We start from the raw sequence: 110542 nt of genomic DNA on the forward strand, positions 1-110542 counted from the left end.
AGGCTCTCCATCGCGAACACAGCGAGATGGAACACCCCGGCGAGGACGACGAAGATCTGCGCGATCACGTTCATGCGCGCACGGTACCGTCAGCCTCGCCAGTCGGCCGCGAAGGCGCGCGCAGGGTTCGACCTGAACAGCGCTTCCGCCACGTCGGCCCCCAGGTGCCGTTCGATCCGCGGTTTCAGGTGCGTGAGCAGATACGGCATACCCGGCCCTTCACCTGTCGCGCCGCGAGCCCGGGCGGTCGTGGTGTCGCCGCCGAGCAGCAGCCGGTCGGCGTACCCGGCGTCGACCAGAGCGGCCAGGCAGTCCAGCAACCGAGGATCGGTCGCATGATTCGCCCGCGACGGCCCGTCGAACGCGAGCCACGCACCCCGCTCGGCCAGTTCGACATGACCACGATGATCCGGGAACCGATTCAGATGCCCGAGAATCACCGCCGACGGAGGTACGTCGAGCTTGTCGACCAGGAGATCCAGTACGGCGTCCGCCGCGGACCCGAGTTCGTGATGGATCGCGATCGGCGCGCCGGTCGCGTGATGCGCCTCGGCCGCTGACCGCATCACCAGCTCGGCATGCGCGTCCAGGACGTGGAATCCGCCGGCCACCTTGATCAGTCCCGCCCGGACCGAACTGTCGCCGATGCCAACGGTCAGCTCGCGGACGAAGATCTCGGCCAGCCGATCCCGCACACCGTCGACGAATCCCTCCGGGTAGTGCTCTCGCCGATGCAGTCCGGTCGCCGCAATCAGCGAAACCCCTGTGTTGCTTGAGATCCCGGGCAACAGCTCGGCCCGGCGGCCCAGTCCGTGCGGCGTCCACTGCACGACCGCCTGCCCACCGGCTGCCGCGAAGGCACCCACCTCCGCCACGGCCGCGTCTTCGTCATCCAGCTCCTGCCCGGGCAGAACTGCCGAACGGAAGAACAGATGATCATGCGAGTCGGTCACCCCGAGCGCCTCCGGCTGCAGATCCCCCAGAACCGTCCGAATCACGATGCCTCCTCTGTAACGGTCGAACCGTTACCAACGTAACGGCTGAGGCGTTACGATGTCCAGATGGGCGATCGGATGGCGTTTCGGTTCGACTCTGGCGCGACCTGGCTGAATCTGCTGGCCACCCGGGGGACGCACTTCGGGGAGCACCCGGTGGAGCGGATGCCGACGGTCGGGCGACTCGTGGAGTGGCTCGACGCGGTCGAACTGCGGCCGGTCCGGAAGGTGTCCGCGGCGGATCTCGAGCTGGCCTGGGAGTTGCGGGAGGCACTGCGACCGGTCGCGCTGGCGACGGTTGACGGCGTACCGCCGGACAGCGCGCAGGTGAAGGCGCTCGGGCGGTTCCTCGACGGCGAGTCGGTGAGCCTGAAGGTCACCGACCGGTTGGTGCGCACCCCACCGGCGACCGCGACCGACGCGCTGGGCCGGATCGCGCGACAGGCTGTGGATCACCTGACCGGGCCGGAGCGGGAGTTCCTGTCAGTCTGCCCCGAGCACGACTGCCGGGGTGTCTTCAGCGACCCCTCGGGCCGCCGCCGCTGGTGCCCCAATCCCGCTTGCGCCACCCGCGGCCGCGTCCGGGCCCACCGCGCGCGAAAGGCCCAGTCGGAGTGACTGGGCCCTTCAACACCTGCAATGGGTCAGCTCAACGCAGTGAGTCAGCGACCGCGGCGGGAGCTGCCGGCCCGCGAGCCGGCGGAGAACGCTGCGGCGCCGGCCGGACGAGCGGCCGATCCCGGAGTGCTCGTGGTGTAGGTCTTCGAACCGCCCGAGCCTGCGCGGGACTTGGCGCGGCCAGAGCCTCGCGAGCCGCCTGCCGCGCGTGACGCCTGACCGGAACGGCCTCGGTTCGGCCGCTGCTCGGTCGCCGGCTGAGCGGAGCCCGAGGCGCGCCGGCGACGGCCGCCTCGGCCCGATCCGCGACCGGCCGAGCTCGCGAGGCGCTCCGGCTGGACAACCTTGACCGCCGGCTCGACGAAGGTCCGCTCGCCGGGCGCCAGCTCGGTCAGCAGAGGGTCGCCGGTGCTGAGCTTGGTGACCTTCGGGGCGATGCCGGCCTTGCGGGTGAGGTCGCGGACGTCGCGGACCTGGTCGTCGGTCATCAAGGTGACGACCGTGCCCTCGGCACCCGCGCGGGCGGTCCGTCCGGAGCGGTGCAGGTACGCCTTGTGCTCGATCGGCGGATCGGCGTGGATGACCAGCGCGATGTCGTCGACGTGGATCCCGCGGGCCGCGATGTCGGTGGCGACGAGGGTCTTCGCCGTACCGTCGGAGAAGGCCTCCAGGTTCCGCGTGCGGGCGCCCTGGGAGAGGTTGCCGTGCAGCTCGACGGCCGGCACGCCCTGGGCGATCAGCTTCTTGGTCAGTGCCTTGGCGCCGTACTTCGTCCTGGTGAAGACCAGCGAACGCCCGGGCGCGGCGGTCAGGTCGACGAGCACCGGGAGCCGGGTGTCGGGCTGGACGTGCAGCACGTGATGGGTCATGAGCGAGACCGGCGACTGCGCCGAGTCGACACTGTGCGTGACCGGCGTGGTCATGAATCGCTGGACGAGGACGTTGACGCCGGCGTCCAGCGTGGCCGAGAACAGCAGCCGCTGGGCGCTGGACGGGGTCGCCTCGAGGATCCGGCGGACGGCGGGCAGGAAGCCGAGATCGGCCATGTGGTCGGCCTCGTCGAGCACGGTGATCTCGACCGCGTCGAGCTTCGCGTGCCCGGCCTGGACATGGTCCTCGAGCCGGCCCGGGCAGGCGACGACGATGTCGGCGCCCTTGCGCAGGCCGGTGATCTGCGGGCCGTGGCCGACGCCGCCGAAGACCGTCATCGAGCGCAGGCCGAGCGCGTCGGCGAGCGGCGTGATCGACGCCTGGATCTGGGTCGCGAGCTCGCGGGTCGGCGCGAGGATCAGCGCGCGGGGATGGTTCGCCCGGCGCTTCCCGCGGCCGGCGGCAAGCCTTGCCAGCACCGGCAGGACGAACGCGTAGGTCTTCCCCGATCCGGTCCGGCCGCGGCCGAGAACGTCCTTGCCGGCCAGGGAATCCGGCAGCGTGGCCGCCTGGATCGGGAACGGCTTGGTCACCCCGGTCGCCGACAGCGCGGTGACCAGCGTCCCGGGGACGCCGAGGTCGGCGAACGTAAGGTTGTCGGGGACAACCATCTTGTCAACCTCGTCGTACGACGTGTTGTTGCTGACCGCAACCTTCGACGGCCGGCCGGTCTCAGCGGGTGGGCCGAAGAGCGCCGCGGCGGAGGATCCGTTGCGACGGTCACCGGAACGGCGCCGGCGGCGTGGACGCGACGCGGACGGAGATGCGGAGGTGGATTGCGGTTGGGCGGATTGCGTGGATGTGGACGTGGGGCGGCGGACCGCCATCTGGTACTCCAAAAGTTCGGGGGTCGTCCTGCCCGGCGCGGCCGTTGACGGCCGCGGCGCGTGGTGGTCGACTGCTGGCGCAAGGTGTTTGCGCTCACCGGCCCGAGGCAGAACTGGGCGGGCCGTCACAGACAGTCTACGGCACCGGGGGCCAAGACCCCGATGGATATTCACAGGACGCTCGTCACACCGCTAGATTCTGCTCGTGACGACACAGTTCCGGGTGGATCCGCCCACCGCCGCGGGTGAACGCGAACTTCTCCAGGGCTTCCTCGACTTCCAGCGCGGCACCTTGCTGTGGAAAGTCTCCGGGCTGACCGGTGAACAACTGGTGGAGCGCGGTGTGGAACCGTCCAGCCTGTCGCTGATCGGACTGGTCCGGCACCTGTCCGAGGTCGAGAAGTACTGGTTCCACCGCGCGCTGGCCCAACTCCCCGCCGAGCCGAAGTTCTGGACCGCCGAGCATCCCGACGGTGACTTCGACCTCGCCGACCCGGCACAGGCCGAGCAGGACCTCGAGGACTTCCGGCAGATCGTCGAGACCTCGGACGAGATCGCCGCCCGCTACAGCCTCGACGACACCTTCCTCCGCCCCAACCACGAGGGCGACTACTCGGTGCGCTACCTCTACATCCACATGATCGAGGAATACGCCCGCCACAACGGCCACGCCGACCTCCTCCGCGAACGCCTCGACGGCCTCATCGGCGAGTAGCTCTCACGGGCGGATTGCGCGGATCAGGCCGACGACGTCGTTCACGACTCCGCGGACGCCCGGGATGCGGGTCAGGCGGAGCAGGCGGTCGACCAGGGGGACTGAGCGGTCGATCAGGGCTTTGGTGCGGCGGAGGTCGTCGCTGTCGTCGTGGACCCAGAAGAGCACGATGCCCATCTCCAGGAGCCACAGGAGTTCGGGTAGCTCGGCCTTGAGGTCGGCCGGCAGCGTCAGGTCCGAGCCTTCGACGACCCGGCGGAAGACGTCGACGCTCGCCTCCCGCGCCGGCCGGGACTCCGCACTGAACGGCGACAGCGGACTCTTCGGATCGGCCGCCGTCTTGAAGAACGTGCCGGCGAACTCGTGGTACGGCGCGGCCACGTCGAGCCAGGTCCGCAGTACGCCGGTCATCCGCGGCACGAACGCCTTCTCCGACGCCAGGATCGACTCGACGGCCTCGCGGTGCTGCTCCTGCAGGTGGTCGTAGTACGCCTGCATCAGATGCTCTTTGGAGCCGTAGTAGTAGTACGCGTTGCCGACCGAGACGCCCGCCTCGGTGGCGATCGCCCGCATCGTCGTCTTCCCGTACCCCTGCTCGCGGAACAGCCGCAGCGCCGTGGACAGGATCAGCTCCCGAGTCTGCTCACCCTTGGCGGTCGCACTGTCCGTCACATCGGTCAGCGTAGTCACCTCCACTCGAGCGCCGCAGTCCCGTAGCCGCCTGGACGATCGCCCGCGCCACCGGCCGCAGCACCGGACTCGCCAGCCGTACGGCGGTGTGCCTGTGCTCCCCCGTGGCCCACAGGCACACGATCCACGCCCGGTCGCCGACGTACACGGACCCGTCGTCGGCGACCACCGTCACCTCGCGCAGCGTCGCCTCGTGGTCCAGCTCGGGGTAGAGCGCCCGCGCGTACGTCGACCCCGCCGCGACGAACCGCAGACGCACCACCCCTCCCTGCCCGTTCGGCGCCGGCCGCTGCACCGCCAGCCAGTCCTTGAACCGGCGGCACAGCGAGCACTGCGCGTCGTACAGAACGGTCAGCTCGCGCATGGCTCAGTAGCCGTACGGCATCGGCTGCTCGGCGCCGACCGGGACGACGTCGTTCGGCGGGACCGGCGGAGTGGTCATGGCCTGGAGCTGGCTGCGGTTGCGGATCTTGTTGAAGATCCAGACGTTCGTCAGGTGCAGCCCGCCGAGCACCAGCATCACGAACCCGAGCTTCACGCTCAGCTGCTCGAAGACTCCGCGGGCGTCGACGACGACCTTGTCGGCGCGCAGGAACAGCGTCACGAATCCCAGGTTGACCAGGTAGAAGCCGACCACGAGCAGCCGGTTCACCGCGTCGGCGAAGTCCTCGTTGCCGTGGAACACGTCGACCAGGAAGATCCGTCCGTTCCGGCTCAGCGTCCGGGCCACCCAGATCGTCAGCGGCACCGCGATCAGCAGGTAGATCAGGTACGTCGTCACGGTCATCGTCATCTCGTCCCCACTTCTTGAACACGTTCAACTCTGTCTCGCGGCGAGCGTACGCCGATCTTTTGAACATGTTCAAGTAGCCGCCGACGTGACCTGGATCTCCGGTGCGGCAGGATGACCACCATGACGACCTGGCTGTTCGAAGGGACCGTCCTCCCGGCCGGCGACACCGCCCGGCTCGAGTTCGGCCGGTCCGGCGCCGCGGACGTGCTGCCCGGGCGGTTCGGCGTACCGGGGCTGGTGGACTCGCACTGCCACCTGACCGTCGGGACGGACGACCTCGGGCCGCGGTTGTTCGGGTCCGACTTCGCATCCGAGCGGCTCGAGGAACTCGCCGCCGCCGGAGTGAGCGCAGTGCGTGATGTCGGCGGCGACCGGACGGTCACTCTGAAGCTGGCAGCCATCCAGGACGACAGCCGGCCGGTTGTCCTGGCGGCCGGGCGGTTCCTGGCGCCCCGCGGGCGGTACTTTCCGCGCATGCACGAGCCGGTGCAGCCGGAGGACCTGCTGGCCGCGGTCGGCGCCGAGCTGGACGACGGTGCGACCTGGCTGAAGCTCATCGGCGACTTCCCGGCCGTCGGCCCGGACGGCCCGATCCGGGACAGCCCGATGGAGCAGACCTACGAGACCGCACTGGTCGAGGCCGTGGTCGAACTCGCCCACTCCCGCGGCGCACGGGTCGCGGCGCACACCAACACCGAGTTCGTCAGCGACCTGGTCCGCGTCGGGGTCGATTCGATCGAGCACGGTACGTCGATCACCGAACGGGACCTGGAGACACTCGGCGCCCGAGCTGGTGCGTGGACGCCGACATTGTGCGCATCCGTCGGGCCAAGGCCGGACGCCACGCCGGAGCAGGACAAGCGGCGCCAGGCCAGGTCGGAGTACCTCACGTCGATGCTCCAGCTCGCCGATCGGTACGGCGTCCGTGTGCTGACCGGATCGGACGTGGTCGGGACCGTGGCCGGCGAGATCGACTTGCTGGTGAAGCACGGCCTGACGGTCGATCAGGCCCTGGTGGCCGCATCCACCGGAGCGCAGGACTTCCTCGGTCTCTCCGGCGACGGCAACCTCGTGACGTACGACGCGGATCCGCGCGAACACCCCGAGGTCCTCGCCACACCGGCCGCCGTCATCCTCCAGCACCGACGGATCCGATGACCTATGCGGGAGAAGAGCCTCGACAAGTGGGTCGCGAAGTACCGGAAGGCCTGGGAGAGCAACGACCCGGCTGACATCGCCGCGCTGTGGACCGAGGACGCTGCGTGGTACCGGCGACCCGACGAAGAGCCGGTGCTGGGCCGGGACGCGATCGTGCAGGCGTGGCTCGAGGTCGCGGACGCTCCGGGCGAGACGACGTTCGAGTACGAGGTGCTCGGCTTCGGCGACGGAGTCGGGTTCGTGCGCGGCTGGACGACGTACCTGACCGATCCGCCGGGTGAGTTCAGCAACCTCTGGGTGATCCGGCTGGACCACGATCGGGCCCATGAGTTCGTCGAGTGGTGGATGGAAAAGCCTTAGTCGGTTAGGCTTCCGGGTAGGCACGCAGGGTGCCACCGGTCCGCGGGAAGGGCTCAGCCCACCTGTTCACGAAGCTGTGTGAGCTGTGTTCACCTCCTTTCTCGCCTGACGACGCGGACAGCAGGCTCGTAGAGAGGAGGTCGCGATGCCGACCCGGAATCTTCCGAACGACCCGCACCTGGACCACCTGCGCAAGCAGGCGAAGACGCTGCTCAAGCAGGTCCGCGATGGCGATCGGGACGCCGTGGCGCTGGCCACCGAGTTCCATCCCGTGCAGACTCTGGCCGACGCTCAACTGGTGATCGCCCGCAGTTACGGCTTCCCCAGCTGGCCCCGGATCGTCCGCCATCTGGAGCTGGTCGACCAGTACAGCCGCTCCCCCCACCGCCAGGAGATCGGCGGACCGCTCGACACCCCGGACCAACGCGCCGACGAGTTCCTGCGACTCTCGACATTGCATTACGGCGAGGACGACCCGGCCCGGCAGCGGTCCGCGGAGCAGTTGCTGGAGCAGTTCCCGGAGGTTGCCCGGAGCAACATCTACACGATGGCGGTGGCCGGCGAGTTGGACGCTGTCCGCGAGGCGCTCGTCGCGGATCCCTGGCAGGCAAGGGAAGAAGGTGGCCCCTACCGCTGGCAGCCGTTGCTCTACATCACGTACGGGCGGCTCGATGTGCCGCATCAAGTGGACATCGCGAGGCTGTTCCTCGAGCATGGTGCCGACCCGAACGCTGGCTATCTGTGGCAGGGACTGCCGTCACCGTTCACCGCGCTGACCGGAGCCTTCGGCCGCGGCGAAGGTGATCAGCCGCCGCATCGCGACCGGGTCGAGCTCGCCCGGCTCCTGCTCGACGCCGGCGCCGATCCGAACGACAGCCAGACCATGTACAACTGCGGCCCCGGGTGTCCCCCGCCGTACGACGATGTGCACCTGGAGCTCCTGCTCGAATACGGGCTCGGACGGGGCGACGGTGGTCCGTGGCACGAGCGGATGACGACCGCCCACCCGACGCCACGGGAGCTGCTGGAGGACGAGCTGGTGTTCGCGTCATCCGCGGGCCTGCTGCATCGGGTCGAGCTGGTCCTTGCCCAAGGCACCGATCCGGACGGGCGTGGCACCAGGCATCCGGGTTTCCACGGTCATCGCGCGTACGAGTTCGCCACTGTCCTGGGATACACCGAGATCGCCGACCTGCTCCGGGCGCGTGGTGCGGCACCGGTGGACGAGGTCCATGAACTCTTCGCCGCGATCATGTGCGGCGAGACGCCGGCGGCCGGCCCCGAGCTGGTCGCGCGGGCGATCCGGCGCAACCCGTACCTCCCGATCCGCGCCGCCGAGATCGGCCGATCAGAGGCGCTGGAACCACTCCAGCGTCTCGGCTTCGACCTGAATGTCGTCGCGCTGTCCGCACCGATCCACCAAGCCGCGATCCATGGCCACCTGGACACGGTGAAGAAGCTGATCGAGCTCGGGGCCGATCCCGAGCTGCGGGATCCGTCGTACGGCGGGAACGCGCTGGGCTGGGCCGAACACGGCCAGCAGCAGGCGGTTGCCGACTATCTCAGGGGCTTATCGCGAGGAAGATGAACGCGCTGAACACCATCAGGTGGACGGCACCCTGAAGGAGCGTGGCCCGGCCGGTGGCAAGGGTGAGGATGCTGGTCACGACCGTGAGTGCGAACAGCACCATCTCCGTGCCACCGAGACCCAGCACGAGCGGTCCGCTCAGCCAGATGGACGCGACCGCGATCGCCGGGATGGTCAGGCCGATGCTCGCGAGGGCTGATCCGAGGGCGAGGTTGAAGCTGTTCTGGAGGCGGTTGCGCAGTGCGGCGCGGACCGCGGCAGCCGTCTCCGGCAGCAGGACCAGCAACGCGATCGCGACACCGACGACAGCCACCGGCGCGCCGGCCGATTCCACCGCCGACTCCAGGCTGGGCGACACCGTCTTGGCCAGACCGACCACCGAGATGAGGCAGACGAACAGCAGCCCGAGGCTGAGCAGCGCGACCTGTCCACTCGGCGCCGTCGCGTGCGTACCTTCGTCATCCTCCTCGACCACGTCCGACGACGGGACCGGGAGAAAATAGTCCCGATGCCGAACGGTCTGCACGAAGACGAACACGCCGTACATCACCAACGACGTCACCCCGGCGAACGCCAGCTGGGCCGGACTGAACTGCGGACCGGGCGCGCTCGTGGTGAACGTCGGCAGCACCAGGCTCAGTGTGACCAGGGCGGTCATCACCGCGAGCGCACTGCTGGACGCACGGACGCGGAACTCCTGCGTGCCGTGCCGCAGCGAGCCGACAACGAGAGACAGACCGAGAATGCCGTTGCAGGTGATCATCACCGCGGCGAACACGGTGTCCCGCGCGAGGGTCGCGGCCTTCACGCCACCGGGCACCATCAGGGTGACGATCAGTGCGACCTCGATCACCGTCACGGCGAGCGCGAGGATCAGCGTGCCGAACGGTTCGCCGACCCGATGGGCGACAACTTCGGCGTGATGGACGGCGGCGATCACCGCCGCGCCGAGACCGGCGCAGACCAGGATCAGCAGCACAACGCCCAGGTCACGATGCCAGGTCACGAGCAGGACGACGAAAGCGAGCGGGGGCACGGCCAGACTCCAGCGCGGCAGCCCTTGGATCACGGTGTTTGTCATCCTCAGGCAGTCTATCGGGAATGCGCTTGGCAACCGGAGATCCACGGGTGATGCTTCTCGCATCATGTCTGTGCAGATCAGAGTCGCGACCGCCGACGACTGGGCGGCCATCTGGCCCTTCTTCCACGAGATCGTCGCCGCGCGGGAGACGTACACCTACGACCCGGAGCTGACCGAGGAGCAGGCGCGAGCGCTCTGGATGTCACCGTCGAGTGCGGCGCTGAGCCGGACCACGGTCGCGGTCGATGCCGACGGCACCGTTCTCGGCAGCGCCAACATGTACCCGAACCGCCCAGGCCCGGGCGCGCACGTCGCGAGCGCGAGCTTCATGGTCGACGGCGCGGCCCGTGGCAAAGGAGTCGGGCGGCTGCTGTGCGAGGACATGATCGCGTGGGCCGAGCGCTCGGGCTTTCGGTCGATCCAGTTCAACGCGGTGGTGGAGACCAACGAGTCGGCCGTGCACCTCTGGCAGTCACTCGGCTTCCGCATCGCCGGCACGGTCCCCGAGGCGTTCGACCACCCCAAACTCGGGTACGTCGGCCTCCACGTCATGTACCGCCCTTTGCCATGACGGACAGCCGGGCTCGGCGGATGTGGAAGGCGCTCGAGCCGTATCACGCGATCACGTACTTCTCACCCGACACCAAGCAGGCGACCGACGCGCTCGGCCTGAAGGGTGGCTGGATGAGCTACTTCGGCTGCCGGGCAGCACCGCTCGGCCCGGTCGGCCCCGACCTCGTCGCCGCCCTGTTCTACAGCTTCCATCCGGCGATGGTGGCGCGCGCTCTGTCGGACGCGTGGGATCACGCGACACCCGCACAGTTGCTCGACGCACGGTTGCAGGCAGTGGACAACGCCGTACGACGCCTCTTTCCAGGGACGTCGTTCGACCGCGCGGCCGATGTTGCTCGGCAGGCGGCCGAACTGGCGCCCGTCAGCGGGCGACCGATGGCAGCGGCCAACGCCGCGCTGGAGTGGCCGGACGAACCGCATCTGGTGCTGTGGCAGGCAACCACGATCCTGCGGGAGTCTCGCGGCGACGGTCATGTCGCGGCGCTCGTCGCGGCGGGCTTGAGCCCATGCCAGGCATGCCTGACGATCTCAGCCGCCGGCGGACCGTCGAAGGAAGTCTTCCAGGTCAACCGCCGGTGGAGCGACGAGGACTGGGCCGCCGCCGAGGACGACCTGCGTGGTCGCGGCCTCCTCGACTCCACGGGCGCGCTCACCGACGCCGGACGAGCCTTGCGGCGCGAGATCGAAGCCACCACAGATCGGCTGGCCGACCAGGGTTGGCGAACCCTGGGCGACGACCTGACCGCCGAGCTGCACGACTTGGTGCACCCCCTCAGCGCGCAGCTGATGTCCGCGGGCTTCATCCCGCAGGACAACCCAATGGCAATGCGCTGGGACTAGCTGTTATGACCCGCGAGGTTGTTGACGCGGGTTGAGCCGGGTGATGGGTGGTTTGCCTGCGAGGGCGGAGTGGCCGCGTCGATTGTTGTAGTGGTCGAGGAAGTTGTCGAGGGCTTGGTTGCGGTCGGTGTTGCTGGTCCAGGGTTGGGCGTAGGCCCATTCGGTGAGCAGGGTGCGGTTGAAGCGTTCTGCTTTGCCGTTGGTCCAGGGGCAGCGGGGTCGGGTGTAGCGGCGTTTGAGGTGCCAGGTGGTGCAGGTGGCGGCCCAGCCGTGGCCGCGTCGGTAGACCATGGCGTTGTCGGTGAGAACGCGTTCGACGGTGATGCCGTGGGTGGTGAACCAGGTCAGGGCGCGGTGCAGGAACACGGCGCAGGTTGGGTCGCGTTCGTCGGGCAGTACTTCGGAGTAGGCCAGGCGGGTGTGGTCGTCGATGGCGGTGTGGACGTAGTCGTAGCCGATCAGGGTCTTCTTGTGCTTGTGGGCGACGGTGGCCTCGGCGCCGCGCAGGCGCCAGCCCCCTCCGGCCGGGACCCGGGCGAGTTTCTTCACGTCGACGTGGATCATCGCGCCGGGGCGGTCGTATTCGTAGCGGATCTGGGAGTGGCGTGGTGAACGGACTGGCTGGCCGGTGATCGGGTCGAGTGTGGCCAGGTGCGGAACCTGGTGGCGGGACAGGACCCGGCCCACGGTGGATGGGTTCAGGCCAAGCTCGGCGGCCAGCACGACCGCGCCGCGGCGGCGGTGCCGGCGCGCGGCCAGTACCGACTGCTCGGTCCGGGCCGGCAGCCGGTTCGGTGAGCGTCGCGGCCGCGACGACCGGTCGACCAGGCCCGCGTCTCCGGCCTGTCGGTAGCGGCGCAGCCACTTGTGCACCGTGGCCCGCGAAATGCCCAGCTGCTCGGCCACCTGCGCCGGCGGCCACCCGGCCGCGACCCGCTCAACGATCAGCCTGCGACCAAACAAGTTTGTCCGGGCATTAGCGTGGGCCATGAGGACCTCCGTGGTCGAAGTCGATGCGTCAGACACATCCACTCCGCCCGGAGGTCCTCCCACGATCAAGCCACCACGCCGTCAACAACCTGCTGGGTCACAACAACTAGCCCTTGAGCGGGTCCGCTGAAGGTGGTAACGCTCAGGACGTACGAAGACCAGCCGCAGCGGCTCGTAGTACCGCCGCCGTGAGGGCGTCGAGGATGGCGGACTCCAGCTTCCAGTGCTGCCAGTACAGCGGCACGTCGATATACTTGCCGGGGGCAACATCTACCAGGCGTCCGGCGGCCAGCTCGGGTTCGGCGACCTCGTCCTCGATCATGCCCCAGCCGAGACCGATCCGGACCGCCTGGTGGAACGCGCCGGGCGCCGGGACCGCGTGCGTCGGCGGGTCGAGCTTCCGCCGGGTGACCTTGCGGATCAGGCGGTGCTGGAGCACGTCCTTGGCGTTGAAGACCATCATCGGCGCCTCGGCCAGCGCGTCCGGAAGTGGCTTGCCGGTCAGCCAGCGTTCGGCGTACTCCGGGGTGGCGACCGGTAGATACCGCATCTTGCCGAGCGGTACGACGCGGCAGCCCCGGACGGGCCGCGGATCGGCCGTGACCGCGGCCAGGACCGTGCCGTTGCGGAGGAACTCGGCGGAGTGTTCCTCGTCCTCCTGGTGGACCAGGAACCTGGCGTCGTGGTTCTGGGACAGGTCGAGCATCGCCGGCAGGAACCAGTTGTTGAGCGAGTCCGCGTTCACCGCGATCGGGAGCCGGAGCGCGTCGACGGTGCCACGGACGGCCGCGATCGCCTCCAGTTCGAGCAACGAGACCTGACGGGCGAGCCGGAGCAGCGCCTCGCCGGCCTCGGTCGGTTTCGCGGGCTTGCCGCGCATCACCGCGACCTGGCCGAGGCGGCTCTCCAGCGCCTTGATCCGCTGGCTGACCGCGGACGGCGTGAGCCGCAGGCGCTTGGCGGCCGCGTCGAAACTGCCTTCGTCGACGACAGCCGCGAACGTCTCGAGCTGCGCGGAGTCGAACTGCATGATGAAGCAATCCTAATGGTGCTTCAGAATCTTTAGCTGGTTTGACCGGCCGTCCGCTGCCTACCGTCGAGGCATGCCCCTCCTGGCCGGCTTTGCCACGTCCTTGACCCTGATCGTCGCGATCGGCGCCCAGAACGCCTTCGTGCTCCGTCAGGGCCTCCGCCGTGAACACGTCCTGCCGGTGGTCCTCACCTGCGCACTGTCCGACACGCTCCTCATCTCCAGCGGCATCGCCGGCCTCGGCGCGCTGCTCACCCGCAGCCAGTTGGCCCTCGACCTCGCGAAGTACGCCGGCGCCGCCTTCCTCTACACGTACGCCGTCTTCGCTGCTCGGCGAGCACTCAACCCGGGATCCATCAGCCCCGCCGACCACGCCCCCGCCGCACTGCGCAGCGTCGTACTGACCTGCCTCGGCTTCACCTACCTCAACCCACACGTCTACCTCGACACCGTGGTCCTCCTCGGCTCCCTCGCGAACCAACGCGGCACCGACGGCCGCTGGCTCTACGGCCTCGGCGCCGTCACCGCCAGCTTCACCTGGTTCTTCTCCCTGGGCTTCTTCTCCCGCAACCTCTCCCCGATCTTCGCCCGCCCCCGAGCCTGGCAACTCCTCGACTCCGCCATAGCCCTCCTCATGACCGCCCTAGCAACCTGGATGCTGTTGCCCTGATATCCACAGGCACGAATACGCGTTGGTCGCTACCCGCACAACCCGATAGACTGTGAGTAGCAAGACCAGCCCCTCTGCCCGCTCGGGCACGGGCTGGTCGTCTTTCCGGGGGATTCGCGTGCCTGCCTATGCCAAGCCACATCTGTCCTTCGATGCCCAAGTCCAATTGCTGAAGAGCAGAGGAATGGTCATCGACGATCCTGTTGCCGCAGCTAACCTCTTGGGCGTGGTCGGGTACTACCGCCTGAGCGGCTACTGGTATCCGTACCGTCGTCAGCTCGGTCCGACACGGCGGGACGACCAATTCATCGAAGGCACGACCTTCGCCACGGTCGTCCGGCTGTATGACACCGATCGGCGGCTCAAGCTTCACGTCCTCGACGCGATCGAGCGCGTCGAGATCGCCCTGCGCGTCATGATGGGTTTCACGCTCGGCCAGCGCGGCGCCTACGCGCACCTGAACCGCGCGAACCTCGACGGACAATTCACCCGCTCCAACGGCGCGCGTCCGAGCAAGTACGACGAATGGCTAAGCAAGCTGCTCAGTGCGCAGGCTCGCTCGTCGGAGGAGTTCATCGTGCATTTCCAGCGGAAGTACGACGGGCGCCTGCCAGTTTGGGTCGTCACCGAGATCATGGACTTCGGCTCCGCGGCACATCTCTACCGAGGCCTCAAAGCCGCAGATCGCAACGCCATCGCTCGAGACCTGGACGTCGTCGATCACGCCGGTCTCGGAAACGGACATACCTTGGGCAACTGGTTGCGGGTGCTCAACTACGTCCGCAACACCTGCGCACATCATTCGCGTCTCTGGAACCGGCATATGGTCAACAAGATCGCGGCGCGGCAACTCGCGACCATCCCCGAACTCCAGCACCTGAGCCATTCGGACGTGTCGCACAACCGCGTCTATTCGACGTTGTGTGTTCTGGCGTTCCTGCTGGAGCGGGTTGGGCAGGGTGATTGGGTGACACCGCTGAGGGAGTTGCTGGCTGTTGAGGTGCCGGCCTGTGGACGGAGCCTTGCCGAGTTGGGGTTTCCTGAGGGGTGGGCTGGGCAATGGCCGTGGGTGAGGTGAGGAGCTGCGGGTGGATGTGACGGTGTTGTGTGATGCGGTGGGGGTGTTTCCGGAGGGGGTTTCGGAGGCGTTGCCGGGGTGGGGTGATGAGCAGGCGGAGTGGACTGCATCAGTCATGCCGGGGAACGTGGGTGGGGGTGGGTGGTGGCTGCATTTTCATAGTTATCTGGTGACTGGGGGCTCTGGGGTCGTGCTGGTGGATGCCGGTATCGGGCCGGCGGGTGGGGAGGCGGCTGAGTGGTTGGGGGTGGTGGGGCGGTTGCCTGGGTTGTTGGAAGTGGCTGGGGTGCGGGCTGATGAGGTTGACGCGGTGGTGTTGACGCATGTGCATCTGGATCATGTGGGGTGGAGTGCGGATGGGTCGGTGCCGCGGTTTCGGAACGCGGAGTATGTGGTGCAGCGGGACGAGGTCGAGCACGTGCGGGGTGGGACGACGTACGAGCGGATGATTCGGCCGATCGTGGACGCGGGGCAGTTGCGGGTGGTGGATGGGGAGACAACGCTTCACGGGATGCGGTTGATGCCGACGCCGGGGCATACGCCTGGGCATCAGTCGGTGGTGACCTCGCGGGCGGTGCTTGGTGGCGATGTGCTGGTGCATCCGGCGCAGGCTCGGTGGCCTGAGCTCACCTATGTGTACGAGCGGGATCCGGCAGTGGCCGTGACGTCGCGACGGGACGTGCTCGCGATGGCGGCCGCTCTCGGGATCCCTGTCGCGGCATCGCATCCGCACGCGGCGCTGTCGGGTGATGCTCGGCCGGTCGCCTCGGCGGGCGCCGGCGATGTGGTGTGCCCGCCGTACAAGCTATAGGCGTTAGCGGTAGCCGGTGGTGTCGGCGGGCTTGCCGGGGTCCTGGATATCCACGATGTAGCGCCACGCGTCGGGGCGACTGCCGTCGAGATCGGTGAAGCCGTAGAGCTGGGCGAGTTCACCGCTGGACGTGGACTTGCCGTTCCACCGGCGTACGTCGGGATCCGCAGCGAGGGCCGCCACCGCGCGACCGACGTACGACGGGCTCTCGGAGATCGCGAAGTGCGGCATCCGCTCGGTCGCGTCCCGCCAGTTCGCCTCGGTCACGCCGAACCCGTCGAGCATCGCCTCAGACCGCAGCCAGCCGGGCGTGAGCAGTAGGGCGGTCGCGTCGTACTGGTCGAGTTCGTGGGCGAGCGCGAACGCCATCCGGCCGACGGCACCCTTCGCGACGTCGTAGAAGAACGACACCCGGTAGTGGTCGGCGTTGTAGTCGTTCGTCCCGTCGGTCATCTCGATGACGAGCCCACCGGGTGACTTGATCAGCAGCGGCAGCGCGTAGTGACTCGTGATCGCGTGCGTATGAATGCCCAACTGCAGCAACCGCAGACCGCCCTCGAGGTCGCTCTCCCACACGGTCTTGTCCCACTCGGGCTCACCGTGCTGACCCCAGATGTCGTTCACCAGGATGTGTAGCGCGCCCTGCTCACGGTCGATCCGGTCGATCAGATCGCGGACCTGCTGCGGGTCCAGATGATCCACCGGTACGGCGATGCCGCGGCCGCCGGCGTCGTCGACGAGCTCCGCGGTGTCCTCGATCGTCTCCGGCCGGTCCATCTCGGACCGCGCGGCCCGGGTGCTGCGGCCGGTCACGTACACGGTCGCACCGGCGGCGCCGAGCTCGACCGCGATCCCCCGCCCGGCCGCCCGGGTCGCCCCGGTCACCAGCGCCACCTTCCCCGCCAACGGCTTCATGCCCACACTCCTTTTCCATACGCTGTATGGTTATGTACCATACGACGTATGGTTAAGGCTGGCAACCGCTCCGGGCGGCCCCGGGCCGGGGAGGAGCGGTTGAGCCGGGAGGCGATCCTGACCGCAGCACTGCGGATCGTCGACGACGAAGGCATCGACGCGCTGACCATGCGCCGCCTCGCCGCGACCCTCGAGGTCAACCCGATGTCGCTCTACCACCACCTGCCGAACAAGGCCGCCGTTCTGGCCGGCCTGGCCGAGCTCGTGTTCGCCGGGCTCGAGTACCCCGACCCGGGCGACGCCGTGCCGTGGGACGAGCAGTTGAAGGACGCGGCGCGGGCCTATCGCAACGCGCTCCGGGCGCACCCGAACCTCGCACTGCAGGTGCTGTCGGACACCTCGGCGGTATCGGACGTCGTGGTAGTCACGATGGAGCCGTTCTACCGCGCGCTCGACCGGGCGGCCCTGTCATCGCGACAAATCTTCGAGTCGGCGAACACGCTCATCGACTTCATCCACGGATTCAGCCTGGGCGAGGCGTCTGTCCGCGCCGACACCTTCGAGTTGGCTCCCGATCTGCTCACCCGCGTCGAGGGGCTGCCCGCGGGCAAGGCGCCGATCCTCACCCGCATCGTCCAGGAGCTCGGCCCCGAAGGCCTCGCCTACGACTTCGACAGCGGCTTCGAATCCGGACTGTCCACCGTGACCGCAGGCATCGGGGCCACGGTCCGCCGCCGGTAGCGCGAGATCGCGACGCCGATCAGGCAGAGCAGCCCACCGAGGTAGGCCAGCGGCACCGGACTCTCGTCGAGCAGGAGCCAACCGAGGAAGATCGTCAACGGCGGCACCAGGTACGTCGTCGCGCCCATCCGACCGGCCGTCGTCCGCGCCAACGCGTAGGCCCACGTGGTGAACGCGATCGCGGTGGGGAACGCACCGAGGAAGACCACCCACCAGATGGTCGACGGCCGCGCGTCGGCGGTCTCCCGGACCAGCGTCGGCGCGAACGGCAAGCACGCGATCGCGCCGATCAGGCATGACAGCCAGGTCACCTTGAGCGCAGGCAGCCGAGCAAGCAGCGGCTTCTGCGACACAACCCCGATGGCGTAGGCAGCCGCGGCCACCAGGCAGAGCAAGACACCCCAGGTCTCAGCGCTCCCCGAGGACGACGACAGTCCGATCAGGACCACACCACCGAACGCGGCGACACTGCCGATCACCAACTGGCGCGGGAAGCCCTCGTGAAGCCGTACGCCGGCCAGCAATGCGATCAGCAGCGGGCCGATGTTCACGAGCATCGCCGTCGTCCCGGCGTCGAGCCGGTGCTCAGCCTCGTTCAGCGCGAGGTTGTAGACACCGAACCAGAGCAGGCCGCAGATCAGCAGGAACTTCCAGTCCGCCTTCGCCGGCCAGCGCCGCGGCCGGCTGAACACGAAGATCCCGAGCAGCACACTCCCGACCAGCAGCCTGCCCAGGGACAGGGCGCCGGCCGAGAACTCCTGACCGACATGGCGGATCGCGACGAACGCCGATGCCCACAACACCACCGTCACCGCAGCCGCGCCGGCGGCCAGCACCCCTTGTTTCCTCATGCTGGTGACACTAGATCTCCTTCACTTCGGTGGACACCGAATTGTCAGGCCCCGCGCCGCCTGGCGGCGGGAGCGCGAACGGTACGACGAGCGCCGTCAGCACGACCGGGATCGTCAGCGCAGCGACCAGGATCGACATCGGGAACCAGATCGAACCCACTGCGAACCCCGCGTACACCACGACCGCGAAGACCTCGGCGAACAAGCCCGAGACCGAGGTCACGGTCGCACGGGCCGGACCGGTGATCGCATCCTGCAGCCGGGACTCCGAGACCACGATCACCAGCTGCATAAGGCCGTAGCCGACCGCGATCGGCAGGAACCCCCAGACCGACCGGCTCAGCGATCCGGCCGCGATCAGCACCGCCGTCGCCGCCAACCCCACCGCGAAGGTTGCCGCTGGCAACTTGTACGCCGGTCCCGCGAGCGCACCCCCGATCGCCTGTGCTGCCACGGTTCCGGCGATCAGCAGCGGGACCGCGCTGGTCGTGGCACCGGCCTCCCGGGCGAGCAACGGGAAGTACTCGTCGAACGCCAGGAAGCCCCCGAGCAACGCAACCAAGGCAACAGCTCGTCTGACCAGACGGCTGGTCAGCACCTCCGTCACGCCGGAGTCCAGCATCTGGAGGTAGTTGGTGAACGCCGCCCTCGACCCCGGCTCATCCGACTCCTTGGCGGTCTCGACCGGCTGGGCTTCGGGAAGCGACAACGCCACCGCCGCCTGCACCAGGCAGCTGAGCACGCTGACGATGCCGGCGAGCGTGTAGCCGCCGAGGTTGAACAGTGGGGTGGCCAAGGCAGTGGCCGCGAGGTTCATCACGAACGACGCTGACCTGGCCCGGCCGAGGAGGCTCGCGTAGCGGTCGGTGCGGTCGCGCGCCGCGAGTTCGTTGTACACGAAGGCTTCGAAGGTGCCGGAGATCAGCGCCGACGACGTACCCCAGAGGACGAAGCCGAGCGCGAAGCCGGTGAACGACGGCAGCGTGATCCACGCGGCATACCCAAGCCCGCTGAGCAGTGCACCGAGGACCAGCAGCTTGCGCCGGGAGTACGTGTCCGCCCAGGCACCCGACGGCACCTCGAGGACGAACGCGGTCGTCGACCAGATGACGAACAGCGTCGAGATCTGGGCCGCCGACAATCCGTGATCGGCGAACAACAACTGGTACAGCGGATACAGCGGGATGAAGTCGTGCAGCGCCTCATAGGCGACGATGCGCGTGGACAGACCGCGCGGCAGGCGGTCGGGGCGGTCAGGGCGTCAAAGGTGCGGGCTCGGGTATCTCATGTCCAAGAAGATACGGCGATTTCAGCGCCCCAGCAGTTCCTTTGTGCCGGGTGTGGATAAGTGCAGCACCTGATACCGCGTCCCCGGCACCGCGCCCGGCTCGGGACTGCTCCACAGGGTGAAGTGGACGAGCTCCCAGCGAGCCGTGTCCACGGCCAGCGCCGCGGTGTGGACCCCGTCCAGCGCGGCGGTCCGCTGCAGCGTCTCCACCGCGACCGCGATCGGCTCGGCCGGGTCCACGTCGGGCTCCAGCAGCTGCGTGTGCTTGGTCGCGCTCAGCGCCGGCTGATCCAGATCCGGACCCGCGAGCACGTCCACCCCGACCCAGTGGCGCACCGGAGGCCGCCCGAAGGACGTGCAGATCCCGGTGAAGAACCCGCCGCCCCACAGGAACTTGGCCATCCCGGCCTGGTCGTTCCACAGGTAGAAGGGCGCGTACTGGTTGACCATCGCGCCGTTCGCCCGGTCCTGGATCAGATACGCCTTGAGTCCCATGCCCTCGAAGTCGTCCAGCCTGGGCGCGTTCGTCTCCACCCGGCGCCGGATGATCCCCATGTCGTAGTCGGTCGGCAAGGTGATCTCGTACTGCATCGCGTCCACGGCACACCCTCTCGGTCGAGTCCCGAACATACTAGTAGGTACAGGCGTAATTGACGAGCGCCGACAGTCGGGAGTCCGTCACAGTAGGGCGATGAGCGATGTCATCGAACGGTTCTGGGCGAAGCTGCCGGCAGGCAGCCGGGACGCCCTCGTCAACGGCTTGAGCGCTTCCGAACTGCAGTCGGTGCTGCTGGACGTGAGTCGCGAGCGCGCCGCCAAGGTGACGCCGGCCAGGTTGCTGCAGCGGTGGCAGCAGGACCGTTTCGTGCGACCGTCGCCCGCCGACCCGCGGCAGCTGGCGAAGACGCGGCAGCGCTTGTGGGAGGCCTTGCCGCCGAAGTTCGCGGGCGTCGAGCTGTCTCCGGTGACACCGCTGGGCACGTGTTCCGCGGTCGCGACGATCAACCAGCACCAAGTGGTCAGTACGATCCGCGGCACCGAGGTCGCCAGTGACCCGACCAACGAGCTCGCGATCGAAGCCGCCGTACGGCGTCGTGCCGGGCTGGATCGGGTCGACCTGGCCGCGTGCCAGCGGGTGGTTCGCGCGCAGGCCGTCGAGGGGCCGGGGATGTTCGCGCACTTCGAGCTGTTCGCGCTGGTGTCGAGCGCGCGGGACACCGGTTCGGGGCGGACCGAGGCCGAGCTGCTGATCGATCACCTGAACTTCTGGCACGACGTACTGGGTGACTCGGCCGAGCTCGCCTTCACGATCTTCACGCCGTCGGCTGTGCGGGAGCGGATCGAGGATACGGTCCGCCCGGCGCTGAAGGTCGACTTCACCGAGGACACCGGGCGGACCAAGAGCGAGAACTACTACTCGGGTACGGCGATCCGCATCGCGGCCGACGGGGCCGACCTGGGCGACGGTGGATTCACCCGGTGGACCGCTGACCTGCTGGGCGACCAGAAGGAACGCTGCCTGACCTCCTGCGTCTCGACCGAGCGCCTGACAGCTATCGGAGTTTGAGCAGCCCGGCATCCGTGGGACGGAAGCCGCACGCGTCCACGTAGAACGCGGTCAGGTGCGGCTCGTAGTCGACGTGCAGCCACTCACATCCGGCCGCCTTCGCCTCCTCCGCCGCGGTCAGGACGAGCTGCTTGCCGATGCCCTGCCGGCCGTAGTCAGGATGAACGGCGGTGTCCAGCACGAACGCGTGGGCACCGCCGTCCCAGCACACCTGCACGAACCCGACCAGCTGATCGTTGCTGAAGGCCCCTACCCACGTCAGCGCCCACCGCTCCAACCGCTCCACCCACTGCTGCACCTCGAGAGCACCCTCGAACGCCAGCGCGTGCAGTGCGGACAGCTCACGGTCGTCGACAGGAAACCGCACCTCGTAGCGCACAGTCACAGGCGCCCTGCCGGCTCGCGGCGTCTCAGATAGTTCAGCATCTCGTCAGGCTAGGCGCGATCGCTCTGCGGGCGGACCTGATTTATGGGAGCGCTGCTTCCGTGCTGATCAGGATGATTGTGCTGCCGGGATTCAGGTCCAGGCGGTCACGGGCGGCTCGGAGTCCGGCCAGGGTGGCGGCTCCGCTCGGGCCTGAGGAGATTCCGGCGGCTCCGAGGTCGGCGGTGGCTTGAAGCGCCGCCTCGTCTTCGACTGTGACCGAGTAGTCGAGTCCTGAGCGCAGTACGGGCCAGGCGAGGGTGGATGGCGTACCGCAGTTCAGGCCGGCCATGGCGGTCTTGCCGGTCGGCACTGTGACCAGCTCACCGGCCAGGAGGCTGGTTGTGACGCAGGAGGCGCTGGCGGGCTCCACACCGAGGAGCGCTGGGGTGATCGACCCGCTGCGGTAGTGCGTGACGGCCGCCTGCGCTATCGACCCCACACCCATCGGTACGACGACCAGATCAGGCTGTACGTCGATCTCGCGGAACAGAGTCGAGTAGCCGTCGACAATGTGCTGCGGCACCACCTCATACCCAGGCCAGGCCGAGTCCTGGATCAGCAGGCGAGTATCTGTCGCGTACGACGCTGCCTCGGCGACCGCGGCGTCGTACGAGTCGGGTACGACGGTCACCGTGGCACCCTCGGCCCGGATGGCGTCGATCGCTGTGTCACTCACCACGTCCGGGACGAACACGTGCGACGACAGACCGAGCATGGTGGCTCGGCGCGCGACGGCACGGCCATGGTTGCCGTCGGTCGCGGTGACGAGCTCCACCGGCCCGGAGTGGTCCTGGAGCGTGCGGTGGATCGCCCACCACGCGCCGAGCGCCTTGAACGCGGGCAGGCCGAGCCGCTGCGACTCGTCCTTCACCAGAACCTCGCCGACACCGAACTCGGCCGCCAGCGACGGGACACGGGTCAGCGGGGTCGGGCGGTAGCCGGTGAGGCTCTGGTGGAACGCCAGTACCTCGGCCGGTGCGGGCGTCGTATGCCAGGACCTCGCGGACGGGTTGCTGTACCAGCGCGCCAACTAAGCGACCAGGGCGAACGCCTGGGCGGTGCCGGAGTACGCGTGCGGGGACGATGTGATCCGCTGGGGCGCCTGCTGGACCCGGATAGCCGCCGTCTGGAGGTGGACCGGCAGCGTGGAGCGGACCGCGGTGGCGAGGTCGAACTGCACCTCCGCCAGCAGGTCGGTCAGCTCGAGCTCCAGGGCGCGGCAGATCGCGGCGAGGATCTCCGAGGACGGCTCCTTGCGGCCGCGCTCGATCTCGGACAAGTAGGGAACCGATACCTGCGCCAGCTCGGCGAGCTCGCGCAGGGTGATCCCCCGCTCGCGCCGCAACCGGCGGAAGACGTTCCCGATCACCTGGCGTAGCAACACGTCTGGCCCTCCTCGCCTCCTGGTGTCCTGTAACGAGTGTGCCATCCCGGCCGGGTCTGCGGCGGGCAGATCTGCCACGGGCAGATTCCTGACCGTTTCCGGACGCTCCCCCACAGGCTGGAAACCATGAGCGAGCTACCGAACAACCTGGACCGTCACATCTACGAGCGCCTGCTCTGGCAGCGCATCCTCGTCCTCGGCGACGAGATCAAGGACGAGAACGCCAACGCGCTGTGCGCGCAGCTGATCCTGCTGAACGCCGAGGACCCGAAGGCGGACATCTCGCTCTACATCAACTCCCCCGGCGGCTCGGTGTCGGCCGGACTGGCGATCTACGACACGATGAGCTTCATCAGCAACGACGTGGCGACGTACGCGATGGGGATGGTCGCGTCGATGGGGCAGGTGCTGCTGACCTGCGGTACGCCGGGGAAGCGGTACGCACTGCCGCACGCGCGGATCATGATGCACCAGCCGACGGGCGGGATGGGCGGTACGGCGAGCGACATCAAGGTGCAGGCCGAACAGGCGATCAAGGCGCGTGAGGACCTCGCCCAACTGATCGCCGACCGCACCGGCCAGCCCCTCGACACCATCACCACCGACTTCGACCGGGACCGCTGGTTCACCCCGGCCGCAGCCCGCGACTACGGCATCATCGACCGAGTCCTCACCCGCCCGACCCCTGTCCCGGCCTGAGGGCTTGGGAGAGGTCGGCGGTTAGGTCGGAGGGGTCTTCCAGGCCGAGGCTGAGGCGGAGGAGGGCGGCGTCGGGTTTGGCCTTGGGGGTGACGAGGCGGTGGGTCAGGGCGGCGGGGTGCTGGATGAGGGTGTCTACTCCGCCTAGTGAGACTGCGTGGGTGATGAGGCGCAGGCGGGCCGCGACCTGGGCGGCCGCGTCGTACCCGCCGGCGAGGCGGAAGGCGACGACTGCGCCCGGGCCTGCCTGTTGACGTCCGATGAGCGCCAGCGGGTCGCACTCGGTCAGCCCCGGGTAGTAGACCTGCTCGATGGCGGGCTGGGCGGAGAGCCAGTCGGCGACCTTGCCGGCGGTCGCCTGCTGCGCCCGTACTCGCACTGGCAGCGTCTGCAGTCCCCTGTGCAGTTCGTACGCCGCCAACGGGTGCAGCAGGCCACCAGTCACTGCGCGGATCTGCCGGAGCCGGCCGACCCACTCCACGCCGGCCGCGACCACGCCGCCCATGACGTCGCCGTGCCCGCCGAGGTATTTGGTTGCCGAGTGCAACACGAGGCTCGCCCCGTGCCGAGCCGGCTGCTGCAGGACCGGGGTCGCGAAGGTGTTGTCCACCAGCACCGGTACGTCGCCCGCCGCCGCGACCACGGCCGCGATGTCCACCAGCTCCAGCGTCGGGTTGGCCGGCGTCTCCACGATCACGAGCCCGGTGTCCGCCCGAACGGCTGAGGCGACCTCGGTGACTTCAGCCCAGGTGACGGTTGTCCCCAGCAGGCCTGTGGATAACAGGTGGTCGGTCCCGCCGTACAGCGGCCGAACGGCGACCACGTGCGGGCGGCCCGCGGCGACAGCGGCGAGCAGGCAGGCGGTGAGCGCGGCCATGCCGGAGCCGAACGCGACGGCGCCGTCGGTGTGCTCGAGCTCCGCAAGCGCGTCCTCGAAGCGGGCGACGGTCGGGTTCCACAAGCGTTGGTAGACGAGGCTGCCGCCGTCCGGGCCGTTGCCTTGCGTGAGTTCGTCGTACGACGTCCCGCCGGTGCCGACGTCGGGGAGCGGGTAGGTCGTGGACAGGTCGATCGGCGGGACGTGGACGCCGAGCGCGGTCAGGTCGTCGCGGCCGGCGTGCACGGACCGGGTGTCGAGCTGAGTCATCGGGGCCTCCTCCACAACTGGCAGTCGAGGCTGAGGATGGAATCTTCTGCGGAGAGAGTGCAAGAGTTCCGAAGAAAGTTCATCCACAGGCTCATCCACACGCTGTGGATTCTGTGGACGCGCTCTACAGTGGTGCCATGCCGAAGGATCGTCGGACGCCGGGACCGGCCCCGCGGCCAGCTCCGGGTGCAGAGTCGGGCGGGCTCGACGAGGTGGACCGGGAACTGGTCCGGCTGCTCACCGCCGACGGCCGGATGCCGAACAACGCCCTCGCCGAGGCGACCGGCATCGCGCCGTCCACCTGCCTGACCCGGGTGCGTTCCCTGCGCGAGCGCGGGGTGATTCGCGGCTTCCACGCCGACGTGGACCTGGCCGCGCTGGGCCAGCCGCTTCAGGCCCTGATCGCGATCCGCATCGGGGCTCACTCCCGCGACGAGATCAACCGCTTCCGCGGCAAGGTCCCCGGCCTACCCGGGGTGTTGTCCCTCTTCCACGTCAGCGGCGCCAACGACTACCTGCTGCACGTGTCAGCCGCCTCGCCGGACGCGCTGCGTGAATTCGTCCTGGACCACCTGACCGCCGACCCGGCTGTCGTGCACGCCGAGACGAGCCTGATCTTCGAGCACGTCCGGGGTGCCGGGGGCTGAGGTCAGCGGGGCTTCAGGCCCCACTCCCGAGCCAGCAGGTCGAACGAGTGGCGGCGTTCGGCGGGGTCGTGGATGTTGGTGGTGATGATCAGCTCGTCGGCGCCGGCGGATGCGGCTCGGCGAGCGAGGTCGCCGGCTACCTGTTCTGGGGTGCCTACCGAGACCAGGCCGGACCATTCTTCGACGGCGGCCAGTTCGCCTTCGGACCAGGGGTAGGACTCGGCTTCCTCGGGGGACGGGAGGGGGCCCGGGCGGCCGGAGCGGAGGCGAAGCATGGAGAGGGCGTTGGCGCGAGCCAGTTGCTGGGCGCGCTCCTCGGTGTCGGACACGATCGCGGCCAGGGCGAGGATCGCGTGCGGCGACGTCTGGTGATCCGAGGGCTGGAAGTTCTCGCGGTACGACGCGATGACACCGGCCGGGTCCAGGGTCCCGAAGTGACCGGCGTACGCGAACCCGGTCCCGAGGGCGGCTGCCGCCTGGCCGCCGTACGTGCTGGAGCCGAGGATCCACACCGGCGGCAGCGGGACGTCGTCCGGTTGGGCGGAGATCGGGGCGAACGGGTGACCGGTCGGGAAGCCCTCGGCGTACGCGCGGAGTTCGGCATACTGCTCGGGGAAGTCGTCGGCGCCGAGCGTCTCCCGGCTGCGGCGCAGGGCGAGCGCGGTGCGCTGATCGGTGCCAGGCGCGCGGCCGATGCCGAGGTCGATGCGGTCGGGGTACAGGCCGGCCAGGACGCGGAACGTCTCGGCGACCTTGAGCGGTGAGTGGTTCGGCAGCATGATGCCGCCGGAGCCGACCCGGATGCTCGAGGTGGCCGCGGCGACGGCCGCGATCATCACCTCGGGGCTCGTGCTCACCACGCTGGGGATGTTGTGGTGCTCCGCCAGCCAGTAGCGGTCGTATCCGGCGGCCTCGGCGGTGCGGGCCAGCTCGAGTGTCTCGTGCAGCGCCTGCGACGGCCGCGATCCCGTCGGCACCGGCGAGAGGTCGAGCACGGACAGGGGCATCGGTTCGGCTGTCACGTTGAATCAGCAACCGCACCCGGCCCCGGCCTATTCCGGGGCGACCGCAACTCAGCCCGGGTACGGCGTCTGGGCGCGAGCGTCCCGCAGTGGGCGGGCCCACCAGGCGAGCTGGTGGAGCAGTGCGGCGGCCGCGCCCGGTGTCGTCGGATCGATCGGCTCGCCGGCCGGCGTGAAGTCGTCCTCGTGGAAGCCGAGGGTGTCGCGGATGGTGATCGCATGAAGTTCGGCGAAAACCAGCCGGAGCTGTTCGGCCGCACGCAGTCCGCCGGACCGGCCGCCGTACACGACGAACGCGATCGGCTTGCCGTACCAGGGCCGGCGGACGGCGTCGATCGCGGTCTTCAGGTCGCCCGGATACGCGTGGTTGTACTCGGCTGTGACGATCACCACCGCGTCCGCGTCCTCGATCCGCGCCGCCAATCCCGCCAGTGGGACCGCGCTGAGGTCGATCAGGTCGAGCTTGAACTCATCACTCCACTCGCACTCGCGGGCGAACCACCGCGTCACCAGCGTGCCGAACCGCCCGGCGTCCACGTTGCGCGTCAGCAGCGCGAGCCGCAGCGGATGAACAGTCACGCGATGGACGCTAGTACCTCAACAAGACTTGAGGTCAAACGCTGTCTCATCACCCGCGGGAACCGCCGTCCTCGGAAGGGGGTGGCAGCGAGGGTGGGGTGCTGGGCTGCAGTTCGGTCTGCGCCGCGGTCATGAGATCGGGCTGGCCGGTCGCATCAGGCTGGCCGGTGGCGTCGGGCTGGCCGGTGGCATCGGGCTGGCCGGTGGTGGGTTGGTCGGTGGGGAGGACGCCGACGGTTTGCCAGGCGTGGGTGACGGCGGCCAGTTGGGTCGAGTCCTCGCCGTACAGGTCCCGCGCGCTCGCCTGTGTCGCTTCGGCGAACTCGGCGAAGGTGGCGGTCTCGGAGAGCGTGCCGGAGGTCAGCGTGGTGTACCAGATCTTGCCGGCGTCGTCGTACGCGTTGCCGCCGATCTCGGCCGCGGTGAGGTAGAAGGCGCGGTTCGGGATGCCGGAGTTGAGGTGGACGCCGCCGTTGTCGTCCTCGGTCTCGATGTAGCCCGACATGTGGTCCGGCTGCGGGTCCTTGCCGAGCCGTGGGTCGTCGTACGCCGTGCCCGGTGCCTTCATCGACCGCAGTGCGTCGCCCCGGACGCCGGGCATGAACAGGCCGGCCCCGATCAGCCAGTCGGCCTCTTCGGTGCTCTGGCCGAGCGCGTGCTGCTTGGCGAGTGAGCCGAAGACGTCGGAGATGCTCTCGTTCAGCGCGCCGGATTGGCCTTCGTAGGAGAGGTTCGCGGTGTACTGCGTCACGCCGTGGGTGAGCTCGTGGCCGGTGACGTCGATCGACCCGGTGAAGTTGCCGAAGATCTCCCCGTCCCCGTCACCGAAGACCATCTGGGCACCGTCCCAGAAGGCGTTCGCGTACCCGCGGTCGTAGTGCACTGTCGACGTCAGGACGAGACCTTCGCCGTCGATCGAGTCGCGGCCGAAGGACTCTTTGAACATCGTCCAGGTCGCGCCGGTCCCGTCGTACGCCTGGTTCACGGCCAGGTCCTCGACGGGATCCTCACCTTCGGCGCGGACCGGAGTGCCGGGCAGGTTCGTCTCGTGCTCGGCGTCGTACACCTCGCGGCGCAGACCGCCTTCCGCGGTCGCCCGGCCGAGGCCGGCCGCGGGCCGCGCTCGCAGTACGGCGTCGTGCTGCAGCGACTGGCGATACCTGGCGCGAAGGTTGGGGTCGTCCACGGTGCGCTCGAGCTGCTCGAGCAGGTACGGCGGGACGATGTAGTGGGACACCATGCTCAGATCGTGCCCCACCGGGTGGATCCGGGGACAGACCGCAGTACAGAAATCCTCTGACAGCGGATAAACTCAAGGATTTGTGGCTGCGACCAGAAATGCAGAAAACCATTCTGGGAGCCAAGGCGATGAATTTTACCACGAGGGGTTGGAATTGCCGAATCCGGTCCACGCCGAACAGGCGCACCTGACCACGTTCTACGCCGCGCTGGACGCCGAGCGCGAGCGCACGGAGGAGCGCTCCCGGGACGAGCAACTGGTCCAGACCCGCAACGCCCAGGCCCTGCACCAGCGCGACGGCAGGATCCGTGACCTCAAGCTCCGCCAGGCCCGGCTGAACGCCGCCGAGGAGGGCCTGTACTTCGGCCGTCTCGACGCCGCCGACGGCGAGATCCTGCACATCGGCCGGATCGGCCTGCACGACGCGGACTACGAACCCCTCCTGGTCGACTGGCGTGCGCCCGCCGCACGGCCGTTCTACATCGCGACCGCGGTGGCGAACCACGGTGTCGTCCGGCGCCGGCACATCCAGACCCGGCTGCGGAACGTGGTCGACGTCCAGGACGAGCAACTCGACCTGGAGCGGGATGCGGCGGACGCGTCCAAGCTCGGAACGGGCGTGATCGGCGAGGCCGTTCTGCTGAAGGCACTCGAGGCCCGGCGGACCGGCCAGATGGAGTCGATCGTGCAGACGATCCAGGCCGATCAGGACCGGATCATCCGCTCCGAGCTGCCCGGAATCCTGGTCGTCCAGGGCGGTCCCGGTACTGGCAAGACCGCGATCGCGTTGCACCGGGCGGCATTTCTGCTTTACACGCATCGTGAACAACTGGAAAAGCGCGGAATTCTGGTGGTCGGGCCGAATGCGGCGTTCCTGCGGTTCATCGGCCAGGTGCTCCCGTCGCTCGGTGAGGACGGCGTCCGGCTCGTGACCGTCGCCGAGCTGTACCCGGGCCTGACCGCGACCCGCCCGGAGACCGCTGAGAGCGCCGAGGTGAAGGGCCGCGTGGTGATGGCCGAGGTGATCGCCAAGGCGGTCGCCGACCGGCAATGGATCCCGGACCGCCCGGTCAGCCTCACCGTCGACCGGACCGACCTCGAACTCGACCCGAAGGTCTGCCTCGCGGCCCGCGAGCGCGCCCGGGGCCGGAACCTCACCCACAACCAGGCCCGTCCCTACTTCCTGACCGAGATCGTCGACCACCTGACGAACCAGTACGCCGACCTGATCGGCACCGATCCACTCGACGGCGAGAACCTGCTCGACGACTACGAGCTCTCGGAGCTGCGCAGGGAAGTCCTCGCCGAGCCCGCGGTCCAGGCGCTGCTCGACCAGCTCTGGCCACTACTCAGTCCGCAGAAACTCCTCGAGGATCTGTACGGCGACGAGGACCGGCTGGCGTTGGCCGCACCGCAGCTGACCGCACTCGACCGCGAGCACCTCCTGCGGTACGGCGATGACTGGAGTCCGTCCGACGTACCCCTGCTCGACGAAGCCGCGGAGCTGCTCGGCGACGACGGCACGGAAGCCGCGAAGGAGCGGGCGGCCCGGGCCCGGGCGGTCGCCTACGCGCAGGGTGCGCTGGACCTGCTGTCCGGTTCCGGCTCGACCGACTTCGACGATGACGACGAATCAGAGGTGCTGACCGCGAAGGACATCCTCGACGCCGAGATGCTCGCCGAGCGGTTCGAGGCGGACGACGACCGCACGCTCGCGGACCGCGCCGCGGCCGACCGGCGGTGGACGTACGGGCACGTGATCGTGGACGAGGCGCAGGAGCTGACCCCGATGGCGTGGCGGGCGATCGCGCGCCGCTGCCCGCTGCGCTCGATGACCGTGGTCGGCGACGTCGCGCAGACCGGCGCGATCGGTGGCGGGACGAGTTGGTCGGCCGCGCTCGGCGAGACCTTCGGCGATCGCTGGCGACTGGCCGAGCTCACGCTGAACTACCGCACCCCGGCCGAGGTGATGGATCTCGCTCAGGACGTACTGCGCGAGGTCGACCCTGCCGCGCGAGCACCACGCTCGGTCCGGTCCACCGGCGTGAAGCCGTGGCACGCGGATGTGGCCGCCGCCGAGCAGGCTCTGCACGTCTACAAGATCGCCGCCGAGGAGACACAGCACGGCCAGGTCGGCGTCATCACGTCCCGCAGCCGGCTCGAACTCGTCCAGGAGGCGGTCGCCGACCTCACCGGCGTCACGGTCCTGAGCGCACGCGAGGCGAAGGGCCTCGAGTTCGACTCCGTCCTGGTCGTCGACCCCGATGGCATCGTGATCGAGTCCCCGCGCGGTCTGCGGGATCTGTACGTCGCTCTCACACGCTGCACCCAGCGACTCGGGGTCGTCGGCACGCTTCCCGACGTACTGCGGGATTCAGCTGCCTGGGGCTGAGTCGTCGTGCCGGCGTCGGCCGAAGAGGCGGGCGAAGTTGATGGAGAAGCCCCAGCCGAGGACCTTCGGGGTGAACAGCCGCGGGTCGTCGGGGTTCCACCAGCGGGATTTCGTCCGGTCCACGGTCGGTCGTCGCCAGTCGTACGGGAGCCCGAGGAACTTTCCGGTCTTACTGCCCATACACCGACAGTAGCTCGGAAGCGTCAGCAGCAGTTCTGCCGATGAACCGTGGACACCAACGACCCCCGGAGCTTCCTCGTCCTGCTAGCGTGGCTGCTGGTGCTGATGACCAAGGATGATCCGTCGAAGCAGGCAGCCAGCACGCCGGCGTCCGCGCCGGCGGCGCCCGTCTCTGTGACGACACGGACCGTCGCACCGCCCGCCGAAGGCACCACGTCGACCGCACCCGCAGCACCGAAGGTTGCCGGCGACGTACGATCGTTGCCCGCGGGACTGTTCTGCCGGGACCTGAAGGCCAAGGGGTACAGCTACGTGGCGGCGATCGACTACTGGCGGCTGCACGGCCAGCCGGACCAGATGGATGCCGACCGCAACGGAATCCCGTGCGAGACCGTCTATTCGCGCAGCGACGTCGCCGCGTACTGGAACGGGCGTGAGGTGACCGGGGTCGTGCCGTGGACGGTTGGGTTGTTCTGCCGGGATCTCGCCGCCCGGGGAGCGACGTACGCGCAGGCCGTCGCCTACTGGTGGTACTACGACATGCCACAGCGGATGGACGCGGACAAGAACGGGATTCCCTGCGAGACGGTGTATTCGGCGGCGGCGGTCAACGCCTTCTGGTTCCCGTGACGGCGCGGATCTGGGCGGTCTTTCTGACGTGTGCGGTGGTTGTCGTGGCCGCCGGGATCTTCGGGCTGTCCTCGGCCGGGGTGTTCGAGCGTGGGCAGCCGAGTAGCCAGAGCGGGCCGGTCGCGTCACCGACGCGGGTGGTAACGACGCCGAAGCCGACACCGACGCCCACCCCCTCGCCGACGCGGCGTACAGCCGCGACGGTTCACGCACCCCCGCGGTACGTGTTTCCGATCGCCGGGTGTCTCGCGGATGCTTCGCAGAGTCATCATGACTATCCGGCGTCGGATGTGTTCGCGAAGGTGGGATGCCGGTTCGTGTCGCCGGTTGATGGGCGGGTGGACGAGGTGACACGGGTGGACGCGTGGGATCCGAAGACCAACGTGGGGGCGGATCGGGGCGGACTGTCGGTCTCGGTCGTGGGCGTTGACGGGGTGCGGTACTACGGCTCGCATCTGTCGGCGATCGAGGCTGGGATTCGTCCGGGGGTGTCGGTGCGGGCCGGGCAGGTGCTCGCGCGGACCGGCAAGACCGGAAGTGCTCGCTTCACACCCCCGCACCTGCACTTTGCGATCAGCTGGCCGACGGCCCCGGGTGTGTGGTGGATCCGGCGTGGGGCCGTGCCACCGCAGGCGTTCCTCAACAGCTGGCACGACGGTGGCCAGCTCTCACCTGTCTCACTGGTTGCCAGGACCAGACGCTCGTACGGCGTCGACCGTGGTTGCCGGACGTACTGCTGACACGAAGGCCAGGCCGAGCAGCGCACCACCGAGTGGCATCAGGTCGAGGTTGGCACTGATCAGCACGAATCCGAGGATGAGCAGCAGTGGCGCCCAGGCCGTGAGCCGGCGTTCGAGCGTCAGGAGTACGGCGAGGGTGAGCAGGCCGGCCAGGAACAGGATCGGCCCGAGGACTTGCAGCGCCGGGTAGATGCCGAGGTCACCGGGCCAGCGGTCGTAGTTGTCGCGGACCACGGACATGGCCGCGTGGTCAGCGGCGCGGAAGCCGACGATCATGTCGATCAGGATGACCCGGACGAAGGCTGCCACCCCGACGAGACCCACGACCGCGGCGACGGTCGCCAGGGTACGGCGCCTCGCGACCGTGGCTCGGGCCAGGAGCAGGACGACGCCGAACAGCAGCATGCCGACCAGGAACAGGAGATGGCCGCTGGTCCAGGCGAGCCCTGGGCCACGATCGCCGTTGGCTCCGTCGATCAACCGGATGATGCCGTAGGCAACGAATAGCGCACCGGCGGTGATACCGATTCTCTTCATACCTACAGCGTTACGAACATCTCGGCGGGAGGCATCGCCGACGAGAGGGAGGTTGCGGCGGCTACTGGTTCGCAGGAGTGATGAGGCCGGTCTCGTACGCCGCGATGACTGCCTGGACCCGATCACGGAGGTTGAGTTTGGTCAGCGTGTTGCTGACGTGGGTCTTGACCGTGTGTTCGCTGACCGACAGCGCGGTGGCGATCTCGGCGTTCGACAGGCCGCGTCCGAGCAGGACGAGGGTCTCGCGCTCGCGGGCGGTGAGGACATCCAACGCGGCGGCGGGGGCGGTGCGCGGCCGGTTCCGCGTGAGGTCGGCGATCAGGCGACGCGTCACGCTCGGCGCGAGCAGCGACTCACCAGCCACCACGACGCGGACCGCGTGCACCAGGTCGTCCCGCCGTACGTCCTTCAGCAGGAACCCGCTCGCCCCGGCGTAGAGCGCGTCGTACACGTAGTCGTCGGAGTCGAACGTCGTGAGCATGACCACCTTCGTCGTGGTGGTCGCGCAGATCGTTCGGGCCGCGGCCAGGCCGTCGACGCGGGGCATCCGAACGTCGAGGAGGGCGACGTCCGGGGCCAACGAGCGGACGAGCGAGACCGCCTCGGCGCCGTCGGCCGCCTCGCCGACGACCTCGATGCCGGGCTGCGCGTCGAGGATCATCGCGAACCCGCTCCGTACCAGTTCCTGGTCGTCGGCCAGCACCACCCGGATCATGAAACCCCTTCCAGACCAGGCAATCTGGCCCGCACCTCGAATCCGCCGCCGACCAGCGGCCCGGCCTCCGCCGTACCTCCGCAAGCCGCGGCGCGCTCCCGGATCCCGACCAGCCCATGCCCACCCGACGACGACACATCTCCCCCGACGCCATCGTCGGTGATCGACAGCTCCAGACAGGTTGGTGTCCAGCGAAGCCGTACGGCGACCTGTGTGGCCCGCGCGTGTTTCACGGTGTTCGTCAACGCCTCCTGGACGATCCGATAGACGGCGACCTCGGTGTCCGGCGGCACAGGACGCCGTACGCCGGTCTCCTCGAAAGTCGCGTCTCGCAGCAACTCGGGCAGCGAGGCCAGCGTGGGTTGGGGCGAGCGATCCTCGCCGGCTTTGAGGACGCCGAGGAGCCGCCGGAGTTGCACCATCGCGTCCCGGCCCGCGTCGGCGATCGCGTCGAAGGCGCGCTCGGCCCGGTCCGGGTCCGTGCGGACCACCACCGGTCCGGCCTCGGCCTGGACGACCATCAGACTGACCGCGTGCGCGAGGATGTCGTGCATGTCGCGGGCGACCCGAGCGCGTTCCTCGGCCGCGGCGCGGGCGGCCTCCGCGGCGCGTTCGCGTTCGAGCTGGTCCGCACGCTCGCGCAGCGCCGCGGCGTGCTCGCGATGGCTGCGTTCGAGCGAGCCGGCCAGGAACGCGGCGACCGGGAGCAGGAACGTGAACATGAACTCGGCCGCATCGTTGTGCTTCAGCAGCAGCGACGCCGGCGGGAACGTGACAAGGATGAGCACGAGCAGCCCGATCCGCTGCCACCGCTTCCGGCCCAGGCTCGCCAGCGAGTAGATCGCGACCAGACCGCCGTACTGGAGGTACTGCCCCGGCCGGTGGTAGAGCGAGACGAGCGTCGCGGCCGTGCCGACGACCACCATCACGCCGAACGGCCAGCGGCGCCGCCACAGCAGCGGGATCACAGTGCCGAGATTGAGTACGACGCCGAGCGGGGTGACGGCACCGGGACCGGTGTCGACGAACGGGACGGACGACGCGATCGCAACCGCGATCACGACGGCGACGTCGATCACCCGGTCCACGGTCCGTGGGCCCGGGATGCCGAGCCGCTCGAGTCCACCCACTGCCTCAGTCTGACTCACCGCGCGGCCACGGGCCTCGCTCCCGCGACGGACATCAGCTCTCCGCACTCCGTCGTACGAGCGAGAGCCGTTGCTGGATCTCACTCGTCACGGTCACGAAGCCCAGCGACTCGTACAGCCGCGAGGCTCCCGTTGGATTGTCCGCGTCCACGCCGAGCGCGGACCGCTCGAACCCAGCCGTCTGACCGGCCCGCAGTACGGCGCTGATCGCCGCCCGGGCCAGCCCACGGCCTCGGTACTCCTCGAGCGCACCGACCTGCCCGATCCACAACTCGCGTACGCCGGTCTGCTCGGTGTCGACCGTGAATTCGTAGCCCAGCGCGAACGCCGCGATCCGATCGCCGTCGACCACGATCCTCGACAGCTCCGGCCGGAAGGCGTGGTGACTGGTGAACCATTTCGTCCAGTGCTCCGCGTTCTTGGGGAGGAATCCCCACTGGCCGGTGAAGATCTCGTTGTAGGTGAGCCGCAGCAGTTCGTCGTACCGACGGTCGAATCCGGTCATCGCGAACCCGTCGGGCAGCGACGGCATCCGCACCGGCTGATCGTCGTACCAGCGGCGCATCACGCGGTAGTAGCGGATCGGCCGGAAACCCCGGCTCGTGACCAGAGCGAGGCCACCGGCGTTGACCGGCTGGATCGTGACGTCGACGACCTCACCCTGCTCCGCCGCGCGCTGCAGTTGCCAGTCGAGGAGTGGCCCACCGAGACCGCGTCGCCGGAAGGCAGGGTCGATGCCGCCCTTGAGCGTGACGATCGGCTGCCCGTCGACCACATCCGGCGGCGGGACGAGGCCGTACCCCGCGAGCCGGCCGTCGAGCCATACGCCGAGGGAGTCCGCACCGTCGAGCTCGTCGGCGAAGTCGTCGAGGGTGACGTACCTGCCGCTGTCGTCGGCGGTGGCGATCGCGTTCGCGACCTCGATCGCCGCCGGCGAGTGCTCAGGCCCGAGCGGTCCCGTCGTCACTCCGGCGGGCCAGCCCATCAGGACTCCGACCCGACCACTTGGCGGATCTCCGACTCACCCTCCCAGCCCGGCCAGGTACGACGGTGGAGGTCCATGAAGCGCTTGGTCCAGTCGATGACCTCGTCGCGAGTGGCCACCTCGTACACGGCGTACGCCCCGAGCGGGGTGGGATCTCCGGACGGGCCGTCGGTGACGGTGAGCTCACCACCGGAGACCCCGACCCGGGTGGCCGTTGCGAGAGGCAACAACCCGGCCGTGTCGATCAGCACCCCGCGGCGAGCCGCCTCCGCTCCCAGCGCGGCGATTCCTTCGGCCAGCTCCGGCGGCGGGAACCCGTGCGCTTCGGCAGTCCGCAACACGGCGATGAAGCGCATCAGCGCGCCCTGCCTTCGCGCAGCATCCCGATCGACTTCTCGATCCGCCGGTCTCGGGTCTCCTCGGTCTTCGCCCCCGTCACCTGTAGCACGTGCCACTGCTGCTTGCTGTAGCTCAACGTCTCCCAGAACTCCTTGGCCTTCGCATCCGCCGCGAGCGCCGCGGCCAGTTGCCCGGGTACGTCGAGCTCGCGCGGAGCCGTGTCGAGTTCCACCTCGACGTCGAGCACCTCGCCAGGCGTGACTGCGGCCTCGGTACGGCGTTCGGCGCTGAAACCGAGCAGATAGCGGCCACCCATCCGGGCGATCGAGGTGCGGAACGTGTAGCCCTTGACGGTGACACGGACCTTCGGATGCGCGCCGCCGGCGAGAGACTCGACGACGTTGTCCGGGACGACGAAGCCGGCCGTGTTCTTGCCGGTGGACAGGAGCTCGGCGGTGAACTTCATCGGATCTCCTCCGTGCGAGTGCGGACCATCAACAGAGTCAACCAGGCCCAGCCCACGATCACCGCGACCGTGAAGCCCAGGTTGACGACCGCGGTGCCGCTGCCGGTGGCCAGACCGATCAGGCCGAGGATGTAAACGATGCCGGTGATCAGCGAGAAGCGCGACCAGCCGCGCTCGTTGTCGCGGCCGAAGCGGCGGGCGACGACGAAGCAGGCGACGATCAGGCCGATGAATCCGATGAACCCGGCGATGATGTGACCGAAGCTGTGCCATGAGACGGTCTCCGGCAGCCCGGGCGGCGTACCGATCGGGAAACCGTCGGCCGGGTCGGCGCGCATCAGGCCCGCGGCGGCGACACCGGCGCCGTACGCGAGGATGCCGCCCCAGGCCCAGCGCGACCGGAGTCCGGCCCGGCGGAGGGCGAGTGCGCCGACGACGGTGAGCAGGCCGGTGACGACCATCATCGTGGAGTGGATCCAGCCGCCGGTGCCGTTCGCCAGCAGGCTCAGCGAGTGGCGACGGATGTCGTAGCCGTCGCGGACGATCGCCTCGATGGTGCCGATGCCGACGTACAGCGGGCCGGCGAGCGCGCCCGCCAGGAGAAGAGATGCTGTGGATTGCTTCGTTGTGGTTGTCATGCCCGCAAGCCTGCGAGCGGCCGCTTCAGAAACTCTTTGGACTCAGAAGTCGATACGCATGACGGCGCGGCGCGTGCCCGGCCGGTTCACCTCGGCGTACCCGGCATCGGCGAACATGGCGAGAGTGCCGACGGACCCGCCGTCCACGAGGTCCGGGTAGCCCTCCACAGCGCGGGCACCGCGTTCACGGGCGAACCCGGCGGCTGCGCTGGCGAGCACGCGGCCGACTCCTCGGCGCCGGTAGCCGACACGGGTGACGAAGCAGGTCACGGCCCAGACGGTGGTGTCTGCCTTGTCCTCGGTCCGGCCCAGCCACGGGACGCGGAAGTCGCGGAGCAGCCTCGCATGGTCCGCCCGCGGCGCGACGGCACACCAGCCAACGGGCTCGCCGTCGAGATACGCGACCAGGCCGCTCGTCGCCCGTGCCTTTCGGTTTCCGCAGGCGGTCTGGTCGCGGAGCCGGGCGGCGAGCTCTTCGGGACCTTCGGACGCCCAGGACTCCTTGGGCAGCATCCGGAACCGCTGGCACCAGCACCGTCCGGTGTCGCCGGTCGTTCCGAAGACCGCCTGCAAGTCCTCCCAAGCCGCCTCGTTGGCCGGAACGATCGTGAGCTGCTCGGCGGTGACCGGCTCGCGCGAGCCCTTCGGGCGAGGAACGGGCACCCGCTTGGCCGGCGGCCGCTTCTGCCTCCGCGGCTGCGCGTCGAACGTGAGCCGAATGTCCACCGCGTCGCCTGCGTCCAGTCCTTCGGGCTTGCGCACGGCGTCCTTCAGCGGGAGCAGGTAGCCACCGTCCTTCTGCCACAGCGACGTCTTCCACTCGGTGCTGCCGATCCGAACGCGGATCGGGAGCGTCCCCCAGCCGTACCCGGCGGCCGAGGCTGCGCCCCGCAGGGCGACACTCTCCTGCTCCGGCACGGGGACGAAGTAGTACGGCGACGGCCCGCGCCACTCGATCACCTCGCCGACGAACTCTTGATCCATGCCCAAAGGCTAGGCCCCATTCCGGACACATCGCTTCCGGATTCGCCGACGGCGCTCCGGCCTTAGGCTGACCGGCATGCGCTTCGGGGTGCTTGGGCCGGTCACCGCGTGGACCGACGACGGCCAGGCGGTGCGGATCCCGGATCGGAAGGTTCGGGCGCTGCTGGCCGATCTCTTGCTGCACGCCGGCCGCCCAGTCGCCGCGACCACGCTGATCGACGACCTGTGGGGCGACGAGCTCCCGGTCAATCCGACGGCGACTTTGCAGACTCGCGTGTCCCAGCTGCGCCGCGCGCTCGACGAGGCCGAGCCAGGCGCGCGAGAGCTCGTCCGGACCGGCCCGGCCGGCTATCTGATGTCGGTGGCGCCCGAGGAGCTCGACTCGGGTCGCTTCCGCGCGCTTGCCACCCGAGCCCGGCAGACCGGGAGCGCTCAGATGCGCGCCGCGACCCTTGCCGACGCGCTCACGGTGTGGCGAGGTCCGGCGTACGCCGATGTCGCGGCGGACGCATTCGCCCGGGCGGCGATCGACCGGCTCGACGAGGAACGGCTCGCCGTGCAGGAGGCGTACGCCGAAGCGCGGTTCGTCCTCGGTGAGCACGAGGAACTGGTCGCCGAGCTGGCCGAACTCGTCGCCCGCAATCCGTTGCGTCAGCGGCTGCGCGCCGTACAGCTGAAGGCCTTGCATCAGGCCGGGCAGCAGGCGGAGGCGTTGGCGAGCTACGCCGACCTGCGGGATCGGCTGCGTGAGGATCTCGGGCTGGATCCGAATGCCGAGCTGGTCGGTCTGCAGCAGACGATCCTCACGTCGGAACCGTCGGCATCGGCGCAGCGCAAGACCAACCTGCCGGCCGCGGTGACGGCGCTGATCGGCCGCGATGCCGCGGTCGACGAGGTGGTGGCGCAGCTCCAGACGGCGCGGCTGGTGACGCTGACCGGTCCGGGCGGCGTGGGCAAGACGAGCCTCGCCCTCGCGGCGGCTCGCCACATGACTCCTCCCGACGGCGTCTGGATGGTCGACCTGGCCACGCTTGAACCGGGGGCCGATGCCCGTGAGGTGGCGGAGTTGGTCGAAGCCACAGTTGAGCCTGGCTCCGACGTACTGGTCGTCCTCGACAACTGTGAGCATGTGATCGAGGCCGCCGCGGAGGTGGTGACGGGGCTCCTGCGTGAGCGACCCGGTCTGCGGATCCTCGCCACGAGCCGGGAACCGCTCGCGGTTGCGGCCGAACAACGCCATCCGGTGCCGGCGCTGGATCTTCCGGTCGCCGGGAGCGACGCGGCTGACAGCGCGGCGGTGCAACTCTTCGTCATCCGCGCGGAGGCCGCCGATCCCCGCTTCAGGCTGACTCGCGACAACACCGACGCGGTTGCGGCCTTGTGCCGGCGGCTGGACGGCCTGCCGCTCGCGCTGGAGCTGGCGGCGAGCCGGGTGGGCGCGATGGACGTTCGCGACCTGGTCGACCGCTTCGACGATCGCTACCGGCAGCGTGGACTGCCGGATCGCCAGCAGACGTTGTCGGCGATGGTGGAGTGGAGCTGGGATCTTCTAGGCGATCGCGAGCGGGCGGTGCTGCGTCGACTCGCTCCGCATCCCGGCGGTTGCACGCTGGCCGCGGCCGAGGCCGTGTGCTCGGGTGACGACGTACCGGTGGCCGAGGTCGCGGAAGTCCTGAGCAGGCTGGTAGACCGGTCTCTCGTCGTCCGCGTCGATGGGACGTCGGGGTCGCGGTATCGGCTCCTGGAGACCGTACGCGCGTTCTGCCTGCGGCAGCTGGAGGAGGCGGGCGAGGTCGAGGCGGTGCGGCGACGGTACGAGCGCTACTTCGAAGGTCTGGCCCAGCACACCGAGCCGCGGCTCTACGGACACAGCGAGCTGTTCGCCTACCTTGGCGGCCTGTATGGCGAGGCCGCGCCGCTCCGGAGATCGTTGCCTACGGCAAGGCGCCCGCGGATCGAGACCGTGCGGTCGGCCGACGGTACGCCGATCGTCGCCGAGGTGTACGGCGACAGCGGCCCGGCGATCGTGCTCGTCGGTGGAGCGCTGAACGACCGGCGTACGTTCATCCCGCTGGCGAAGTGGCTGGCCGATGGGTTCACGGTCGCGACGTACGACCGGCGGGGGCGCGGTGACAGCGGCGAGGTACTGCCGTGGGCGGTCGACCGTGAGCTGGAGGACCTGGCCGCGATCGTCGAGCTCGTGGGTGGATCGGCGTACGCGCTCGGTGTCTCGACGGGGGCCGTGTTCGCGGCGGAGGCGGCAGCGCGCGGCGTGCCGATCAGCGGGCTGGTGCTGATCGAGCCGCCGTTCATCATCGACGACACGCGATCCGTGCCGCTCGATCTCGCCGGCCGGTTGCAGGAACTGATCGCACAGGACCGGTACGGCGACGCGACCGAACTGTTCCTGATCACGGCGGTGGAAATGCCGGCCGAGGTGGTCGCCCCGCTGCGGAACGCTCCACTCTGGAAGGATCTTGAGGCGCTGGCGCCGACCCTGGCGTACGACACCCTGATGATGGGCGACTTCACGATCCCGGACCACTGGGCGGCCGCGATCACCGTGCCGGCGCTGGTGATCGACGGCGGTGAGAGCCGGGACTGGCGACGCAACACCGCGCAGGTCGTCGCCGAGCTGCTGCCGGGCGGGCGCCGGCTGACGATGGCCGGTCAACCACACGACGTCGAACCCGAGGTGCTCGGACCGATCGTGACGGAGTTCATCACCCGGCCCTGATGTCGAGACGGCCGGCGCGGCTCCGACGTACCGGATGTGTGAGCTGATCGGCAGCTCGACGGACAGAGGAGGCACCGTGGCACGGCCCGTTCTGAACAGCATGTTGCTCGGCAGTACCGACCCGGACCGGTTGAAGGCGTGGTACCGCGACGGCTTCCACGCCGAGGTCGACGGGTACGGAAACCTGAACCTCGGCGGCTTCGGCCTGGTCATCGAGCACCGCGACGACGTCACCACCAAGACCGTCGAGCCCGGCCGGTGCATCGTGAACTTCGCCGTCGAGGACATCGAGGCGGCGGCCGCCCACCTGCGCACGCTCGAGGTCGAGTGGCTGGTGCACCCGGAGGATCGCGGCGTCGGCTGGTTCGCCACGCTGATCGACCCGGATGGCAACTACGTCCAGCTCATCCAGATGAAGCCGGAGTACTACGCCGGGCTCTGACGACCAACGTCCGCACCGGACTTGGGGTTCCGGTGCGGACGCGGTCGTGCAGTTGTCAGGCGCATGTGCAGGGGAGAGATGGCGGCAAGCGAGGGGCAGAACGCCAACACTCGCTCGCCGCCGAACCGATGCCTTTGTGATCGAGGTGAGGTGCTCGACCTGCCGTGTTCCGGGTGGGTTGTCTGGTGAGAAACGGAACGCGAAAAGGTACCGGGGTCTTCTCAGCGGGGGGCTACGTCCCACATGCGCTCGCCGGGCAGGGGGTCGGGGAGCCGGTCGACGGCGGGCATCGGGTCGTTGGTGACCCGAAGACCGGCGAAGCGACGGCTCATGGCGTGTGCGTACCGCTCGGCCAACGCCGGCTCGGCGTTGTAGTCGGCGATCACGTGCTCACCGAACCAGACTCGGACGCGTCGGCGCTCAGACGTCTGGGTGGCGGTGGCGGTTGTCACTGGTCCTCCTGGCAATTCTTCGAGGGGTGGTCGGCCTGGGAGCGCGGAGCGAGCGCGGTGCCGGTGCGCCGTGTGTTCACCGTCACGTCAGATCCAACGGAGGACCGAGACGCTAAGTCACGCCCCGATCGCGATTTGTCCGCCGGCGGGCAAACTTTTTCGAGACGAGCCAGAACCGCATTCTTCGAGCAGGTCTTCGACTGTCGTGATTCTCAGTCGAACGGGCCGCGGACGGAGACGCCGCCGTCTAGGACGACCTGCTGCCCGGTCATGTACGAGGACGCGTCCGACGCAAGGTAGACGACCGCGGCGGCGACCTCCTCGGAGCGGCCGAAGCGGCCGGCCGGGATCTCGTCGACCACCTCGGCGTCGACGTTCGCGTTGGCCACCGCGGTCGCGATCGCGCCGGCCGCCGCGACGTTCATCCGGATGCCGTCGCGGGCGTACTCGGCGGCCACGGTCCGGGCCAGGCTGAGCAGTCCCGCCTTCATCACGCCGTACGCCGCCTGCTGCGGAGCGGCCATGAATCCGGTCACCGAGCCGACGCTGACGATGGTGCCGCCACCACCTTGCTCGAGGAAGACGCGCAACGCCGTGCGAACCGCCCGCGCCACGTAGCGGAGGTTGACCTCGTAGATGGTGTCCCAGTCTTCGTCGGCCATCTCGTGCAGCTTGACCGCGGGCACGAACGCGACCTGCCCGCCGACGACCGTGACCAGCACGTCGAGTCCACCCAGCTTCTCGACCGCGCCGGCGACTATCGCCTCGATGTCGGCCAGCGAGCGGACATCACCCGACACCGGGTACGCCGTACCGCCTCGCTGCCGCACAGCCTCAGCCGCCTCCTCGGCGCGACGCGGATCGAGGTCCGCGACCACGACCGCAGCCCCTTCGTTGCCGAAGGCCTCGGTCACCGCCCGGCCGATCCCGCCGCCACCGCCACCGATCACCAGCGCTCGTTTCCCGCTCAGCTGCATGGTCGCGAGGGTAGATGATCAATGCCTTCAGATTCACAGGGTTTCTTCAGGAACGACACGCCGAGCTGTCAGAACCACTCCGTACGCTGGAGGCGTGACCATCGAAGACGCTGGAACGAAGGCTCTTGCGGTCCCTGAGCGGGCAGCCAACGGAGTCGCCCCATCGGCTCCGCCCGGCCTCGCGGCCGTGCAGACCGAGCAACTGATCGGCGACGTCGGCGACGCACTCCGGTTACTGGACGCGGTGGAACGCGTCCGCGGCCACGCCCACCCACTGATCCTCGGTCTGCAGGACGCGGTCGGGATCAAGATGCCGGCCGCGCTCGTGCTGAACGCGATCGGGAACGGCCGGGCCACCCCGGACGAGGTCGCCGACCAGGTCGGCATCACCCCGGCCGAGGCCGAGCTGGCGATCGCGGACCTGGCAGCGCTCGGCATGGTCCGGACCACGCCGCTGACCGTCACCTCGCTGGGCCAGGCGCGGCTGTCCCAGCTCGACGGGCTGACCGTCCGGGTCCTCGACGTCGTCACCGGCATCCTCGGCCCGACCGACGCCGCACACCTGGTCCGCCTGCTGCACACCGTCGCGGACGGACTCGAGTCCGCCACGGTCACCGCCGCCGTCACCCGGGCCATTCCGCAGGTCGCCCTCCATAACTAGTGTCGAAATGGCGCCGACGGCGTCGACGTACCTGATGTCAGGCAAGCGAGGAGGACATCAGATGTTCAAGGACACGAAGGCGTTCAGTGGGTTCTCGGTGAACGACCTGGAGGCGGCGAAGGCGTTCTACGGCGGGACGCTCGGACTGGATGTCGGGGAGGCGAACGGCATGCTCCAGCTGAAGGTTGCCGGCGGCAACCCGATCCTGGTCTACCCGAAGTCGGACCACGTACCGGCCGAATACACGATGCTCAACTTCCCGGTCGCGGACATCGAAGGGACCGTCCGGGAGCTGACCGGCCGCGGCGTCAGCTTCGAGCGCTACAACGACGATCAGGACGACTCCGGCATCTACCGCGGGATCGGCCCCCTGATCGCCTGGTTCAAGGACCCGGCCGGCAATGTCATAGCGATCATTCAGGAGTGAGGCACGTGGTCGTCGTACTGACCTAGGCGGCCGGTGTAGCGGGCGCCGTCGAGATACGGCCACGCGTACGGCGCGCAGCCGTGCAGACCGAGCGTCTGTTGCTGCATGACCGGCGCGGGCTGACCGGGCCCCGGGCACAGCTCGTGCCCGCGGCCGAGCCGGTGCCCGGTCTCGTGGTTGATCATGTACTGCCGGTACGCCGTCAGCGATGCGCCGTAGTTCGGTACGCCGTGCACCCAGCGCGCGACATTGAGGACAACGCGATCGCCGATCCGGCAACTGGTGTAGCGATCCGGCGCCGCCCCACAGATCATGTCGCGTGTCTGCGGCGTGACCAGCATCAACGTGAAGTCGGGGTCCTGCCCCGACCCGACCTGCCGGAACCGCCACAGCCCGTGTGACGCCCACCCCTGCGGCGCGCCGTATGTCGTCCGCACGAACTGCGCGAACGCGACCCGGTCGATCCCGGTGATCCCACCCTCGATCGCGATCTGGAACGTCATCGACCGCCCGGACCGCCCGATCACGGTTGCGTTGCCGGGCAGAACGTCGTACGAGCGGGACCCTGCCATCGGATAGGTGATCACCGGCTGCGGCTTCACCGCCGGTGCTGAGGACGACGGGTCGACCGGGCCGCCGGGTGTCTGTCGCGAAGCAACTGACGGCGACGCGACGCCGGCCGAGCCGGTCTCCGCGGCGCGGCGATCCGGGTAGCCGTGCCGGGAGAACGGGCTGGCCGGCAACTGGTACAGCGCCGTGATCAAGGCCACGACCACGATCGCCGACCCGATCGTCCTGACAACAGTCCAGCGGCGCATCCGGTGAGCTCCTCACACCGCGCCCCGGGCGGGCGCTTCCTCACTGACTACTTGCCCCTGTGCCCACAAACCCTTCTCGCCCACGGATGCAGGCGGTTTCCAGCGTGGTGGGTCAGCTCCGGCGGAAGCGCAGTGTCGGATAGCGCGACTCGGTGAAGCCGAGCTCCCGGTAGAGCTCGATGCCGTAGTCGGTCGCGTGCAGTTCGACCTGGCCGACGGCGGTCTCGTCGCGGAACCAGTCCATCAGCGCGACCAAGCAGGCACGGGCCAGGCCGCGGCGGCGGAAGTCGGGCTCGGTGCTGACGTTGTACAGGTGCCCCCGAAGCGTGGTCAGGTCGTTCGGGCCTGGCGGGTGGACGTAGACGTTGCCCGCGGCGCACGCGACCAATCCGGCCGCCGGATCGTCGACGACGTACGCCGCGAACGTCTCCGGTGACGCGAGCTGCTCGACGAACCACTGCCGCGCGGCCTCCCGCCACGGCGCGTCCGGTCCACCGAGATCGTTGCCCATCGCGGCGAGCATCAGTCCACGCAGCCGGACCAGGGCTTCCGCGTCGTCCGGCTTGGCCCGCCGTACCTGAATTTCGGTCACGGGGAAGATCATGCCAACTTTTTGCCGCGTCAGGGAATCGTAGGTAGTGGACGCGCACCGGGGACGCGTCCGCTGTCTTGTCGTCGACCGTCGAGGGAGACCATGTCGCCGAGTAGCAGAGCCCGCCGCGCCGCACCCGGACGCGCCCGGAGGGCGAGGCCTCGGCAACGGTCCGCCCTCGCCGCGCTGACGGTCGCCGTCCTCGGTGCGCTCCTGCCCGGTACGGCGTACCTGGTCGCCCGCCGGATCCGGCTCGGCACCCTGCTGACGACACTCAGCATCGCGCTGTACGGCGGAGCGGCGTACGTCGGGCTGCGACGACGGGACGACGTGATCACATGGGCTCTGGATCCCGGGCTGCTGCTGTGGATGGTCGCGGGACTGGGCGCGCTCGCCCTCGTGTGGATCGTCGTACTCGTCACGTCATACAAGATGTTGCGTCCACTGACCGTCGGACCGGGGTCACGGGTGCTCGGCTCGCTGGTGATCGGGCTGGTGTGCTTCGGGATGGTCGCGAGTACGGCGATGGGCGCGGACACGCTGATGGCGCAGCGCAGCCTGGTCCAGAAGGTGTTCTCCGGCAAGGGGTCGAAGAGTCAGACCCGGCCGACGATCACCCCTCGCGACGACGTCTGGCAGCAACTGCCGCGGGTGAACGTGCTCCTGCTCGGCGCGGACGACGGCGAGGACCGGCAGGGAACGCGCACCGACACGGTGATGGTCGCGAGCATCGACACGAAGACCGGGAACACCGCGCTGATCTCGCTGACCCGGAACTGGATGCGGATGCCGTTCCCGGCCGACTCGCCGCTGCACAAGGTCTACCCGACCGGGTTCTGGGATCCGGCCAAGGGTGACAAGGATCAGCCGGACTATTACCTCGACGCGATGTACCGGATGATCCCGGCCAAGCATCACGGCATCATCGGGCCGTCGGACAACGAGGGCGCCGACATCCTGAAGCTCTCGATCGGCGAAGCGCTCGGGCTGAAACTGCACTACTACGTGCAGATCAACCTGGCCGGGTTCGCGCAGTTGGTGGAGGCGCTCGGCGGGATCACGGTGAACATCAACTATCCGGTCCCGGTCGGCGGCAACGACGACAAGAAGATCCCCGCGAGCCGGTACCTGCAGCCGGGCCCGAACCGGACGCTGAACGGGACCGACGCGCTGTGGTTCGCCCGCGGCCGCTACAACGTGCCGACCGGGGACCTCGCCCGGCAGGCCCGGCAGCGCTGCACGGTCAAGGCGATCGTCGAACGCGCCACCCCGCAGAACGTCCTCTCCAACTACGAGGCCATCGCCAAGGCCGGCGAGCAACTGATCCGCACCGACATCCCGCAGAACCTGCTCGCCGCCTTCGTCACCCTCGGCCAACGGGTCAAGACCGCCAAGATCACCAACATCGACCTCGACAAGAAGAAGAACTACCCCAACGGCCGCAACCCCAACTACGCCGGCATGCGCACCATCATCCAGCAAGCCCTCAACCCGTCCACCAAGCCCAAGAGCACTCCCACCACACCCCGGCACACCACCACCACGAAGCCGACCACCAAGCCCACCACCAACGCAGCCGACCTAACCTCAGCCTGCGCCTACAACCCAGGTCCACCCGGCTGATCGCTCAGGCGTAGCGGATGCCTAGGCCACCGTCTACGGACCAGTTGGCGCCGGTGACGAAGGCGGCGGCTTCGGAGGCGAGGAAGCAGACGACCTCGGCCACGTTCTCCGGGGTGCCGATCCGGCCGAGCGGGTGGACGCCGAGCGCCTTCTCGCGTTCGCCGGGGATGGTGTCGAAGAACTCGTCCAGCAGGTCGGTGCCGATGTAGCCGGGGCTGACCGCGTTGACGCGAACGTTGTGCGGGGCAACATCCAGGGCCAGCGACCGGGTCATCCCGACCAGGCCGGACTTGGCCGCGGCGTACGGGAACATCCCGGCAGTGGTCAGGCTGGAGTGGATCGACGCGATGTTGACGATCGAGCCGTGCCGGCCCTCGATCATCGGCGGCAGCACCTGGCGCGCCATCAGCCAGGCGCCCTTCAGGTCGACGTCGAACACGCTGTCCCACTCGGCCACGGACATCTTGGTCGCGTCGGCGTACGCGTTCTTGCCGGCGTTGTTGACCAGCACGGTGACCGGCTTCCCGAGGTCGTCCGTCAACTTGCCCACCGCCTGGCGGACCGACACCTCATCGGTGATGTCACCGACCGCCGCCGCCACCCTTGCACCGGTCTCGGCAAGCTCCGCGGTGGTCGCGGTCAGCTGATCGGCCAGTATGTCGACCAACGCCACCGCGGCGCCTTCCTCCGCGGCCTTGACCGCCACCGCCCGACCGATCCCCCGCGCGGCCCCCGTCACCAGCACAATTTCGTTCGCCAACCGTCCAGTCAAAACAGGCTCCTCAACCTAGGCGTGCCTGGAGCCTAGTCCGGACATACCGACCGCGGCGGCGGCTCTCGCGTAGTGGTCGGCGGTTGCTCGGGGCATGGGTTGACGAAGGAGGACCAGCTGGTGGTAGATGGGGCCGGTTGCGGTCATCAGGAGTTGATGGGCGTTGGTCGTGGAGGGCAGTTCGCCGCGGGCGATCGCTCGGCGTACGACGGCTTCGCTGCGGCTGTAGCGGTCGGACCAGAACGCGGTCAGAGCCTCGGCGGCTTCCGGGGTGCGGAAGGAGGCCGCGATGACGGCCTGGGTGACGGACGGGCGGGCGGCGAGCGCGGCGTACACCTCGCGGTTGAGGCTGATCAGGTCGCCCTCGAGCGAGCCGGTATCGGCGGGCTCCCAGCTGTCGTCGAGTCCGGCCCGGAGTAGGTCGACGAGGAGGCCGGCGACAGTCTTCCAACGGCGGTACACGGTGGTCCGGTGGACGCCGGAACGGGCCGCGATCGCGTCGATCGTGAGACCGTCGTACCCCTGTTCGGCCAGCTCGGCCTCGACCGCGGCGAGCACGTCGGCGCGCACCCGCGCGGTGCGTCCACCCGGCCTGCTTGCGCGTTCGGCATCCGTCATGGCATGATCTTAACGCAACAATCGTCGCATTAATGGAGCCAGCACGTGATCTTCTGACCCGCCGTTCGCAGCAACCCGAACCCGCGAGAGTCAGGAGGATCCCCATGTCTACCCAGCTGTCCCTGCACGACGTCGCCAAGTCGTATGACCACCGTCTGGTGCTCGACCAGGTCACCTGCGCGTTCCCACCGGGACAGGTCAGCGGGCTGATCGGCGAGAACGGTTCCGGCAAGTCGACCGTGCTGCGGCTCCTGGCCGGCCTCGAGCCGCCCACCGACGGCGCCGTGACGGCCGCCGGCAGCATCGGCTTCCTTGCCCAGGACAACCCACTGCCCCTCGACCTCGACGTGAACGCGCTGGCCGACCACGCGCTGGCCGACCTGCGCCGGATCGAGTCCCGCCTGCGGGAACTCGAGCATCTCCTCGCCGAGGGCCGCGACGACATCCTGGACGAGTACGGCGAACTCCAGACGGTCTTCGAGATCCGCGAGGGGTACGACGCGGACGCGCGGTTCGCCCGGGCGACGTACGGCCTCGGGTTGAGCACGCTCCCAGGCGACCGCCGGTTGTCCGAGCTGTCCGGCGGCGAACTCGCCCGCCTGCACCTGGCCGCCGTACTCGCGTCATCGCCGGAGATCCTGCTGCTCGACGAGCCGACCAACCACCTCGACGTCTCGGCCGCCACGTGGCTGGAGGATCACCTGCGAGCGAGGCGCGGTACGACGGTTGTCGTGTCGCACGATCGCGCGTTCCTGGAGCGGGTGGCGTCGACGCTGTTCGAGGTGGACGGCGACACGCATCGGGTGACTCGCTACGGCAACGGCTACAAGGGCTATCTCGGTGAGAAGGCGGCCGAGCGGGCGCGCCTCGAACAAGCTCGTCAGCAGTGGGAGGACGAGGTCGCTGGTTTGCGCGTGACCGCGCGGACCACGGCCGACCGGGTTACGCATCGCGGCGCGATGAAGGACAACAACAAGGTCGCGTACGACCGCGCGGGTGGTCGCGTCAACGAGGCCGAGCGGAGCCAGATCCGCAACGCCAAGGAACGCCTGCGCCGGCTGGAGGACGATCCGCCGCCGGTGCCGGCCCGGCCTCTGCGGTTCACCGCGTCGCTGCGTACGACGGGTTCGCCGGCCGGACTGGACGCGGTCGGTGTCTCCGTCGCGGACCGGCTACGGCCGCTCTCGGTCGACGTTCCCGCGGGTGGACGCCTGCTGATCACCGGCCCGAACGGCGTCGGCAAGTCGACTCTCCTGGACGTACTCGCGGGCGAACTCCAGCCGGACTCCGGGTACGTCGACCGCCACGGCCGAATCGGGTACCTCCGCCAAGAGATCACCGAGCCGGGCCCGCACGACACCCTCCGGTCGGCGCTGGCCCGCCACCCGGGTGCGGCGAGCCTGGGCCTGTTCCGCCAGGACCAGCTCCGGACCCGGATCGGCGCCCTGTCGACCGGTCAACGTCGACGGTTGGCGCTAGCGCGACTACTGACCACGCCGTACGACGTATTACTGCTCGACGAACCGACAAACCACCTATCCCTGGCGCTGGTAGAAGAACTGGAAGCGGCCCTGGATCAGTACGCCGGCGCGCTCGTCGTGGTCACGCACGACCGCCGCTTCATCTCCCGCTGGCACGGAACCACCCTCGCCCTGAAGGAGACCTCCCTTGCCAATCACTGAACACACCATCGCCGATCCGTCCGGCGGCCCGTACGCGGTCACCGTTACCGCCGGCGCCATCTGGACGACCCTCGTCGACACCGGCCAAATCGCGAAGCTCGAGCGCGGCGGCGACCCGGCCACGACGGAGGCGGCTTGCGGGGAGCGGTTCGAGCTTGGTGCGCCTGGGTCTCGGCCGAGTGTGATCGTGCCGGGGCCCGACGACGCTGTCTGGTTCACGCGTAATGGTGATGATCACCTCGGGCGGATCGGGTTCGACGGCGCCGTGTCCGCGGTCGCTCTCGCGGGAGCGCCGTACGGGCTTTGCGTGGGACCGGACGGGGCACTGTGGTGCACGCTGATGAACGTCGACCAGCTCGGGCGCGTGACAGTCGACGGCGAGGTGTCGACGTACGCGATCGGGACCTCAGGCGCGTTCCCGGCGATGATCACCGCGACCGATGACGAACTGTGGTTCACGCTCAACCAGGGCAACGCGATCGGCCGGATGAGTACGACTGGCGATGTCACCACTTACCCGCTGCGAACCGGCGGCGCCGGCCCGGTCGGCATCAGCTCCGGACCGCAGGGCGTGTGGTTCGTGGAGATCCTCGCGGATCAGGCCGGCCGGATCACACCGGACGGGAAGATCGAGGAGTTCGCGCTGCCGGCGGGCTCCATGCCCCACGCGGTGGTCGCGACGGACGACGGCGGCTGCTGGATGACCTTGTGGGCCGCAGCCGCACTCGCCCGATTGGATGCCAACGGCAACATCATCGCCCAGTTCAACCTGGGCGAAGGCTCCGAACCCCACGGACTGGCCGTCGATACAGACGGCTCAGTCTGGGTAGCCCTGGAGAAGGGTTCCCTCGCGCATGTGACCACCTGACACGACAGGCGCGTGGGGTTGACCACACTCAGTCGGGAGAGTGAGGGGGTTCACTCGGTGGGTGGAGGACGTGGCGCCGTGGCGGGAGGAGAGTGGGGTTGTGACCACGGTAGTGGGGGTTCGACGGGCGGGGCCGCGGGTTCGGGATGTGGTGGCGGTCGGGCGGCCGGCGTTCTGGGTTGTTTCGATCGTGCCTTATTACGTGGGGATTCTGCTGGCGACGCATCGGCTGGTGCCGCCGCTCGACGAGTGGCCGCGGTTGATTGTCGGCGCCGTCGTGATGGGACCGCTGGTCTGGCTGGCGGTGCTCGCGGTCAATGACGCGTACGACCTGCCGAGCGACCGGCTCAACCCCCGCAAGGCGAAGTCACCACTCCTCGACGGCCGCATCACGTTGCGCGCGGCGAAGCGCCTCGCCTTCGCCGCCGCGGTCGCGGCCGTCGGACTGAGTCTGCACGTCGGGATCGTGTTCGCACTCGGTGTGTTCCTCGCTGTCCTGCTCGGGTACGCGTACAGCGTCCCGCCGGTTCGCCTGAAGACCCGCGCCGGCTTCGACGTCGCCGTCAACGCGCTCGCCCTCGGCGCCTTCGGACCGCTGGCCGGCTGGGCCGCGATCAACCCGGACCTGAGCGCCTTCCCCTGGCTGATGGGGTTGCAGGGCACCCTCGCCGCGGTAGGCCTCTACCTCCCGACAACCCTCGCCGACCTCGAGGCGGATCGCGCCGCCGGCTACCACACGATCGCGGTCCGCTTCGGCGCACGAACGACGTACCTGATCGGGTACGGCGCCTGGATCGCGGCGGCCGCACTGTCGGTCGTCCTGGCCGCGACCGGCACGATCATCCCGCGCAGCATGCTGGCCCTGGAGGTCGTGATGGTTCCGGTCCTGATCGCGGCGTACGGCAAACTGATCGGCCCGCGCCAGTCCTTCCGGGGGATCATCGTGCTCGCGGCGCTCTTCCTCTTCCCCTGTGGCACCTTCGCGTTGACCTACACCGGCATCATCTCAATCTGACAGTGCTGTTACATTTAATCTAACAGCACTGTTAGATCCGAGGAGCGTCCGCATGTATCCGGAGACCGAGCCGTACGACCACGGCCTGCTCGACGTCGGCGACGGGCATCGCGTCTACTGGGAGGTCTGCGGCAATCCGGACGGCAAGCCCGCGGTGGTGATCCACGGCGGCCCGGGCTCCGGCGCCGGCGCGTGGTGGCGCCGGTACTTCGATCCCGCCAAGTACAGGGTCGTCATGATGGACCAGCGCAACTGCGGCCGCAGTACGCCGGACGCCGCCGAGCCGGACGTGGATCTCAGCACCAATACCACCGCCCACCTGATCGCGGACCTCGAGCAACTCCGGCGACACCTCGAGATCGAGAAGTGGCTGCTGCTCGGCGCTTCCTGGGGTGCGACGCTCGGACTCGCGTACGCCGAACAACACCCGGACTCGGTGTCGGAGATCGTGCTGTTCAGCGTCACCAACACGACCAGGCGCGAGGTCGACTGGATCACTCGGGAGATGGGCCGGATCTTTCCCGAGGAGTGGGCCCGCTTCCGCGACGGCGTACCGGAAGACCAACGGGACGGGAACCTCGCGCTGGCCTACAGCCGGCTGCTGCACGACCCGGATCCCGCGATCCGGGACAAGGCCGCGCGCGACTGGTGCGACTGGGAGGACACCCACATCCGCACGCATCCGGGCTGGCGGCCGGACTCCCGGTACGACGATCCCGTCTTCCGGCTGCGGATGGCCCGGCTCGTCACTCACTACTGGGGTCACGCCGCCTGGCTGGAGGAGGACGTGCTGGTGCGCGAGGCCGGCAAGCTGGCAGGCATTCCAGGTGTGCTGATCCACGGCCGACTCGACATCAGCAGCCCGGCGGACATCGCCTGGCGGATGGCCCAGGCGTGGCCGGATGCCGAACTGCACCTGGTCGAGCAGGAGGGTCACGGCGCGGGCGGACTCGGCACGCGAGACCTGATCCTCGCGGCACTGGACCAGTTCGCCGGCCGCACTTAATCAGTTCACTGAATCGAGCAAAGATTTGATCACTGATCTTTACATCGATAAAGCGCACCGGAACGCTTAGGTCCCATGACTCTGACCCGCCCAGAGCTCGAGACCGACTACACCCTCAGCCGGTCCGACATCGCCCACTTCGCCGAGCACGGATTCGTCAAGCTGAAGAGCGTGCTCAGCCCGGACACGATCGCGGCGTACGAGCCGGAGATCACCGGCAAGGTGATCGAGCTGAACACCCAGGACCTGCCGCTGGAGGAACGCGACACCTACGGGAAGGCGTTCCTGCAGGTGACGAACCTCTGGCAGGACAGCGAGCGGGTGCTGGAGTTCGTCTCGTCGCCGCGGCTGGCCCGGATCGCGGCGCAGTTGCTCGGGGTGCAGTCGGTCCGGCTCTACCACGACCAGGCCCTCTACAAGGAGTCCGGCGGCGGAGTCACGCCCTGGCACGCGGATCAGTACTACTGGCCGTTCTCGACGGACCGGTGCGTGACGGTGTGGGTGCCGTTGCAGGAGACGCCGATGGAGATGGGTCCGCTGTCGTTCGCCGCGGGCAGTCACGTGTTCGAGCACGGCCGGGACCTGCCGATCAGCGACGAATCCGAGCGAGTCCTGCAGGCGGCGCTGGCGGAGCAGAACTTCGCGGAGATCTCCGAGCCGTACGAGCTGGGCGAGGTGAGCTACCACCTCGGCTGGACCTTCCACCACGCTCCGGCGAACCAGACCGACGTACCGCGCCGGGTGATGACGATCATCTACGTCGACGCCGCAATGGAGATCGCCCCACCGGCCAACCGCTTCCAGGAAGCCGACCTAGCCGCCTGGATGCCCGGCAACCACCCCGGCGACCTCGTCTCCTCCCCGTTCAACCCCGTCCTCTACTGATCAGAGCGTCCGCTTCTGCGGATAGATCGTCTCGCCCCGAGCGAGCTGCTCGACGAACTGCGCGATCCGCTTGGCTCTGGTCTCCGGCCGCTTCGCGCTGTTCACGCGATGCACCACGGCGAAACGGTTGGCGCTGGTGAGGATGTCGAACATGGCCTGGGCACGCGGTACCTGAGCCAGCGCTTCGGTCAGATCGGCGGGGATCTCCAACCGGCTGGACCCGCCGTACGCCTTGGCCCAGCGGCCGTCTGCCTTGGCGCGGTCGACCTCGGCGCGACCGGGCGGGAGCATGCGGCCTTCGGTCTCCATGCGCGCGACGAGGTCGACGTTCCGCTGCGACCACATGCTGCGCGACCGGCGCGGTGTGTAGTGCTGGATGAAGGTCTGCTCGTCGCGGCTGCGGCGCCGGCCGTCGATCCATCCGTGGCACAAGGCCTCCTCCAGCGCCTGGTCGTAGGTGAGGCTCGTCGGCGTGGTCACGTTCTTCTTCGCGAGCACCAGCCAGACGCCGTCCGACGACTGATGATGCTCGCCGAGCCAGACCCGCCACGCGTCCGCGTCCAGGACGATCAGTTCGGCCGTCATGATGCGGCCACGTGGTAGCGGGCGGCCAGTTGGGCGGCGGCGTCCTTGAGCTCCTGGGGACCGACGAACTCCAGGTCGCACTCGAACATCCCGAAGGTCGCGGCCAGTCCGGTCCAGGACCACGCGCTGAGCACGAGGCGGCAACTCGTCGGGGTGATCTCCTCGACGATCGCGTCGCGTCCGGCCCATTGGACGATGTCGGACGCCTTCGCCTGCAGGATCGCCTCGCCGCGGTACGGCGTCTGGTCCTGCCCCTTGAAGCGCGATGAGATGTACGTCGCCACGTCCGGCGCGGGCAACTCCCGCGGAGTGAACCGCGGACCACTCGGTGACTTCGGCGTCATCCGATCCACCCGGAACGTCCGCCAGTCGTTGCGATCCAGGTCCCACGCGACCAGGTACCACCGCCCACCCCACGTCACCAGGTGGTGCGGCTCGACCTTCCGCGGCGGCACCCATTCGTCCGACGCACCCGGTGACGCGTAGTCGAACCGCAGTACCTCATGCGCCCGGACCGCCATCCCGACCGCGATCAGTTGGTCCGAGTCCACCGTCGTACGGCGTCTGTCGGCGTACCGATCGACGGTCGTCACCTGTAGTGCGTCAACCCGTTGGCGCAGGCGCGCCGGCATCACCTGGCGGACCGTGGCAAGCGCGCGCAACGCACCCTCCTCGATCCCGGTGACCGTGGTGGTCGCGGTCTGCAAGGCGACCGCGACGGCGATCGCCTGGTCGTCGTCGAACAGCAGCGGGGGCAGGTCCGCCCCCGCGTCAAGGCGGTAGCCGCCATCCGGTCCCTTGGTCGCGCGCACGGGATAGCCGAGGTCGCGCAGCCGGTCGACGTCGCGGCGAACCGTGCGCGGGCTGACCTCGAGACGTTCGGCGAGCAGCGCACCGGGCCAATCGCGGCGCGCCTGGAGCAAGGACAGCAGCGAGAGGAGTCGGGCTGAGGTCTCGGACATGTCTTCAGATTGCCACGAGTAACGGCCAGAACCTGTCCTCTTCTGCTGGAAATGTCGCCGATATCAAGCCAAGACTGAAGGAGACATCGTGATCAGCACGCGAGAGCTCACCCGGGACTTCGTGGTGAGCCGTACCGAGACCGTGCACGCGGTCCGCGGCATCAGCCTGGACGTCGAACCCGGCGAACTGGTCGCCGTTCTCGGCCCGAACGGCGCCGGCAAGACGACCACCCTGCGCATGCTCACCACCCTGATCACCCCCACATCCGGTACGGCGACGGTCGCCGGGTACGACGTGACCGCACAGCCCAGCCAGGTCCGCCGCCGGATCGGGTACGTCGGTCAGGGCAACGGCGCGGGTCACTCGCAACGGGTCGGCGACGAACTCGTCGGCCAGGGTGTGATCTACGGACTCGACCGGCGGGCGGCCAAGCGCCGTACCGCCGAACTGGTGGAGGCGCTCGAGCTGACCGAGCTCGTCAACCGCAAGGTGTCGGAGCTGTCCGGCGGGCAGCGGCGGCGGCTGGATGTCGCGATGGGGCTGGTGCACGCGCCCTCGCTGCTGTTCCTGGACGAGCCGTCGACCGGCCTCGACCCGCAGAACCGCGCGAACCTGTGGGACCACATCCTGCGGATGCGCGAGCAGTACGCGATGACGATCGTGCTGACCACGCACTACCTGGACGAGGCCGACTCGATGGCCGAGCGGGTGGTTGTCGTCGACAACGGTCAGGTGATCGCGGACGACACCGCCGATGCCCTGAAGACCAAACTGGCCGGGGATCGGCTCGCACTGACTGTTGCTCCCGGCAATCTTCCCGATCTCGCCGCGATGGCGGAGAAGTTGCCCGGGGCTCGCGAGGTGGTTGCCGTCGGCGACGAGCTCAGTGTCCGGGTCGCGGACGGTCCCGCGACGCTGCCCTTGCTGATCACCGCCGCTCAGCAGACCGGCGTACCGGTCGCGGCAGCGCAGGTTCATCGGCCGACCCTCGACGACGTGTTCCTCAACCTGACCGGCCGCAACCTGCGGGAAGACTCGAACGGAAAGGCAGCCTGATGACCACCCTCACCGTTTCCACCACTCCGACCGTCACCGCGGAGCAGCCGTCGCGGAATCTGCTGCGCGACACCCGGATCGTGATGACGCGCGAACTGAAGCCGGTCCTCCGGGATCCGTTCACCTTGCTGTTCGGCATGATCCAGCCACTGGTGTTTCTCGCCCTGTTCGGTCCGCTGCTGTCCGGGTCGATGGGTGGTTCGCTCGGCGGCGGCGTCTGGCAGTGGTTCGTGCCGGCGATCCTGGTGATGACGACGCTGTTCGGTACGTCGGCCACCGGCGCGAACCTGTTGTTCGAGTTCCAGACCGGGGCGCACGAGCGGATGCTGGTCACGCCGCTGGCGCGGTCGTCGCTGCTGATCGGCCGGGCGCTGAAGGAAATGGTCCCGCTGTTCGGCCAGGCGGTGATCGTGATCGCCGTGATGACGCCGTTCGCGTTCGACCTGCATGTCGGTGGCGCGCTGGTCGGGCTGGCGCTGCTCGCGGTGTTCGGGATCGGGCTGGGTTCGTTCAGCTACGCGCTGGCGATCGCAGTGCGCAAGCAGGACTGGATGTTCTGGATGGTGCAGCAGACGTTCCTGTTCCCGCTGATGATCCTGTCCGGCATGCTGCTGCCGCTGGAGACCGGGCCGGAGTGGATGCGGATCGCGGCCAAGTTCAACCCGCTGTCCTACCTCGTCGACGCCGAGCGGACGCTGTTCTCCGGTGACGTGCTCTCGAGTGCGGTGCTGTGGGGCTGGGTCGCCGCGATCGTGACCGCGGCCGCCGGACTGACCGTCGGCATCCGCTCGATGCTCCGCTCAGCCGCCTGACCCAATTGGGCCAGTGGCCTCCCCACACTCAGGTGGGTGCGGGGAGGCCGGACGTCCGCTACACCGCCCAGACTCCGGTCGTCGCGGTCTCGCGGGCCCAGTCCGCGAACTCGCGCGGCGGGCGGCCGAGGACCTGCTGGACTCCGTCGGAGACATACTCGGAGCGGTGGTTACGGATGACGGCGAACAGGTCGCGGACGGCCTCGGCGTCCTCTTGAGTGAGACCTTGCTCGACCAATTCACCGACATGCTTCTCGGGCTCGAGGTCGGCGTACGTGATCGGTCGGCCGATTGCGGTCGAGAGTGCATTGGCGACCTCGGTCATCGTGAGCGGGCGCGGACCCGAGATGGCGATGACCTGGCCGGTGTACGCCTCGTCGAGCAGCGCCGCCGTCATCACGTCTCCGACGTCGTTGGTGTCGATCCACGCCTCGGCTCCGGTGCCGGCGGACAACCGGATCTCACCGGCGAGCACGTGGTACCGCAGGAAGTCCTCACTGAACCCCTGGGCGAACCAGGCCGGCTGAACGATGGTCCAGTCCGCGCCACTCGCCTGGACCGCGTGCTCCAGGTCGACCTGGCCGTCGTACACGGCGAAGTCGCGGCCGGGGCTGCCCACGCCGCGGCCGGACAGCAGGACCACTCGGCGAAGACCTTCGGCGGCCGCCTGCTGGACGAACAGGCCGGCCTGCGCCAGTCCGGTCGGGCCGACCGGAGGCGCGAGGTACGCGGTGTCGGCTCCGGCGATCGTGGCGGACCAGGTGCTCTCGTCGTACCAGTCGAAGCGCTGCTCGCTGGACCGGGACGCGAGCCGGAACGGCACACCCCGTGCCTCGAGCTGCGCGGCGACGCGGCGGCCGGTCTTGCCCTTACCACTCAGGATCAGAATCGGTGTTGTTGTCATGGGTCTAGTCCACCGGCATCTGGTGAGACGAACCATGGCTGTTTGCCGCAATTCAATGTTTGAGACGCTCACCCAAGGTAGAGTTGCGCCATGGATGTGCTCGACGACCTGCTGGCCGGGACCCGCGCCCGGGACGGCGTCTTCAACCTGACAATCATGGATCCGCCGTGGGCGGTGGAGATCCGCGACGAGGCACCGCTCGCGCTGGCGACCCTCGTCCGCGGGTCGGGCTGGGTGACCCGCGGCGGGATCCCGCCGGTGCGGATGGCCGAGGGTGACGTCGCGATCTTCACCGGAGCCTCGCCGTACGTCGTCGGGGACAGCGTCGAGACGGCGCCACAGTTGCGGATCCACCCGGGCGGCGTGTGCGAACCGTTGCCTGGGGCACCGGTCGACTACAGCGCCCGGCTCGGGGTGCGGACGTACGGCGGCCGCGCGTCGGGAGCCGTGATGGTTGCCAGCGGCACCTATCAGGTGGCGGGCGACGTCAGCCGCCGGCTGGTCACGGCGCTTCCGCCGGTGCTCGTCGTACCGGCCGCCGACGTCGCGGGTTCGGTGATGGACATGGTGTCGAGTGAGATCCAGCGGGACGCGGCGGGGCAGCAGAGCGTGCTGGATCGATGGCTCGACCTGGCGTTGATCACGACGCTGCGGGCGTGGTTCGACCGGCCGGAGTCACAGGCGCCGGGGTGGTACCAGGCGCAGTCCGATCCGATCGCCGGCACGGCATTGCGGTTGCTGCACGAGGATCCGGCGTACCCCTGGAACGTCACCGAGCTCGCCGACCGGGTCGGCGCGTCGCGGGCCTCGCTGGCGCGCCGGTTCACCGCGCTCGTCGGTGAGGCGCCGATGAGCTACCTCACCGGGTGGCGCATCACGCTGGCCGCCGACCAGTTGCGGGCCACGAGGGACACCGTCGAGACGATCGCCCGGCGGGTCGGCTACGCGAACGCGTTCGCGTTGAGCGTCGCCTTCAAGCGGGTCCGCGGTACGACGCCGACCGCGCACCGCCAGGCGGCGTGAAACTCAGGCCACGGTCGACCTCATGAAGGCGAGCGCCTGCGGCCACGCCAGCCGGAACGCGTCCGCGTTGACGGCCTTGTCGTGCCGCGACTTGTCCGAGAACCCGTGGTCCGCACCGGGGAAGTACTGCGTGAACGTCGCGCCGGTCCGACGAGCCTGCAGGACCGTCTGGAGCGCCTCGAAGTCGGCATTCGGTACGGCGGTGTCCGCGCTCGGATAGCTCACCAGCACCGGCGCGGTGATCCCGGCGGCTTCGGCGATGGCGTCGTACGTGTGATGCGGCGGCATTTTCGACGGCACGGTCGGGTGGAACGCGACGACACTCGCCAGCCGCTGATCCCGCGCACCGAGCAGGAACGCGAACCGCCCACCCAGGCACCAGCCGATCACACCGACCTTGCTGCACCCGAGCTCACCGGTCAGGTAGTCCAGCAACTCGGTCTGCTCGGCCAGCGCGGTGTCGTCGTCCATCTTCCGCAGCAGCCCACTGAGCTCTTCGCGCGTCGAATTGTCGGTGCTCCGCCCCTTGAACGGATCCCACACCAGCGCCGTGATCCCCTCCCCGGCCAACTCGTCGGCCCACTCCCGGATCTGTTCCCCGATCCCGGTGATCATCGGCAACAGCAACACCCCGGCGTGCCCGACTCGAGCCAAGTACGCCGTCTGCTCCCCAACCGCCACAGTCACGCCCATGCCCGCATCCTATGAGTCGGCTAACCCGCACTGCAGTAGGCGCGGAAGACCTCGAGGTCGTTGTCCAACCGGGCGATGCGATCGAAGCCCCACGTGGCGACTCCGGGGCGGTCGACCTCGTCCAGAACGCGGGCGGCCATGTCACGGAGGGCTCGGGCGAGGAGGGCGTATTCGAGGTGATCGAGATCGAGGTCGCGAGCGCCGTACTCGGCGAGGAACGGTTCGAGGTGGGGTCCTTCGGCGGCGATCCACACGTCGTGCTCGCGCGGGCCGATGACCGCCTGGTCCCAGTCGAGCATGGCCGCGACTTTGCCGTCGTCATTCAGGATCAGGTTGAGGCCGCCGAAGTCGCGATGGCAGACGACCTCGCGCACCGCCTTCGACCGCACTCGCTCGATCGTGTCGTACAGCCGGTGAATCGCCGCGACCACTTCGTCTCGCCGCTCCACGATCCACGGATGATCGAGCCGCTCACCCAACGCGCGGATCTCCGGCTCGTCCAGGGTGGCGCGCGGTAGGTCCGGACGATCACCAAGGTCATGGACCTGGCGGAGCGCCCGTGCTGTGACCCGCCAGTCGTCGTGGTTCGCCGTACGCCCTTGAATATAAGGGAAAACGGCGTACGGCCGCTCGCCCAGGACGGCGTAGAGCGCACCCGACACCGCCGGAATCGGCGCCGGCACCGGTAGACCGAGATCCTGCAGCTCCTGCAACACACTCAGTCCGCGGGGATGGCCCTGCTGCTTCCACAGCTTGACGAACCAGGCGTCGTCCGCCACCCAGCAGTCACTCTCATACCCGCCCCTGTGCGGCCGCAGTACGCCGGCCCGCACCCCGAAGTCCCGCGCGAGATCCGCGGGCTGGACCACCTGATTCATCCCCTGAAGGTGTGGCAGACGGCGGACAAGAAGAAAGGCAGGGAGAAGTATCTCCTTGCCATGTCTAACTTATAGCGCACTGGGGGACTTGCCGCAAGCCCCCAGTTGTGCCGGACAATCGCTGGCCGTAGGCGGAATTGATCGACAACTTGGGGGTTTGCGCAGTGCGTGTTGTGTTGTCGACGTATGGATCGCGCGGCGACGTCGAACCGGTGGTGGCGCTCGCGGTGCAGTTGCGGGAGCTCGGCGCGGAGGTGCGGGTGTGCGCGCCGCCGGACGAGGTCTTCGCGGAGCTGTTGGCGCGGGTTGGCGTACCGATGACGCCGGTCGGCCCGCGGATGGGTTCGATGGTGCGGCCGTCGACGGCATCGGGGACGTCGGAGCGGGTATCCGAGTTCGCCGCGATGTTCGACACGGTCGCCGAGGTCGCCGAGGGGTGTGACCTGGTCCTGGCGACCGGGTTCGCGTACTTCGCCTCGCGGTCGGTGGCCGAGAAGCTGGGCATTCCGTACGTGTACGTGACCTTCTGTCCGTTCCTGCTGCCCTCGCCGCATCACGCGCCGCCGCTGCTGATGCCGGGCGAGACATTCCCACCGGGGGTGACCGACAACCGGGTGCTGTGGGAGCTGAACGCCAAGCAGTTCAACGAGATGCACGGCGAGGCGCTCAATGCGCACCGGGCCTCGATCGGCCTGCCGCTGGTGGACGACGTCCGCACGTTCACGTTCACCGAGCAGCCATGGCTGGCCACGGACCCGATCCTGGGCCCATGGCAGGAGACCTCGGAGCTGGACGTCGTACACACGGGAGCGTGGATCCTGCCGGACGAGCGGCCGCTGCCGGCTGAGCTGACGGCCTTCCTGGACGCCGGCGAACCACCTGTGTACGTCGGCTTCGGCAGCATGCGCCAGGTGTCGGAGGACATCGCCGGGGTGGCCATCGAGGCGATCCGCGCGCAGGGCCGTCGCGCACTCGTCGGGCGCGGCTGGGCGAACCTGGGCCTGGTCGACGACCAGGAGGACTGCTTCGTCATCGGCGAGGTCAACCAGCAGCAGCTGTTCGGCCGCGTGGCCGCTGTCGTGCACCACGGCGGTGCGGGTACGACGACCACCGCTGCCCTGGCCGGCGCGCCGCAAGTCGTCGTACCGCAAGCAGGAGACCAGTCGTACTGGGCCGGCCGGGTGGCCGACCTGGGCATCGGGGCGGCGCACGAAGGCCCGACTCCGACCACCGAATCCCTGTCCCTCGCGCTGAAGACGGCGCTGACCCCCGAGACCCGCGCACGAGCCACCGCTGTGGCCGCCACCCTCCGAACCGACGGAGCGGCGGTGGCCGCGAAGTTGCTGCTAGATCGGAGCTGCTGACGTGAACACTGTGACTACCAGCGCGTTCGACCTTCCCGGCAATCTCGCCCCGAAGTCCGACCCGAGACTGATCACCGCCGACGAGCAGCACTTCGCGGCCATCGCGGAGAGCCTCGAGCAGACGATCGCCGACCTGTCCGACCGCCTCGACGCCACCCGCAAGGCGCCGGGCGGCGAGGGCCAGGAGGCCCTAGACCGAGACCTGGAGATCCACCGGCTGACCACTCGCCTGCGCACCCTGCGCCGCTTCGGCCTGGACCTGTGCCTCGGACACATGGTCAGCGCGGACAACTCCGAGGCCTTGTACCTCGGACGCCTCGGCCTCACCGACAGCACCGGTCGCCGGCTGCTGATCGACTGGCGTTCCCCCGCGGCCGAGCCGTTCTTCGGAGCGACGCACGCCAACCCGATGGGGCTGTCCAGCCGCCGCCGGTACCGCTGGACCCGCGGCCGGATCAGCGACTACTGGGACGAGGTGTTCACCTCGGACGGGTTCGACGGGCACGCGGCGGCGCTCGACGACCAGTCCGCGTTCATCGCGAGCCTGGGCAGCAACCGGTCGCCCCGGATGCGCGACGTACTGGGCACCATCCAGGCCGATCAGGACGCGATCATCCGCGCCGGTTCTCGCGGCGCGCTCGTCGTCGACGGTGGTCCCGGTACGGGTAAGACAGTCGTCGCTCTGCACCGTACGGCGTACCTCTTGTACTCCGATCCACGCCTCGGCCATCGGCGTGGCGGCGTACTGTTCGTCGGTCCGCACCAGCCTTACCTGGCGTACGTTTCCGACGTACTGCCCAGCCTCGGCGAGGAAGGTGTGCAGACCTGCACGCTGCGGGACCTGTTGCCCGAGGGACCCACTGCACCGGACGAGGCGGATCCGGACGTCGCCCGACTGAAGGCATCCGCGGACATGGTGAGGGCGATCGAACCGGCCGTGAAGCTTTACGAGGAAGTGCCCACCAAGGCGATGACGGTCGAGACCCACTGGTCCGACCTCCGGCTCACCCCCGCCGACTGGGCCGAGGCCTTCGGAGCAGCGGACCCCGCGACGCCGCACAACGAGGCGCGCGACCAGGTCTGGGAAGAGCTGATCACGATCCTGCTGGACAAGCACGAGGAGGAGTACGAGGACGACGATGTCTCGATCGACCTCGTGCGCAGATCCCTGGAGCGGAACGAGGACCTGGTCGATGCCTTCGGCCGAGCGTGGCCGCTGATCGAACCGACCGATCTCGTCGGGGACCTGTGGTCAGTGCCGGCGTACCTGCGCATGTGCGCTCCGTGGCTCAGCCCCGAGGAGGTCAAGAAGCTGCAGCGCGCGGACCCGCAAGCATGGACGGTGTCCGACCTGCCGCTGCTGGACGCGGCGCGGCAGCGACTCGGCGACCCCGAGGCCTCCCGGCGAAAGCGCCGGCAGAAGGCCGCTGCGGCAGTCGAACGCGAACGCATGACCGACGTCATCGACCACATCCTCGAGTCCGCCGACGCGGACGACGCCTGGGCGCCGATGTTGCGCGGCCAAGACATCCAGGAAGCCCTGGTCGACGTGTCCGCGCTCCCCACCGGGGACCCGGACCTGCTTGCCGGCCCGTTCGCGCACATCGTCGTGGACGAGGCTCAGGAACTCACCGACGCGGAATGGCAGATGCTGCTGCTCCGCTGCCCGTCCCGAAGCTTCACCATCGTCGGCGACCGCGCGCAGGCCCGGCACGGCTTCACCGAATCCTGGCAGGAACGCCTCGAGCGAATCGGCCTCGACCGGATCAACCTGGCGTCCCTGACCATCAACTACCGGACGCCGGAACAGATCATGACCGAAGCCGAGCCGGTCATCCGGGCCGTCCTCTCCGACGCCAACGTCCCCACCTCCATCCGTACCGGCGACGCCCCCGTCATCCACGGATCCACCGCGGACCTGACCTCGATCCTCGACACCTGGCTCGCCGACCACACCGAAGGCATCGCCTGCGTCATCGGCGACCCGACCGTCGAGGACACGGCCCGAGTCCGATCCCTGGCCCCGGAACTCTCCAAGGGCCTCGAGTTCGACCTGGTCATCCTCATCAACCCCGAGTCCTTCGGCGAAGGCATCGAAGGCGCAGTAGACCGCTACGTCGCCATGACCCGAGCCACCCAACAACTAGTCATCCTCACCAGCCCCTGATGACGGATGCTGGGGTATGCCTAGCGACGGTCTCCTGCGACGAGTAGACGCAGTACAGGTTCCTGTCCCCAGCCTGGCCGAGGGTCTCGCCTTCTACAGCGAGGCCCTCGGTCACCGCCTCCTCTGGCGAAACGACGCCATCGGCCAAGCCGGCCTGGCACTACCGGACGGCGACAGCGAGTTGGTCCTGACCACGACCCGCCCGTACGAACCCAACTGGCTGGTCGACGACGTCCCAACAGCCCTTACCCACATCACCACCCACGGCGGCACCGTCCTCACCGGCCCCCTGGACATCCCCGTAGGCCGAGCCGCAGTCGTCCAAGACCCCTTCGGCAACACCCTGACCCTCGTAGACCTCTCCAAAGGCCTCTACACCACCACCCCCGACGGCACCGTCACCCACGTCCAACCCCCAACACCCTGACCGATCAGAGCGGTCCTCCGCCTGCCCCGGCGACCTTTGAGGGGTCAACCCCGCAAGTGGTGGGTTGCGGAGGCAAACTTCGGTTCCGCAACCCACACGCCAAGGGGTTGACCCCTCAAAGGGCGGCGGCGGGTCGGCGGGTGGGACTACTTGTTGGCGGCGAGCATGCGGAGGACTGCTGTGTTGACCAGGATGAGGATGAGGGCGGTGAAGAGGAGGAGGGCTACTTCGGCGGGGAGGAGGGCTATGCCCAGGCCGATGGCGAGGACGGGGATCGCCAACCCGGCGTACGCGATCAGGAAGAGCGCGGCCAGGACTTCGCCGCGGGAGCCGGGGTCGGCGAGCGAGGCGGCGGTGGCTACGGCGCCGCGGAAGACGAGGCCTACGCCGGCGCCGGCGATGACGCCGCCGAGGATGAAGGTCCACAGGCTGGGGAGCAGACCCCCAACAGCCACGCCGACCAGGCCCACCGACATCGCCACCAGACCGAGGCGAAGCTGGTGCCGGCGGGTGAGGCGGACGAACACGACCTGACTGGCCGCGCCTGCGATGAAGACCGCGAAGGTGACCACACCGGCAAGCACCCGCGAGGTGTGATGCAACGTCCCGGCCAGGAACGTCGGCGCAAGCGACGTGAACAGCCCGAAGATCGCAAACGCCGCAAACGCCCCGATCGCCGACGCGAAGAACAGCGGCTTCGCCGACGACGGCAACGCCACCCGCTGCGGCCGGTACGCGGGCCGCTCCTCCAACCGCTCCACAGTCTCCGGCACCAGCGCGATCCCCACCGCGCTCAGCAGCAGCAACACCAGGAAGATCTCGTACGGGCGCTCGAGCGGAGACGCGACGTACTGCGCCAGCAACCCACCGACCAGCGGACCGAACGCGAGCCCGCCGAGGTTCACCGTGCTCGAGATCAGCGCCGACCGGCTCGGATCCTCGTCGGGGCGCGCGATCTGCCGCAGCTCGGACAGGTGCGCGGTGGCGGTCGCGGTCAGCACACCGACACCGATCCCGCAGATGAAGCGCGCGAGTAGCAACCCGGGCACGTCCTGCCAGAGCAGGAAGACGGCCGCCGCCAACGCTTCCGCGAGTACGGCGACCAGGGCGACCCGCCGACGGCCGAGCCAGTCGCTGACGTGGCCGGCCAGGTACAGCGACGCCATCACGCCGACCGCGTAGCTCGCGAAGATCACGGTGATCATGTACGTCGGGAAACCGTCGCGCTGCTGGTAGATCGCATAGAGCGGAGTCGGGACCGTGGAGAACGCCATCGTGATGAGGAAGGCCGCGGCGATCACCCAGAAACCCGGCCCGTGAGCGAAGCGCACGCGGGAAGTCGACCCCAGCGCACGCGAACCAGTCAAGGTGGACATGTTCCCAGCGTCGCTCGCCTCATCTATCGAGTCCAACGAAAATTCTTGCACGCTCTTATCGAGATGTTCGATAATCAACCCGTGGACAGCCGGCAGCTCGAGTACTTCGTCGCCGTCGCCGAGGAGCTGAGCTTCACCCGGGCGGCGCACCGGATGTTCACCGTCCAGTCCACGGTGTCGGCCGCCGTGCGCGCCCTCGAGACGGACCTGAAGACCACGCTGTTCGACCGCTCGACCCGGCGCGTGACACTGTCCGCGGCCGGCGAGGCTTTGTTGCCGGAGGCAAAGGCTGCGCTGGAGGCGCTGGACCGGGCGCGGGCGGTGGTCGAGGAGGCGTCGACCGGCCTCCGCGGGAACATCCGGATCGGCACGCTGGCGCGACTGAACCTGGTCAACCTCGCCGAGCTGCTGGGGGCGTTCCACCAGAAGTACCCGCTGGTCAACGTGCAGGTGGCGACGTCGCCGACCGGATCGAGCGGCCTGGCGGACGACGTACGTCATGGTCGACTCGATGTGGCCCTGGTCGGCCTGGCGAAGCCGGAGCTGTACGGACTCGAGATCCGCGATGTCGCCACGGTGCCGTTCGTCGTACTGCTGCCGTCGTCGCACCCGCTCGCGAAGGAGCCGGACGTGCGGCTCGAGGAGCTGGCCGGTGAGCGGTTCGTCGACATGCCGCTCGGGTTCGGCAACCGCAGCATGGTCGACCGGACCTTCGAGAACGCCGGCATCCCGCGGCGGGTCCAGGTCGAGGTGCCGGAGCTGACCACGATCCCCGACTACGTCCGCGTCGGCCTCGGTGTAGCCGTCGTACCGGAACTGGAGCCGGCCACGGCGCCCGGTGTCACCCAGCTCCCCATCGCCGGGACCGACCTGACCTGGACGTTGTCCGTGGTCACGGCCAGCGGCCGGCGATCGAGCAGAGCGGTGACCGCCCTGCTCGATCTCCTGACCGACTCGATCCGCCCCGGCGGGCCGTACTACTAGGCCACCCAGATCGACTGCCAGTTCTTCTGCTCGTTGAAGCGGCGCAGTGACGCGATCCCGCTGAGCCAGCCGAGCCAGGCGCCGTACGGCGGGTTGGACTCGTCGAACCCGCTCATCACGAAGGTGAGCCGGGTCTTGCCGTCGGACTCGGCCAGCTCCCAGGTGCTGATCCCGGACGGTCCCCAGTCGACAGACATCGTGCGGCCCTCGACCACCTCGACCACCGTCGCGCCCGGGCCGGCGTCGAATCCGCCCATCGCGAACCGGCCACCGGCGTACGGCTCGATCCCGATCGGGAAGCCGAACCAGGCGGACGCCTTCTCGGACTCGGTCAGCGACGCGTACACCTGCGCCAGCGGCGCGTCGATCAGCGCCTCGCCGGTGAACACGGGCGAGGTGAAGTCGGGCCGCGTGGTCAGCTCGCGCCCGTCCAGGTAGTCGACCAGGTTGGCGAGGGCGAGCGACCAGAAGGTCTGCAGTACGCCGCGAATGGTCGCGCCACTGATCGCTTCCGCGAAGTCGAAGTGACTCTGGGACAGTCGGACGACGGTGGAGTCGTCGCCCTCGGGGATCAGCGTGATCTCGGTCGTGGTCTCCACGCCGTCGAGCAACCACGCCAACCGCAGCGTGCGGTCGTCGTACGCGAGGACTCGCTGGTGCGGCGCATCGCCCTCCGGGATGTAGCGGCCCCAGAACTCGAAGGTCCCGGGCAGGTCGACGGTCGAGTGCTCGCCGAGCCAGACGTTGAGCGCCTTGGGGTCGGTCAGCGCCTGCCGGACGTCGTCGATGCCGGCCTGTGCGCGGGCTTGCAGAATGAGCGGTTCAGTCATGATCTTGATCTCCCTTGGGGTAGCACGCCACGGCCAGCTTGAAGGCGTCGCCCTCGGCGCCTCCGTAGCGCTCGAAGAGGTCCTGCAGCGTGGTGCGCAGGTCCTGGAAGAACTCCCGCCGTTGGTCCGGTGGGACCCGGATCTCACCGGAGACCCCGATGGACGGCAGCTCCGGAGCTGCCCGGTCCAGCGCGGCGATGTCGGTCTGGACCTCTTCCATCAGGTCCAGCAGGTAGCCGAGGCTCAGCTCGTCGCGGGCCCGGCGGAGGCCGCCGATCCGGCCGACGAGCCGCGGCGACAGCCAGTACGTGCGGGCGGTCGCCTGGTAGATGCCCTCGTGGACGCCGCGCACCTTGCGCTCTTCCACGAGCGTCACCAGCCCGGCGTCGACGAGGCGCTTCACGTGGTAGTAGACGCGCTGCGGAGTCTGCCCGAGCTGCTCGGCCACCTCACCACAGGTGTGCGGCTCCGCGAGCCGCCGCAGCACCTCGATCCGCTGCGGCTTGAACAGCGCCTCGGCCTGCTCGAGCTGCTCCAGGTGCATCACGTCTCTCATCACACAAAAAAGTTTGTACGTAAAAATTCGACTTGTCAATGAGCGTGAGTTCCATCACCCGGGAATGTAAATCGGCGCTCAGCGGTTGTATCTAGTGCTTTGGTGATGGATCACCGAAGCAAGACACCCAGCCCTGGGGGCCTTTGCTACGGATCGTCCGGCACGTTCCTGCCGGCGGAGGAAAGGAAGCGCGACATGGCAACTGTCTCGTTCAAGGGAGCCACCCGGGTGTACCCGGGCACCGACACCCCCGCAGTGGACAGACTCGATCTCGACATCTCCGACGGCGAGTTCATGGTGCTCGTCGGACCGTCGGGCTCCGGCAAGTCGACGGCGCTGCGGATGCTGGCCGGGCTCGAAGAGGTGAACGAGGGCTCGATCTACATCGGCGACCGCGACGTGACCAACAGCCCGCCGAAGGAACGCGACATCGCGATGGTGTTCCAGAACTACGCGCTGTACCCACATATGAGCGTCGCGGACAACATGGGCTTCGCCCTCAAGATGCAAGGCATCCACAAGGACGACCGCGCCAAGCGCGTCCTGGAAGCCGCCAAGCTGCTCGGCCTCGAGGAGTACCTCGACCGCAAGCCGAAGGCCCTGTCCGGCGGCCAGCGCCAGCGCGTCGCCATGGGCCGCGCCATCGTCCGCAACCCGCAGGTCTTCCTGATGGACGAGCCGCTGTCGAACCTCGACGCCAAACTCCGCGTCCAGACCCGCACCCAGATCGCCGAACTCCAGCACCGCCTCGGCGTCACCACCGTCTACGTCACCCACGACCAGGTCGAGGCCATGACGATGGGCGACCGGGTCGCCGTCCTCAAGGACGGTCTGCTCCAGCAGGTCGACACCCCGCTGAACCTCTACGACCGGCCGAAGAACAAGTTCGTGGCCGGCTTCATCGGCTCCCCTTCGATGAACCTGATCGAGGCCGAGATCACCGACGGCGGCGCCAAGATCGGCGACTACGTCGTCCCAATCGAACGCAGCCTGCTGGCCAAGGCCGGCGCCGACAAGACCCTCACCCTGGGCATCCGGCCCGAGGCCTTCCACCTCGCCGACGCGGGCCTGCCGGTGAAGGTCGCCGTGATCGAGGAGCTCGGCTCGGACGCGTTCCTGTACGGCACCGCGGAGCACACCGACGAGAAGCAGCAGATCATCGCCCGGATCGGCACCCGCCTCCACAACGACAAGGGCACTCTGGTGCACCTGGCCCCGGACGCGGACAAGCTGCACCTCTTCTCCACCTCCACCGAAGAGCGCCTGACCGCCTGACCCGCGGCCCAGTACGACGCCTTCCCCGGCAAAAGCTGTTGACCGGGGAAGGCGTCGTCGCGTTAGGTCTGGAAGGTGACGATCGAGCGGACCAATCCGGGCGGACTGCACCCGACGCCCGGGTATCACCACGTGACGAAGGTTCAGGCGGAGACGCTGATCTATCTGGCCGGGCAGTGCCCGCTGCAGCCGTCCGGTGAGCTGGCCGAGGGTGGGATCGAAGGCCAGACCGCGCAGGTGATTCGCAACATCCTGACTGCGCTCGAATCCGCAGGGGCCTCCCCGGAGGACGTCGTGCGGACCGTCATCTACGTCGCCAGCCCGGTACGCGAGGACCTCGCGGCCGTCTGGACGCAGCTCAGCGAATCGCCGCTCGCGCCGGCCTTCACCTCGGCCAGCACGCTGCTTGGCGTCGCCCAGCTGGGCTTCCCGGGCCAGCTCGTCGAGATCGACGTCACGGCGGCTTTGTGATCGTCCCCGCCGAGGTCGTCGAGTACGACCCGCGCTGGCCGCTGTGGTTCGAGGAGATCCGGGCGCGACTCACGCCGTACCTGGGTGACCTGCCACACCAGGTCGAACACGTCGGCAGCACCGCCGTACCAGGGCTCGCCGCCAAACCGATCATCGACGTGGACGTCGTGGTCCCCACGGCCGAGCTGGTGACGCTAGCCGTCAAACGACTCGTTGCTGCCGGCTACCACCATGAAGGCGACCAGGGGATTCCCGGACGGGAGGCCTTCGCACTCCCGTCTGATCCCGACCACTACCACCATCTGTATGTCGTTGTCGAAGGCAACAAGCCGCACCGGAACCACGTCGTGCTCCGCGACCACCTGCGGACGAACGCCGCCGACCGCGAACGGTACGCCGTCCGCAAGCGCGAGCTGGCGCATCTGCTGACGACCGACCGCCCGGCGTACGTCGACGGGAAGTCGGCGCTGGTCGAGGAGCTGATCGCTACAGCTGGTGGTTCGCAACCAGTCGGCGGTCCGCGTCGTACCGAGTCCTGAGCTCCGTCAACCGGCTCCAAGCGTCCGGCTCGTACGCCTCGCGCAGCTCGGCCGGCGTCAACGGGCCGAAGCTGAAGTTGAGGAAGCGGCCGACAGCAAAGGTCGACCACGGCTCGAGCACCGCCCGCTGCAGCCCGGTGGCATCGTGGTTCCCCGGCGACAGGACCGTCAGCGAGTACGCCGCATCGCGGTGGCCGACCGCGTTGTCGACTTGCTGGGCGAGCGCGCCTCCGAGGTGCCGGATCCCGATCACACACATGGACGGCGCGTCCGGACCGGCGAGCTTCGGCAGTGTCGCCAGCGCGTCGGGGTCGAGATCGCTGAGCAGCACGTTGCGCGAACTGTAGCTCTCGGGCCGTTCGGGCTCGGTGAAGATCTTGCCGGACTCCGCATACGGAAGTTCGCCGACCGTGTCGAGCGCCGGGCGGCCGATCGCCCGCAGCGGTTTGATCAAGTCCTCGCCACCGTCCCCGAGGATCGCCAGTTGCACCTGCGCGATGTACTTCCCGCGCAGCGGCGCCGGGACCGGCGGAATGTCCGGCATCGGCACCAGCGCTATCGCCGAGGTCACTTCCTCGGGCACCGTCCTGGTCCACTCCCGCCAGACGTCGAGCACGCTGGGATGCTCTGTGAAGTCGAAGTACAGGCTGCCGCCGTACAGCGTCGGAACATCGAACAGGTCGACCTCGATCCCGGTCACTACGCCGAAGTTGCCGCCACCACCGCGGAGTGCCCAGAACAGATCCGGGTCGTCTTCGGCGTTCCGTCGTACGCCGTCCATCGTCACGACCTCGATCCGTTGCACGTGGTCGGCCGCGTAGCCATACCGCCGCGCCATCAGTCCGAGCCCGCCGCCGAGCGTGTAGGAGATCGCGCCGACCCCTGGGAAGCTGCCGGACAGCGGCGCGAGCCCGTCCGGCGCGGTCGCGTCGACCACGTCCCTCCAGGTCGCACCGGCCTCGATCCAAGCCGTTTTGCGGTCCGCGTCGACCCGGACCCCGTTGAACGAACCGGTCGCGATCAGCACACCGCCGTCGATCCCCTGCGTCAGCCCGTGGCCCGCCGCCTGGACGGCGATCCGCAGGTCGTGGTCGATCGCGTAGCGGACCGCCGCCTCGACCTCGGCCGCGCTCGTGACCTGGAAGATCGCGTCCGGCCGATGCGGGTCCCGCCGCTGGAACCCGAGCCGCGCCTCGTCGTATCCGTTGCTGTCCTTCGTCAACATCATGAGAGTCACGCTAGGACCCCTTGCGGACACATCTCGTCCGCAAGGCATTCTTTTCGGATGAGTACTCGGAAACAGATGCCCGGGCGGCTGCTCCGGCTGCTGTCGCTGTTGCAGAGCCGCCGCGAGTGGTCCGGGCGCGAACTCGCCGAGCGCCTCGGCGTGACCGAGCGGACCGTACGGCGGGACGTCGACCGACTGCGGTCCCTCGACTACCCGGTGACCGGGACGACCGGGACCGCGGGCGGCTACCGGCTCGGACCGGGTACGACGCTGCCGCCGTTGGTGCTCGACGACGACGAGGCGATCGCCGTCGCCCTCGGCCTGGTCGGTGCGGCCGGCGGCGGGGTGAGCGGGATCGCGGAGAGCTCGATGCGGGCGCTGGCCAAGCTCGAGCAGGTGTTGCCGGCCCGGCTGCGGGGACAGCTCGCGACGGTCAGCTCGGCCGCGGAGTCAGTCCCTCGGCCGGGCATTCCCCAGGTGGATCCGGGTGTTCTCGCCGTACTGGCGCGGTGCTGCCGCAACCACGAGATCGTTGCCTTCGACTACCAGAGCCGGGCGGGTGCGGCGTCTCGTCGCCGGGTCGAGCCGCATCAGCTGCTGACGCTGACCTGGCGGTGGTACCTGCTCGCCTTCGACCCGTCCCGCGACGACTGGCGGATCTTCCGGGTCGACCGGATCGACGAGGTGACCCCGGTTCTGCATCGGTTCACTCCGCGGGTTCTGCCGGCGCCCGATGCGGCGACGTACCTGGTGGAGTCGTTCGCCTCCGCGCAGTACCGGCATAGAGTCCGGCTTTCTGTGCGGTTGCCGGCTCACGTCGTGGCCGAAACCTTCGATGGCGTCGTCCGTGGCAGTGTCGATCCGGCCGGGCCGGATGCCTGCGTGGTGCGCTTCAGCGCGGACACGCCGTCGCTGGTGCTGTCCCAGGTCGTCCCGATCGTTGCCCTGGGCGCCGAGTTCGCCGTCGAGGAGGCGAGCCCCGAGGTCGCTGCGCTGATCGCCGACGTGGGCGAACGGCTCAAGCGGTCCTTCGGCGACGCGGCGGCGTCCGCGGGACCAGGGTCGGGTTGACGTTGCTGTCCACGGCGTCGCGGTCCACGACGACTTTCTCGATGTCGTCGCGGCTCGGTACGTCGTACATCACCGGGAGGAGGACCTCCTCGAGGATGGCGCGCAGCGCGCGGGCGCCGGTGCGGCGAAGGAGGGCGAGGTCGGCGATCGCCTCGACCGCGTCGGGGGTGAACTCGAGATCGACGCCATCCAGGCGGAAGAGCTTGCGGTACTGCTTGACCAGGGCGTTGCGCGGCTCGGTGAGGATGCGGACCAGCGCGTCACGGTCGAGCGCGGGGACCGTCGTGACGATCGGGAGCCGGCCGACGAACTCGGGGATCAGGCCGAACTTCACCAAGTCCTCCGGCATCACCTTCGCCGGTGACGACTGCTCGATCGATGGGCCGAAACCTGCGGCCGCCGGGCGGGTGCGGCGGGCGATCAGTTCGTCGAGGCCGTCGAAGGCACCGCTGACGATGAACAGGATCCTGGTCGTGTCGATCTGCAGGAACTCCTGCTGCGGGTGCTTGCGACCACCCTGCGGTGGGACCGAAGCCGTCGTACCCTCAAGCATCTTCAGCAGAGCCTGCTGCACACCCTCGCCGGAGACGTCACGGGTGATCGACGGGTTCTCGCTCTTGCGGGCGATCTTGTCGACCTCGTCGATGTAGACGATGCCGGTCTCGGCCTTGCGGAGGTCGTAGTCGGCGGCCTGGATCAGCTTGAGCAGGATGTTCTCGACGTCCTCACCGACGTACCCGGCCTCGGTCAGCGCGGTCGCGTCGGCGATCGCGAACGGTACGTCGAGCATCCGGGCCAGCGTCTGCGCCAGATGCGTCTTGCCGGAGCCGGTGGGTCCGATCAGCAGGATGTTGGACTTGCCGAGCTCGACGTCCGTGCTCTTCGCCCGATGCCGCTTGTAGTGGTTGTAGACGGCAACGGCCAGCGCCTTCTTGGCCTCGTCCTGGCCGATCACGTAGCCGTCGAGGAACTCCCGGATCTCGCGCGGCTTCGGCAGCCGCGCGGGCAGGTCGTCGCTGATGTCGGCGAGGTCCCCGTCGACGATCAGCTCGTTGCACAGCTCGACGCAGCCGTCGCAGATGCACAGCGGGGTGGGGCCGGCGATCAGCTTGCCGACCTGCTGCTGACTTTTGCCGCAGAACGTGCACTTCAGCCCCTCGGCCGCCATCGGCACCGCCTTCCCGGATGATGTGATCATCCAGATGATAGCAACATCTGAGTGCTATCGTGGAGCCGTGAGCCGGTTGAGCAGGGCGGAAGTGCAGCTCCGCAACCGGGCGAAGGTGCTGGCCGCGGCCCGGGCGGAGTTCGCCGAACACGGCTACCGCGATGCCACCATCGACCGGATCGCCGCCCGAGCCGACCTCACCCGCGGCGCCGTCTACTCCAACTTCCCCGGCAAGCGCGCGCTGTACTTCTCCACCCTGGTGGACGCCGCACCTCCAACGACCGACGCTCCCGACGTGGGCGGCGGTCCCGCTGGCGCCGGCGGACCTGGTGCCGGCGGACCTGGTGGCGGTGGCACCGGTGCCGGCGGACCTGGTGCCGGCGGTCCCGGTGCCGGCGGGCGGTCGGTGGCGCGTCACGCTGCGACCGCCGATGGTCTCAGCGCCTTCGCGGCTGCCGACGGTCTCAGCTCCTTCGCGTCCGCTTGGCTCGATCAGCACCACCCGGGTCCAGATGTGCTGACGGAGCTCGCCGACGTCGGCACGCCGTACGCCGGTCTCCTCGATCTGAACGCCGTACTCCTCGGCGTCTCCCTCGACCGATCGGCCCCGGGCGACCTCGGCCGGATGATCCGCGTCGCGCGGCTCGCCCTCACCTTGCTCACCGGCGCGAGCCAGCTCACCTCGACCCCTGGGTTCGTCCAGCCCCTCGATGTCGCCCGGGCCTGCGCCCACCTCGCCGACCTCGACCTCGACGACCCGTGGACCCCGCCGCCGACGTCTCCCCCGATGCGGCCGGCGGAAGAGCCGTGGTCGCCGCCGTCAGTGATCGACGAGGTCCGGCACCGCCCCGCGGACCTCGACTCCCCCGGCGTGATCGCCGTACTCGGCCTGAATCGCCTCAGCGCCGCTGAGGACGTCGTACGCTCGGCCCGCGGCACGATCACCATCGCCCTCGTCTCCAGCCATCCCGACGAGCTCGGCCCACTCGCCCGCTACACCACAGGCAGTCTACTTCGTTGCCTACCGCAAGCACCTCGGGTCCAGCTGGTGCATGACGAGGACGGCGTACTCGCGTCCGCCCTCGGCTGCGACGTGATCGGTGACGACCTGGAGTACGCCGCCGCGATCGCCGGCGGCCGGATCCTCAGCCGGGCTGAGGGCTTCGGCGGCGCGTACGCCGTCGCTCGCAGATGATGGTGCTTCAGGCAACGATCAGGCCGATGCCGAGTGTCAGCACGCCGAGCGCGAGGGACGCGGCGCCGAGCCAGAGGATCCAGAGGAACTGATTCGGCTGGGTGCGGTCCTTGCCCGCGGACGAGGCGAAGAAGCCGCCGGACATCAGGATCGCCGCGGCCGGAATCGCCAGCCGGGCGACCCACAACCAGAACCCGGTCAGGCTGGTCTGGTCGACGTACAGGAGGCCGACCAGGCTGAGGATGACCAGGACGCCGGCATGGCCGTGACCGGCCCGCGCGAACGACTTCTGGAAGTCCGTCATCGGCACCTGACCGCGAACGATCTTGGTCATGAAGTAGCCGCCGAACTGGATCGTGACGATGGTGAGCAGGACCACCCCGGCGATGATCCGCGACGAGTCGGTCATGAGTACACGTTCTCCTTCGCTTCTGCGTGGTTGACAAGCAGGGCGTGGGTCGCCGTACGGGCCACCCAGACCGCGACCGCGAGATACAGGACCTGCTCCGGGATGCGCTGCCACAGCGGTGTCGCCTCGCCGCCCGCGAACGGTACGTCGGCGACCGCCGCGTGAATGTTTGCCGGGAGCAACGCCACGAACAGGGCGGCCAGCGCGTAGCCGGCGGCCCAGCGGGTCGCGGTGATCACGAGGCCGGCCGCGCCGAGCAACTCAAGGACGCCGGTGAGGTACACGAGCGCGTCCGCGAACGGCAGGAACGGCGGCACCATCCGCACCATGTCGGCGTGGTTCGGCATCGCGGTCACCTGCGCCGGGACGAAGTGTGCGCTCGCGGTGAACAGCAGCATCACGGCCATTCCGTGCGCCGCACTCGCCGGCCAGGTCGCGAACCGCCGGACCCCAAGCGCGCCCAGCGCCCGGAACACCAGCGTCGTCAGCACCAGGACGAGGGGGATCATCGGTCAACTCCTTCTATGGATAGTTCGGGTATCCGTTTATGGATACTGATACTATCCATCACAACCGAGAGGAAGGCAAGCGCAATGCGAATCGGGGAACTGAGCAAGGTGACCGAGGTCCCGGTGCCGACGATCAAGTACTACCTGCGCGAGGGCCTGCTGCCCGCGGGCGAACTCAGCAGCCCGAACCAGGCGTCGTACGGCGAACCCCACGTCCGCCGGCTGCGCCTGATCCGCGCCCTGGTCGAGCTGGCTCAGGTCCCGGTGGCGCAGGTCAAGGAGATCCTCGAGTCACTCGACTCGGACGCCGTACCCCTGCACGAACAGATCGGCCGCGCCCACCGCGCCCTCACCCCCACCCGCAAACAGGCCGCCTCCGAAGAAGCCCGCGCCGCCGCCACCACCCAGGTCACCGACCTCATCACCCGCCGCGGCTGGTCCGTGGATCCCGACGCCCCCGCCCTCTCCACCCTGATCGAAACCGTCGCCGCCCTCCGCACCCTGGGCCAGGACAACCTCGTCACCTTCCTCGACGCCTACGCCGAAGCAGTCGAACGCTTCACCGAACTAGAAATCGACGCCGTAACCACCAACCCCACCCGAGACCAGCTGGCCGAGTCCGTAGTCATCGGCACCATCCTCGGCGAAACCCTCGTCTCCTCCCTCCGCCTCCTAGCCCAAGAATCCATCTCAGCCCACCGCTGGACCACGAAGTGACAAGACGGCCCTCAGACCGATGCCGCCGGACGCCTGACGATCCCTTCGGCGCGACGCCGTCGCCAGATCCGCGGCCGGCGAGGTCGCCGGCCGTCGGGTTGCATGACCTCCGCAAGCACGTCCAGCTCCAGTGCAATCGACGAACATTCCCAACAGGCGATCTGCTCCTCGCGCAGCCGAGTTGCGGAACTCTTCAGGAACATCTCGATGTTCCAGTACAGGTCGGGGCGCAAGACCAGCCGCCGGCTATGCAGAAGATGGAGCAAGGTCAAGTGAACAACTTCGACCGGCTGTGAGCCCCTGGCGAATGAGACATCACCGCCGCCGATCAGCTCGAGCGGTTCCTCACATAGCCGCATGACCCCGTGCACCAAACCGCTCCACACCAGGAGGTCTGACTTCCGTGCGTCGGTCGCTTCCTTGCCATGGTGCCAATAGGCGCCGTCATATTCGATCGCCAGCCGGAAGTCCGGCGCCAGATCGAAGACCATGTCGACTGCCATCCGTCCATCCTCGGGACACGGCACATCGTGCCTGCCGCCGCGGAGCACGAATGACAGCAATTGGAAGATCGCCACCTGGATCTTCGAGTCTCGAGATCCGCCCTCGGTCGCGCAGCTACAACCGGCGCGATAGCGGCCACGGGCGGAGTAGCTCATGCGACGAAGCTATCCGCGGGCACCGACAGTTCAGCCGTCGTGGGCCATGTCTACGAAGCGGGAGTAGTGGCCCTGAAAGGCTACGACTACGTCGGCGGTGGGGCCGTTGCGGTGTTTGGCGACGATGAAGTCGGCCTCGCCGGGGCGGGTGGACTCGCGCTCGTAGGCGTCCTCGCGGTGAAGGAGGATCACGACGTCAGCGTCCTGCTCCAGCGAGTTATGTGTGGCGATGCCTTCGGCTACGAAGTTGTGGGTGCCTAGGACGGTGGCGTCGTACACCTCTTGGTCGCCGAGGCTTTCGATCGAGGTGATGGTGTCCCAGAAGATGTCGTTGGTGGCGAGGACCTCGAGGTCGGCGTTGTCGAGGATGTCGGCGACCTTGGCGAGGCGTTGCCGGCTCGGTGCGTGCTTCCACATCGTCGAGCCGGAGAACTTGGTGCCCATGGCCGCCGCGAACTCGCGATGGCTGACGTTGCGCTCGGCAAGAACTTCGCGGACCCGGGACCAGATTTCCTTCGGCACCGTGTCGAGGTTGGTGTTGCCCTTGACGTCGCGCAGGGCCGTTGCGACCTCCAGCACCTTCAGGCCACGCAGACCATGTACGCCGATCTGGTCGCAGAAGCGCAACTGGTTCTCAGCGCCGTAGATGTGCAGGTGGTACGAGTCGCGGTAGCCCTCCTTCTTCGCGGTCTTGATCCGGCTGAAGATGTTGTGGCGGAGGAAAAGTCGGGCGAGGTCGTCGACGAGGCGGCGGCTGGTGCTGGCGTAGTAGATGCGGCCTTGGCCGACCTTGGCGTCCCAGCGAACGGAGCCGTCGGTGGCCCAGAGGTGGCGGATGAAGTGGGCGACCTGCTTCTTCGGCAGCCCGAAGATGCCGGCCGGGATGAACTTCTCGTGGCTGCGTAAACCGAACAGCCCCAGGCCGTCGAGCCAGGCGGCGATCGGGTTGCGCTTGCCTCGGGCCAATCGGTACGGCGCGGGGAGGCGGAGACTGGTCACGCGGGCGGCGGCGTACTCGTCGCGCACGGCGGTGATGCCGAAGCGCCGGTGAGCGGCTTCCGAGACGGCTGTGAGGTTGGCCTCGTCGATGCTTGCGTAGCGGATCGGCTGGCGCTTGACGAACGAGCCGTCGCCGAGCAGGTGAGCGAGCAGCGTGATCTCGTCCTCATCCCACGGCTTGAGCTCGAGCGGTGGCGGGACATGCCGGAGCGATCCCAACCGGGAACCCGGGACCAGCTCGCCCAGCGGCTTCCAGCCGTCGTACGTGAGGAACGGGTGGTTCGCGGTGGCCTTGATCTCGCGGCCGGAGGCGAGCTTCAGCCGGAAGACCTCCTTCACTCCGCTCGGGAAAGCGTGTGTGAGCGTGCGCGGCACCAGCTTCAGCCGGTCATCCAACGACCAGACGGGGATGTCACGCGCGTCCGTCGCCAGCAGCTCGCCGAGCGAGATCTCCGCTCCGGTGTCCGCGCGCAGCAGCCGGGTGTCCGCGGTCAGGCAACCCGATTCGCGGAGGTCGGAGGCCATGGGGCGTTTGTCGGAGCGTTGTTCGGAGCCTCGGTTCAGCTGGCAGATGGCTACTACGGGGAGTTCGAGTTCTTTGGCCAGGAGTTTGATGGAGCGAGAGAACTCGGAGACTTCGAGTTGGCGGGACTCGACCTTCTTGCCGGACGTCATCAGCTGGAGGTAGTCGATGACGATCAGGCGGAGGTCGTGGCGTTGTTTGAGGCGGCGGGCCTTGGCGCGGATCTCCATCATGGTGAGGTTCGGCGAGTCGTCGATGAAGAGGGGGGCCTCGGAGACCTCGCCCATCTTGCGGGCCAGCCGGGCCCAGTCCTCGTCGGTCATCTTGCCGTTGCGCATGTGGTGCAGCGGGACCTTCGCCTCGGCTGAGAGCAGACGCATGGTGATCTCGTTGCGGCTCATCTCGAGCGAGAAGATGCACGAGGTCAGACCGTGCCGGATCGACGCGGAGCGGGCGAGGTCCAGGCCCAGGGTGGAGTTGTGGGTCGGGACCATCGTCTTGCCGGCCAGGTACAGATGGTCGGGGTTGTCCACCTCGACGCAGCGCACCGGCACACTGTCCACAGCGTCGATCCACTCGATCCGCCGCTCCCCCTCACCCGACAGCGCGGCCGGAAAACCGTGCCCGGTGATCTGGCGCGGCGCCGACCCGGGGATCGGCGGTGTCAGCCCGGGACTCGCGGACATCGCCGTGTGCAGGTCGGCGGTCGTGCAGACCACCGGGCGGCCGCCGTCCTCGACCACCCACTGGTGCTCGGCGTCGGCGACGATCGTGCTGCCATCGGAGAAGGACAGCCGGAAACACGGCCGGTCCACCATCACCTCGGTCGCCGCGACCACCGTGGTCGGCTGACCGTTGACGTCGAGGAGCTGATCGCCGACGGCGACCTCGCCCATCGTGGTCCAACCGGACGGCGTCGGCAGAACGGTGTCGAGGGCGAGCGCCTTCCCCATCGCGGGGCGGGCGGCGACGATGATCATCTGGCCGGGGTGCAGCCCGTTGGTCAGCTCGTCGAGATCGGTGAACCCGGTCGGTACGCCGACCATCGCGTCACCGCGGGAGTCGATCGCCTCGATCTCGTCGAGCGCGCCCTCCATGATGTCCTTCAGCGGCGCGTAGTCCTCGGCCGTCCGCTTCTCCGTGACGGAGTAGATCTCGGCCTGCGCCTCGTCGACGACGTCGTCGACCTCACCCTCACCGGCGTACCCGAGCTGGACGATCTTGGTGCCCGCCTCGACCAGGCGGCGCAGGATCGCCTTCTCCCGGACGATGTGCGCGTAGTACCCCGCGTTCGCCGCGAGCGGGACGGAGGCGACCAGGGTGTGCACGTACGGCGCGCCGCCGATGCGGGCCATCTCGCCCCGGCGGTTCAGCTCGGCGGCGACGGTGATCGCGTCGGCCGGCTCGCCCCGCGCGTACAGGTCGGTGACCGCGTCGAAGACGATCTCGTGGGCCGGGCGGTAGAAGTCCGTGCTGCGCAGGGTCTCGATCACGTCGGCGATCGCGTCCTTGCTCAGCATCATCGCGCCGAGCACGCACTGCTCGGCCGCCAGGTCCTGCGGCGGCGTGCGGTCGAAGCCCATCTCCGGGTTGCGCTCTTCCTGGCCGCCGCCCTGTCCCCCGCGGAACTCCGCCACGCTCACTTCGCCCGACCTCCTCGCCGCCCAACCACCGAATGCCGGGCTCGAACACCTGATCGAATCTTAGCCCCACTCGCCGACACTTTCCGCCCCGCCGGAACGAGGGTCCCCCCGGCGCCATCCGCGGGCGGGCCCGCCCCGAGACTGCGGGCGGACGGCGTCAGTCACGCGACCGTACGCCGGTCTGGTCACCGGGTGGTAGCCAGTCGTCCACAGGGGGTGTGGACGAACTGTGGGAAACCCGGTGAACGGGTGTGCACAGGTTGGGCACAACCCTGTGGATATCTGGGGACAACCATCCACAACATCCCTCTGACCTGCGCTTTCACTCATTCACAACTGTGGAGAAGAAAAACTTCGCGTCCTTTTTCCGGAGTGCGGGATCGGGCGCTTGTGTACAGCCGAAGTCAGGCACAATAGGCCGCATGCTCATGACATGCCGCCGTCCCCAGCCGGCGGCACGGTGACGGGTCGGACCGGACTGCGTCGACTGATCGGGGTCCAGGACAAGGAGATCCTCCGGCTCGCGGTTCCCGCGTTCTTCGCCCTGGTGTCGGAGCCGCTGATGCTGCTCGCGGACTCGGCGATTGTCGGGCACCTCGGTACGCCGCAACTCGCCGCGCTCGGTGTCGCGGGGACGATCCTGCAGACGCTGGTCGGCGTGTGCGTGTTCCTCGCGTACGGCACCACCTCGTCCGTCGCCCGGCGGATCGGGGCCGGTGATCACCGCGGCGCCCTGGCCCAGGGGATCGACGGACTCTGGCTGGCCTTGCTGCTGGGCGTCGTACTGGCGCTGGCCGGGCTCATCCTGGCACCGGCGGCCATCGCGGCGTTCGACCCATCCGCGGACGTGGCGGGTCACGCGGTGACCTATCTGCGGATCTCCTGTTTCGGCATCCCGTCGATGCTGCTCCTGCTCGCGGCGACCGGCGTACTGCGCGGTTTGCAGGACACCAAGACGCCGATGATCGTCGCGATCAGCGCCAACCTCGCCAACATCGGCCTGAACGTCCTGCTGGTCTACGGCCTCGACCTTGACATCGCCGGCTCGGCACTCGGTACGGCGCTCGCCCAGACCGCCGCCGGTGTAGCACTCGTCGTGGTGGTCGTCCGCGGCGCCCGGCGCGACGGCGCCAAGCTGCGACCGGACCGCCCCGGCATCCTCGCGTCCGCGCAGATGGGCGTGCCGCTGATCGTCCGCACCCTGACGTTGCGTGCGGCAATCATCCTGCTCGCCTTCGTCGCCACGGCCCTGGGTACGACGTCGGTCGCGGCACACCAGGTCGCGTTCACCCTCTGGTCCTTCCTGGCCCTCGCGCTGGACGCGATCGCCATCGCCGCCCAGGCACTCACCGGCCGATCGCTGGGGGCGGGCGACGTGGCCGGCACTCGGGCGATCACCCGCCGGATGATGTGGTGGGGCCTGTTCTCCGGACTGATCGGCGGCCTCGCTCTGTGGGGTCTGCGCGACCTCTACGTTCCCTTGTTCAGTTCGGATCCAGACGTACGCCGTACTCTCGCCGCCGTACTGGTCGTCGCCGCACTCTGGCAACCGGTGAACGGGGTCGTCTTCGTCCTGGACGGCGTACTCATCGGTGCGGGCGACGGACCGTATCTCGCGGTGGCCGGCGTCATCGCACTCGTGCTCTACGTACCGCTGGCGCTGGGCGTCTTGTGGCTCGGCGGTGGCATCGTCGCGCTGTGGTGGGCGTTCGGCGCATACATGCTGCTGCGGCTGCTCACCCTGATCACCCGCGAGCGAGGTGACGGCTGGCTGGTGACCGGGGCTACCCGCTGACCCCGGGGTGCGGCATCGTGGAGCCGGAGGAAAGGAGCGGCATGGCCGACACCGACGACGAGCAGACCATCGCGCTCGAGCCCGACCAGCACGCGCAGGGCGACGACGACACCGAGGCCGCGAGTGAGCGGCACGGAGCCCGTGCCTGGGAGCGGGACGGCGAGCGTCCGGCCGCTGTCGTCGGGCTGACTCCGGAGGAGGAAGAGGCCCGCCGCCAGGAGGAGCTCGACCAGGCCCGCGACGAACGGATCGAGCTCGCGGCCCGGGACGAGCGGGTGCTGGAGGAGGTCCGCGAGCGGCGCGAGGTTCTCGACGCCACCGCGGAGACCACCGAGGCGATCCGGCTGGCCGAGATCGCCGAGTCGGCCCGCGACCGCTACCACCGCGACGCCGGGGCCGAACGCCGGCAGGCCACCAGCTACTGGGCCCATGGCAACCATCTGCTCGACGAGGCGGCTGCCCGACCCGACGAGCCCGGCGCGGACGCCACCGCCGCGGCCGGCCGCCGCTACCAGCGCGCAGCCGTCCGCGAGGACCGGGACGCGGACCGCGACGACGGCATCGCCGATCGGTACGACGAAGAGGCCCGGGAGCGACGCGGTGAGGCACAGCCACCCGCCAGCGAGGCCGTCCGCAACCCACCGGCTGAGGCACCGCGCGCCCGCAAGTACGTGCGCAAGCAGCTCAAGCAGAAGGTGCACGACCGAAGCACCCAGCCCGACATCGGATTAGGTGACTAAGGCTCGATCTTCTGGACGTGGATGATCAGTAGGTTCGCTGCGACCACCACGACGAAGATCACGGCGAGCAGCGGGTGCCCGAGGCTCCACAGCGCGGCACCCGCCAGGCCGAACACGACGACCTTCACGATCGCCCGCACCACCGGAGTGCCGCGGGACGCGGTCGGCGCCGCGAACAGTCCCCACAGCACCGCGGCGACGACCGGCAGGCCGATCGCGAGCAACAGCTTCAGCGGAGTGCTGGAGACAGCCTCCCAGCCCCACCAGGCGAAGATGCCTAGGGCAACCAACTCGGCCAGGAAAGCCAGCAGCAGGTTGCCCCATTTCCACATCTCAGATGCCGCGGAGGTTGGGCTGGCGCTGGTCGAAGAACAGGCCCGCGGGCGGTTCCTCCACCGGCAGCGGCGGGATCGGGTAGTCGGTGTGCGCACCCCGGCAGGCCGCGAACGGGCCGTCCGGGTCGAGCAGCGCCATCATGTGCGGGTCGGCGTGGTCACGCCACCAGACCGACATCCCGGTCGCCGGGTCGAGCCGCAGGTGTTCCCAGGCGCGCCAGATCGAGTCCAGCCGGCTCAATGCCTCGGCATGCCGGTACCACTCCGGGCACCAGATGTACTGCTGCCCGATCCGCCGGGTGTACAGGTAGATCAGCCGGTCCTCGACGAACGCCGCGACGTGCGGGTAGAAGAGCTCCTGTTCACCATCCACCGCGCTGCTCCTCGTTCTCCCAGACCGGCTTCTCCGGGCCGCGCGGAGCGGGTGCCTGCTGGGTGCCGGCCGAGACCCACGGGTTCCCGCCGGCCTGCGGCGCCGGCGCACCGGACGCTCCCGGGTCGTACTTGGCCAGCGAAGCCTTCACCGCACCGGCGTCCGGCCGGGTGAACCACGGCACCGTCTTCACCATCGTCGCCGGGATACCGGACGGGAACACGACCGCGCGCCCGGGCGGCATCGCGGCGAGGTCGGACACCTCGAGGATGTTGTGCCGCTGGGTCTGCCGGCTGGTGCCGCGCTTGCCCTCGTTGTACGACACCGAACTGGAGACGATGTCGTAGTCGCCGATCAGCTTGCTCAGCCGCTCGAGGAAGTTCGAGTCCGAGGCACCACCGCCGTACACCCGGATGTTGGCGGCGGACCAGAGCTTCTCCATGCCGTGGTCGCCCCAGCACTCCTGGCCCTGCGCCCACGACTGCAGGATCGTCATCAGCACGATGCCGCGGGAACCGAAGTGGCTGTAAAGGTCGGGCAGGTTCTTCCAGCGGCAGACGTTCGCGGCCTCGTCCAGTACGCCGACCAGCGGGCTCGGCATCCGGCCCATCGGCATGCCCCGCGCGTACTGCTCGGCCGCCTCCACGACGGCCACCGTGAGAGCGGTGACCAGCGGACCCGCCGTACCGGCGCCTTCCTTGGAGAGGCTGTACAGCGTGCCGCCCTGACGGACGAACTCGTGCGGGTTGAACTGCGGGCGCGTGTCGTTCGGTCCCTGCGGGATGACCCAGCGGGTGACCTTGCGGTTGACCAGGAACATCGCGCTCTGCTGGGCGGTGCCGTAGACACCGGCACGCTGCTTGTCCGGCGCGTTGATGACCCCGGACAGCGCGTCCGCGGACAACTGCAGGCCGGGGGTGTTGCGCAGGATCCGCTCGGGCTCGTCGTTCCGCTGGTCGGCCAGCCAGGAGTAGACCTGGGTGATCGGGCGCTTCGCGACCGCGGCCGCGAGCAGCAGCCCGGCCAGCAGATCAGTACCGGCGGCATCGAAGAACGCGTCGGTCTGGGCGGTCTCCTTGCGTTGCGAGGCGACGAAGTGCTCCGCCATCTCGCGCGCCTTGGTCTCGTCGGTGATGTAGCTGAGCGGGTTCCACCACCAGTTCGGCGGCTCCTCGCAGACCTCCTGCGGGTCGAACACCCAGACCGGCCCGCGCTCGGACCGCGGCCCGCGGGTGGCGTCGACGATGTCCCGCTTGTTCGACGTGGCGACCACCGAGCCCGGCGCGTCCAGGATCGCCGGTACGGCGCGGGACGTGGTCTTACCGGTCCGGGGACCCCAGATGTCGACGTGCATGTCTTCCCAGGACCCGAAGACCTCGAGGTTGTCCCGGACGGTCCGGCCGATCAGGATGCCGGGACCGGCGTGCCCGGCGCCGAGCCGGTTGGCGATGTCCTGCGCACCCTCACGGGTGAGCTTGTAGATCTCGGACCGCTTCGACATCAGGAACGCCTGCTTGTCCACCCGGCCGACCGACGATCGCTGGTTCCGGACGAAGAACCAGACGCCGCCGGCGATCCCGAGCAGCACCAGGACTTCGAGGATGAGGACGCCGGTGGCCGCGCCGGACCACATCAACCGGCCCTTGATCAGGTCGGCCAGCGCCCGCATCGGGTTCGGCACCGGGCGGGTGTTGTTGATCCCGGCGGCGATCTTGAGCGCGCCCCACACGCCGACCAGGACGATCGCGAACAGACCGATGCCGATGAAGACCAGGATCGACTCGGCGGACAGCCCGCCCGGTCCGGTGCTCTTCTTGCCCTGAGCCATTACTCGTCAACTCCCGTTCGGGCGACCACTCGGGTAGTGGGATCGGGCGGAGGCAGCATCGCCGGGTCGTCCAGGCTGTACTGCCCGACGATCTCCTCGGTGCCGTCGGGGGCGACCTCGACCTTCAACGGCTGGCCGTCGGCGCCGGTCTTCCACAGCTTGTTGGTGTCGTTGATCTCGCGCTCGACCGAGGTGAGGCCGACGTGCACCGGGATGCCCGGGCGGCCACCGACCTTGACCAGGAAGTTACCGCGGCCGGGTGGCGCCGCCTCCTCACCTGTGGCCGGGTCCCACGCGGGCGGGTCCTGCCAGCCGATGAGCATGTTCTGCTCTTCCTGGGACATCGGCACGACCTCGGTCAGGTTCTCCATCTCGGCCCGTGGCAGACCACCGCAGATGACCATGCCGGATCGCTCGACGAAGCCCTTCGCCTTCATCCGATCCTCGGGGTGCTCCAGCGCGAGCAGGTCGGACATGGTGTGCGAGATCATCGCCATGCCGACACCACGCTGCCGGTTCAACCGGGTCAGAGCGTCGACGCGGTCGACCAGACCACGGCCGGCCCGCAGCACCCGCCAGAGCTCGTCGAGGATGACGAAGTAGTGCCGCCGCGGCTCGAGGCCGGCGTCGGCCAGCGCCTGCGAGACCGCGACCGCTCCGAAGCCGTACGACCAGCAGGCCAGCAGTACGGCGGCCTGCAGGTTCGTCTCGGAGTCGTCGATGTTGGACACGTCGAACACGACCGGACGGTCGAGTTGCATCGGGTTGTCGGTCTGCTCGGAGAAGATCTCACCCAGCCGGCCACCACCGACCAGACCGATCAGCGACGCCTCGAGCCCCTCGGTGATCTGCCGGTACCGGTCGAGACTGCCGCGGTCCAGGGCGACGTTGCGGACCCGGTCCGGTGCCTCCTGGACGACTTGGAGCAGGTCACGCAGCACCGGCGTACCGGCGTATCTCTCGTCGAGGACCTTGAGGGCCTCGTCGATGATGGTCTCCTCGCGGTCCGTCGGCGGGGCCGAGCGCATGATCGAGATCAGCGCCGACACCATCGTCTGCCGGCGGCCGTGCGCGTCCGCCTGGATCGCCTCGCGGGCCTTGCCGGTGAGCCGGAGCGCGGCCTGGCGGGACTCGCCCGGGTCGAGCACGTTCAGGTGCCCACGGCCGCGGCCGAGCTGGATGACCTGCCCGCCGAGGGCCTCGATCAGGTCCTTGTAGTCGGGCTTCAGGTCGCCCAGCACCAGTGGCTGGATGCCGTAGCCGGCCATTCCGAGCGCCATCCGGCGGGTGATCGTCGACTTGCCCAGACCCGGCTTGCCGAGCACGAACATCGACGGGTTCGAGATCAGTTTGGCCCGCATGAACCAGCTGATCGGGTCGCAGCACATGGTCGCGCCGGACAGGATGTTGCGCCCGATCGGTACACCGACCATCGGGCTGCCGGTGCCGGCCGAGAACGGCCACATGCCGCAGACCTGCACCGTCGTACCGCGCCACTCGGCCGGAGCCTGCAGGTAGGTCGAGTAGCCACCACCCGGACCTGGCCAGCCCCGCGGCATCGGCCGCTTGCCGCGGCGCGACGGGTCGACCGGCTTCTTCGTCTTCTTGCTCACTGTGACTCCCCAGCTGTCACTGTGCTTGTCTTGGTCACAGGGCCTCCCGGAGCCCGGCCGGGACGGCCAGGTGGCTCTGGAGTACGACGCCCAGCGGCAAGGCGGCCACGAACGCGGAATCCTGCGAGCCGTACGCTGGCCGGAGCAGGATGCGCGCGGTGGCGCCCAGATTGTCGATGGCAGCGACCATGTCGGGAATCTGCTCGGCCGTCATCACCGTTCCGGTCACGACCATGCCGAAGTTGACCAGACCGGCCCCCCGCGCCTCCTCCTGCGCGGTCCGGTCGGCGGCCCGCGCTTCGGCCATCGTCCGTGCGGTCGGCCGGTTCGAGGTGGTCGCGCGGAATGACGCGTTGCGCTTGTCCGCCTCCACCATCCGGGCCGAGGTGGCCGCGTCCAGCGGTCGGTAGAGCAGGGTCACCCGCTTGCGGTCGATGTCGGCGTGCGGCGCGACCAGCTGGGACAGCACCGACGAGAACACCTCACCACGCGGCGCCTGGGTCATCTGCCAGGTCACCGACCACGCGGAGTCGTGCCGGTACTTGTCCCAGAACCCCTGCGCGGCTGCCGGGCCGACGTCGGTCCACTGCAGCTCCGGCGCCATCCCCTGGCTGCGTGCTTCGTCGATCAGTACGGCGGAGGCCGGGTCGTACGCGATCCGGATCGTCTCGCACAGCTCCTGCGCGGTGACCGGCCGGGCCGCACCCGCGCCGGTGGCGTTCAGGCTTTGGGTGAGTGCCGGCAGCCGGGACGCGAGCTCGCGGCCCATGTCCTCTTCCTTGCGGCGCTTGCCGTTGCGGTCCGTGCCCTTGAAGGTGAGCGCGACCCGGGCCGAGACCAGCGCGGAGCCCTCCGGGTAGGTCTGCACCACCTCGGTGAGCATGGCCCGCGCGATGGCCGGCGTGCCGTCCATCATGTTGTTGCCGACCTCACGGCGCAGCCGGATGCCGGTATCGGGCGCGCTCTCCACCGTCACGGACGCGGCGACGATGCCCGGCTCGTGGCCGAGCGAGGCCAGCCACTGACCCCAGTGCGCCACCCAGACGTCCACCTGCTCCTCGTCGACCAGCGACGCACCGTCCGGCTCGGCGTTGATGATCACGGTGAAGTGCCGGGTGCTCGGGTAGAACAGCAGCGCGAACGGCCGTCCGTACGAATCCTTGTACTCGCTCAGCTGGGACGCCGCGGCCAGGCCAGGGATCTGGAACTTGCCCCACGCGGTCCGCCCGAGCGGACCGGAACGGTAGATGTTGTGCTTCGCCATCTTTGCTCGTTGCCATCCAATGCGAGTCGAGATCCGTTGCAACGCGGACTGCCCGTGCTTGTCCTTGGTCATCAGCAGCAGCAGAGCGACCGCGACGAGCAGCAGCGTGATGACCGCGGCGAGCAGGCCGCCCGCCATCATCGTCACGATCGTCAGGAGCAGACCGCCCATCATGATGGCGGTGCCCAAGGTGCCCAGGCCGGCGATACCCGCCGACGCCGGCTGGCGCCAGTTGCCGTAGGTGCGCGGGGCGCTTCGTACGTTGTCAGCCGCTGCCACGTGGTCCGTCCGGAGGTCGAGGTGGAGGTTGCTGGTGCTGTTGCGGCGGCTGCCGGGTCGCCTGCCGCTCCCGGCCCGGGTCGCGAGTGGGGCCACCGCTGCCGCTCGGGCCGCCGCCACCACCGCCACCGCCGCCTCCACCACCGCCACCTGAGCCTTGGTCCATGGCGTCGTTGCCCATGGTTTCGCCGGCGGCCATCTGGCCGGCAGCCTTGGTGGCGTCCACGCCCATCTTCACGGCCACCACCGCGGCCGCGGCCGGACCGGCAGCTGCTGCCGCCCCACCACCAGCGGCTGCGGCTCCACCACCGGCCGCGGCACCTCCACCGCCGCCGGCAGCACCTGCCGCCGCGCCGCCACCACCACCGCCCGCTGCCGCAGCGCCGCCTTCACCGCCTGCCGCGGCACCGCCGCCACCACCACCACCACCGCCACCGCTCGGGGGTTGCGACTGCTGGGTGGCGCGACCGACGTTCTGAGCACCGGTCGGGCCGTCGCCGCCACCACTGCCACTGCCACCGCCTTGGTCGCCGGCTTTGTTGGCCGCGTCGGCCAGCTTGTCCACGGCCGGTCCGCCGAGCCTGGCCGCGAGCATGCCGGCTCCGGCGCCGCTCGCGGTCGCGGCGACCATCGGGACGATGAACCGCATCAGCGCGGGCAGGGCGAACAGGGCGAGCACCAGCATGGTCACGCCGGTGACCATGTTCATGACCTGGCCGCCGGGTGATTTGCCGTCGAAGTTCAGGCCCTGCCCGTTGTTCGAGGTGAGTCTGATCGCGGTCGCGTAGACGATCGCGGCCACCGGTTTGTAGAGGATGAAGGCGAGCAGCCAGGAGATGATCCGCTTGAACCAGCTCCGGCCCATCTCGGTGTTCGTCGCGGCCGCCGCGATCGGCAGCACGCCGAGCAACAGGATCAGCATCGCCGAACGGACCACCATCAGCACGATCTGGATCACGCCCGCGACGATGGTCAGGATGCCGATGGTGATCATCAGGCCGATGCCGATCGGCCCTGCGGCCGCGGAGAAGCCGAGCAGCGCTGCCATCGTGTCCCCGAAGCCCTTGCTGCCGCCGGTGTTGCCCATGCCGCAGTGCCAGCCCTCGCCGTTGTCCCACAGCGCGGTGGTGACCAGGCAGTCGGAGAACTTGTCGCCGAACTCGATCAGCGCCTGCGCGACCGCGATCGCCAGCGTCGAGGCGATGGCCAGCGTGATCAATGACCGGAGGATGTCCCGGGCGGCCTCGCCCCGCTGGCTCCAGGCCATCTGGATGGCGCCGACCAGCACCCCGATCACGGCGACGAAGATCGCGATGTACTGGGTGTGCTCCCAGATGAAGCCGACCGAGCCGTTGGCCGGCTGGCCCGTCGTGGTGCTGCCGACAGCCGGTGTCTTGACGTAGATCCAGAAGGTGCCGATCGTGCCCATCACCAGCGTGATCGCGGCGGCGATGGCATCGAGAATCGGCTGGAAGATCATGCTGATCACCTTGTCAATGACCGGTTGAAGGACATGTTGGACGGCCTTGAGCATGATGTCGTACCAGCTGAGCGGGATCATCTCAGGACGTCCTCGGCGACACGAAGCGCAGGATGGCGGGCAGTGCGACGACCGCGATGATCATCATGGTGACGCCCATGACCACCTTGAGCGTCTCCGGTGTTCCGTCCGGCGCCTTGGCCCCTTCGGGCACCGCCGGGGCGGACATCAGCTTGATCGCGGTGGCGTAGATCAACGCCGCCACCGGTTTGTAGATGATGAATCCGCCCAGCCAGCCGATCGCCCGCTTGAACCACATCATGCCCATCTCGGTGTTCGTCGCCGCGGCAGTCAGTGGCAGTACGCCGACCAGCAGCACGAGCATCCCGTACCGGACGATCATCAGGCCCAGCTGGATGATCGCGGTGATCACCATCAGGATGCCGACGAAGATGATCAGAGCGAACTGCAGTTGTTCCCCCGGATCCATGAGTGGATCGGTCATCCGGGCGGCGAGTTCGTGCGCGAAGGCCTTGTCGTCCGCGTTGAGCGCCTGGCTGATGATCCACGAGGAGAACTCGTCCGAGGCCTGGATCAGCAACGCGGCGAAGCCGGTGCCGGCGGCGGACACCACGACCATGGTGAGCAGCGACCGCAGGATCTCGCGCAGCGGCTCACCACGGTGCGAAACCGCCATCTGGATCGCGGCCACGACCACGGCGATGAAGGCGGCCGCGCCCAGAATGTAGTTCGTATGGACCTGGATGAAGCTGACGGTGCCGTTGTCCGAGACGTCCGGGGTCTTGATGTAGATCCAGAGGAATCCGACGGCCTGCAGCACGACGTTGACGGCCTCGACGACGACTCTCTGGATGGCCTCGAAGATCAGCTTGAAGAAGGGACCCATGACGGCATTGATCGCCTTGCCGAGGTATTCCTCGACACAGTCGTCCCAGTCCCCGGGCCACCAGGAACAGCCGAGCGCGATCACGACGCACCACTGAACCTGACGTAGCCGTCGAGCCCTTGCAGCACGTCCGGCGCGACTTCGCCGTTGAAGCTGCCGTCGGACTTGAGCGCCGCCTTCCAGTCACCGCCCGACCAGACCATCGTGACCGGCAGCGACGCGACGCTCGAGTTGTTCAGCTCGGCCGCGACCTGGATGATCGCGCGGTTGCGCTGGTAGTCGATCACCTTGAAACCGGCGAACTGGACCTGCCCGGTGGCCTGCGGGGTCGAAGGGCTCCGGACCTCGGCGAGCGCACGTGTCCGCCCCGGGCCGGGCAGGACACGCGTCTCCAGTACGGACTCGGCCAGGTCCTGGTTGCGGATCTGGCCGAGCAGCACGAGGGTCGCGAGCACGGCTCCGGTCGGCGAGTGGGCGAAACAGGAACGCACGCCGTTGTCGGCCGTCGTCGCCGGGCCGCCGGCCTTCTGGAGCGGGATGAGCATGTCGGCCTCGAACTGCCACGTGACAGCCGGCGGCGCGGAGTACGGAATGCGCAGGTCCGGCTTCGGGTTCTTGCACCCGCCGGTCGACGAGTTGATCGGCGGCGGCGTGCCCGGCGTGGTGGTGCCGGTGGGTTCCTCCGTGGGTGTGGCGGGCGGCACGGACGGCTCCTCGGTGGGCTGTTCGGTCGGTACGACGGCGGTCGGCGCCGGCGACTGCTGCGAGGTCGGCGTACCCGAGCCGCGGGCGAAGACCCACACCAGCAGACAGACGAACACCGCACCGACGACGATCGCCGAGGCAACGAATCCGCGCTCCTGCCAGAAGCGCGTGCCCTCACCCCCGGCGTCGCCGTCTCCGAGGCCGGAGTCGGGATCCCGGCTGAACAGTCCCATGGCCGATCAGTGTCCGACGAGCCGGCCGATGCTGCTGATCGTCACTGCAGCAGGCCGACCAGCGCCGACGCCGAGCCGATCACGATGCAGGCCGCCAGCACCCAGCCCAGCCGGGCCGCGTGCTCGCCACCCTCGCCGCGCCGCTGGCCGACAGCCATCATGGCGCCGGCGATCACGATGCCGAGGATGCAGATGGTGAAAGCGATCCAGGTGACCCACTTGATCACCAGGTTGAGCTTCTCCGCACCGGGCGGCTTCGAGCCGACGCCAGGGTCATCGACGAGCGGAAGCTGGCTGACAGCGTCCGAGACCACGTGTACCAACATCATCGCGATAGGTGCCTTTCAGTACGGGGCGGGGTAGTCCGCTGGGTTTGACGCGCGAAGAGCGTAGATGGATTCAAGGACTTCGAAAACCTCGTCCGGGGTGTTGTCAGGCGTCGGAGCCTCCCCTCTGCGCCACTCCTCGATCCACGGGATGTCCCACACCCGCGGTACGCCGCCGCCGACGATGTCGGCGAAGTCGTCGAGCACGCGGGGCAGCCGGCCCGGGGCGTCCGCGATCAGCACCAGGCCGAGCACGGCGACTCCCTGGACCACTCCCGAGGCCCACTCGATCGCGGCGCGTTGCGCGGCCCGCAGGCCGGATCCGTGGGTCCGGGCGACCAGGATGACCGGGGTCGGCACCGGTGGCGGCGGGATCGGCCAGCGATGGCCCGCGGCCCGGGTGCCCGGGAGCAGCAGCGACATCGTGGTCTCGCCGGCGCCGCCGTGCACACCGACCCACCACAACGTGTCCGCGACCGGGATCGCGAACTTGGGCAGGCGTTGATCCTCCGCGGGCGCCGGAACACCGTGCTGCGGCGCGGACGGCCCCCGAGGGGTCAGGTCCGGCGAGGGGGTGGGTGACGGCTGTTGCGGACCCGCGCCCGGCTGTTGCTGCTGCCGAGTCCATGGGTTCTGCGTCATGGCCCCTCCTCTCGCGGTGCGTCACAGGCTGTCGCCCACAGTATTCTCTCGCTTTCCGGGTGTACTTTCGTGACCCATCCACAGGCGAGGATGTTTCTACCCCCTTGTCGGGGTCAGTCGAGCCACCGGGCTCGCGTGGTTTCTGCCTGCCCGGAATCCCTGGCATGCCTCGTGCGGGGGCCATGCTAGAACGAGGGCGTCGACGTCGGATGAGCGAGGGAGTTCTGTGGCGGGAATGAGAGGTCGTCGTGGCTGAGAAGATCCCGTCCTGGCCGAAGGTCACGATCCGGCTGTACGACGACCACAACGCCGAGGTGAAGATCGCCGGCCGCAGTCATCCGGTCAACCATCACGACCCGCGGCAGGCCGCGATCGCGCTCGTCAGCGAGCGGGCCGGGCAGCTGGGCCGCCCGGTGAAGGCAACCGCGGTCGAGTCCGACGGCGCCTCCTGGCCGCTGATCATCCACCCGGACGGCCGGGTCGAGGCGGTCGAGCCGGACGGCGGCGGCAGGGGTCGCAGCGGCAACAAGCCGATCTGGCCGATTATCGTGGCGGCCGTGGTCGCCTGTGCACTGATCGCCGGTACGGCGGTCTACCTGCTGGTGTTCAGCAAGGGCGACGGCGTGGCCACGCCGACCGCGTCGCCGAAGCTGCCGGCACTGCCCACGCCGAGCGTCGGGCCGGATCAGTTCGTCGCCCGGCCGGTCCCGCTGGGCTGGTCGGACAACGCGAGCTGGACAGTCGACATCGCGCCCGACTCGACCCCCGCGGTATCCCCGGACGGCACCGAGGTCGCCGTACTGACGCCGGACTCGAAGCTCGCCGTGTTCGACGGCAACGGCAAGGTGCTCTGGCAGGACAAGGTGCCGTCGCAGGTCGGGAGCCCGATCTACACCACCATCGACTCCAAGCGCGTCGTCGCTGTGGCGACCGAGAACACGCTGTACTACTGGGCCGGCGACGGCGCCCTACCGAACGAGATCGAGCTGCCGGACTCGGCGGACCTGCAGTTCTTCGGCGGCTCGCCGCTGGTGCAGATGGGCGAAACCGCCGGAGCCAGCGTGATCTCCGGCGGCAAGCTGAAGACGGTGCCGAACCAGCCGCGTTCGTCCACCATCCTGCTGGCCGAGGGCAGCCGCGCGTTGATGTCGCGGTACCAGGGACCGCTGTACTGGAGCGAGCCGGACAAGCCGCTGCAGGAGGTCAAGCTCACGCCGCCGTCCGGTGCCAAGGGCATCGATCACGTGGTGTCCGCCAGCCCGGGCCGCGCCCTCGTGCTGTGGAAGACGGCGACCGCGGACACCGTGATCCCCGCCGTGCACTCGACCGCCAACGGCACCGCGGTCGCAACGTGCCAGCCCACCAGCGCGGACAACGTGGGCGACTGGCAGTGGGTCCCGGACGCGGCCGGCAACGTCGCGGCCTGGGGTGAGTGCCTCATCGACTTCACCGCTCGGCAGTCGTCCCACTACGCCGACTTCAAGCCGGTGTCGATCACTGGCACGACGATCTATGGGACCGTTCGCAACGATCTGGTCGCCGTCACGCCAGGTCATCCCTCGCACACGCTGGTCAACGACACCGCGCGCCCCTGGGGGCTCGCCGGGGGCCACGCCATCGTCGTACAGAACTCCGTTCTCTTTGCCCTGGACAAGAAGCGATGAGGCCGCTCGGGCGGGTCGTGTCCGGGGTGCTGGCGGTGATGGTGCTACTGGTGCCGTCGGCGCAGGCGCGGGCGGACAACGATCCGGAACCGGTGATGTGGCCCAAGATCGACCAACCGGATACCGGCGCCCAATCGGACCCGACTCCGGTCAGCTGGCCGAAAGTCCTACCGGCAGAGTGAAACACCAAGGCCCGTGTCCCCCTTGCGGGAGGCACGGGCCTTGTGGTGTTGCTGAGGTCAGACGGCCGCGACCTCGAGGCGGACCGTGGCGGCCACCTCGGGGTGGAGCTGGACGGAGACCTGGTGCTTGCCGGTGGTCTTGATCGGCGACTCGATCGCGATCGCGCGCCGCTCGACCAGCGGGCCGCCGGCGGACTTGATCGCGGCGGCGATGTCGGCCGGGGTGACCGAGCCGAACAGGCGACCGGTGTCACCGGCCTTGACATCCAGCGTGACGGTGAGCTGCTCGAGCTGGTTCTTGACCTCGCTCGCGTGCTCCTTGCCCTGGATCGCCCGGGCGTCGCGCGCCCGCTTGATCGACTGGATCTGCTTCTCGGCGCCACGGGTCCAGCCGATGGCCAGGCCACGCGGAACGAGGTAGTTGCGGCCGTAGCCGTCCTTCACCTCGACGATGTCGCCGGGAGCTCCGAGGTTCTCGACCTCCTGCGCCAGGATGAGCTTCATGGTCCGCGCCTCCCTCAGCGAGCCGTGCTCGTGTACGGCAGCAGGGCCACCTCACGAGCGTTCTTGATTGCGGTGGCCACGTCGCGCTGGTGCTGCACGCAGTTCCCGGTCACCCGGCGGGCGCGGATCTTGCCGCGGTCCGAGATGAACTTGCGCAGCAGCGCGGTGTCCTTGTAGTCGACGTACGTTGCCTTGTCCTTGCAGAAGCCGCAAACCTTCTTCTTCGGCTTCCGAATGATCTTGGCCATTGTGGTGCTCTCTTCCTTCCAGAGCCCGGCACATGCCGGAATGGTCTGTCTTACCTGGTCACGACCCGGACCGGATCAGAACGGGGGCTCCTCCATCGAGCCGCCGCCCTGGCTGGCCCAGGGGTCGTTCTGCGGAGCGGCCTGGCCGCCACCGCCTTGTCCCTGCGGGGTCGCCCAGGGGTCGTTCTGCGGAGCGGCACCCTGGCCGCCGCCGAAGCCACCACCCTGGCTGCCACCACCGCCACCACCGAAGCCACCGCCGCCACCTTCGCCGCCGGGGCCCGAGCGCATCGCCCGGGTCACCTTCGCGGTGGCGCTGCGCAGGCTCGGACCGACCTCGTCCACGTCGATCTCGAAGACCGTGCGCTTGTTGCCCTCACGGTCGTCGTACGAACGGGACTTGAGCCGGCCCTGCACGATCACGCGCATGCCACGCTGCAGCGACTCGGCCACGTTCTCCGCGGCCTGGCGCCAGACGGAACAACTCAGGAACAGCGACTCGCCGTCCTTCCATTCACCTGTCTGCCGGTCGTACGTCCGCGGCGTCGACGCGATCCGGAAGTTCGCGACGGCGGCGCCGGACGGGGTGAACCGGAGCTCAGGATCGTCGACAAGGTTGCCGACCAGTGTGACGACGGTTTCGCCTGCCATTGCCGTTCCTCCTGCTATCGGGTGTGACTGTGTCTACAGCTATCAGTAGCGGCTGGCGCCGACAGTACCGATGGCTGCTGACGACCCCAGGGTCAGTGCTGGTCCGGCCGGATGACCTTGGTGCGGAGGATCGACTCGTTCAGCGTGAGCTGACGGTCGAGCTCCTTCACCACCGCCGGCTCGGCGGTCAGGTCGATGACGGCATAGATGCCTTCGGCCTTCTTCTTCACGTCATAGGCAAGCTTGCGACGACCCCAGATGTCGAGCTTCTCGACCGTGCCACCTTCCTTGCGGACGATGTTCAGGTACTGGTCGATGGAAGGCTCCACGGTGCGCTCATCGAGCTCAGGGTCGAGGATCACCATGACTTCATAACGACGCATGCGCGAACTCCACCTCCTTCGGACTTGGCGGCCACGGTCTCTCCGTGGCAGGAGGGCGATGCGGGGTGCTCCGCGCCGACACTTGCCGTCGACGCCAAGCAACGAGCCCGGTCGATGGACCGCGCCACATCCAAGAGAATACCAGCGTCCGGACACCGTCTTGACCATATCCACAGGCCTGTTTCGGTGACTCTGCGTCACCGGCAGACGGGTGCAGGGGTCGTCCGGCGGGCCACCAGCAGGAGCAACGGTACGGCGACAACCGCCGAGATGACCGCGAGCACCGGGAACCCGCCGAGCGTGAAGAGCCACGGTGAGGCGGCTGTGGCCAGCGCGGCGACGGTCCAGATCGACGACTCGACCCTGCTCTCGAGGTCGGTGCCGGCCAGTTGCGCGCTGCCACCGAGATAGCAGAGGTTCCACGCGTAGCCGAGCAGGAACAGTCCCGGAGTGAAGGCCAGACCGGCCTGGCTGATCAGCAGGGCCGACACCAGCAGGAGGGCGAGTCCGGCGAGCATCACCGGCCTGGGCCCGGAGCGGTCGATCAACCAGCCGGTGAGTGGAGACAGGGCGAACATCCCAAGGGTGTGAGCCGACAGCATGACTCCGAGCACGCCGAGACCGTCGCCGTGCAGATGAGCATGCACCGGCACAGCAGTCATCAGCGCGACCATCACCAGATGCCCGACGATCATCACGCCGGCGGCCAGCACGACCGACGTACGACGAGACGGCGCGGAGGGCTCGTGGTGGTCGAGTTCCGGCTCGGCTGCGGGCTGACCGGACCGGATGTACGTCGACGCGACGAGTGCGGCGAAGACGGCGGCCACGGCGAGCAGGAAGGGTCCGGCGACCGCAGGTAGGCCGAGATACGTGGCAAACGACTGGGACGGCGCCATCAGGAACGGACCGCCGGCAGCGCCCGCCGTACTGGCCCAGACGACTGTGCTCATGGCCCACGCGCGTCGAGACGCCGGTACGACGTCTGCAGCGGCGTACCGGGACAGCAGGCTCGCAGCGTTGCCGACGCCGAGCAGGAACATGCCCAGGAACAGCAGCGCCACCGGTGCGCCCACCGCGGCCAGCACTGTCAGCGCTCCACCGGAGACACCGACGCCGTACCCGCTGCGGAGTGCGTGGGCACGTCCAAGGCGAGCAGTCCACCAGCCGACCACCATGGCGCCGACTGCGGTGCCGAGAACCCCTGCCGTGTTGGGCAGACCGGCCAGCGCCGGGCTGAGATCGTCGGCGATCAGGATGGTGCTCACCGCGCTGGCGGCGACCATCGCGGCGTTCATCAGGGCGCCGGCGAGAACGACGGGGATCAGCATGCCAACCACGCTAGAAAGGCCTCGGCCCGCGCTGAATGCCCGAAACAAGGCATCCGGCCTTGCGGAGCACCGATGTCGAAGGTGTTCTGGGGACATGACCTTTCAGGAGCGAGACCTGGACCCGACCGACTGGCAGATCCTCGCCGAGCTGCAGGCCGACGGGCGGCTGTCGTTCAACCAGCTGGGCAAGCGGGTCAACCTGTCACCGCCGGCGGTGGCGGACCGGGTACGACGCCTGGAAGAAGCCGGCGTGATCGTCGGCTACCGCGCCCAGGTGAATCCGGCCCGCGCCGGTCAGCCGCTGTCGGCCTTCGTCCAGATGCGCTGCACGACCGGGCACTGCCTGCTCAAGACCACGCGGGCGGAGGACTTCCCGGAGGTCCTCGAGATCCACAAGCTCAGCGGCAATTCCTGCTCGATGCTCCGGGTCCGCGTCACCTCCATGCGCCACCTCGAGGGCCTCTTCGAACGCCTCGGTGAACACGGTGAGATGAATACGCACGTCGTACTGTCCACCGAGTTCGAGGGCCGCCCGGTGCAGCCGCCGACACAGGATCCGCGGCCGGTCACCCGTTCGGCGGGCTGGGGGTCCTGAGACTGGGGACGAGTTCAACACTGTCGGCGGACGGTTCTAGGGTGGGTTCATGAGTTTCAAGCTGGGTGCCCACGTCGATCAGCAGGACCCGCTGGCCGAGGCGGCCGACCGCGGTGCCGACCTGGTGCAGTTCTTCCTCGGCAACCCGCAGGACTACAAGGCGCCGAAGCTCGCGTACGCCGACGGCGAGGAGGCACTGCGCGAGCGGGCGGCCGCGGCGGGCGTCGATCTGTACGTGCACGCGCCCTACCGGTTGAACGTGGCGAACACGAACAACCGGATCCGGATCCCGAGCCGCAAGCTGCTGCAACAGACGCTCGACAAGGCCGCCCAGATCGCCGTGAAGGGCGTGATCGTGCACGGCGGGCACGTCGGCGACGAGGACGACCCCGAGGCCGGCTTCGACAACTGGCGCAAGTGCATCGAGCGCGCCGAGCTGCCGGTCCCGCTGCTGATCGAGAACACGGCCGGCGGCGAGAACGCGATGGCCCGGCAGCTCGACCGGATCGCCCGGCTGTGGGACGCGGTCCAGGCCTCCGGCAACGACCGCCTGGAGAACGTCGGCTTCTGCCTCGACACCTGCCACTTCCACGCGGCCGGTGAGGAGCTGCCCACGATCGTCGAGAAGGTGCTGGCGATCACCGGGCGGATCGACCTGGTCCACGCCAACGGATCACGCGACGAGTTCGGCTCCGGCGCCGACCGGCACAGCAACTTCGAGGAGGGCCACATCGACCCGGCCGACATCGTCGCGGTGGTGCAGGCCGCCGGCGCCCCGGTCGTCGTCGAGACCCCGAACGCCGATCACGGCCAGAAGGCCGACATCGACTACCTCAGGGCGCACTTGAAGTAGGTGCGTTGAGGTTGTGCAGCCAGTAGGCCAGCCCCCACGGGAGCAGCAGGGCCAAGGCGGTCGTGCTGTGGATGGGAATGCCGGCGACGATCGCGAGCACGAGTAGGACTGTCGTGACTTGGAAGAGGTCGAAGCGCTGGAGCACGCGGGTGCGCAGTGTGAGCCGGTCGAGAGCGCACGCGCTGTAGACGGCGATCAACGCCAGCATGCACACCGCTCCGACGACCACGCCGACCCAGGCCAGTCCGTCGTACCCGTCGGCGTTGCTGAGGATGCCGGACAGTTGGAAGACGCCGGCGAGCAGGGTGAGTAGGGCGCAGGCCCAGAGCAGTCGCGTCGTGGTTTGGCGGGCCCGCTCAGGATCAGGCACGGGGTCCGGTTCTGAGGGCGCCATGGGGGCGACGGTAGCGCAGGGAGAGAATGGCGCGCATGCAGACCTGGGCCGAACGGTTCCCCAAGCTCTTCGCGCCGGACCACTGGGCCTGGGGTGAGGTCGACGTCCGGTACTCGACCGAGGAGCCGGCCGACAAGCTGATCAGCAACGTGCACGTGATCGGCCGGACCAACGGTGGAATCGTTGTCTGCAGCAACGATCTGGGCTGGCGCTTCCTGCCTGGTGGGACTCGCGAGCCGAACGAAACGATCGAGCAGCTCGTGCATCGCGAGCTCATCGAGGAGGCGGGCGCCCGGCTGACCGGACCGCTGACCTGGCTCGGCGCTCACCGGGCCGAGCATCGCCGGCCCACGCCGTACCGCCCGCATCTGCCGCATCCGATCTCCTACTGGGCGACCGTCGTCGCGGACGTTGTGGTCGACGGACAGCCGACCAACCCCGACGACGGCGAGCAGGTGACCGAGGTCCTCGTCCTGCCACCGGACGAGGCGGCCGACTACCTCGACGCCAAGGCCGACGGCGGGGCGATGGGCAGCCAGGTCAGGCTGGCTCAGGCAATGGGACTGGCTTAGCCGACTGCCACGGCAGCACGACGGCACTCAGCAGGCAGGACGCACCCGCGACCCACAGCGCGCCCCGGACCCCGATCAGCGCCGCGAGCACACCACCCAGCGCCATGAAGGCAGGCTGCACGCACCGCGAGCTGATCGACCAGGAGCCGACCACCCGGGCCATGAAGCCGTCCTCGGTCACCTCCATCCGGTACGTCGCGAACGACGGGTTGAACGCACCGGCCGCCACCAGCAAGCCGGTCTCGGCCACGGTGAGCAACACGAGCCCGCCGAAACCGTGTGACGCCAACGGGAACAGCAACAGCCATGGAGCGCGCAGGACGCCGAACACGATGAGCATCCGATGCAGTCCGTGCCGACGGGTGAGGCCAGGCGCCAGCTGGGCTCCCAGCACACCGCCCAGACACGACACCCCGAGAAACACCCCATAGCTCCACGGCGCCAGGCCGAGGTCGCGCAGCATGAAGACCGTCAGCAGAGGCATCGTCATCATCACCGGCCCGCCGAACAGTTGCGAGTTCCAGAACAGTGCTCGCAGTCCGCGATGACGCAGGATGTACCGCCACCCGGCGGTGAAGTCCGCCTTCCCGTCCCGCCGGACCGGCGCCGGTTCGGGCTGCTGGATCCGCCGGACGCCGAGGGCCGACAGCAGGAACGACACCGCGTCGACGGCCAGAGTGGCAGTCGCACCGACCAGGCTGACCAGCGCACCGCCGATCGCCGGACCCACGCTCAGCGTGATCCAGTTGGTCTGCTCGAACCGGCTGTTCGCCTCGGGCCGCGCCTCGGCCGGGACCAGCGCTTTCAGGTGCGCGCCGCTCGCCGCGCTGAACGCGATCAACGCGGCGGCCTGTACGACGCCAACCACGCAGAGCTGCGTGTACGTCAGGACATCGAACACCGCCGCGACCGGGACCGAGCCCAGTACGACGAACCGGGCCAGGTCCGCCGTGATCATCACGGGCCGCTTGCGCCGCTGCTCGATGAAGTCACCCATCGGCAGGCCGAGCAGGCCACCGATCGCGGACAACGCGGACAGCATGGACACCTGGAAGGTGCTGACATCCAGAGCGAGTACGGCGATCAGCGGCAGGGCACCGAGACCGACCGCCGATCCGAAAGCGCTGACAGTGAACGCAACCCACAACCGGTGGAAGTCTCGACCCAAAGACATCCCGCGATCGTAGGAGCCGGCACCGACAGAATCAGCGCAGGTTCAGACCGCCGTCCAGCAGGACGACTTCACCCGTCAGATAGGTGTTGTGGACAAGTGCCGAGATCAGGTCCGCGACATCCTCGGGCTGGGCCGCGCGGCGCATCGGGCTCAAGGTTTTCCACAGCTCTTGCGCCTCGGTCCACGATGCGGTGAGGGGTGTGTCGACCAGGCCCGGCGCCACCGCGTTGACTCGCACGGACGGTCCGAGAGCGGCAGCCAGCAGCTTGGTCACGTGATTGAGTGCGGCTTTCGAGGCGGCGTACGCGACCGAACTGCCCTTCGGCCGGACGCCGGCATGGCTGGTGACGTTGACGATGCATCCGCCCGATTCGGTGAGCGCGGGGAGGGCCGCCGTACACAACAGCCATGGCGCGATCAGGTTGACGTCGAGCAGTCGCCGCCAGTCGTCCGCGGTCAGTCCGTCCAGCTGCGCATGCGGCACCGGCCAGCTGATCCCCGCGTTGTTCACGAGTACGTCGAGCTGCCCATGCTCGGCCAGCACACTCGGGACCAGGGCACTCGCCGCCGCGTCGTCGGAGAGATCGGCCTGGTGATACGACCCACCGAGCTCTGCGGCCAAGGCCTCGCCGGCCTCCCGACTGGAACGCGAATGCACCGCTACGGTCATCCCGTCCGCGGCCAACCGCCGCGCTGTCGCCGCACCGATCCCAGAAGCCGACCCCGTCACCAACGCCACTCTCCGCACCGCCCCACCCTAGAAGCCCGGATCAGGCGCGGTAGCGGAGACCGTCCAGCAGCAGGTTGAGCAGGCGGTCGGCCTGGTCGCGTTTGGAGCCGGCCGCGAGGGCGACGCCGCTGAGGCTGACCAGGACGTCGTCGGCCGAGACGTCGGGACGAATCTCGCCGGCAGCCACGCCCGCGTCCAGCAGTCGTTTGATCGCACCGACCAGGAGCTCGAAGCTCTGGGCGTACGGGTTCGCGCCCGACGCGATCACCGCGCGGAGCGCGTCGGCCATGCCGAGCTTGCGGGTCATGTAGTCGACGAAGCGGTCCATCCAGGCCCGCAGCGCCTCGGCCGGCGGCATCTTGTCGAGCAACTCAGGGGCCGCGGCGCAGACCGCGGCGAGCTCGTTCCGGTACGCCGCCTCGATCAGCAGCTCCCGGGTCGGGAAGTGCCGGTACAGCGTGCCGATGCCGACGCCGGCGTCCTTGGCGATGCCCTCCAGCGTCGCCTCCAGACCGCATTTCGAGAACGCGGCCGACGCGGCGCCCAGGATCTGGTCGCGGTTGCGCTGGGCGTCCGCGCGCAGCGGGCGCTCGGTGGTGCCCGTCATCTCCCCCTCCTCCAACGCGTCTTCAGACCCTAGCGGACTTGATAACCGGAGGAGGCTCCAGTTAACTGCAATTACCGGAGGATCCTCCGTTTACAGCGTAGCTCGCAGAACAGGACAGACCTGATGAGCAGGATCACCACCCCCTTCAGCCATGACTCCACCGCCGCCGAGGTGATCGCCGGCGTCGGCCTGACCGGCCGCCGGGCCGTCGTCACCGGCGGCGCGTCCGGGATCGGCGTCGAGACCGCCCGCGCGCTCGCGTCGGCCGGCGCCGAGGTCACCCTCGCCGTCCGCAACACCGCGGCGGGTGAGCGCACCGCGGCCGGCATCATCGAGAGCACCGGCAACAACCACGTCTTCGTCGCGCCGATCGAGCTCGCGGACCGCGCGTCGGTCCGAGCGTTCGCCGCGAGCTGGACCGGCCCGCTGCACATCCTGGTGAACAACGCCGGCGTGATGGCCGAGCCGCTCAACCGCACGCCGGAAGGGTGGGAGCACCAGTTCGCCACCAACCACCTCGGCCACTTCGGCCTGGCGCTCGGTCTGTACGACGCTCTCGCCGCGGCCGGTGATGCTCGAATCGTCTCGGTCAGCTCCAGCGCGCACCTGCGCTCGGACATCCACTTCGACGACATCCATTTCGAACACCGGCCGTACGAGGCATGGGCGGCGTACGGGCAGTCGAAGACGGCCAACGTGCTGTTCGCCGTCGAGGCGGCCAAACGCTGGGCGAGTGACGGCATCATCGCCAACGCCCTGATGCCCGGCGGGATCCGCACCGCGTTGCAGCGGCACGTTCCTGACGACGTTCAGAAGGCGTGGGACCGCTTCCTGTGGAAGACCGTCGAGCAGGGCGCGTCGACCTCGGTCCTGCTGGCCGCGTCACCGCTCGTCCACGGGGTCACCGGCCGGTACTTCGAGGACAACAACGAGGCGCTGGCTGCGACGGAGGCCGATCCGATGCACGGCGTCGCGCCGTACGCGCTCGATCCGGAGTCGGCCACTCAGTTGTGGGATCTCTCGGAGAAACTGCTGGCCGGCTGACTATCCACAGGTTTGATCAGGTCACCGGCTCGGCTACGGATAAAGGCTCCGGGCCGGTAACCTGACCGACCGTGAGTGACTTGAGCATCCGGACCATCTCGACCGACGAGCACGCTGCGTACATCGCGGCGCAACCGGCGGCGAGCTTCCTGCAGACCCCTGGCTGGGCCGCGGTGAAGAACGAATGGAAGGCGGAGTCGCTCGGCTGGTACGACGCTTCCAACCCGGGCGAACTGCTCGGCGTGGGACTGGTGCTGTACCGGCAGATGCCGAAGGTGAAGCGCTACCTCGCCTATCTGCCCGAAGGCCCGGTGATCGACTGGGACGCCGTCGACCTCGGTCGGTACCTGCGCCCGCTGGCCGCGCATCTGCAGCAGCGCGGGGCGTTCGGCGTACGCATGGGCCCGCCGGTGCCGACGCGGCGGTGGGGCGCGAAGACGATCAAGGACGCGATCGCCGGTGGCCAGCAGCCGAAGCTCGGCGACGTCCGGCCGGATGTGATCGAGCCGTCCGGTGAGATCGTGACCGCGCAGTTGCGCAAGCTCGGCTGGAAGGCGCCGCGGGTCGGTGAAGGGTTCGCCGCCGGGCAGCCGCAGTACGTGTTCCAGGTCCCGCTGGCCGGCCGCGGCCAGGACGACCTGCTGAAGGGCATGAACCAGCTGTGGCGGCGCAACATCAAGAAGGCGGAGAAGGCCGGCGTCGAGGTGACGCAAGGTGGCGTCGAGGACCTGAAGGCGTTCCACCAGCTGTACGTCGAGACCGCGGAGCGGGACCACTTCACGCCGCGGCCGCTGCCGTACTTCGAGAAGATGCACACGGCGATGGCGAACCAGCCGGCCGACTGCTGTGACTTCCGGATCTACAACGCCTACCACGAAGGCGACCTGGTCGCGTCGACGATCTGGGTCCGGGTGGGCGGTCACTCCTGGTACTCCTACGGGGCCAGCTCGACCGCCAAGCGTGACGTCCGTGGATCGAACGCGATCCAGTGGCGGATGATGACGGACGCGCTCGCGGCGGGTGCGTCCGTGTACGACCTACGGGGCATCACCGACACCTTGGACCCGAACGACCCGCATGTCGGGTTGATCCAGTTCAAGGTCGGCACCGGCGGCGAGGCCGTCGAGTACGTCGGTGAGTGGGATCTGCCGTTGAACAAGGCGCTCTACACCGCATTCGACCTCTACATGAGACGGCGTTGACACCATGCCCCTAGTCCTGCACGTCGATTCCGATCGATGGCGTGATCACCTGCGTTCCACGTGGAACCCCGACATCATTCCGGTCGCCAAGGGCAACGGGTACGGGTTCGGCAACCAGCGGCTGCTGGCCGAGTCACGCGCGCTCGGCGCCCGCACGGTCGCGGTCGGGACGTACTTCGAGGTGCCGCCGGACCCGCGCGAGGACATCGTCGTACTCTCGCCGTGGCGGCCGTTCCTCGATGTCCCGCAGAGCAAGAACGTGATCCACACGGTCAGCCGGCTGGCGGACCTGGTCTCGATCCCGGCCGGCAGCCGGGTGCTGATCGAGGTGATGACCTCGATGCGGCGGCACGGCATCGGCGCGCGCGAACTGCGGCACACGATGCTGCTGAACGCGCTCGACCGGATCAAGTTCGAGGGCTGGTCGCTGCACTTCCCGATGGGTGCCGGCGGTACGTCGGCCAACCTGAGGGAAGCGCAGCAGTTGGCGAAGGCGGCGCTCGACGTCCGCAAGGGCACCCTGTGGGTGTCACACGTACCGTCGCAGAAGCTGACCGACATCGGCGAGAGCGTGAAGTTGCGGATAGGCACCGGGCTGTGGCTCGGCGACCGTGGTGCGCTGACGGTCCGCGCGACCGTGCTCGACGTGCACTCGGTGCGCCGCGGCGAGCGGGTCGGCTACCGGCAGCGGCGGGTCAGCGGGGACGGACACATTCTCGTGGTGTCGGGCGGCACGGCCCACGGCGTCGGCCTGGAGGCCCCCACTGCTGCGGCGTCCGTCCGTCAGCGGGCGATCGCCATGGCGAAGGGCAGCCTCGACGCGGCCGGCATGGCGTTGTCGCCGTTCACCATCGAGGGCAAGCAGCGCTGGTTCGCCGAGCCGCCGCACATGCAGGCGAGCATGCTGTTCCTGCCGTCGTCGGTGGCGCCCCCGGCTGTCGGCGACACCGTCGGCGTCGACGTCCGCTTCACCACCACCAGCTTCGACAAGGTGTCCATGGACTAGTGGTGTTGACTTCAGGTGCACCTGAAGTTGCAGCGTGGTGGCATGGGCTTTCTGGAACGGATCGAGGAGTGGCCCGGAGCGGCGGAACTCCGGGCGGAGTCGTACCGGTTGCTCGGACTGAAGCGGGGCGGCACCTGCGTGGATGTCGCCTGCGGGGCCGGGCACGCGGTCGCCGAACTGGCGGCCAAGGGGCTGAAGCTGACCGGCGTGGACACCGACCCCGAAGCGATCGAGTCGGCGCGGGTCAGGGCACCTGGGGCGATGTTTCACGTGGCACGGTCCGATGACCTGCCGTTGGAGGACGAGTCGGTGGACGGCTACCGGGCCGTCCGGCTCTTCCATCTGCTCGAGGACCCGGTCCCGACGGTGGCCGAAGCGTGGCGGGTCCTCCGGCCTGGCGGACGAATCGTGCTCGGCGGGCAGGACTACGGCTTCCTGCTCGTGGACAGCTCCGACCAGGACCTGACCGACGTCGTCCTGCTCGGCCTGGAGTCGCGGTCGGTGTCGCCGCGTGCGGCACGCAGCCTGCGTGACCTCCTCCTCGACACCGGCTTCCGTGACGTCGAGGTCGTCGTACGCACGGAGGTCGTGACGGATCACGGCCTGATGGCTGCCCAGCTCGAGGGCGCGGCGGCGGCCGCGGTCGACAAGGCGCTGATCACCCAGGAAGATGCCGAGGCCTGGCTGACCGAGCAAGCGGACCGGGGACGGCGAGACCGCTTCCTGGCCGCCATCCCGACGTTGCTTGTCGGTGGGCGCCGCTAGCGTTCCGGGGTATGAACGAGAAGATTCCGTTGAAAGGCGTCGTACTGGACGCGCCGGACGCGCGGGAGTTGGCGCGGTTCTACTGCCGGCTGCTCGGCTGGGAGCTGGGCGACGACGAAGCGGACTGGGCGACCGCGATCGGCCCCGACGGCAGCACGAAGTTGTCGTTCCAGGGTGAGCCCGCCTATCAGACGCCGACCTGGCCGAGTACCGCGGAGAACCAGCAGATGCAGCTGCATCTCGACTTCCAGGTCCCCGACCTCGAGTCGGGACACCGGCGCGCGATCGACGCCGGGGCACGGCTGATGGACTTCCAGCCGCTCCCCAACGTCCGCATCTACGCCGACCCGGTCGGCCACATCTTCTGTTTTTTCGTCTAGGGCGTGTCTGATGGTCCAGCGCCGTAGCGAGCAGGTGCTCGGTGCGGTAGCTCGGCGTGCTGGAGTGAAGGCCTCGATGTGGTTTCATCGTGGCCTTTGCTCCAGTGCGGCGAGGTGCCGTGCCGAGTGCCGCGCAGTAGGCGGTGGACCATCAGACACGCCCTACCTCTGTTTGAGGTGGCCCTTCCAGCGGACGGTCGGGAGGAGGGCAGCCGGGTCGACGCGGTCCTTGTTCGCCGAGACGATGTCGAACATCGAGTCGATCAGGGTGTCCGACAGGAGGTGCGGCTGCAGGCCGAGGCCGACCAGGCCGGTGTGCTTGACGTTGTAGTAGTGCTCGGCCTGCTCGACCCGCGGGTTCTCCAGGTGCTCGACCTGGACCGGGCCGGGGAAGCACTCCGCGACCTTCTCCGCGATCTGGGCGACGGAGTAGCTCTCGGTCATCTGGTTGAAGACCCGGAACTCGCCGGCGTCGGCCGGGTTCTCGACCGCGAGCCGGATGCACTCGACGGTGTCCCGGATGTCCAGCAGGCCACGGGTCTGGCCGCCGGCACCGTAGACGGTCAGCGGCTCACCGAGCACGGCCTGGATGACGAACCGGTTGAGCACGGTGCCGAAGACGGCGTCGTAGTCGAACCGCGTCGCCAGCCGCGCGTCCCGCACGGTCTGGTCCGTCTGCTGCCCGTAGACCACGCCCTGGTTGAGATCGGTGACGCGCAGTCCCCAGACGCGGCAGCCGAACTCGAGGTTGTGCGAGTCGTGCACCTTGCTCAGGTGGTAGAACGAGCCGGGCTTCTTCGGGTAGAGCATCCGGTCCTTGCGGCCGTTGTGCTCGACCTCCAGCCAGCCTTCCTCGATGTCGATGTTCGGCGTGCCGTACTCGCCCATCGTGCCGAGCTTGACCAGGTGGATGTCCGGGTTCGTCTCGGCGATGGCGTACATCAGGTTCAGCGTGCCGACGACGTTGTTGTGCTGGGTGTAGACGGCGTGCTCGCGATCGATCATCGAGTACGGCGCTGCCCGCTGCTCCGCGAAGTGCACGATCGCGTCCGGCTGGAACTCCTCCAGCACCTGGTAGACGAAGCCCGCGTCCAGCAGGTCGCCGACGTACGACGTGATCCGCCGGCCGGAGACCTCCTCCCAGGCGGCCACCCGGGCGTCGAGGTCCTGGATCGGCACCAGGCTCTGCACGCCCAGCTCGCGGTCGTAGCCGCGGCGGGCGAAGTTGTCGAGAACGGCCGTGTCGTGGCCGCGATCGGACAGATGCAGCGCGGTCGGCCACCCTAAGTAACCGTCACCGCCCAGAACTAGTACGCGCACGGCTCGGCCGCCTTCCGATGGGACGTTGGCTGTCACTATTCCTTCCTATCCCGAGTAACCGCTCCCCTAACGTGACCAGCCCCACTCAGAACCTGGCAATTGGCTGTGAATCTCGGTCGACCTGCCCAGAGCTGGTGTGGAGGTGCAGAATAGGCCGCGATGCGTGCACTCACCAAGGTCCGGAGCAGACTCGGCCCGCGCCGGAGCCGATTGTTGCTCTGGGCGAGGTACTCGGCGTCCTCCGTAGTCGCCACCGTGGTCAGCCAGGTCGCGTTCGCGCTCTGTTACTGGCTCGGGACGTCGGCCGTCGTGGCGACCCTGGTCGCGTGGCTGACCGGCGCGGTCCCGAACTACGTGCTGAGCCGCCGCTGGGCCTGGGGCCGCCAGGGTCAGCTGTTGCCGTACGCAATGATCGTGATCGGCTCGGCGGTCACCGCCGCACTGGTCACCACGGCGACCGATCACCTGGTCCAGGGGATCGATTCGCACGCCTGGAAGACCGTGCTGGTCACCGGCTCCTACTTCGGCACGTACGGCGTGTTGTTCATCCTGAAGTTCGTGCTGTTCGATCGGCTGGTGTTCGCCAAACCCGCCGCCGTCGCCGACCCTGTCCCAGCACGTATTCCCTCAGCCAGGTAGTGGTCATCACCCGCCCGTAGTTCGCGCCGTACACCAGGCCCGGGCCCTTCTTGCTGGTCCCGTCGCCCCGGCGGCGCATCGTCATCGGCAGTTCCACCACGCGCGCGCCGAGAGCGAGTGCTCCGAGCAACAACTCCGACGACTGGTACTGCGGCTCCCGCAAGGTCACCGCGGTCGCCAGCTCCGCCCGCAGCGCGCGGAACCCGAACGAGGTGTCCGTGAGCTTCCGCCGGGTCAGGATCGACGCGAGTACGGCGAACACCCGGACGCCGACCCATCGCAGCCGGCTGTCCGCGTCTTCCGCTCCGAGCCGCCGCGATCCGGTGACGAAGTCGGCCTCGTCGTCCAGGATCGGCTGCAGGAGTACGTCGAGCTCGTCGTTGTCGTACTGCCCGTCCGCATCGGTGGTCACGACGTACCGCGCGCCGCCCTCGGCAGCGAGGTGATATCCGAGCCGGAGCGCCGCACCCTGACCACGATTGCTCGGGGCAATACAGACGAAAGCCCCGTGCTTGCGGGCGATCTCGGCAGTGTCGTCGGTGGACCCGTCCACGACGACCAGGACGTCGACCGGCAGACCCGCGCAGGTGCGCGGCATGTTGGTGAGCACGGCGCCGATCCCGCCGGCCTCGTTGTACGCCGCGATCACCACGACGACCGGCGCAAGGTCGGGCTTCCCGAAATCCTTCACAGCAAGGGAATCCACGGCATCCGGGTAGTCCGCCATCGCCGGACGCGCCTGGTCCTTGCCCAACAGCGCACGCAGCCCGATGGCTCCCGCCAGCGGGAAGAACACGAGGGCCGGCAACTGATAGCGCCAGGAGAACTCGAACGCCGCCGATCCCAGCAGCAGGATCACACCAGCCGCAGCGGGTAGCAGTGCAGCCGATCGGAGGCCGGACGTCTTCGCCCGCCCCAGTCCGGCCACTGCGGCCAGAGCGATCAGCACGCAGAGACCGAGCAGGCTGCCGGACGTGTAGCCGCCGTGCAGCTGGTACGCGCGCAGGATCTCAGCGGGCACGCGGACGACATGCGGCTCCGACCCGCCCCACCTGTCAGCAGCCTGGGCGGTGTGGGGGTCCTGCAGGTTCGGATACGTGAGCTGGAACTGCCAGCGGTCCAGCGGTACGTCGTCCGGCGACGTGGTCCGCGTCGGCGCGAAGCCCTTGGC

Annotated in this window: 123 protein-coding genes (2 of these 123 only partly in view); 53 read left to right on the forward strand and 70 right to left on the reverse strand. The window is 68.8% G+C overall.

The genetic code is table 11. The features are described from left to right. Positions 1-74: the 5' end (the start) of a DUF1304 domain-containing protein gene (locus tag OG876_RS10835; RefSeq protein WP_328524676.1), read on the reverse strand. Its footprint begins 295 nt before the window's first position; only the first 74 of its 369 coding nucleotides appear in the window; its start codon is at positions 72-74; its stop codon lies off the left edge, out of view. Between the two features lie 15 nt (positions 75-89). After that, positions 90-998, reverse strand: coding sequence for a phosphotriesterase family protein (locus OG876_RS10840; protein ID WP_328524677.1), 909 nt, complete (start codon positions 996-998; stop codon positions 90-92). Between the two features lie 63 nt (positions 999-1061). Here OG876_RS10840 and OG876_RS10845 point away from each other — a divergent pair, with 63 nt between their 5' ends. Further along, entirely contained in the window at positions 1062-1613 is a 552-nt protein-coding gene (locus tag OG876_RS10845; protein WP_328524678.1) for a CGNR zinc finger domain-containing protein, read from the forward strand. Positions 1614-1657: 44 nt separating this feature from the next. On the opposite strand, the gene OG876_RS10850 is transcribed toward OG876_RS10845, so the two are convergent. Then, positions 1658-3154, reverse strand: a complete 1497-nt coding sequence (locus OG876_RS10850) for a DEAD/DEAH box helicase (RefSeq protein WP_328524679.1) — start codon at positions 3152-3154, stop codon at positions 1658-1660. Between the two features lie 421 nt (positions 3155-3575). Here OG876_RS10850 and OG876_RS10855 point away from each other — a divergent pair, with 421 nt between their 5' ends. Continuing rightward, entirely contained in the window at positions 3576-4085 is a 510-nt protein-coding gene (locus OG876_RS10855; RefSeq protein WP_328524680.1) for a DinB family protein, read from the forward strand. A gap of 3 nt (positions 4086-4088) precedes the next feature. Here the strand turns inward: OG876_RS10855 and OG876_RS10860 are convergent, their stop codons facing one another. From OG876_RS10860 to OG876_RS10870, 3 genes are read right to left on the reverse strand one after another with little or no spacing between them, the layout of a single operon-like run. Further along, positions 4089-4757, reverse strand: coding sequence for a TetR/AcrR family transcriptional regulator (locus OG876_RS10860; RefSeq protein ID WP_328524681.1), 669 nt, complete (start codon positions 4755-4757; stop codon positions 4089-4091). Further along, positions 4729-5139 (reverse strand): thiol-disulfide oxidoreductase DCC family protein, encoded by a 411-nt coding sequence (locus OG876_RS10865; RefSeq protein ID WP_328524682.1) that lies wholly within the window; start codon positions 5137-5139, stop codon positions 4729-4731. Before OG876_RS10865 ends, OG876_RS10860 begins: the two co-directional genes overlap by 29 nt. A gap of 3 nt (positions 5140-5142) precedes the next feature. Beyond that, on the reverse strand, positions 5143-5568 hold the full coding sequence (locus OG876_RS10870) for a hypothetical protein (RefSeq protein ID WP_328524683.1): 426 nt from the start codon (positions 5566-5568) through the stop codon (positions 5143-5145). Between the two features lie 120 nt (positions 5569-5688). Here OG876_RS10870 and OG876_RS10875 point away from each other — a divergent pair, with 120 nt between their 5' ends. From OG876_RS10875 to OG876_RS10885, 3 genes are all read left to right on the forward strand, one after another. Continuing rightward, complete coding sequence (locus OG876_RS10875) at positions 5689-6726, forward strand: amidohydrolase family protein (protein WP_328524684.1); 1038 nt, start codon at positions 5689-5691, stop codon at positions 6724-6726. Positions 6727-6729: 3 nt separating this feature from the next. Beyond that, positions 6730-7086 carry a YybH family protein gene (locus tag OG876_RS10880; RefSeq protein ID WP_328524685.1) on the forward strand — a complete coding sequence of 119 codons (357 nt, stop codon included), beginning with the start codon at positions 6730-6732 and terminating at the stop codon, positions 7084-7086. Between the two features lie 145 nt (positions 7087-7231). Then, positions 7232-8674: an ankyrin repeat domain-containing protein gene (locus tag OG876_RS10885; protein ID WP_328524686.1), complete on the forward strand. Its 1443-nt coding sequence runs from the start codon at positions 7232-7234 to the stop codon at positions 8672-8674. Here the strand turns inward: OG876_RS10885 and OG876_RS10890 are convergent. Continuing rightward, entirely contained in the window at positions 8649-9755 is a 1107-nt protein-coding gene (locus tag OG876_RS10890; protein ID WP_328524687.1) for a calcium:proton antiporter, read from the reverse strand. The two genes, OG876_RS10885 and OG876_RS10890, sit on opposite strands and share 26 nt — an antisense overlap. A 64-nt stretch (positions 9756-9819) precedes the next feature. On the opposite strand from OG876_RS10890, the gene OG876_RS10895 reads away from it, so the two are divergent. Beyond that, positions 9820-10326 carry a GNAT family N-acetyltransferase gene (locus OG876_RS10895; protein WP_328524688.1) on the forward strand — a complete coding sequence of 169 codons (507 nt, stop codon included), beginning with the start codon at positions 9820-9822 and terminating at the stop codon, positions 10324-10326. Continuing rightward, a complete protein-coding gene (locus OG876_RS10900; RefSeq protein WP_328524689.1) occupies positions 10323-11168 on the forward strand; it encodes an SCO6745 family protein in 846 nt (281 codons plus the stop codon). Before OG876_RS10895 ends, OG876_RS10900 begins: the two co-directional genes overlap by 4 nt. Positions 11169-11171: 3 nt before the next feature. On the opposite strand, the gene OG876_RS10905 is transcribed toward OG876_RS10900, so the two are convergent. Together OG876_RS10905 and OG876_RS10910 are read right to left on the reverse strand one after the other, a co-directional pair. After that, entirely contained in the window at positions 11172-12158 is a 987-nt protein-coding gene (locus tag OG876_RS10905; RefSeq protein ID WP_328521197.1) for an IS481 family transposase, read from the reverse strand. A 142-nt stretch (positions 12159-12300) separates the two neighbouring features. Next, complete coding sequence (locus OG876_RS10910; RefSeq protein ID WP_328524690.1) at positions 12301-13188, reverse strand: LysR family transcriptional regulator ArgP; 888 nt, start codon at positions 13186-13188, stop codon at positions 12301-12303. A 73-nt stretch (positions 13189-13261) separates the two neighbouring features. Between OG876_RS10910 and OG876_RS10915 the strand changes: the two genes are divergently transcribed. The 3 genes from OG876_RS10915 to OG876_RS10925 all read left to right on the forward strand — a co-directional run bounded on the left by OG876_RS10915 (position 13262) and on the right by OG876_RS10925 (position 15747). Further along, positions 13262-13858, forward strand: coding sequence for a LysE/ArgO family amino acid transporter (locus OG876_RS10915; RefSeq protein ID WP_328524691.1), 597 nt, complete (start codon positions 13262-13264; stop codon positions 13856-13858). Positions 13859-13976: 118 nt separating this feature from the next. Then, the gene (locus OG876_RS10920; protein ID WP_328524692.1) at positions 13977-14936 is read left to right on the forward strand and encodes an Abi family protein; all 960 of its coding nucleotides are present in this window, start codon (positions 13977-13979) and stop codon (positions 14934-14936) included. 169 nt (positions 14937-15105) lie between these two features. Further along, positions 15106-15747, forward strand: a complete 642-nt coding sequence (locus OG876_RS10925; protein ID WP_328524693.1) for an MBL fold metallo-hydrolase — start codon at positions 15106-15108, stop codon at positions 15745-15747. Between the two features lie 3 nt (positions 15748-15750). On the opposite strand, the gene OG876_RS10930 is transcribed toward OG876_RS10925, so the two are convergent. After that, a complete protein-coding gene (locus OG876_RS10930; protein WP_328524694.1) occupies positions 15751-16662 on the reverse strand; it encodes an SDR family oxidoreductase in 912 nt (303 codons plus the stop codon). Between the two features lie 48 nt (positions 16663-16710). Here OG876_RS10930 and OG876_RS10935 point away from each other — a divergent pair, with 48 nt between their 5' ends. Further along, the gene (locus OG876_RS10935) at positions 16711-17403 is read left to right on the forward strand and encodes a TetR/AcrR family transcriptional regulator C-terminal domain-containing protein (RefSeq protein WP_328524695.1); all 693 of its coding nucleotides are present in this window, start codon (positions 16711-16713) and stop codon (positions 17401-17403) included. Here OG876_RS10935 and OG876_RS10940 read toward each other — a convergent pair. The 3 genes from OG876_RS10940 to OG876_RS10950 all read right to left on the reverse strand — a co-directional run bounded on the left by OG876_RS10940 (position 17325) and on the right by OG876_RS10950 (position 20133). After that, positions 17325-18254, reverse strand: coding sequence for a DMT family transporter (locus OG876_RS10940; RefSeq protein ID WP_328524696.1), 930 nt, complete (start codon positions 18252-18254; stop codon positions 17325-17327). The genes OG876_RS10935 and OG876_RS10940 overlap by 79 nt on opposite strands. A gap of 10 nt (positions 18255-18264) precedes the next feature. After that, positions 18265-19494: an MFS transporter gene (locus OG876_RS10945; protein ID WP_442914169.1), complete on the reverse strand. Its 1230-nt coding sequence runs from the start codon at positions 19492-19494 to the stop codon at positions 18265-18267. A gap of 69 nt (positions 19495-19563) precedes the next feature. After that, positions 19564-20133, reverse strand: coding sequence for a DUF4865 family protein (locus OG876_RS10950; RefSeq protein WP_328526888.1), 570 nt, complete (start codon positions 20131-20133; stop codon positions 19564-19566). Positions 20134-20233: 100 nt separating this feature from the next. Between OG876_RS10950 and OG876_RS10955 the strand changes: the two genes are divergently transcribed. Then, complete coding sequence (locus OG876_RS10955) at positions 20234-21109, forward strand: hypothetical protein (RefSeq protein WP_328524698.1); 876 nt, start codon at positions 20234-20236, stop codon at positions 21107-21109. On the opposite strand, the gene OG876_RS10960 is transcribed toward OG876_RS10955, so the two are convergent. From OG876_RS10960 to OG876_RS10970, 3 genes are all read right to left on the reverse strand, one after another. Then, on the reverse strand, positions 21096-21494 hold the full coding sequence (locus OG876_RS10960; RefSeq protein WP_328524699.1) for a GNAT family N-acetyltransferase: 399 nt from the start codon (positions 21492-21494) through the stop codon (positions 21096-21098). The two genes, OG876_RS10955 and OG876_RS10960, sit on opposite strands and share 14 nt — an antisense overlap. A gap of 82 nt (positions 21495-21576) precedes the next feature. Continuing rightward, the gene (locus tag OG876_RS10965; RefSeq protein ID WP_328524700.1) at positions 21577-22566 is read right to left on the reverse strand and encodes a pyridoxal-phosphate dependent enzyme; all 990 of its coding nucleotides are present in this window, start codon (positions 22564-22566) and stop codon (positions 21577-21579) included. Continuing rightward, positions 22567-22920, reverse strand: a complete 354-nt coding sequence (locus OG876_RS10970) for a helix-turn-helix domain-containing protein (RefSeq protein WP_328524701.1) — start codon at positions 22918-22920, stop codon at positions 22567-22569. 126 nt (positions 22921-23046) lie between these two features. Between OG876_RS10970 and OG876_RS10975 the strand changes: the two genes are divergently transcribed. Beyond that, positions 23047-23619: a ClpP family protease gene (locus OG876_RS10975; RefSeq protein ID WP_328524702.1), complete on the forward strand. Its 573-nt coding sequence runs from the start codon at positions 23047-23049 to the stop codon at positions 23617-23619. Here OG876_RS10975 and OG876_RS10980 read toward each other — a convergent pair. Beyond that, a complete protein-coding gene (locus OG876_RS10980) occupies positions 23591-24766 on the reverse strand; it encodes a trans-sulfuration enzyme family protein (protein WP_328524703.1) in 1176 nt (391 codons plus the stop codon). The genes OG876_RS10975 and OG876_RS10980 overlap by 29 nt on opposite strands. Before the next feature lie 137 nt (positions 24767-24903). On the opposite strand from OG876_RS10980, the gene OG876_RS10985 reads away from it, so the two are divergent. Then, entirely contained in the window at positions 24904-25413 is a 510-nt protein-coding gene (locus tag OG876_RS10985; protein WP_328524704.1) for an Lrp/AsnC family transcriptional regulator, read from the forward strand. Positions 25414-25415: 2 nt separating this feature from the next. Here the strand turns inward: OG876_RS10985 and OG876_RS10990 are convergent, their stop codons facing one another. The 3 genes from OG876_RS10990 to OG876_RS11000 form a co-directional block, all read right to left on the reverse strand. Continuing rightward, a complete protein-coding gene (locus tag OG876_RS10990; protein ID WP_328524705.1) occupies positions 25416-26420 on the reverse strand; it encodes an LLM class flavin-dependent oxidoreductase in 1005 nt (334 codons plus the stop codon). Positions 26421-26486: 66 nt separating this feature from the next. Continuing rightward, on the reverse strand, positions 26487-27014 hold the full coding sequence (locus tag OG876_RS10995; protein WP_328524706.1) for an NADPH-dependent FMN reductase: 528 nt from the start codon (positions 27012-27014) through the stop codon (positions 26487-26489). A 49-nt stretch (positions 27015-27063) separates the two neighbouring features. Continuing rightward, positions 27064-28254 (reverse strand): M4 family metallopeptidase, encoded by a 1191-nt coding sequence (locus tag OG876_RS11000; protein ID WP_328524707.1) that lies wholly within the window; start codon positions 28252-28254, stop codon positions 27064-27066. Between the two features lie 148 nt (positions 28255-28402). Between OG876_RS11000 and OG876_RS11005 the strand changes: the two genes are divergently transcribed. Further along, positions 28403-30646: a HelD family protein gene (locus OG876_RS11005; RefSeq protein WP_328524708.1), complete on the forward strand. Its 2244-nt coding sequence runs from the start codon at positions 28403-28405 to the stop codon at positions 30644-30646. Here OG876_RS11005 and OG876_RS11010 read toward each other — a convergent pair. After that, positions 30629-30826 (reverse strand): DUF5808 domain-containing protein, encoded by a 198-nt coding sequence (locus tag OG876_RS11010; RefSeq protein WP_328524709.1) that lies wholly within the window; start codon positions 30824-30826, stop codon positions 30629-30631. The genes OG876_RS11005 and OG876_RS11010 overlap by 18 nt on opposite strands. 48 nt (positions 30827-30874) lie before the next feature. Between OG876_RS11010 and OG876_RS11015 the strand changes: the two genes are divergently transcribed. After that, complete coding sequence (locus OG876_RS11015; protein ID WP_328524710.1) at positions 30875-31456, forward strand: excalibur calcium-binding domain-containing protein; 582 nt, start codon at positions 30875-30877, stop codon at positions 31454-31456. Continuing rightward, positions 31453-32196: a M23 family metallopeptidase gene (locus OG876_RS11020; protein ID WP_328524711.1), complete on the forward strand. Its 744-nt coding sequence runs from the start codon at positions 31453-31455 to the stop codon at positions 32194-32196. The genes OG876_RS11015 and OG876_RS11020 overlap by 4 nt, the downstream gene beginning before the upstream one ends. Here the strand turns inward: OG876_RS11020 and OG876_RS11025 are convergent. The 8 genes from OG876_RS11025 to OG876_RS11060 form a co-directional block, all read right to left on the reverse strand. Further along, complete coding sequence (locus OG876_RS11025) at positions 32134-32733, reverse strand: hypothetical protein (RefSeq protein ID WP_328524712.1); 600 nt, start codon at positions 32731-32733, stop codon at positions 32134-32136. The genes OG876_RS11020 and OG876_RS11025 overlap by 63 nt on opposite strands. A gap of 61 nt (positions 32734-32794) precedes the next feature. Next, on the reverse strand, positions 32795-33448 hold the full coding sequence (locus OG876_RS11030) for a response regulator transcription factor (RefSeq protein WP_328524713.1): 654 nt from the start codon (positions 33446-33448) through the stop codon (positions 32795-32797). Continuing rightward, on the reverse strand, positions 33445-34578 hold the full coding sequence (locus tag OG876_RS11035) for a sensor histidine kinase (protein ID WP_328524714.1): 1134 nt from the start codon (positions 34576-34578) through the stop codon (positions 33445-33447). Before OG876_RS11035 ends, OG876_RS11030 begins: the two co-directional genes overlap by 4 nt. Positions 34579-34630: 52 nt before the next feature. After that, a complete protein-coding gene (locus OG876_RS11040) occupies positions 34631-35581 on the reverse strand; it encodes a GNAT family N-acetyltransferase (RefSeq protein ID WP_328524715.1) in 951 nt (316 codons plus the stop codon). Beyond that, on the reverse strand, positions 35581-35937 hold the full coding sequence (locus tag OG876_RS11045) for a YciI family protein (RefSeq protein ID WP_328524716.1): 357 nt from the start codon (positions 35935-35937) through the stop codon (positions 35581-35583). Before OG876_RS11045 ends, OG876_RS11040 begins: the two co-directional genes overlap by 1 nt. Next, complete coding sequence (locus OG876_RS11050; protein WP_328524717.1) at positions 35937-36386, reverse strand: YdeI/OmpD-associated family protein; 450 nt, start codon at positions 36384-36386, stop codon at positions 35937-35939. The genes OG876_RS11045 and OG876_RS11050 overlap by 1 nt, the downstream gene beginning before the upstream one ends. After that, positions 36383-37024 carry a DUF998 domain-containing protein gene (locus tag OG876_RS11055; protein WP_328524718.1) on the reverse strand — a complete coding sequence of 214 codons (642 nt, stop codon included), beginning with the start codon at positions 37022-37024 and terminating at the stop codon, positions 36383-36385. The genes OG876_RS11050 and OG876_RS11055 overlap by 4 nt, the downstream gene beginning before the upstream one ends. Before the next feature lie 42 nt (positions 37025-37066). Then, positions 37067-38008, reverse strand: coding sequence for a GNAT family N-acetyltransferase (locus tag OG876_RS11060; protein WP_328524719.1), 942 nt, complete (start codon positions 38006-38008; stop codon positions 37067-37069). 76 nt (positions 38009-38084) lie between these two features. Between OG876_RS11060 and OG876_RS11065 the strand changes: the two genes are divergently transcribed. Together OG876_RS11065 and OG876_RS11070 are read left to right on the forward strand one after the other, a co-directional pair. After that, positions 38085-40745: an alpha/beta fold hydrolase gene (locus tag OG876_RS11065; protein WP_328524720.1), complete on the forward strand. Its 2661-nt coding sequence runs from the start codon at positions 38085-38087 to the stop codon at positions 40743-40745. 76 nt (positions 40746-40821) lie between these two features. Further along, on the forward strand, positions 40822-41187 hold the full coding sequence (locus OG876_RS11070; RefSeq protein WP_328524721.1) for a VOC family protein: 366 nt from the start codon (positions 40822-40824) through the stop codon (positions 41185-41187). A gap of 221 nt (positions 41188-41408) precedes the next feature. Here the strand turns inward: OG876_RS11070 and OG876_RS11075 are convergent, their stop codons facing one another. Both OG876_RS11075 and OG876_RS11080 read right to left on the reverse strand, forming a co-directional pair. Then, positions 41409-41639: a hypothetical protein gene (locus tag OG876_RS11075; RefSeq protein WP_012924486.1), complete on the reverse strand. Its 231-nt coding sequence runs from the start codon at positions 41637-41639 to the stop codon at positions 41409-41411. A 212-nt stretch (positions 41640-41851) separates the two neighbouring features. Beyond that, positions 41852-42616, reverse strand: coding sequence for an SDR family NAD(P)-dependent oxidoreductase (locus tag OG876_RS11080; RefSeq protein WP_328524722.1), 765 nt, complete (start codon positions 42614-42616; stop codon positions 41852-41854). A 94-nt stretch (positions 42617-42710) separates the two neighbouring features. Between OG876_RS11080 and OG876_RS11085 the strand changes: the two genes are divergently transcribed. Both OG876_RS11085 and OG876_RS11090 read left to right on the forward strand, forming a co-directional pair. Continuing rightward, a complete protein-coding gene (locus OG876_RS11085; protein ID WP_328524723.1) occupies positions 42711-43277 on the forward strand; it encodes a MarR family transcriptional regulator in 567 nt (188 codons plus the stop codon). A gap of 61 nt (positions 43278-43338) precedes the next feature. Next, a complete protein-coding gene (locus OG876_RS11090; RefSeq protein WP_328524724.1) occupies positions 43339-43704 on the forward strand; it encodes a VOC family protein in 366 nt (121 codons plus the stop codon). On the opposite strand, the gene OG876_RS11095 is transcribed toward OG876_RS11090, so the two are convergent. Together OG876_RS11095 and OG876_RS11100 are read right to left on the reverse strand one after the other, a co-directional pair. Further along, complete coding sequence (locus tag OG876_RS11095) at positions 43695-44522, reverse strand: DUF3152 domain-containing protein (RefSeq protein ID WP_328524725.1); 828 nt, start codon at positions 44520-44522, stop codon at positions 43695-43697. The genes OG876_RS11090 and OG876_RS11095 overlap by 10 nt on opposite strands. Before the next feature lie 112 nt (positions 44523-44634). Beyond that, complete coding sequence (locus tag OG876_RS11100; protein WP_328524726.1) at positions 44635-45114, reverse strand: GNAT family N-acetyltransferase; 480 nt, start codon at positions 45112-45114, stop codon at positions 44635-44637. A 102-nt stretch (positions 45115-45216) separates the two neighbouring features. On the opposite strand from OG876_RS11100, the gene OG876_RS11105 reads away from it, so the two are divergent. Next, positions 45217-46737 carry an LCP family protein gene (locus tag OG876_RS11105; protein ID WP_328524727.1) on the forward strand — a complete coding sequence of 507 codons (1521 nt, stop codon included), beginning with the start codon at positions 45217-45219 and terminating at the stop codon, positions 46735-46737. 4 nt (positions 46738-46741) lie between these two features. Here OG876_RS11105 and OG876_RS11110 read toward each other — a convergent pair whose 3' ends face one another. Both OG876_RS11110 and OG876_RS11115 read right to left on the reverse strand, forming a co-directional pair. After that, positions 46742-47497 (reverse strand): SDR family NAD(P)-dependent oxidoreductase, encoded by a 756-nt coding sequence (locus OG876_RS11110; RefSeq protein ID WP_328524728.1) that lies wholly within the window; start codon positions 47495-47497, stop codon positions 46742-46744. Between the two features lie 27 nt (positions 47498-47524). Next, positions 47525-48127 (reverse strand): TetR/AcrR family transcriptional regulator, encoded by a 603-nt coding sequence (locus OG876_RS11115; protein ID WP_328524729.1) that lies wholly within the window; start codon positions 48125-48127, stop codon positions 47525-47527. Positions 48128-48231: 104 nt separating this feature from the next. Between OG876_RS11115 and OG876_RS11120 the strand changes: the two genes are divergently transcribed. The 5 genes from OG876_RS11120 (at position 48232) to OG876_RS11140 (ending at position 53583) form a co-directional block, all read left to right on the forward strand. After that, positions 48232-49809, forward strand: coding sequence for an ABC-F family ATP-binding cassette domain-containing protein (locus tag OG876_RS11120; RefSeq protein ID WP_328524730.1), 1578 nt, complete (start codon positions 48232-48234; stop codon positions 49807-49809). Continuing rightward, complete coding sequence (locus OG876_RS11125; protein WP_328524731.1) at positions 49796-50677, forward strand: Vgb family protein; 882 nt, start codon at positions 49796-49798, stop codon at positions 50675-50677. Before OG876_RS11120 ends, OG876_RS11125 begins: the two co-directional genes overlap by 14 nt. A 100-nt stretch (positions 50678-50777) precedes the next feature. Beyond that, a complete protein-coding gene (locus OG876_RS11130; protein WP_328524732.1) occupies positions 50778-51692 on the forward strand; it encodes a UbiA prenyltransferase family protein in 915 nt (304 codons plus the stop codon). Between the two features lie 52 nt (positions 51693-51744). Then, the gene (gene pip / locus OG876_RS11135) at positions 51745-52698 is read left to right on the forward strand and encodes a prolyl aminopeptidase (RefSeq protein ID WP_328524733.1); all 954 of its coding nucleotides are present in this window, start codon (positions 51745-51747) and stop codon (positions 52696-52698) included. Between the two features lie 75 nt (positions 52699-52773). Continuing rightward, entirely contained in the window at positions 52774-53583 is an 810-nt protein-coding gene (locus OG876_RS11140; RefSeq protein ID WP_328524734.1) for a phytanoyl-CoA dioxygenase family protein, read from the forward strand. Here the strand turns inward: OG876_RS11140 and OG876_RS11145 are convergent, their stop codons facing one another. Continuing rightward, entirely contained in the window at positions 53584-54168 is a 585-nt protein-coding gene (locus OG876_RS11145; RefSeq protein ID WP_328524735.1) for a YdeI/OmpD-associated family protein, read from the reverse strand. Further along, the gene (locus OG876_RS11150) at positions 54165-55130 is read right to left on the reverse strand and encodes a helix-turn-helix transcriptional regulator (RefSeq protein WP_328524736.1); all 966 of its coding nucleotides are present in this window, start codon (positions 55128-55130) and stop codon (positions 54165-54167) included. The genes OG876_RS11145 and OG876_RS11150 overlap by 4 nt, the downstream gene beginning before the upstream one ends. Before the next feature lie 88 nt (positions 55131-55218). On the opposite strand from OG876_RS11150, the gene OG876_RS11155 reads away from it, so the two are divergent. Then, the gene (locus OG876_RS11155; RefSeq protein ID WP_328524737.1) at positions 55219-56187 is read left to right on the forward strand and encodes an ATP-binding cassette domain-containing protein; all 969 of its coding nucleotides are present in this window, start codon (positions 55219-55221) and stop codon (positions 56185-56187) included. Next, on the forward strand, positions 56187-56999 hold the full coding sequence (locus OG876_RS11160; protein ID WP_328524738.1) for an ABC transporter permease: 813 nt from the start codon (positions 56187-56189) through the stop codon (positions 56997-56999). The genes OG876_RS11155 and OG876_RS11160 overlap by 1 nt, the downstream gene beginning before the upstream one ends. Before the next feature lie 58 nt (positions 57000-57057). Here the strand turns inward: OG876_RS11160 and OG876_RS11165 are convergent, their stop codons facing one another. Then, the gene (locus OG876_RS11165; RefSeq protein WP_328524739.1) at positions 57058-57903 is read right to left on the reverse strand and encodes an NAD(P)H-binding protein; all 846 of its coding nucleotides are present in this window, start codon (positions 57901-57903) and stop codon (positions 57058-57060) included. A gap of 90 nt (positions 57904-57993) precedes the next feature. On the opposite strand from OG876_RS11165, the gene OG876_RS11170 reads away from it, so the two are divergent. Next, the gene (locus OG876_RS11170) at positions 57994-58926 is read left to right on the forward strand and encodes an AraC family transcriptional regulator (RefSeq protein WP_328524740.1); all 933 of its coding nucleotides are present in this window, start codon (positions 57994-57996) and stop codon (positions 58924-58926) included. A 3-nt stretch (positions 58927-58929) separates the two neighbouring features. Here the strand turns inward: OG876_RS11170 and OG876_RS11175 are convergent, their stop codons facing one another. Continuing rightward, complete coding sequence (locus OG876_RS11175; RefSeq protein ID WP_328524741.1) at positions 58930-59619, reverse strand: dienelactone hydrolase family protein; 690 nt, start codon at positions 59617-59619, stop codon at positions 58930-58932. A gap of 20 nt (positions 59620-59639) precedes the next feature. Further along, on the reverse strand, positions 59640-60497 hold the full coding sequence (locus OG876_RS11180) for a phosphotransferase (protein ID WP_328524742.1): 858 nt from the start codon (positions 60495-60497) through the stop codon (positions 59640-59642). A gap of 164 nt (positions 60498-60661) precedes the next feature. Here OG876_RS11180 and OG876_RS11185 point away from each other — a divergent pair, with 164 nt between their 5' ends. Genes OG876_RS11185 through OG876_RS11195 form a run of 3 tightly spaced genes read left to right on the forward strand, consistent with a single transcriptional unit; the run spans position 60662 to position 64455 of the window. Beyond that, a complete protein-coding gene (locus tag OG876_RS11185; protein ID WP_328524743.1) occupies positions 60662-61861 on the forward strand; it encodes a glycosyltransferase in 1200 nt (399 codons plus the stop codon). A gap of 1 nt (position 61862) precedes the next feature. Then, positions 61863-64028, forward strand: coding sequence for an RNA polymerase recycling motor ATPase HelR (helR, locus tag OG876_RS11190; RefSeq protein ID WP_328524744.1), 2166 nt, complete (start codon positions 61863-61865; stop codon positions 64026-64028). Positions 64029-64044: 16 nt separating this feature from the next. Next, a complete protein-coding gene (locus OG876_RS11195; RefSeq protein ID WP_328524745.1) occupies positions 64045-64455 on the forward strand; it encodes a VOC family protein in 411 nt (136 codons plus the stop codon). Between the two features lie 146 nt (positions 64456-64601). On the opposite strand, the gene OG876_RS11200 is transcribed toward OG876_RS11195, so the two are convergent. Then, the gene (locus tag OG876_RS11200; protein WP_328524746.1) at positions 64602-65831 is read right to left on the reverse strand and encodes an MFS transporter; all 1230 of its coding nucleotides are present in this window, start codon (positions 65829-65831) and stop codon (positions 64602-64604) included. An 81-nt stretch (positions 65832-65912) separates the two neighbouring features. On the opposite strand from OG876_RS11200, the gene OG876_RS11205 reads away from it, so the two are divergent. Continuing rightward, on the forward strand, positions 65913-66815 hold the full coding sequence (locus OG876_RS11205) for a LysR family transcriptional regulator (protein WP_328524747.1): 903 nt from the start codon (positions 65913-65915) through the stop codon (positions 66813-66815). On the opposite strand, the gene OG876_RS11210 is transcribed toward OG876_RS11205, so the two are convergent. Both OG876_RS11210 and OG876_RS11215 read right to left on the reverse strand, forming a co-directional pair. Then, positions 66812-67645, reverse strand: a complete 834-nt coding sequence (locus OG876_RS11210) for an SRPBCC family protein (protein ID WP_328524748.1) — start codon at positions 67643-67645, stop codon at positions 66812-66814. The genes OG876_RS11205 and OG876_RS11210 overlap by 4 nt on opposite strands. Further along, complete coding sequence (locus tag OG876_RS11215) at positions 67638-68201, reverse strand: ArsR/SmtB family transcription factor (RefSeq protein WP_328524749.1); 564 nt, start codon at positions 68199-68201, stop codon at positions 67638-67640. Before OG876_RS11215 ends, OG876_RS11210 begins: the two co-directional genes overlap by 8 nt. A gap of 195 nt (positions 68202-68396) precedes the next feature. Here OG876_RS11215 and OG876_RS11220 point away from each other — a divergent pair, with 195 nt between their 5' ends. The 3 genes from OG876_RS11220 (at position 68397) to OG876_RS11230 (ending at position 70486) form a co-directional block, all read left to right on the forward strand. Further along, positions 68397-69476, forward strand: a complete 1080-nt coding sequence (locus tag OG876_RS11220; protein ID WP_328524750.1) for an ABC transporter ATP-binding protein — start codon at positions 68397-68399, stop codon at positions 69474-69476. Positions 69477-69551: 75 nt separating this feature from the next. Next, on the forward strand, positions 69552-69947 hold the full coding sequence (locus OG876_RS11225; RefSeq protein ID WP_328524751.1) for a RidA family protein: 396 nt from the start codon (positions 69552-69554) through the stop codon (positions 69945-69947). Beyond that, positions 69944-70486 carry a GrpB family protein gene (locus OG876_RS11230; RefSeq protein WP_328524752.1) on the forward strand — a complete coding sequence of 181 codons (543 nt, stop codon included), beginning with the start codon at positions 69944-69946 and terminating at the stop codon, positions 70484-70486. Before OG876_RS11225 ends, OG876_RS11230 begins: the two co-directional genes overlap by 4 nt. On the opposite strand, the gene OG876_RS11235 is transcribed toward OG876_RS11230, so the two are convergent. Then, a complete protein-coding gene (locus OG876_RS11235; RefSeq protein ID WP_328524753.1) occupies positions 70434-71714 on the reverse strand; it encodes an FAD-binding oxidoreductase in 1281 nt (426 codons plus the stop codon). The two genes, OG876_RS11230 and OG876_RS11235, sit on opposite strands and share 53 nt — an antisense overlap. 57 nt (positions 71715-71771) lie before the next feature. Between OG876_RS11235 and OG876_RS11240 the strand changes: the two genes are divergently transcribed. Continuing rightward, entirely contained in the window at positions 71772-72785 is a 1014-nt protein-coding gene (locus OG876_RS11240) for a helix-turn-helix transcriptional regulator (RefSeq protein WP_328524754.1), read from the forward strand. Here OG876_RS11240 and clpX read toward each other — a convergent pair. Then, complete coding sequence (gene clpX, locus OG876_RS11245; protein WP_442914118.1) at positions 72733-73983, reverse strand: ATP-dependent Clp protease ATP-binding subunit ClpX; 1251 nt, start codon at positions 73981-73983, stop codon at positions 72733-72735. The two genes, OG876_RS11240 and clpX, sit on opposite strands and share 53 nt — an antisense overlap. Before the next feature lie 37 nt (positions 73984-74020). Here clpX and OG876_RS11250 point away from each other — a divergent pair, with 37 nt between their 5' ends. Beyond that, on the forward strand, positions 74021-75148 hold the full coding sequence (locus tag OG876_RS11250; RefSeq protein WP_328524755.1) for a TetR/AcrR family transcriptional regulator: 1128 nt from the start codon (positions 74021-74023) through the stop codon (positions 75146-75148). A 7-nt stretch (positions 75149-75155) separates the two neighbouring features. Here the strand turns inward: OG876_RS11250 and OG876_RS11255 are convergent, their stop codons facing one another. Together OG876_RS11255 and OG876_RS11260 are read right to left on the reverse strand one after the other, a co-directional pair. After that, positions 75156-75557 carry a hypothetical protein gene (locus tag OG876_RS11255; protein WP_328524756.1) on the reverse strand — a complete coding sequence of 134 codons (402 nt, stop codon included), beginning with the start codon at positions 75555-75557 and terminating at the stop codon, positions 75156-75158. Continuing rightward, positions 75554-76066 carry a DoxX family protein gene (locus OG876_RS11260; RefSeq protein ID WP_328524757.1) on the reverse strand — a complete coding sequence of 171 codons (513 nt, stop codon included), beginning with the start codon at positions 76064-76066 and terminating at the stop codon, positions 75554-75556. The genes OG876_RS11255 and OG876_RS11260 overlap by 4 nt, the downstream gene beginning before the upstream one ends. A gap of 84 nt (positions 76067-76150) precedes the next feature. On the opposite strand from OG876_RS11260, the gene OG876_RS11265 reads away from it, so the two are divergent. Next, a complete protein-coding gene (locus tag OG876_RS11265; RefSeq protein ID WP_328524758.1) occupies positions 76151-76783 on the forward strand; it encodes a MerR family transcriptional regulator in 633 nt (210 codons plus the stop codon). An 11-nt stretch (positions 76784-76794) separates the two neighbouring features. Here the strand turns inward: OG876_RS11265 and OG876_RS11270 are convergent, their stop codons facing one another. Both OG876_RS11270 and OG876_RS11275 read right to left on the reverse strand, forming a co-directional pair. Next, on the reverse strand, positions 76795-77442 hold the full coding sequence (locus tag OG876_RS11270) for a hypothetical protein (RefSeq protein ID WP_328524759.1): 648 nt from the start codon (positions 77440-77442) through the stop codon (positions 76795-76797). A 30-nt stretch (positions 77443-77472) separates the two neighbouring features. Further along, positions 77473-80547 (reverse strand): replicative DNA helicase, encoded by a 3075-nt coding sequence (locus OG876_RS11275; RefSeq protein ID WP_328526890.1) that lies wholly within the window; start codon positions 80545-80547, stop codon positions 77473-77475. Positions 80548-81040: 493 nt separating this feature from the next. Between OG876_RS11275 and OG876_RS11280 the strand changes: the two genes are divergently transcribed. Together OG876_RS11280 and OG876_RS11285 are read left to right on the forward strand one after the other, a co-directional pair. Continuing rightward, entirely contained in the window at positions 81041-82402 is a 1362-nt protein-coding gene (locus OG876_RS11280) for an MATE family efflux transporter (RefSeq protein ID WP_328524760.1), read from the forward strand. A 41-nt stretch (positions 82403-82443) separates the two neighbouring features. Then, the gene (locus tag OG876_RS11285) at positions 82444-83142 is read left to right on the forward strand and encodes a hypothetical protein (protein WP_328524761.1); all 699 of its coding nucleotides are present in this window, start codon (positions 82444-82446) and stop codon (positions 83140-83142) included. Here the strand turns inward: OG876_RS11285 and OG876_RS11290 are convergent. From OG876_RS11290 to OG876_RS11335, 10 genes are read right to left on the reverse strand one after another with little or no spacing between them, the layout of a single operon-like run. Continuing rightward, positions 83139-83474, reverse strand: coding sequence for a YrdB family protein (locus OG876_RS11290; protein WP_328524762.1), 336 nt, complete (start codon positions 83472-83474; stop codon positions 83139-83141). The two genes, OG876_RS11285 and OG876_RS11290, sit on opposite strands and share 4 nt — an antisense overlap. A 1-nt stretch (position 83475) precedes the next feature. Further along, positions 83476-83850 (reverse strand): DUF4913 domain-containing protein, encoded by a 375-nt coding sequence (locus OG876_RS11295; RefSeq protein ID WP_328524763.1) that lies wholly within the window; start codon positions 83848-83850, stop codon positions 83476-83478. Further along, complete coding sequence (locus OG876_RS11300) at positions 83840-85678, reverse strand: type IV secretory system conjugative DNA transfer family protein (protein WP_328524764.1); 1839 nt, start codon at positions 85676-85678, stop codon at positions 83840-83842. The genes OG876_RS11295 and OG876_RS11300 overlap by 11 nt, the downstream gene beginning before the upstream one ends. Continuing rightward, positions 85678-87291: an ATP/GTP-binding protein gene (locus tag OG876_RS11305; RefSeq protein ID WP_328524765.1), complete on the reverse strand. Its 1614-nt coding sequence runs from the start codon at positions 87289-87291 to the stop codon at positions 85678-85680. Before OG876_RS11305 ends, OG876_RS11300 begins: the two co-directional genes overlap by 1 nt. Positions 87292-87325: 34 nt before the next feature. Further along, positions 87326-88930, reverse strand: a complete 1605-nt coding sequence (locus OG876_RS11310) for an SCO6880 family protein (RefSeq protein ID WP_328526891.1) — start codon at positions 88928-88930, stop codon at positions 87326-87328. Next, positions 88821-90395 (reverse strand): hypothetical protein, encoded by a 1575-nt coding sequence (locus tag OG876_RS11315; protein ID WP_328524766.1) that lies wholly within the window; start codon positions 90393-90395, stop codon positions 88821-88823. Before OG876_RS11315 ends, OG876_RS11310 begins: the two co-directional genes overlap by 110 nt. A 1-nt stretch (position 90396) precedes the next feature. Next, positions 90397-91305 carry a type IV secretion system protein gene (locus OG876_RS11320; RefSeq protein WP_328524767.1) on the reverse strand — a complete coding sequence of 303 codons (909 nt, stop codon included), beginning with the start codon at positions 91303-91305 and terminating at the stop codon, positions 90397-90399. Continuing rightward, positions 91302-92159: a hypothetical protein gene (locus tag OG876_RS11325; RefSeq protein ID WP_328524768.1), complete on the reverse strand. Its 858-nt coding sequence runs from the start codon at positions 92157-92159 to the stop codon at positions 91302-91304. The genes OG876_RS11320 and OG876_RS11325 overlap by 4 nt, the downstream gene beginning before the upstream one ends. A gap of 41 nt (positions 92160-92200) precedes the next feature. After that, positions 92201-92488, reverse strand: coding sequence for a TrbC/VirB2 family protein (locus OG876_RS11330; protein ID WP_328524769.1), 288 nt, complete (start codon positions 92486-92488; stop codon positions 92201-92203). 15 nt (positions 92489-92503) lie between these two features. Then, positions 92504-93127, reverse strand: coding sequence for a DUF6668 family protein (locus OG876_RS11335; protein WP_328524770.1), 624 nt, complete (start codon positions 93125-93127; stop codon positions 92504-92506). Between the two features lie 248 nt (positions 93128-93375). On the opposite strand from OG876_RS11335, the gene OG876_RS11340 reads away from it, so the two are divergent. Continuing rightward, positions 93376-94791 carry a hypothetical protein gene (locus tag OG876_RS11340; protein WP_328524771.1) on the forward strand — a complete coding sequence of 472 codons (1416 nt, stop codon included), beginning with the start codon at positions 93376-93378 and terminating at the stop codon, positions 94789-94791. Continuing rightward, a complete protein-coding gene (locus tag OG876_RS11345; RefSeq protein WP_328524772.1) occupies positions 94788-94973 on the forward strand; it encodes a hypothetical protein in 186 nt (61 codons plus the stop codon). Before OG876_RS11340 ends, OG876_RS11345 begins: the two co-directional genes overlap by 4 nt. A 57-nt stretch (positions 94974-95030) precedes the next feature. Here the strand turns inward: OG876_RS11345 and rplI are convergent, their stop codons facing one another. The 5 genes from rplI to OG876_RS11370 all read right to left on the reverse strand — a co-directional run bounded on the left by rplI (position 95031) and on the right by OG876_RS11370 (position 98090). Then, positions 95031-95477, reverse strand: a complete 447-nt coding sequence (gene rplI, locus OG876_RS11350; RefSeq protein WP_328524773.1) for a 50S ribosomal protein L9 — start codon at positions 95475-95477, stop codon at positions 95031-95033. A gap of 14 nt (positions 95478-95491) precedes the next feature. Beyond that, the gene (gene rpsR / locus OG876_RS11355) at positions 95492-95725 is read right to left on the reverse strand and encodes a 30S ribosomal protein S18 (RefSeq protein ID WP_012924539.1); all 234 of its coding nucleotides are present in this window, start codon (positions 95723-95725) and stop codon (positions 95492-95494) included. 75 nt (positions 95726-95800) lie between these two features. Further along, positions 95801-96376 carry a single-stranded DNA-binding protein gene (locus tag OG876_RS11360; RefSeq protein WP_328524774.1) on the reverse strand — a complete coding sequence of 192 codons (576 nt, stop codon included), beginning with the start codon at positions 96374-96376 and terminating at the stop codon, positions 95801-95803. A gap of 92 nt (positions 96377-96468) precedes the next feature. Continuing rightward, positions 96469-96759 carry a 30S ribosomal protein S6 gene (gene rpsF, locus OG876_RS11365; protein ID WP_132211461.1) on the reverse strand — a complete coding sequence of 97 codons (291 nt, stop codon included), beginning with the start codon at positions 96757-96759 and terminating at the stop codon, positions 96469-96471. Positions 96760-96956: 197 nt separating this feature from the next. After that, positions 96957-98090 (reverse strand): MFS transporter, encoded by a 1134-nt coding sequence (locus OG876_RS11370; protein WP_328524775.1) that lies wholly within the window; start codon positions 98088-98090, stop codon positions 96957-96959. Positions 98091-98184: 94 nt separating this feature from the next. On the opposite strand from OG876_RS11370, the gene OG876_RS11375 reads away from it, so the two are divergent. Continuing rightward, positions 98185-98685, forward strand: a complete 501-nt coding sequence (locus tag OG876_RS11375; protein ID WP_328524776.1) for an Lrp/AsnC family transcriptional regulator — start codon at positions 98185-98187, stop codon at positions 98683-98685. 49 nt (positions 98686-98734) lie between these two features. Then, complete coding sequence (locus OG876_RS11380) at positions 98735-99538, forward strand: deoxyribonuclease IV (protein ID WP_328524777.1); 804 nt, start codon at positions 98735-98737, stop codon at positions 99536-99538. Here OG876_RS11380 and OG876_RS11385 read toward each other — a convergent pair. Further along, entirely contained in the window at positions 99519-99932 is a 414-nt protein-coding gene (locus tag OG876_RS11385) for a hypothetical protein (protein ID WP_328524778.1), read from the reverse strand. The genes OG876_RS11380 and OG876_RS11385 overlap by 20 nt on opposite strands. A 35-nt stretch (positions 99933-99967) precedes the next feature. On the opposite strand from OG876_RS11385, the gene OG876_RS11390 reads away from it, so the two are divergent. Then, on the forward strand, positions 99968-100504 hold the full coding sequence (locus tag OG876_RS11390) for an NUDIX hydrolase (protein WP_328524779.1): 537 nt from the start codon (positions 99968-99970) through the stop codon (positions 100502-100504). Here OG876_RS11390 and OG876_RS11395 read toward each other — a convergent pair. Genes OG876_RS11395 through OG876_RS11405 form a run of 3 tightly spaced genes read right to left on the reverse strand, consistent with a single transcriptional unit; the run spans position 100473 to position 103015 of the window. Beyond that, complete coding sequence (locus OG876_RS11395; RefSeq protein ID WP_328524780.1) at positions 100473-101678, reverse strand: MFS transporter; 1206 nt, start codon at positions 101676-101678, stop codon at positions 100473-100475. The genes OG876_RS11390 and OG876_RS11395 overlap by 32 nt on opposite strands. A 31-nt stretch (positions 101679-101709) precedes the next feature. Continuing rightward, positions 101710-102426 carry an SDR family NAD(P)-dependent oxidoreductase gene (locus OG876_RS11400; protein WP_328524781.1) on the reverse strand — a complete coding sequence of 239 codons (717 nt, stop codon included), beginning with the start codon at positions 102424-102426 and terminating at the stop codon, positions 101710-101712. Between the two features lie 22 nt (positions 102427-102448). Further along, on the reverse strand, positions 102449-103015 hold the full coding sequence (locus OG876_RS11405; protein ID WP_328524782.1) for a TetR/AcrR family transcriptional regulator: 567 nt from the start codon (positions 103013-103015) through the stop codon (positions 102449-102451). Positions 103016-103138: 123 nt separating this feature from the next. On the opposite strand from OG876_RS11405, the gene OG876_RS11410 reads away from it, so the two are divergent. The 5 genes from OG876_RS11410 (at position 103139) to OG876_RS11430 (ending at position 107412) form a co-directional block, all read left to right on the forward strand. Beyond that, entirely contained in the window at positions 103139-104059 is a 921-nt protein-coding gene (locus OG876_RS11410) for an SDR family NAD(P)-dependent oxidoreductase (RefSeq protein WP_328524783.1), read from the forward strand. 71 nt (positions 104060-104130) lie between these two features. Next, complete coding sequence (locus tag OG876_RS11415) at positions 104131-105261, forward strand: lipid II:glycine glycyltransferase FemX (RefSeq protein WP_328524784.1); 1131 nt, start codon at positions 104131-104133, stop codon at positions 105259-105261. A 4-nt stretch (positions 105262-105265) separates the two neighbouring features. Beyond that, positions 105266-106267 carry an alanine racemase gene (locus OG876_RS11420; RefSeq protein WP_328524785.1) on the forward strand — a complete coding sequence of 334 codons (1002 nt, stop codon included), beginning with the start codon at positions 105266-105268 and terminating at the stop codon, positions 106265-106267. A gap of 42 nt (positions 106268-106309) precedes the next feature. Beyond that, positions 106310-107032 carry a methyltransferase domain-containing protein gene (locus OG876_RS11425; RefSeq protein WP_328524786.1) on the forward strand — a complete coding sequence of 241 codons (723 nt, stop codon included), beginning with the start codon at positions 106310-106312 and terminating at the stop codon, positions 107030-107032. Positions 107033-107043: 11 nt separating this feature from the next. Next, on the forward strand, positions 107044-107412 hold the full coding sequence (locus OG876_RS11430; protein WP_328524787.1) for a VOC family protein: 369 nt from the start codon (positions 107044-107046) through the stop codon (positions 107410-107412). Between the two features lie 162 nt (positions 107413-107574). On the opposite strand, the gene OG876_RS11435 is transcribed toward OG876_RS11430, so the two are convergent. Next, complete coding sequence (locus tag OG876_RS11435; protein ID WP_328524788.1) at positions 107575-108732, reverse strand: NAD-dependent epimerase/dehydratase family protein; 1158 nt, start codon at positions 108730-108732, stop codon at positions 107575-107577. Between the two features lie 159 nt (positions 108733-108891). Between OG876_RS11435 and OG876_RS11440 the strand changes: the two genes are divergently transcribed. Next, entirely contained in the window at positions 108892-109371 is a 480-nt protein-coding gene (locus OG876_RS11440; RefSeq protein WP_328524789.1) for a GtrA family protein, read from the forward strand. Here OG876_RS11440 and OG876_RS11445 read toward each other — a convergent pair. Beyond that, positions 109277-110542, reverse strand: partial view of a glycosyltransferase family 2 protein gene (locus tag OG876_RS11445; RefSeq protein WP_328524790.1) — the 3' portion only. The gene runs 948 nt beyond the window's last position; 1266 of the gene's 2214 nt are visible here — the last part of the coding sequence; its start codon lies off the right edge, out of view; its stop codon occupies positions 109277-109279. The two genes, OG876_RS11440 and OG876_RS11445, sit on opposite strands and share 95 nt — an antisense overlap.

Source organism: Kribbella sp. NBC_00359 (genome assembly GCF_036097425.1).
In the GTDB taxonomy this organism is placed as follows: Bacteria; Actinomycetota; Actinomycetes; order Propionibacteriales; family Kribbellaceae; genus Kribbella.

Bases quoted from the DNA above. Each gene is read 5' to 3' on its own strand.
- OG876_RS10845 (WP_328524678.1), top strand. From the start codon at position 1,062: ATGGGCGATCGGATGGCGTTTCGGTTCGACTCTGGCGCGACCTGGCTG.
- OG876_RS10850 (WP_328524679.1), bottom strand. From the start codon at position 3,154: ATGGTTGTCCCCGACAACCTTACGTTCGCCGACCTCGGCGTCCCCGGG.
- OG876_RS10865 (WP_328524682.1), bottom strand. From the start codon at position 5,139: ATGCGCGAGCTGACCGTTCTGTACGACGCGCAGTGCTCGCTGTGCCGC.
- OG876_RS10870 (WP_328524683.1), bottom strand. From the start codon at position 5,568: ATGACGATGACCGTGACGACGTACCTGATCTACCTGCTGATCGCGGTG.
- OG876_RS10875 (WP_328524684.1), top strand. From the start codon at position 5,689: ATGACGACCTGGCTGTTCGAAGGGACCGTCCTCCCGGCCGGCGACACC.
- OG876_RS10880 (WP_328524685.1), top strand. From the start codon at position 6,730: ATGCGGGAGAAGAGCCTCGACAAGTGGGTCGCGAAGTACCGGAAGGCC.
- OG876_RS10885 (WP_328524686.1), top strand. From the start codon at position 7,232: ATGCCGACCCGGAATCTTCCGAACGACCCGCACCTGGACCACCTGCGC.
- OG876_RS10890 (WP_328524687.1), bottom strand. From the start codon at position 9,755: ATGACAAACACCGTGATCCAAGGGCTGCCGCGCTGGAGTCTGGCCGTG.
- OG876_RS10895 (WP_328524688.1), top strand. From the start codon at position 9,820: ATGTCTGTGCAGATCAGAGTCGCGACCGCCGACGACTGGGCGGCCATC.
- OG876_RS10900 (WP_328524689.1), top strand. From the start codon at position 10,323: ATGACGGACAGCCGGGCTCGGCGGATGTGGAAGGCGCTCGAGCCGTAT.
- OG876_RS10905 (WP_328521197.1), bottom strand. From the start codon at position 12,158: ATGGCCCACGCTAATGCCCGGACAAACTTGTTTGGTCGCAGGCTGATC.
- OG876_RS10910 (WP_328524690.1), bottom strand. From the start codon at position 13,188: ATGCAGTTCGACTCCGCGCAGCTCGAGACGTTCGCGGCTGTCGTCGAC.
- OG876_RS10915 (WP_328524691.1), top strand. From the start codon at position 13,262: ATGCCCCTCCTGGCCGGCTTTGCCACGTCCTTGACCCTGATCGTCGCG.
- OG876_RS10930 (WP_328524694.1), bottom strand. From the start codon at position 16,662: ATGAAGCCGTTGGCGGGGAAGGTGGCGCTGGTGACCGGGGCGACCCGG.
- OG876_RS10935 (WP_328524695.1), top strand. From the start codon at position 16,711: ATGGTTAAGGCTGGCAACCGCTCCGGGCGGCCCCGGGCCGGGGAGGAG.
- OG876_RS10940 (WP_328524696.1), bottom strand. From the start codon at position 18,254: ATGAGGAAACAAGGGGTGCTGGCCGCCGGCGCGGCTGCGGTGACGGTG.
- OG876_RS10950 (WP_328526888.1), bottom strand. From the start codon at position 20,133: ATGCAGTACGAGATCACCTTGCCGACCGACTACGACATGGGGATCATC.
- OG876_RS10955 (WP_328524698.1), top strand. From the start codon at position 20,234: ATGAGCGATGTCATCGAACGGTTCTGGGCGAAGCTGCCGGCAGGCAGC.
- OG876_RS10975 (WP_328524702.1), top strand. From the start codon at position 23,047: ATGAGCGAGCTACCGAACAACCTGGACCGTCACATCTACGAGCGCCTG.
- OG876_RS10980 (WP_328524703.1), bottom strand. From the start codon at position 24,766: ATGACTCAGCTCGACACCCGGTCCGTGCACGCCGGCCGCGACGACCTG.
- OG876_RS10985 (WP_328524704.1), top strand. From the start codon at position 24,904: ATGCCGAAGGATCGTCGGACGCCGGGACCGGCCCCGCGGCCAGCTCCG.
- OG876_RS10990 (WP_328524705.1), bottom strand. From the start codon at position 26,420: ATGCCCCTGTCCGTGCTCGACCTCTCGCCGGTGCCGACGGGATCGCGG.
- OG876_RS11000 (WP_328524707.1), bottom strand. From the start codon at position 28,254: ATGGTGTCCCACTACATCGTCCCGCCGTACCTGCTCGAGCAGCTCGAG.
- OG876_RS11010 (WP_328524709.1), bottom strand. From the start codon at position 30,826: ATGGGCAGTAAGACCGGAAAGTTCCTCGGGCTCCCGTACGACTGGCGA.
- OG876_RS11025 (WP_328524712.1), bottom strand. From the start codon at position 32,733: ATGAAGAGAATCGGTATCACCGCCGGTGCGCTATTCGTTGCCTACGGC.
- OG876_RS11030 (WP_328524713.1), bottom strand. From the start codon at position 33,448: ATGATCCGGGTGGTGCTGGCCGACGACCAGGAACTGGTACGGAGCGGG.
- OG876_RS11040 (WP_328524715.1), bottom strand. From the start codon at position 35,581: ATGGGCTGGCCCGCCGGAGTGACGACGGGACCGCTCGGGCCTGAGCAC.
- OG876_RS11045 (WP_328524716.1), bottom strand. From the start codon at position 35,937: ATGCGCTTCATCGCCGTGTTGCGGACTGCCGAAGCGCACGGGTTCCCG.
- OG876_RS11050 (WP_328524717.1), bottom strand. From the start codon at position 36,386: ATGAAGTTCACCGCCGAGCTCCTGTCCACCGGCAAGAACACGGCCGGC.
- OG876_RS11055 (WP_328524718.1), bottom strand. From the start codon at position 37,024: ATGACAACCACAACGAAGCAATCCACAGCATCTCTTCTCCTGGCGGGC.
- OG876_RS11060 (WP_328524719.1), bottom strand. From the start codon at position 38,008: ATGGATCAAGAGTTCGTCGGCGAGGTGATCGAGTGGCGCGGGCCGTCG.
- OG876_RS11065 (WP_328524720.1), top strand. From the start codon at position 38,085: ATGCGCTTCGGGGTGCTTGGGCCGGTCACCGCGTGGACCGACGACGGC.
- OG876_RS11080 (WP_328524722.1), bottom strand. From the start codon at position 42,616: ATGCAGCTGAGCGGGAAACGAGCGCTGGTGATCGGTGGCGGTGGCGGC.
- OG876_RS11090 (WP_328524724.1), top strand. From the start codon at position 43,339: ATGTTCAAGGACACGAAGGCGTTCAGTGGGTTCTCGGTGAACGACCTG.
- OG876_RS11095 (WP_328524725.1), bottom strand. From the start codon at position 44,522: ATGCGCCGCTGGACTGTTGTCAGGACGATCGGGTCGGCGATCGTGGTC.
- OG876_RS11105 (WP_328524727.1), top strand. From the start codon at position 45,217: ATGTCGCCGAGTAGCAGAGCCCGCCGCGCCGCACCCGGACGCGCCCGG.
- OG876_RS11115 (WP_328524729.1), bottom strand. From the start codon at position 48,127: ATGACGGATGCCGAACGCGCAAGCAGGCCGGGTGGACGCACCGCGCGG.
- OG876_RS11120 (WP_328524730.1), top strand. From the start codon at position 48,232: ATGTCTACCCAGCTGTCCCTGCACGACGTCGCCAAGTCGTATGACCAC.
- pip (WP_328524733.1), top strand. From the start codon at position 51,745: ATGTATCCGGAGACCGAGCCGTACGACCACGGCCTGCTCGACGTCGGC.
- OG876_RS11140 (WP_328524734.1), top strand. From the start codon at position 52,774: ATGACTCTGACCCGCCCAGAGCTCGAGACCGACTACACCCTCAGCCGG.
- OG876_RS11145 (WP_328524735.1), bottom strand. From the start codon at position 54,168: ATGACGGCCGAACTGATCGTCCTGGACGCGGACGCGTGGCGGGTCTGG.
- OG876_RS11150 (WP_328524736.1), bottom strand. From the start codon at position 55,130: ATGTCCGAGACCTCAGCCCGACTCCTCTCGCTGCTGTCCTTGCTCCAG.
- OG876_RS11160 (WP_328524738.1), top strand. From the start codon at position 56,187: ATGACCACCCTCACCGTTTCCACCACTCCGACCGTCACCGCGGAGCAG.
- OG876_RS11165 (WP_328524739.1), bottom strand. From the start codon at position 57,903: ATGACAACAACACCGATTCTGATCCTGAGTGGTAAGGGCAAGACCGGC.
- OG876_RS11170 (WP_328524740.1), top strand. From the start codon at position 57,994: ATGGATGTGCTCGACGACCTGCTGGCCGGGACCCGCGCCCGGGACGGC.
- OG876_RS11175 (WP_328524741.1), bottom strand. From the start codon at position 59,619: ATGGGCGTGACTGTGGCGGTTGGGGAGCAGACGGCGTACTTGGCTCGA.
- OG876_RS11180 (WP_328524742.1), bottom strand. From the start codon at position 60,497: ATGAATCAGGTGGTCCAGCCCGCGGATCTCGCGCGGGACTTCGGGGTG.
- OG876_RS11195 (WP_328524745.1), top strand. From the start codon at position 64,045: ATGCCTAGCGACGGTCTCCTGCGACGAGTAGACGCAGTACAGGTTCCT.
- OG876_RS11200 (WP_328524746.1), bottom strand. From the start codon at position 65,831: ATGTCCACCTTGACTGGTTCGCGTGCGCTGGGGTCGACTTCCCGCGTG.
- OG876_RS11210 (WP_328524748.1), bottom strand. From the start codon at position 67,645: ATGACTGAACCGCTCATTCTGCAAGCCCGCGCACAGGCCGGCATCGAC.
- OG876_RS11215 (WP_328524749.1), bottom strand. From the start codon at position 68,201: ATGAGAGACGTGATGCACCTGGAGCAGCTCGAGCAGGCCGAGGCGCTG.
- OG876_RS11220 (WP_328524750.1), top strand. From the start codon at position 68,397: ATGGCAACTGTCTCGTTCAAGGGAGCCACCCGGGTGTACCCGGGCACC.
- OG876_RS11235 (WP_328524753.1), bottom strand. From the start codon at position 71,714: ATGATGTTGACGAAGGACAGCAACGGATACGACGAGGCGCGGCTCGGG.
- OG876_RS11240 (WP_328524754.1), top strand. From the start codon at position 71,772: ATGAGTACTCGGAAACAGATGCCCGGGCGGCTGCTCCGGCTGCTGTCG.
- clpX (WP_442914118.1), bottom strand. From the start codon at position 73,983: ATGATCACATCATCCGGGAAGGCGGTGCCGATGGCGGCCGAGGGGCTG.
- OG876_RS11255 (WP_328524756.1), bottom strand. From the start codon at position 75,557: ATGACCGACTCGTCGCGGATCATCGCCGGGGTGGTCCTGCTCACCATC.
- OG876_RS11260 (WP_328524757.1), bottom strand. From the start codon at position 76,066: ATGATCCCCCTCGTCCTGGTGCTGACGACGCTGGTGTTCCGGGCGCTG.
- OG876_RS11265 (WP_328524758.1), top strand. From the start codon at position 76,151: ATGCGAATCGGGGAACTGAGCAAGGTGACCGAGGTCCCGGTGCCGACG.
- OG876_RS11270 (WP_328524759.1), bottom strand. From the start codon at position 77,442: ATGAGCTACTCCGCCCGTGGCCGCTATCGCGCCGGTTGTAGCTGCGCG.
- OG876_RS11275 (WP_328526890.1), bottom strand. From the start codon at position 80,547: ATGGGCTTCGACCGCACGCCGCCGCAGGACCTGGCGGCCGAGCAGTGC.
- OG876_RS11280 (WP_328524760.1), top strand. From the start codon at position 81,041: ATGCCGCCGTCCCCAGCCGGCGGCACGGTGACGGGTCGGACCGGACTG.
- OG876_RS11285 (WP_328524761.1), top strand. From the start codon at position 82,444: ATGGCCGACACCGACGACGAGCAGACCATCGCGCTCGAGCCCGACCAG.
- OG876_RS11290 (WP_328524762.1), bottom strand. From the start codon at position 83,474: ATGTGGAAATGGGGCAACCTGCTGCTGGCTTTCCTGGCCGAGTTGGTT.
- OG876_RS11300 (WP_328524764.1), bottom strand. From the start codon at position 85,678: ATGGCTCAGGGCAAGAAGAGCACCGGACCGGGCGGGCTGTCCGCCGAG.
- OG876_RS11315 (WP_328524766.1), bottom strand. From the start codon at position 90,395: ATGATCCCGCTCAGCTGGTACGACATCATGCTCAAGGCCGTCCAACAT.
- OG876_RS11325 (WP_328524768.1), bottom strand. From the start codon at position 92,159: ATGGGACTGTTCAGCCGGGATCCCGACTCCGGCCTCGGAGACGGCGAC.
- OG876_RS11330 (WP_328524769.1), bottom strand. From the start codon at position 92,488: ATGATGTTGGTACACGTGGTCTCGGACGCTGTCAGCCAGCTTCCGCTC.
- OG876_RS11335 (WP_328524770.1), bottom strand. From the start codon at position 93,127: ATGACGCAGAACCCATGGACTCGGCAGCAGCAACAGCCGGGCGCGGGT.
- OG876_RS11345 (WP_328524772.1), top strand. From the start codon at position 94,788: ATGAGGCCGCTCGGGCGGGTCGTGTCCGGGGTGCTGGCGGTGATGGTG.
- rplI (WP_328524773.1), bottom strand. From the start codon at position 95,477: ATGAAGCTCATCCTGGCGCAGGAGGTCGAGAACCTCGGAGCTCCCGGC.
- rpsR (WP_012924539.1), bottom strand. From the start codon at position 95,725: ATGGCCAAGATCATTCGGAAGCCGAAGAAGAAGGTTTGCGGCTTCTGC.
- OG876_RS11360 (WP_328524774.1), bottom strand. From the start codon at position 96,376: ATGGCAGGCGAAACCGTCGTCACACTGGTCGGCAACCTTGTCGACGAT.
- rpsF (WP_132211461.1), bottom strand. From the start codon at position 96,759: ATGCGTCGTTATGAAGTCATGGTGATCCTCGACCCTGAGCTCGATGAG.
- OG876_RS11370 (WP_328524775.1), bottom strand. From the start codon at position 98,090: ATGCTGATCCCCGTCGTTCTCGCCGGCGCCCTGATGAACGCCGCGATG.
- OG876_RS11375 (WP_328524776.1), top strand. From the start codon at position 98,185: ATGACCTTTCAGGAGCGAGACCTGGACCCGACCGACTGGCAGATCCTC.
- OG876_RS11380 (WP_328524777.1), top strand. From the start codon at position 98,735: ATGAGTTTCAAGCTGGGTGCCCACGTCGATCAGCAGGACCCGCTGGCC.
- OG876_RS11385 (WP_328524778.1), bottom strand. From the start codon at position 99,932: ATGGCGCCCTCAGAACCGGACCCCGTGCCTGATCCTGAGCGGGCCCGC.
- OG876_RS11390 (WP_328524779.1), top strand. From the start codon at position 99,968: ATGCAGACCTGGGCCGAACGGTTCCCCAAGCTCTTCGCGCCGGACCAC.
- OG876_RS11395 (WP_328524780.1), bottom strand. From the start codon at position 101,678: ATGTCTTTGGGTCGAGACTTCCACCGGTTGTGGGTTGCGTTCACTGTC.
- OG876_RS11405 (WP_328524782.1), bottom strand. From the start codon at position 103,015: ATGACGGGCACCACCGAGCGCCCGCTGCGCGCGGACGCCCAGCGCAAC.
- OG876_RS11410 (WP_328524783.1), top strand. From the start codon at position 103,139: ATGAGCAGGATCACCACCCCCTTCAGCCATGACTCCACCGCCGCCGAG.
- OG876_RS11420 (WP_328524785.1), top strand. From the start codon at position 105,266: ATGCCCCTAGTCCTGCACGTCGATTCCGATCGATGGCGTGATCACCTG.
- OG876_RS11425 (WP_328524786.1), top strand. From the start codon at position 106,310: ATGGGCTTTCTGGAACGGATCGAGGAGTGGCCCGGAGCGGCGGAACTC.
- OG876_RS11430 (WP_328524787.1), top strand. From the start codon at position 107,044: ATGAACGAGAAGATTCCGTTGAAAGGCGTCGTACTGGACGCGCCGGAC.
- OG876_RS11440 (WP_328524789.1), top strand. From the start codon at position 108,892: ATGCGTGCACTCACCAAGGTCCGGAGCAGACTCGGCCCGCGCCGGAGC.